The following is a 112,503-nucleotide window of genomic DNA, read 5'->3' on the forward strand; positions in this document are numbered from 1 at the left end:
GCGCTGGCGCGCGCCCGCGGCGTAGGCGGCGGTGACGCCCGACGGATCGACATTGCCGCCCTCCGGCTCATACATGATGCAGCGTATGCCGTCGAAATCGACCAGCGGATGCAGCCGCTCCGCCTCGTCGCGGCCGACCTCGTAAAAATTCATCTTGTAGCGCCGCGCCTTGGCTTCCTGGAGCCTCAGCTGATGCTCGCGCGCCTCGGTCTGGGCGAGATAGAGCGAGCCCGGCTGGAAGATGCCGCAGCCCTGGCCGGTCTCGGCCTCCAGGTCCTTGTAGAGCGCCATCGTATAATGCTGCAGGCGGCTGATGTTGGTGGAATCATGCAGGCCGTGGATGTTGGCCGCAGCGTGCCATGTCGAACCCGAGGTCAGCTCGCTGCGCTCCAGAAGCACGACATCCGTCCAACCGAACTTGGCGAGGTGATAGAGGATCGAGCAGCCGATCAGACCGCCGCCAATGACAACGGCTTGTGCATGAGTACGCATAGTTGAGCTTTCTTCCCTTGGTTCGGCGACTTGTTTGGCGCTCTCTTGCAGCGCTTTTGGTATTTCATTTAGCTGACTGATCAAGCGCAGTCGCCGGCTAAGTCAGGGGCGCAAAAAGCGCCCCTGACCATTGCTTTGATTGACCTGGTTTCAGGCCTTGTCCAACCAGACCTTGTCCAGTTGCAGTTCGAAAGTCTGATGCATGCCGAGGTTCTTCACGTAAGGGGCATGGTGGCGGTAGAGCGAGCGCCAGAACGCCTGGACCAGAATGCCGGAGTCCTGCAGGATGAACTCCACCTCCTTCATGAGCTCCTTGCGCTTCTCGGGATCGGCGACGGCCATCGCCGCGTTGAGCTTCTTGTCGAACTCCGGATTGGCGTAGCCCGACTCGTTCCAGGCCTCGCCGCTGCGATAGGCGATCGCCAGCACCTGCACGCCGAGCGGCCGCATGCCCCAGTCGGTGGTTGACCACGGATATTTCGTCCAGTCGTTCCAGAACGAGGAGCCCGGAATGATGGTGCGCTTGACCTTGAAGCCGGCGTCGCGCATCTGCGCGGCGACGACGTCGGCCGGGTCCTTCACATAGTCGGCATCGTAGGAGATCAGCTCGAACTCGTGATCCGTCTGGCCGGCCTCGGCCATCAGCGCCTTTGCCTTTGCGAGGTCGCGCGGAACTTTCGGCAGCGCGTAGTATTCCGGATGGATCTGGCAGACATGGTGGTTTTCGGCGACCTGGCCGAGGCCGCTATAGCCGAGCTTCAACACGGTCTCGTTGTCGACTGCGAGCTGGATGGCGTTGCGCACCCGCTTGTCGTCGTAAGGCTTGTTGGTCACGTTGGTGCGCAACACGATGGTGCCGGCGGTGACCACTTGCTCCTTGACCAGGCCCATGCTGTCATAGAGATCGACCGTGCCGCCGACCGTCTGGTAGTTGCAGTCGATCTCGCCGGCCTCGAAGGCGCTGCCGATGGCCGGGTTCGAGGCGTCCGATCCGTAATCGGTCCAGTCGACGCCGTCGAGATAGGGCTCGCCGCCGAACCAGGTGAAGTCCTTGCGCCGCCGCACCGAGGCCGATTCACCGACCTTGTAGGAGATCAGCTCATAGGGGCCGGTGCCGGGCGTCTTGAGCATGTCGGCGCCGCTCTTGTCGAAGTCGCGATGGACGATGACCGCCGGATAGTCGGAAAAGCCCGGGATAATGGTGACGTCCGACTGGTTGCATTTCAGCTTCACCGTATGGTCGTCGACCTTGGTGATGGCGCCGGCGGCGGCCTTCTTGGTGGTCGCATCGATCAGCGAGCCCATGCGGCCGGCCATCGAATTGCCCTCGGCCGCCTTATCGCACCAGCGTGCGATGTTGTAGGCGATGTCGTCGGCGTTGAAGTCGTCGCCGTTCGACCATTTCACGCCCTTGCGCAGGTGCAGCGTGTATTCGGTGGCGTCGTCGCTCACCTCCCAGCTCTCGACCAGATGGCCCTCGAAGGTGAAGTCGGTGGTGTAGCGGATCATGTAGTCATTGCACTGGCGCATGACATTGGCGATTTCCGACCAGTCCCAGCTGCGCGGATCCTTCATGTCTTTGATGATCATCTGCATCTTCAGGATGCCGCCCTTCTTGCCGGGCAAGGGTGCGGCGGCCTTGGCCGGCTCGATCCCCGCCATCGAATAGGCGAGCGCCGTGGAAGCGCCCATCACGCTTGCCATGGCCAGGAATTCGCGGCGGTCCATGCCGCCCTTTTTGACTTCGGCTGCGTAGCTTTCGATGATCGCCGGGACGCGGTCACCGTTGCTCTTGAACATTGTCATCGTTGTTCTCCGGTTCAGGGCTTTTTGCCCGTTGCATTCCCCTTGCGGCACGCATGTTAGGGGCGATGCAAAAATCCCGGAAGGGCTCGATCCTTCACAAACCGCAGAAAGCCGGCCGCTGAGGCCTAAAAAAACAATGCCATTGGCTCGCCAAATTTTTGAAGGCGGAACAGAGCTACGGTCGTGCCGCGTCTTCCCTGGCCCTGGACAGGATCCATTCCCTGACCGTACGCGCGATGTTTCCCTTCGAAAGCTGGCTCTCGGTTAGATAGTAGTTCCAGGGGCTTGGCGGCCGTATGGGAAACGGCTCGACGAGCAGCCCGCGATCCATGTAGGCGTGTGAGAGCGAACGCTGCGTGGCGACCAGGCCTGCGCCCATGGCGGCGAGCTCAAGCGCGATGTTGGAGGCGTTGGTCGACAAGCCCTTGTCATGGTCCTCCATATCGACACCGAGCGCCTCAGTGACAACCTGCCAGTATTCCTGGCGGCCATGCACGAAGATCCAGTCCACCTTGAGCATGTCCTGCGGCGTCTTCAGCGCATGCTCGCCCTCGAGCATGCTCGGGGCGCAGAGCAGGACCAGCTCGTCGTTCCAGAGCGGAATGGCCGCGGGCGGCCGGTCGTCGAAGCGCCGCGTCGAGATGGTGATGTCGGCGATCTGCTCGCTGATGTCCTCCCAGATCGTGCCGTGCAGCACGATCTCGATCTCAGGATGCTTTTTCCGGAACGCGGCCATGCAGCCGGCCAGCCAGTTCTCGGCAAGACTCATCGGGCAGGAAACGACCACGGTGCGGTTGCGCGAGGAAGCGACGATCGCCTCGGTCGCCTGGTCGATCTGGTCGAGCGCCTGGCGCAAGGTCGGCAGGAAGGCCTCCCCCATCTCGGTCAGCTTCAGACTGCGCGGATAGCGGATGAAGAGCTGCCGGCCGATATAGTGTTCGAGCGCGCGCACATGCGTGCTGACCGCGGCTTGCGTGTAGCCCAGTTCCTTGGCCGCCGTGGTGAAGCTCAAATGGCGGGCCGAACTCTCGAACGAACGGATATAGTTCAAGGGGGGTGGCGGCTTCATCCCGGTCTCCAGCTGCGTAGTCGGCATAGCTATCGCATGGGCAATCGGCCTTTCAATCGCAGACAAGCGACATGGCATCAATATTTTTGGTCAAAGCCGCCAAACTAATCGCGTGCCTGCGCGATGAACCCAATTTATTGATGTTGTGAAGAGACAGGGGAGAGAAGCGCGTGGCTGTGCCGTCGTACCGGCGTGAGGGGCCTGTCGTCAGCTCCGATACATTCACGCGTTTGGCCGATTTCGTGCTGCGGCGTCCCGCTTCCGTCTTCCCTCAGCCGGTGCTTGAACAGGCCCGTTACCTTCTGCTCGACACGCTCGGCATCGCCGCCGCCGCCGGACCGATGGAAGCAGGCCGGATTGCCCGCGATGCCGCCGTGCTGCTCTACGGTTCGAACGATCTGCAATACTCGGCCCGGATGCTCTTCGACGGGCGTCGCGCTAGCATCGCAGGCGCGGCTTACGCGGTCGCCACGCAGACAGACAACCTTGATGGCCATGACGGCTATAGCCCGACCAAGGGCCATATCGGCGTCGCGGTGATGCCGGCGCTTGCAGCGCTTGCGGAAGCAAGGCCCGACCTCAGCGGGCCGGAAGCGCTGGCGTCGCTGGTCATCGGCTACGAAGTCGCCGGCCGGGCCGGCATAGCCTTGCATGCAACGGTCAGCGACTATCATACGTCCGGCGCCTGGAATGCCTTGGGCGTGGCGGCGATCGCGGCACGGCTGCGGCGTCTCGACGAAACGCAATTGCGCGAGGCGCTCGGCATTGCCGAGTATCACGGCCCGCGCAGCCAGATGATGCGAGAGATCGCCACGCCCACGATGTTGCATGACGGCTCCGGCCCCGGTGCCCTCATCGGCCTCTCGGCGGCGGTGCTGGCCGAACGCGGCTTCACCGGAGCGCCGGCGATCACAGTGGAGGCGCCGGAAGTCGCGACGCATTGGCAGGACCTCGGCGTTTTCTGGCAATCATTGCATCAGTATGTGAAGCCTTATCCGATCTGCCGCTGGGCGCATGCGGCGATCGACGCGGTGCGCGGACTTTGCGTGGCGCATAATCTCGCCCCCTCCGACATCGCCCATGTCCAGGTCAACAGCTTCCATTATGCGGCCACGCTGTTCGACGGCATGCCGGACACGACCTCCAAAGCGCAGTACAGCCTGCGCTTCGCCGTCGCGACCTTCATCATCCACCGGCGCATCGGGCTGGAGCATATTTCCGGTGCCGGCCTCGCCGATGCCGCGGTCGCCGACATGCTCACCCGCATCACGGTGACCGAAAGCGAGCGCCACAGCGCCCGCTTCCCGGCCGGCCGCTGGGCCGACGTCGTCATCACGACCAACGATGGACGCGTGCTGATGTCGGGCGACGTGCATGCGCGCGGCGGCCCGGAAGCGCCGATGACCAAGCAGGACGTCGAGGCCAAATACGTGGAATTCGCCGCGCCCGTGCTCGGGTCCGGCCGCGCCGCGGCGATCCGCGACGCGGTGCTTTCGCTCGACGACCGCGACAGCCGCTTCTCCGATCTCTCGGCGCTGCTCTACGATCCTCCCACGACTTCGAGCTGAGCGCGCAATGCCCCTCAGGCTTCTGAAATACGGTCTCAGCAGGGACTATCCGGTCAGCGGCGACATCCCGGCAACGCCCGAGCTGAAGCCGGCCTACGACGTCGTCATCATCGGCGGCGGCGGGCATGGACTGTCCTGCGCGCATCATCTTGCCAAATACCACGGCATAAAGAGCGTGGCAGTGCTGGAAAAAGGCTATCTCGCTGGCGGCAACACGGCGCGCAACACCACCACCATCCGCTCCAACTACATCACGCCGGAAGGCATCGCCTTCTACAAGGAGGGCGTCGAGCTGTTCGAGCGGCTGTCGCAAGAGCTCGATTTCAACGTCATGTTCTCGCAGCGGGGGCAGCTCACGCTTGCGCATACCGAGGCGACGATGCGCAGCTTCCACATGCGCGCAGAAATGGGCAAGCACATGGGCACGCGCACCGAGGTCGTCGACCAGAAGGGCGTCGAGGAGCTCTGCCCGCTCATCAACATGGACTATGGCGGTCCGCTCGAAATCCTCGGCGGGCTCTGGCATGCCGATGGCGGAACGGCGCGCCACGATGCCGTCGCCTGGGGCTATGCCGCGCAGGCGTCGCGGCGCGGCGCGGAGATCCACCAGCGCACCGAAGTGCAGGGCTTCGAGATTGTCGGCGACCGCGTCCAGGTCGTCAAAACGAACAGGGGCCGCATCGCCTGCGGCCAGGTGCTGATCGCCACCGGCGGCATGAATTACGACGTAGCGCTGATGGCCGGCGTCGAGCTTCCCATCCGCTGCTATCCGCTGCAAGCGATGGTGACCCAACCCTTAAAGCCCTGGCTGCACACGTTGGTCTCGTCGGTCTCGCTGCACACCTATCTCGTCCAGTCATCGCGCGGCGAGGTCGTCATCGGCGGCGGCTCCGATCCCTACCAGCTCTACTCGACGCGCTCGACGCTCGACATGAAGGAGCACCTCGCCGAGGGCGCCGTCCACCTCTTCCCTTTTCTGCAAGGCGTGCGGCTGCTGAGACAATGGGCCGGCATCACCGACATGACGCCGGATTACAGCCCGATCATGGGTGCTAGCCCACTCACCAATCTCTGGCTCGATTGCGGCTGGGGCACCTGGGGCTTCAAGGCGACTCCTGTCGCCGGCAAGCGCATGGCACAGACCATCGCCGACGGCCGCGTGCCCGACATCCTGAAACCCTTTGCATTGGAGCGGTTCGAGACCTTCAGGCTGCTCAATGAAATGGGGGCGACCGCGGCGAGCCACTGACCGATGAAACTGCTTACCTGCCCCATGAACGGCCCGCGCAACATCGACGAGTTCCAGTCTTTCGGCCCGGTGCGCGCGAGGCCCGACCCGAACGCAACTGCCGACAGGGACTGGTCGCGGCATCTGTTTCGCGCCGAGAACCGCAAAGGCGTCGTGGTCGAGTGGTGGCGGCACGTGCCGAGCAACTATTTCTTCCTGGCCGAGCGCGATCTCGTCAGCAACGAGATCATCCGCACCTTCGACGCATCCGAACTGCGGGACCGCGCATGAACCGGCTGCCCGCCCCTTTCGGAAGCCGGATCGATCGAAGCCGCCGCATCCGCTTCACCTTCGAGGGCAAGCCCTTCGAAGGCTATGAAGGCGACAGCATCGCCAGCGCGCTCGCCGCTTCCGGCCAATGGGCGCTGTCGCGCTCGTTCAAATATCACCGTCCTCGCGGCATCCTGTCGATGACCGGAGCCGACGCCAACGCGCTGTTGCAACTGCCGTCCGAACCGAACGTCGCGGCCGAGCGCACGCCGATCAGCGAAGGGCTGCGGGTCAGCGCGCAGAACGTCAACGGCTCGCTCGAGCGCGACCGCGACGCCATCATGGACAGGTTTGGCCGCTTCCTGCCGGTCGGCTTCTACTATCGTACCTTCATGGGGCCGCGCCGCGACAGCTGGCTGAAATTCTGGGAGCCGATGATCCGCCGCAAGGCGGGCCTCGGCGTGGTCGACACCAAGGCTCCGCACCGGCATTTCGACAAGACGCATCTGCATTGCGACGTGCTCGTCGTCGGCGCCGGACCGGCGGGATTGAGCGCCGCGATTGCCGCCGCCGAGGCCGGTGCCGACGTGGTGCTGTGTGACGAGAACCCCGAGATCGGCGGCGCGCTGAGCTATGGCCGGTACGATCCGGCCATCCTCTCCGGCCTGTGGTCGCGGCTGGAGACGCTGCCCAATCTCAAGGTGCTGACCGGCACCGTCTGCAATGGCTGGTACGAAGACAATTGGCTGCCGCTGATCCAGGGCGATCGACTCCATCGGACACGCGCCCGGGAGGTGATCCTTGCGACTGGCGCCATCGAGCAGCCGGCCGTCTTCCGCAACAACGACCTGCCGGGAATCATGCTCGGCGGCGCCGCACAGCGCTTGATCCGGCACTATGGCGTGCGGCCCGGTCAGAGCGCCGTGGTGCTGGCGGCCAACGACGAGGGCTACCGGACGGCGCTCGATCTGCTGGACGCAGGCGTGTCGGTCGTCGAGCTTGTCGATCCGCGATCCGCTGATGAGGCCGGTCCGCTGGAAGCCGAACTCCGCGGCAAGGGAGTCGCCATCCGCAAAGGCGCGACTATCGAGGCGGCGGAAGGCACGGCCGGAAATCGTCACCTCGCCCGCGTCCGTGTCGGCGGAAGCTGGATCGGCTGCGAGCTGCTGACGGTTTCGATCGGCCAGGCGCCAGCGTGGCAGTTGCCGTGTCAGGCCGGCGGCAAGGTCGGCTACGACGCCGCCACGCAGATGATGACGATCACGCTGCCGCAAGGTCCGGTCCATCTCGCCGGCTCCGTTGCCGGCACGGACGAGATCGAGGATGCCGTCGCCAGCGGCCGGCGCGCGGCGGCAGCCGCGCTTTCGCAACTCGGCCATGCAGCGGCGGTAGAACCTCCGGCCACACCGAAGAGCGCCCGGCCACGCTATGTGCAGCCGATCGTCGCCGATCGCAAGGGACGCGACTTCGTCGATTTCGACGAGGATCTGCAGGTCAAGGATCTGCAGAACGCGACCAAGGACGGCTATCGCGAGATCGAGCTGGTCAAGCGCTTCACCACTGTCGGCATGGGCCCGAGCCAGGGACGCCATTCGGCGCTGGCGACCGCCCGGATCGTCGCGGAGGCAACCGGCCGGACGATCGGCGAGATCGGCATCACCACGGCGCGTCCTCCGGTGGGGCCGGAAACGCTCGGCGTGCTCGCAGGCCATCACGAAGTGCTGGAGCGCCGCACGGCGCTGCATGCGCGGCACATCGCGCTGAACGCCGCGATGTGGCCGGTCGGCGCCTGGTGGCGGCCCTATCATTACGGCAGCGCAACCAAGGCTGAGGAAGCCGTCCACGAGGAAATCCTGGCCGTGCGCGAGGGCGTCGGCCTGCTCGACGTCTCGACGCTCGGCAAGCTGGAGATCCGCGGGCCGGACGCCGGCGAGTTTCTCGACCGCCTCTATACGATGGCGCATGCCAACCAGCCGGTGGGCCGCGTCCGCTACTGCCTGATGCTCAACGAGATGGGCTCGGTGATCGACGATGGTGTCGCCTATAGGATGGCGCAGGACCAGTTCTACGTGACGGCAACCACCGGAGCCGTCGCGCGCGTCTATGCCGACATGCTGTTCTGGAATGCCGAGTGGCGCCTGAAGGTCGACGTGCTCAACCTCACCGGCGCCTTCTCAGGCCTCAACGTCACCGGACCCAAGGCGCGCATGGTGCTTGAGGCGCTGGACAGCGACATCGATTTCAGCCGCGACGCCTTCCCTTATCTCAGTGGCCGGGAAGGCACCCTCGCTGGGGTGCCGGTCCGCGTGATGCGCATCGGCTTCACCGGCGAGCTCAGCTACGAATTGCATTGCCCCTCGAGCCTGGCGCCCGCACTTTGGGACGCGGTGATGGCCGCCGGCAAGCCGCATGGCCTGCGCCCCTACGGACTGGAAGCGTCGCGCATATTGCGCCTGGAGAAAGGCCACATCCTGATCGGCCAGGACACGGATGCGATCACCACGCCCGATGAGCTCGGCTTCGGCTGGGCCGTGTCGAAGAAGAAGCTGTTCTTCGTCGGCAAGCGCTCCATCGAGATGCGTGCGAGGCTCGGCCAGACCCGCAAGCTGGTCGGCCTGCAATTCCCCGCCGGCGCCCGCAACATTCCCGGCGAGAGCTGCCTGGTGCTGCGCGGCGGCATGCCTGTCGGCCAGATCACCTCGGTGGGATACTCACCATCGCTAGGGACACACATCGCGCTCGCCTATGTCCATGTCGACGACCAGGCCGAAGGCAGCAGCGTGACGGTGAAGTGCCGCAACGGCGAGCTGGTCGAAGCTCCGGTCGTCGCCCACGCCTTCTTCGACCCGACCAACGCGCGGCAGGAGATCTAGATGGCCGCCGGCACCGCTGCTCGCATCTACCCCTTCATGCCCGGCGGCGCGGCCGACGGCACGAAGCTGGTTTCCGGCGCGATCATGCTGAGCGACCTCACCGACCGCCCGCGTTTCGGCCTGAAGGGCGGCGGCAGCGCCGACTGGCTTGCCGCGCAGGGCTTGACGCTGCCCGCCGTCAACCGCATCGGCGACCATCGCGGCATGCGGATCCTGCGCCTCGGCAACGAGGATATCCTGCTTCTGGCCGAAGACGCGGGCGAGACGCTCGCCCAGGTCAAGGCCGCCTGGCAGGCGGCGCCGGCGCCAAAAGGTTACTCGTCATGGCGCGAGGAAGGCTGGGCATGGACGCGCCTTTCCGGTCCTCGCCTTGCCGAAGCGATGAGCGCGCTTTGCGCGCTGGACCTGAGACCGCAAAAATTCGGCGCCGACGACATCGCTCAGACCCGCGTCGGCCATATCGAAGCCGTGACGTTTCGTTCGCCGAAGGGTTTCGACATACTCTTCGACATCACCGCTTCGGCCTACTTCGCCCGCGCCGTCGCGGCCGTGGCCGGCCACACAGCATAGAGGATAGCCATGACCCGCCCGCAAGGAACCATCGCCCCGATCCTGACGCCGTTCGAAGACGACGGCCGCATTGCGCGCGACCTCTGGATATCCCACGCCAAATGGGTGCTCGGTCAGGGCGCGCATTTCCTCTCGCCTTTCGGCACGACGGGCGAAGCGCTCTCGGTGTCCTTGCGCGAGCGCATGCAGGCGCTGGAATGGCTGGTCGAGGCCGGCATCGCGCCGGACCGGCTGATGCCCGGCACCGGCGTCACCGCCCTGCCCGAAACGGTCGAATTGTCGGCGCATGCCGTCGGCCTCGGCTGCGCCGCGGTCATGGTGCTGCCGTCCTTCTTCTACACCGGCGCCGGCGACAACGGTCAGGCGCGCTACTACAGCGAGCTGATCGAGAAGGTGGCAAAGCCTTCGATGCGCGTCATCCTCTACCACATCCCGCAGAATTCCGGCGTACCGGTCAGCCCCGCCCAGACGGCGCGATTGAGCAAGGCGTTCCCGAACACCGTCGTCGCCTACAAGGACAGCGCCGGCGACTGGAACAACACCGCTGCCGTCATCGCCGCCGCGCCCGATATTTCCGTCTTCCCGAGCTCCGAGGCGCAGCTCACCAAGGGTCTCGCCAGCGGCGCCGCCGGCTGCATTTCGGCGACCGTCAATTTGAACGCCGCCGCCATCCGCCGCCTCTATGACGCGGCCAAGAAGGGCGAGGACGTCACCGAGGCGGATGCCGCTATCAAGGCCTTCCGGAAGGTGATCCAGGATGCCGGGCTGATCCCGGCGATGAAGGCGGTGCTTGCGGTCAAGTCCGGCGACCGGCGGTGGCTGAACCTGCGCGCGCCGCATGAGAATGCGACGCTGGAAAACGGCAGGGTTTTGCTTGCCGCCCTCGGCAGCGCCGCCGACCATATCCGCCATAGCTGAGGTTGCGATGTCGGCGCGCCCAACAATCATCCTGCACACCGACAAACCGGCCGGCGCGGTTGCCGTTCTCGCCGAGACGCATCCTGACCTCGAAGTCCATGCCTGCGACACCTATGCCGGCCTCCCCGCTTTGATCGAGCGGACCGCGGCGGAAGTGGTCTATTCGATCCGCTTCGACGGCACGCCGCGCTACCCGCGCCAAGCCCTTGTCGAAAGCCCGACGGTCAAATGGGTGTCGATCGGCGGCTCCGGCACCGACCACCTCGGGCGCTGGGACCCGGCGCATGTGACCGTGACGAACTCGGCCGGCGTCGCTGCCGGCATGCTCGCCGAATATGCGCTCGGCGCCATGCTTTCCTTCTCGCTCGATCTGCGCGGCTTCGAACGCCGCCAGCAGGCCCGCCAATGGGGTGGCGGCCGCGTCGAGCCGATCGAGGGCAAGACCGTCTTGATCCTCGGCCTCGGCAAGACCGGCGAAGCCGTCGCGCGCCGCGCGCGGGCGATGGGCATGCACACGCTGGGCATCCGCGCGCGGCCGAAGCCGATGCCGTCGCTCGACGAGGTTCACGGCCCCGACGCGCTGCTGGCACTGATCGGCCGCGCCGATTTCATCGTCTGCTGCGTGCCCCTGCTGCCGACAACGCGCGGCCTGCTTGGCGAGGCCGCCTTCGCCGCGATGAAACCGTCCGCCGTGCTCGTCGACATTTCGCGCGGCGGCGTCGTCGAGGAAGCCGCATTGCTCAGTGCGCTCGACAATGGGCAGATCAAGGGCGCGGCGCTCGATGTCTTCGCGACCGAGCCGCTGCCGGCGGAGCATCCGCTCTGGGGCTACGACAAAGTCGCCGTCACGCCGCATTGCGCGGCGGTCTATGACGGCTGGGACATAAGGTCGGTGCGCATGTTCGCCGACAATCTGGCGCGCTACCGCAAAGGCGAGCCGCTGGAGAATGTGGTCAATCCGGGACGCGGGTACTGAAAGCAATTCCAGGAAAAGTGCGCAGCGGTTTTCCGTCCGGAATTGCGAGAACAAGAATCGAAGGGGAATGCTATGTCACAGGACAGGCGTGGCGGTGGCCGCCGATCGAAGCTCGGACGTAGTGGCGGCGGCATCGCGCAACTGCCGTGGCAGAGCGTGAAAAATCCCTACCCCCCGATGCAGCTCCTCGACGAAGAGCGCATGGATCAGTTGCACAAGACGTCGATGCGCATCCTCTCGGAGCTCGGCATTCGCGTCATGAGCGAGAAGGTGATGGACCTGTTCGCGAGGGCCGGCGCCATTGTCGACCGCGACAGCAACACCATTCGCATCGACGAGAGCATCGTCACCGAAGCCCTGAGCAACGTTCCCTCGTCCTTCACGCTGACCAGCCGCAATCCCGACAAGCAGGTCCATCTCGGCGACAATTCGCTGGTTTTCGGCCTGGTCGCCGGTCCGCCCAACGTGCATGACCGCATCAACGGCCGCCGTCCAGGCAACCTCCCCGACTACCAGAACTTCATCCGGCTGGCGCACCACTTCAACGCCATCCACATCATCGGCAACCAGGTGGTGGCGCCGATCGAATTGCCGGCCAATTCGCGCCATCTCGACACCTACCACGCCAATCTGACGCTGAGCGACCTCTCCTTCCATTGCACCGCGATCGGTCGCGCCCGCGCCATGGACGGGATCAAGATGATGGCCATCGCGCGCGGCATCTCGGTCGAGGAAATGCGCGCCTCGCCCGGCGTGACCACGATCATCTCGATCAACTCGCCGCGCCTGTTCGACGACGCGATGGCCGAAGGCCTGATCGCCATGGCCGAGCACGGCCAGCCGGTGACCGTCACGCCCTTCACGCTGATGGGGGCGATGACGCCGGTGACGCTTGCCGCAGCGCTCTGCCAGCAGAATGCCGAGGCGTTGTTTGGCATCACGCTGACGCAGCTCGTCAATCCCGGCACGCCGGTGATGTACGGCGCCTTCACCTCCAATGTCGACATGAAGTCCGGCGCGCCCGCTTTCGGCACGCCGGAAAATGCCAAGGCCAACATCATCGCCGGGCAGTTGGCGCGACGCTACAACCTGCCCTACCGCACCTCCAACGCGAACGCTTCCAACGTCGTCGACCTACAGGCGGCCTATGAGACCGAGATGGCGACCTGGGGCGCGGTGCTGGGCGGCGCCAATCTGATCTATCACGCGGCCGGCTGGCTGGAGGGTGGCCTGACGGCGTCCTACGAAAAGCTCGTGCTCGACGTCGAGATCCTGCAGAACATGATGGAGTTCCTGCGGCCGCTGCCGTTCCAGGAGGACGACCTCGGCTTCGAGGCGATCAAATCGGTGCCGGCCGGCGGTCATTTCTTCGGCGCCGAGCACACCATGTCGCGCTACACCACCGCGTTCTACCAACCGATGCTCTCCAACTGGCAAAACCATGGCGCCTGGGAGGAGGCCGGCGGCAAGGACGCGCTGGAGCGGGCGACCGAGCTCTGGCAGCAGGCCCTGCACGACTATGAGGAGCCGGTCACGGATCCCGCGATCCGCGAGGAACTCGACGCCTATGTCGCGCGCCGCCGCGAAGAGATCGCCGCCAATCCGGAAACTTAGGAAACTACTTGATGCCTTATGATCTCGTCATCCGCCACGCGACGCTGATCGCCGGCGACGGCTCGAAATCCTTCCAAGCCGACATCGCTGTCACCGGCGACCGCATCACCGCCATCGGCCGGCTCGACGACGCGCGAGGCAGCGAAGAGATCGACGCAAAGGGCAAGGTGGTCGCGCCCGGCTTCATCGACGTGCATACGCATGACGACGGCGCGCTGCTGGCGCCGGGCGGCATGGACCCGAAGATCAGCCAAGGCGTGACGACGGTGATCGCTGGCAATTGCGGCGTCAGCCTTGCGCCGCTGCTGCTCGACAAGACCCCACCGCCGCCCTTCACGCTGGTCGGCGGCCGCGAGAATTTCCGCTTCGACCGCTTTGCCGACTATGTCGCCGAACTAAAGCGCCGCGGCATTGCCACCAACGCGGCCCTGCTCGTCGGCCACACCACCTTGCGCCAACGCTGCATGCCGGTGACCGACCGGCCGGCCAACGACGCGGAAACGAGGGCGATGCAGGACGCGGTTGCCGAGGCGATGGCGGATGGAGCGTTCGGCCTCAGCACCGGGCTCGACTACCCGCCGGCCGTCAACTCGTCGACCGAGGAGGTCAAGGCGCTGGCCGCCACGGCGGCGGGCCTTGGCGGGCCCTATGTCACCCACACGCGCAACTATTTCGAGACGATGGACGAGGCGATCGAGGAAGCGATCGACATCGCCGATCATGCTGGCGGCAAGCTTTTCATCTCGCACCACCAGTGCACCGGGCGCGCCAATTTCGGCAAGAGCCTCCCATCTCTGGAGCGGATCGACCGGGCGCGCGACACGATGGATATCGGCATGGACGTCTACCCCTACGCCGCGAGTTCGACCGTGCTGCGGCTGGAGCGCTGCGACACCGGCCTGAAGATCCTCATCACCTGGTCCGATCCGCATCCGGAAATGGCGAGGCGCGAGATCGCCGACATCGCGCGCGAATGGAACTGCACCGAGCGCGAGGCCGGTCAGCGCCTGCTGCCGGCCGGAGCGGTCTACTTCCAGCTCGACGAGGACGATGTTCGCAACATCATCGCCCATCCGCGCACAATGATCGGCTCCGACGGCCTGCCGCACGACATCCACCCGCATCCGCGCCTGTGGGGCACATTTCCGCGCGTGCTTGGGCACTATGCTCGCGATGTTGGTCTGTTCAGCCTCGAGGAAGCCATGTTCCGCATGACGGGACTGCCCGCGAAGGAGTTCGGCATCGCTGAGCGCGGGCTGCTGGCTGAAGGCAACTTCGCCGATCTCGTCATCTTCGATCCCGAGACGATCATCGACACCGCCACCTTCGAGGAACCGCGTCGGCCCGCCGCCGGCATCGAGCACGTCTTCGTCAACGGCGTATCGGTGTGGCGCGGCGGCCGAGCGACGGGCGCGCTGCCGGGCTCGGTCCTGAAACCCTCGGCTTCAAAGCCGATCGTCAGAGGCGCATGCGGCTGCGGCGCCGATCACAGCGCCTCGTAAATCCGATCGACCGATTCCAGCGTGTAGGCGAACTCCACCGGCCGCGTGCAGCGCCAGCCCTCGAAGGGCTGGCCAGCAAGCGCCTTCAGTGCTTCGTGCAGACGCAGGATGCCGCCGCCATAGAGCCGGTTCGCCATGTCGAGCATGCCGGTGCGGTGCATGGTTTCGGTCATGCTGCCGCAGGCGTCCTTGACCAGCCAGACGCGAAAACCCTGATAGACGGCGTCGAACACGCTTTCCGTCACGCAGCTGTCGGTCAGCACCCCGGCGACAACAAGGTTTTCAACCCCGAGCGCGGCGAGCCGTTGCGACAGATCGGTCCGGCGGAAGGCGCTCGGCCAGTGCTTGTGGATGACGATATCGCCGGGCAGCACCGCCACCTCGGCGCAGATATCCGCGCCTTCGCTGCCTGCGACGGCGGAGCGGAATTCCTCGGTCAGGATTTCCTCCTGCCGCGCATAGCCGTCGCGTTCCTCCGGCTTCACCCAGGCCTGCGCATGGATGACCGGCACGCGAGCCTTGCGGGCGGCTTCGATCAGCGCAGCGGCATTGGCGAGCACCGCGTCATAGCCGACGACCGGCCAAGCCGCGCCCGGGCGGTATTCATTCTGCAGGTCGATGACGAGCAGGGCGGTCTTGGTAAGATTCATGGCTGATCCGGGGAATTGTCGAAATCGGTGACGAAACGCAGGAGCAGCCGGATCGCCTGATCGAGATCGGCGATCTCCATCGCTTCATACGGATTGTGGCTGCCATTCTCGTTGCGCACGAAGAGCATCGCTGTCGGAATGCCGGCGCCGGCAAAGGTTGCCGCGTCGTGCCCCGCTCCGCTCGGCACATGCGGCGCTCGCATCTGCAATTCGGTCGCGGCGTGATCCAGGCCCGCGATCCACGCAGGTGACATCGTCGCCGGCTCCCAAGTAAAGCGCGGGCCGAGCTCGAAGGTGACGCCGCGCCTGGCGCCTACTTCAGCGAAAATCTCATGCAGCCTTGCCTCGACACGATCCAGGATGGCTGCTTCGGCGCTGCGTACGTCCAGCGTGAAGCCAAGCTCCCCCAGAACCCGGCTGCCGCCATGCTGCGTCGGATCGGATTGAACCCGGCCGAAGGTGATGGTGGCCTCATGCCTTTCGTGTTCGAGCGCATCCCATTCGATCTCAAGCGCGGCAACAAGATCGGCAAAGCCGAGCACGGCGTCATGCCGGGCAAAGCGCGGCTCGGCGCCGGAATGAGCGTAAGCGCCAAGGCACTTCGCATCGACATAGCGGAACCCGCCGGCAATGCCGGTGACGATGCCGACCGGCGCCCCCGCGGCGACGAGGCGCGGTCCCTGCTCGATATGGACTTCGACGAAGGCCGCGATCCGGTTGGCATCAATCCCCGGAACCCCGCGCTGCACGGCGTCGGGGTCGAATCCTTCTTCCCGCATGTGATCGGCCAGCGTGCGGCCGCTGTCCGAGCGCCTGGCTTCGAGCGCCTGGGTATCGAGTAGACCAAGCGCCGCCTGGCTGCCCGGATAGGACAGCGGAAACCAAACCGCTTCCTCCGCGCGCGTCACAAGCACGATGAGATCGCGCTGCAATCGGACGCCTTGAGCCACCAGTTCAGCCATCACGGCCAGCCCGGCCACGACGCCGGCGGCCCCGTCGAAATTGCCGCCATGCGCCACGCTGTCGAGATGCGAGCCGATGACGATCGCCGGCAGGTTCGGATCGTGGCCGCTGAGCGTCAGGTAGAGGTTGCCGGCCGCGTCGACGCGCGCAACCGCGCCGAGCTTCTGCGCTTCCTCGCGCACGAGGTTGTGGGCGAAGCGTTCGCCCGGCCCGTAGGCGACGCGCGTGACGCCGGGCGCATCGGTCGTGGCTTCAGCGAGCGCATCCAGGATGCGCCCCGCCAGTTCACCCCCGGCCGTAAGGGCGGCGCCGTTCATGAAGCAACCTTGCCGGCTTCGGGCGAGACGTTGCGCAGCCGCTGCGGCGTGAGATCGTCCGAGGAAACGCCTTGCCTCGCGACATCGTCCGGCAGCCCACCGCCGGCGATCAGGCTGGCGCAGATGCGCGACAGCGCCGGCGAGGTCTTGATGCCGTAGCCGCCCTGCCCGACCAGCCAGACGAAATCCGGAAATTCGTCATCCGGCCCGACCACGGGTGAGCCGTCGGCGACGAAGGTCCGCAAGCCTGCCCAGGAACGCGACACGCGCTGCACCTCGATCGTCGTTGCCCGTTCCAGACGCTCGGCGCCGATCGCGACATCGATGTCTTCTGGATAGGCGTCCATCGGCTCCGACGGCGTCGCATCGGCCGGCGAGACGAACAGCTGCCCGGCATCCGGCTTGAAATAGAATTCCGCGCCGACGTCGTTGACCAGCGGCCAGTCGGCAATGTCGACACCCGCGGGTGCGGGAATGTTGAAGGCGGTGCGGCGCTTGGGCTGCAGACCGACCGGACGCACACCCGCCATCGCCGCGATCTCGTCGCCCCAGGCGCCGGCCGCATTGACGATCACCGGCGCGAGGAATGGTCCCGCTTCGGTCTCCACCCGCCACTGGCCGCCATGCCTGCCGATGCCCCTCACCCCGGCCTTGGTGACGATGCGCGCGCCCCGCGCTCGCGCGCCGCGCAGAAAACCCTGGTGCAGGCCGTTGACATCGATGTCCATGGAGTGCGGTTCGATGTAAGCGCCGGCAAGATAGTCCCGGCGCAGCACCGGCACGCGCGCGATCGCCTCGTCCGGCGTCATTTCAACGATGGAGGGGACCAGGGCCTGCGCTGCCGCAAGGTCCTCACGTAGGAGATCGAGTTGGTCGGCGCGCGCCACCGTGATCATGCCGCGCTTGCTAAGCAGCGGATAATCGCAAAAACCCGTGGGGGGCTCAGTCAGGAAGGCGCGGCTGGCCAGCACGATGCGACGGATGACGCCGTTGCCGTAATTCTCGGTGAAGCTTGCCGCCGAACGCCCCGTGGTGTGGTAGCCGCAATGGCTCTCCCGCTCGAGCAGCACGACCTTCCTGTCACGCGAAACCTCGAAGGCTGCACCCGCGCCGGCCATGCCGCCGCCGATAATAATGATTTCAGTTTGTTCGCTCATGGATCTCCCAAAACTGATCCGCGCGGCACGGCAGGCGACTCGCCCAATCGGCCGCGATGTGCGCGATCGCGGGCGCCTCGCCCTTCGGCCAGATTCGCGGCTGGCGAATTCTCCGCGGCGCAATCCCGCAATGCGAGGTCGGTGACAAAAGGCACCGGCTTGCCGGCGATCTCCATGCCCTTCAGCCGCGCCCACACGGCGCGCCGCTTGCGCACCTGATGCGACTGCAATTCGCTGATTTCGGCAATGCCGCTCTCGCGCTTGATCTCCAGCACGCCGGCTTCGACGGTCGCATCGAACAGCGCCCGTCCCCGCTCAGTCCGCACGATGATGGCGTTGAGCGGTTCATCCTCGACCGCCGGTCCGCCGTTCAGCCAGGCATCCGACACCGCGATATCCGCTACTTGGCCGATCGCGTCGGGACAAATCTTGCAGCGCGGCTGGATCATCCATTTGTCCTCGTCTTCCCAGAGCTGCCGGTAGCTGATCTCGAAGGCGTGGCCGTCCTTGGTTTCGATGCGGTTGAGGCCGGGATTGCCGTGGCCCCGGTAGCGGAAGAGCGCGAGCTCATCCTCGCTCAATCCGAAACGCTGCAGCACCTGCTCCGACTTGGTGAGGTCCGAGGCGCCGCCGCAGACGAAGGCGAGCGCATAGCGCATATGCTCGTCAACGCGCGGATCGAGCGGCGCCAGGTTGCGCACGGCCGTGATGTCGCAAGGTTTGGCAATCAGCGCGAAGGGCTCGCCGCGGTCGAGAACGTCGTTGAAATCCACCAGGGTCGCCGCCGGCCCATAGCGCGAGCCGGCGCCTTCGACCACGGAGGCCGCGTCGAAGCTCAGCCGGCGTTCCGTGCGCATCGGCATCGAGCGCGAAGCCGCGACATGCAGCACGAACTTGACGCGCCCCGAGTTGACCAGGAATTGGCCAAGCGCCGTCAGAGTGCCGCCGCCGGAGCCGACGAACCGGACCATAGGGTCAGCCGCGCGACCGAGTACAAGCCGTTCGACAGGCCCCCAGACCGTTTCCGCCAACGCAGCCTCGCTTATCTGCGCTGGTGGCGGACCGGCGATGCGCGTTCCCGGGCAAACGGCGTTGATCTTCGCCAATGTCGGCTTGTCCAATGCCTTTCGTGCCACCGGCCGCTCGCGCCCTTCCGGTGTCATCACCATCTCGACGTCGCGCCCGGCCGTCGACCGGCAGAGGCCGCAGCCGATGCAAAGACCGTTCTCGACGATCTCGCCGAGCGACAGCGGATCGGCCGCGAGCGGCGCCGTGTCCTGGCTGCATCTGGTCTCGATCGGGCCCATCGATGTCAGACCGGATCCGAGATGCGCTTGTACTGGTCCGGGCGGCGATAGAGCGCGAAGTTGAAGTTCACTTTGCGGCACGTCTCGATCAGGTCGAGATCGGCGCGATGCACGATGACTTCGTCGTCGAGCGACATGGCCTGCGCGGCGATCTCGCCGGTCGGCGCGATGATGCAGGAGCCGCCGATCAGCGCCTGCCCGTCTTCCAGCCCGGCCTTCGCGGCGGCGCCGATCCAGAGCGTGTTCTGGTAGGCGCCGGCCTGCATTGGCAGGTGATTGTGCAACATGCGCAGATGCGCCAGCGCCGGCGCCTCGTCGAGCAGGAGCGGTGTGTTGTAGCCGAGCAGCGCCACCTCCGCGCCGTTGAGGCATAGCATGCGATAGGTCTCCGGCCAGCGGCGATCGTTGCAGATGGCCAGCCCGACGCGGACGCCGCGATAATCGAAGACCGGAAAGCCGAGATTGCCGGGCTCGAAATAACGCCGTTCGAGATGCGTGGTGGTGCCCGCCTTCGGCTCGCTCGAGCCCGGCACATGCATCTTTCGGTAACGGCCGATGAAAGCGCCGTCCGGCCCGACCAGATCCATCGTGTTGAAATGATGCGTGCGGCCGTCTTCATGCGCAAGCTCGCAGTAACCCAGCGCGAAGCCAACCTTCAGCCGCGCCGCCGCATCATAGAGCCGCCGCGTCTCCGGGCCTGGCATCGAGGCTTCGAAGAACGCGTCGATCTCGGCCTCGTCGTCGATGCGCCAGCGCGGGAAGAAGGTGGTCAGCGCCATTTCCGGAAACACCGCGATCTCGGCGCCGGCAGCCGCTGCCTTTTCCAGCAGATGTACCAGCCGTCCGACCGTCTCGACGCGCGTGGCGCTGCGCTGGATCGGTCCGGTCTGGCAAACGGCGATGGTCAGGCATCGAGCCATGGTGTCCAATCCTCGACTGGTTTTCCTGAAAATGTGGGATCGGCTGCCGTTCGGGCCACAAATTGCCCGAAGCCAGGTTCGGCCTGCAATTTGCCGTCGGCGACCACCGGCACGCCGCGCACCAGGACGGTGGTCGGCTTGCCGGTAACGACCCTGCCCTCATAGGGCGTGAAATCGACCCGCGAATGCAGCGCCTGATGCCCGAGCGTCCAGCGCGCCGACGGATCCCACAGTGCCAGGTCCGCGTCGAGCCCGACGGCAATGCGACCCTTGCGATCGGCGAAACCGTAGATCGAGGCGGCATTGCGCGAGGTGAGATCGAGATAGCGCTCGAGCGTCAGCCGGCCGGTCAGCAGCCCTTCCGAGAACAGCAGCGGCAGACGCGTCTCGATGCCGGGGATGCCGCTTAGCGTCGTGGTGAAGCCGGGCGTTTCGGACCGGCCGATCTTGTCGGCGAAGTAATAGGGCGAATGGTCGGACGACCAGAGGTCGATGCCGCCATTGATCAGCTCTTGCCACAGATGCTCATGGCTGCGCGGCGAGCGCGGTGGCGGCGAGAAGACGAAACGCGCAGCGTCGATTGGAGACCGATCGAGATCGGCGCCGCCAAGGAAGAGATATTGCGGGCAGGTCTCGGCGATGGCGTCGACGCCGCGCTGCTTCGCCCGCGCCACCTCCTCCGCCGACTGCCAGGACGAGACATGCACGATGGTCATCCGCGCGCCGGTCATCTCGCCGAAGGCCAGCGCACGATGGGTCGCCTCGCGCTCCATCGTCTCGCTGTGGGCGACGACATGGTAACGGATGTCGGTGCGGCCGAGATCGATGAGACGCTGGCGCGTGCGCCGGATCGCGGCGTCGTTCTCGGCATGCACCATGACGATCCAGCCCAGCCGCCGCGCGGAATCGAGAACCTTGAAGAACAGATCGTCGTCGACGGCAAAACCCAGATAGGTCATGAACAGCTTGACCGAGGCGATGCCGCGCCCGGCAAGCGCCTCAAGCTGCGCCTCGACATCGGCGCCGGTGCCCATGGTCACCACGGCATGCAGCCCATAGTCGATCACGGCACGTCCCGCCGCGCGCTCCAGCGCGCGGTCGATGGCGCCGATCGTCGTCATGTCCTGTCCGGGCATGCCGAACGGCACGATGCAGGTGGTGCCGCCGAACGCCGCTGAGATCGTGCCGGAATAGAAATCGTCGGCATTGCCCGCCCCGCCCCAGACCGGCTGGTCGAGATGGCAATGCGCATCGATGCCGCCGGGCATCACCCAACGGCCGCCGGCATCGATCGACTTCTGGCCGGAGAGATCTTTGCCGATGGCGGCGATCAGCCCCCCGTCGATGCCGATGTCGCACTCGGCCCAGCCATCGTCGAGCGCCACGCGCCCGCCTCTGATCACCAGCTCATGCATTGGCGTTCCCTCGCCGGCCGGCTCAACCGACGGCCGCCGTCACCATGATCTCGACGCGATACTGGTCGCCGGCAAGCCGCGCTTCCACCGTGGCGCGCACCGGCATGGCGCTGCGGTCGATCCAGGCGTCCCAGGCGGCATTCATCATCTCGAAATCGGCGATGTCGCGGAGCCATATCTGCGCGCTCAAAAGCTTCGACTTGTCGCTTCCGGCCTTGGCCAGAAGCGCGTCGATCTTGGCGAGGATCTGCTTGGTCTGGCTCGTGGTGTCGCCGGAAAGATCGTCCGCGGTCAGTCCGGCCACATAGACGGTGCCGTTGTAGCGCAGCACCCGGCAGAAGCGCTGCCCGTTTTCGAGACGCTCGATCGTCATGGCTCGTTCCCTTCCGCTGGTTCCCGGTTCTTGGCTTTTGCCTATGGTAAGGAGGGTGCAAAACCGCTGTAAAGCCCGCGCCGCGCCGCGACACCGCTTTCCTTTGCCGGCATGGCCAAAAAAATTTAAGCCATAGCCGCGTCAATCTTCGTTTGTGGCAACCACGGCAGAGTGTAGCTTCTGCTCGGGCTGCCCGTCGGTCAACGGTCACGCCAAGGGAGCCACTGCAGCCGCATCCATGAGGTCGATCGCTCAATCCGCGGCGCGGCTCTGGCAGAATGCAGAGCGCTCCCGCGCCATGCTGCCCATCATGGTCGGCGTCTGCCTTGCCTGCATCGGCAGCGCCATGCTGACCACCGCCGTGTCGCTGCATCTCGGCAAGCCCGGCATTTCTCCTCAGGTCGTGCAGATCGTGCTGACCGCTTATCCCGTGGGCTTCCTCGTCGGATGTCTGGTGACGCGCCCGGCGGTTGCGCAATATGGCCATGAGCGCACTTTCGTAGCGATCCTGGTGCTGGCGTTGCTGGCGGCCTCCGGCTTCGTTTTCACCGACTTCCTGCCAAGCTGGATCTGCTTCCGCCTGCTCGGCGGCATGGCGATGGCGTCGCTCTTCGTCGTCTGCGAAAGCTGGATCAACCTCTATGCCGAGCAGCACAATCGTGGCGCGCTGTTCTCGCTCTACATGCTGACGACGGCAATCGCCGTGCTGCTCGGGCAGCTCCTTGTCGGCTTGGTCGGCCCGCAATCGCCGCATTTGTTCATGGTCGCGGCCGTGACCGTGCTGCTGGCGCTGGTCTCCAAATTCGTTGGCGGACGTTGGCCGGCGCTGCCTGCAACCGATCCGGAGCATGCGGGTTCAGCGAGACCGGTCAAGCGCCTCGGCCCGCTGGCGCTATTCCGGCTGGCGCCGGTCACGGTCGTCGCCATCTTCCAAGGCGGCATCACCAATATGAATATCTTCGTGCTGACGCCGATCTACGGCACCCAGATCGGGCTGCCGGCGGCGACGACGGTCGGGCTTGTCACGACCATCAGCATCGCCGGCATGCTGGCGCAGACGCCCGTCGGCTGGCTGTCGGACAGGTTTGAGCGGCGCATCATCCTGCTTGTCCAGGGCACTCTGTCCGTCACGCTCTGCGTCGCGATTGCATGGGTCGGCAATTCTTCGGTGCCGCTGCTCTTCGTGCTGTTCTTCGTCTATGGCTGCACGGCGCTGACCGTTTATCCGGTGGCGATGGCGTTCGGCGCCTCGCAACTGCACAGCCACCACATGGTCGGCGCTTCCGGCACGCTGCTCCTGCTCTATTCGATCGGCAATGTCGCGACGCCAGGCATTTCAGCCGGCCTGATGCAGCATATGGGTGCACCGGCTATGTTCCTGCTGCTCGGCGGCGGCGCAGTGCTGGTCACGCTCGCTGCCTGCTACAATCTGTTGCGCCGGCCGGTCACGCTGACGGCCATGCAGGCGATTGAGGAGCAGGTCTGATGACGGATTTGAATCGCCTTGAGAGCAAAGTCATCCTGATCGCCGGAGCTGCCAGCGGCATCGGCGCGGCGATCGCCCGACGCTGCATCGACGAAGGAGCAAGCGTCGTCTGCGCAGACTACGAAATGGAGCCGGCGACAAAACTTGCCGAAGCGCTCGGGCCTTCCGCCACCGCTTGCCAGTGCGACGTGACGAACATCGACTCCGCCAGATCGGCCGTCAACTTCGCCGGGAAAAAATACGGCCGGCTCGACGGGCTGGTGCACAATGCCGCGGCGCCCTCGACCAGCGCCACCGTCGTCAACCTCGACGAAAGCGCATGGCGGCATGAGATCGATGTCGGGCTGACCGGCGCCTTCCTGATGAGCAAGTTCGCACTGCCGCTGATCGCGGCGAGCGGCGGCGGTTCGGTCGTCTTCATCGGTTCGCAATTCGGGCGCGTCGCCACCACCAGGGCCGTGGCCTATTGCGCTGCCAAGGCCGGCCTGATCCACCTTGCCAAGGCGATGGCCGTCGACCACGCGCCCGACAAGATCCGTGTCAACAGCCTGTCGCCGGGTGCCGTGGCGACGACGCGGCTGCTGCGCCGGTTCGCCGATTTCGAGGCGGCCAATGCAGGCCTCGGGCCTGCCCATCTGCTCGGCCGCATCGCCGAGCCCGACGAGATCGCAGCGGCGGCGGCTTTCCTGCTTTCCTCCGACGCCTCCTTTGTCACCGGATCCGACATGCTCGTGGACGGCGGCTATGCGACGCGCTGAACCCGAAACCTTTTCTCCGTAGGAGTTCCCATGACCCTGCTCGTCACCGGCGGCACCGGTTTCGTCATGAGCGTGGTCGCCCGCGCATGGCTGGATCGCGACCCCAAAGCCCGCGCCGTGATCCTGGACCGGTCCGGCCTCGACGCGGCGGCCGAAAAGCACTTCGCACCGGTGAGCGACCGGTTGACGGTGATCTCCGCCGATATCCTTGACCAGAAAGCCTGGTCCGCGACGCTCGACAAGCAAGGCATCACTGCGATCGTGCATGGCGCGACGATCACGCCGATCTCGCGCGGCAGTGCCTCCGAGGCAAAGCGCCAGCCGGAGGCTGAAGACCCGGCCCGCATCGTCGACGTCAACCTCATGGGCACCGTGCGCATGCTGGACTGGGCGCGCACGAATCCGGACCTGAAACGCTTCATCTATGTCAGCTCCGGCTCCGTCTACCGCCACAATGGACCCGACTGGGCGAGCGAGCCGTTGCCGGAGGACGGTTATGTCGCGCCGCTGACCCTTTACGGCATCTCGAAATTCGCCTCCGAGATGGTCACCAACCGCTATGCCGACCTGTTTGGCCTGTCGGCAGTCTCGGTGCGGCTCGCTTCCGTCTACGGTCCGATGGACCGCGCCACCGAGAGCCGCAATTTTCGCCATGTTCCGAACCGCGTGGCGCATATGGCCCTGGCCGGCGAAACGATCAGGCCGAACAGCCTCGAGCCCGTCGGCGACTACCTGACCTCGACCGACGTTGCCGCGGCGATCTTGGCGCTGATCGATGCTCAGCACCTCAACTACCGCCACTACAACATCGGCTCCGGCTCCAGCCAGACCATCGGCGAGATCATCGGCTGGGCAAAAGAACGCGTGCCGGGGCTGAAGGCCGAGGTAACATCAGGCGAAGACGCCAACATCGTCCAGGATGTGCGGCTGAAAGGCGGCATGTGGGGCGCCTATGACATCGCCCGCATCATGCGCGACACAGAATGGCGGCCGCGCCCCGGCAAGGAGGCCTTCCACGCCTACATGGACTGGATTGCCGCCAACGAAAGCTGAGTCAAACCAAGCCGAAGGAGGACGAGAGATGCCGACCGAACCGCAGCAAGCGCAGCAGCCGCGCGACTTTGTCGGCTACGGCCCGCACCCGCCCTTCGTCACCTGGCCGGGCGGGGTCAAGCTCGCCGTCAACCTCGTGCTCAACTACGAGGAAGGGTCGGAATACAACTGGCTGGAAGATGGCCGCAACGACAATTGGGGCGAATACAATCTGACCGGCAGCATGCCGGTGCGCGACCTCGGCACCGAGACGCATTACGAATATGGCAGCCGCGCCGGCGTCTGGCGCCTAGCCAGGCTGTTCGAACGCTACGACATTCCGGTCACCTTTTCCGCCTGCGCCGTGGCGCTCGAACGCAACCCGCCTTTGGTCGAGTGGATGAAGGCGCGCAGGCACGACCTGATGGGCCATGGCCTGCGCTGGATCGACTACACGACCATGGAGCGAGGCGAGGAAGAGCGCCATCTGCACGAGGCGATCGCGCTTTACGAAAAGCTGCTCGGCAAGCGCCCGCTCGGCTGGAACTGCCGCTCGCTGCCGAGCGTCAACACGCGCGATCTTCTGGTCGAGGAGGGCGGCTTCCTCTACCACTCCGATCCCTGCAATGACGACCTGCCCTATTTCCTCGACCACCGCGGCACCGAGATTCTCGTCGTGCCCTACTCCAAGACGCTCAACGACAGCCGCTATCTCGTGGCGCCCGGCTACGGCAATCCGCGCGACTTCGCCGAGGACTGCCGCTCGGCCATCGACTACATGCTGGACGAGGCTGACGAGACCTGCGGCCGCATGCTGACCATTGGCATTCACGCCCGCTGGACGGGCCAACCCAACCGGGCATCGGGCCTGCGCGAGGTGATCGAGCATGTCCGGCAAAGCGACGGCGCCGCCTTCATGCGCCGCGAGGACATCGCGCGCTTTTGGCACGCGAACCACGCCCGCTTCGAGCAGCGCGGCTGAGGGATGTTGGAGACGCTGATCCGCGGCGCGACGGTGGTGAACGCCGATGGCCTCAGCAGCGGCGATATCGGCATTGCCGCGGGCAGGATCGCCGCAATCGTCGCGCCAGGCGAAGCCGCCGGAGCCAGGACAGTTGTCGACGCCGCCGGCAGCTTTCTGCTGCCCGGCCTGGTCGATGCGCACGCCCACCTGCGCGAGCCCGGGCTGACGCGTAAGGAAGATTTCTCCTCCGGCACCCATGCGGCGGCGCTCGGTGGCGTGACCACCGTGCTCGACATGCCGACCGACGAGCCTTGGGCGGCCACGGCCGAGCAACTCGCTGACAAGATGGCGACCGCCGCAAACCGCATCCATGTCGATGTCGGCCTGCAGGCCGTGGTCAGCCGCGACCTGTCGCTCATCCCTCGCCTGCTCGACCTCGCGCCGGTCTCGTTGGAACTCTTCACCGCCGACGTGCGGGACGAATTCCTGTTTGCAACGCTCGACGCAGTTGCCGAGGCTCTCAAAGCGTTCGCGGGCGCAGATACGCTGATCGGCATCTCGCCCGGCGATCAATCGATTCTCACCGGTAGCGCCGCGCGCGACCGCTCCGGCAGCATCGCCACCTTCCTGGACAGCCGGCCGCCCCTCGCGGAAGCCAACGGCATCGCCCGCGCGCTTATTGCTGCCGCCTCCACCGAAACAAGGATCCATGTCCGCCAGATCAATTCCGAACTGGTGTCGAGACGTGGAGCCGATTGCGCGGCATGGCCGACGCAAGCGTAGAAACGACGCCGCAGAACCTGTTCCTCACGGCGCAGGATTACGAAACGCAGGGCGCCAATCTCAAGGCCTCGCCGCCACTGCGCTCGCCGCATGATGTCGACGCGCTACGTGCCGCGCTCAGCGCGGGACTGATCGACATCGTCGCCACCGATCATGCCCCGCACGCGCCGGCCGAGAAGGCGGCGGCCTACGCGGCTTTCGCCGACATTCCGGGCGGCATGCCGGGGCTGCAGACGCTGCTTCCGACCATGCTGAGGCTGGTGGACGAAGGGCTCATCGCCTTGCCCGACCTGGTGCGCATGTGCTCGCGCACTCCGGCCGAGCGCTTCGGCCTCGGCCGGCGCAAGGGACGCATTGCCGTCGGCTACGACGCCGATTTGCTCATTCTCGACCCTCACCAATCCAGCGCCATCACCAACGCCGATCAGGTGTCGCGGGCCGGCTACACGCCGTTCGACGGCTGGGCCGTGAAATCGCGGCTGACAAACGTTTCCTGCGTGGCCGCGAGATCGTTTGCGACGGGCGGCTGGTCGGCCCGGCGCAAGGCAAGATCGTCAACCGGGAGAGCTGAACCATGGCCATGCTCGCCAACAAGACCGCCATCGTCACCGGAGCGAGCTCCGGCATTGGCCGCGCCATCGCGCTCAAATTCGCCGCCGAAGGGGCCAATATCGTCGTCGCCGACACGCTGGAGCAGCCGATCGAGGGCGGCCAGAGCACAGTCGAGTTGATCCGCTCCTCCGGCGGCAATGCCGTCTATATGAAAACCGATATCTCGGACTGGAGCGCCGTCGACGCGCTTGTTGGCGCGACTGTCGATCGCCTCGGGCGGCTGGACGTGATGGTGAACAACGCCGCTATCTACACCAGCACCAACCTGATCGAGACGACGCCGGAACAATGGAGCCGCGTCATCGGCGTCAATCTGACCGGTTTTTTCTATTGCAACAAACGCGCCGTCACGCAGATGCTGACCCAGGCGCCGGTCAACGAGGTGCGCGGCCGCATCATCAACATCTCCTCGCAGCACGGCATGGTCGCCTGCCCCGGCGATTTTCCCTACTCCGTGAGCAAAGGTGGCATCGTGCAGATGACGCGCCAGATCGCGGTCGACCACGCTGACGACCTCATCGTCTGCAACGCCATCGCACCTGGAAAAATCATCACCGGCAAGCCGGGAGTCGCCAACGATCCTGACGCGCTCGACTATTCACGCCGCCGCACACCCTGGCCACGGCTCGGGCATCCGAACGACGTGGCAGGCGCGGCGCTATTCCTCGCCAGCGACATGGCAAGTTACGTCACCGGCATTAACCTGATGGTGGACGGCGGCTGGATGGCCGGCTGACGGTCGGCCGGTCCCCGGCGGCAGGAACCTTTGCGGAAACCGCTCGTTGACCCTCCTGCGAGGGGGCCAACGATATCTGGGACCCGTTGCCTTGGACGCCAAAACTGAAAGAAAAGAGCGCGAAACCGCTCCCGCTGGGAAAACGCGGGCTCAGCCCCGCTCCGATCGGCAGCAGCGCCCGCCGGGCGATCAAAAACGCGCGGAAAATGAGCGCGCGGACGATAAGCGCGCGCAAGACACGCAGGCGAATGACAGTCCGTCGGACGGCAACAAACCCGGCCTCATCAGACGCCATCCCTACATAGCGGCGATCGCTGCCATCCTCATCCTGTTGGTCATCGCGGCCGTGGTCATCTGGTGGATCAACGCGCGGCAATATGAATGGACCGACGACGCCTTCATCGACGCCCGCACCGTGACGATCGGCGCGGAAATTGCCGGGCGCATCACCGATGTCGCCGTCACCGACAACCAGCCGGTCGAGGCCGGCGCGGTGCTTCTGCGCATCGACGACAGCGATTATCAGGCCTCGCTCAAACAGGCGGAAGCCGGCGTGGTGGCGGCGCGGGCCGAGATCGCCAACGTCCAGGCGCAGACCCAGGCGCAGAACGCCAAGATCGATGCGGCCGAAAAGCAAGTGGCGCAGGCGCAGGCGGCGCTCGAATTTGCAAAATCGGAGGACCAGCGCAACCGTGAGCTCCTGGCCAAGGGCACGGCGACACAGCAGCAGGCGCAGCAGGCCGCTTCGACCTTACGCCAGGACCAGGCGGCGCTGGACGCCGCCAACGCCAATGCCGAGGCGGCTAAAAGCCAGCTCGCCGTTCTGCAGGCGCAAGGCAAGAACGCCGAAGCCAAGCTTCGCCAGGCTGAGGCCGCCGAGAACCAGGCCAAGACCACCCTCACCCGCACCACCATCATGGCGCCTGTCGCCGGACATGCCACCAGCATCACGGCGGCAAAAGGCACCTATGCGCAGCCCGGCCAGGTGCTGATGATGTTCGTGCCCAACAACGTCTGGGTGAAGGCCAATTTCAAGGAGACGCAGCTCGATCTGATGCGGCCGGGCCAGCCCGTCGACATCGCCATAGACGCCTATCCGGAAAAGACCTTCCATGGCCATGTCGACAGCGTTCAGGCCGGAAGCGGCACGGCGTTCAGCCTGCTGCCGGCAGAAAACGCCACCGGCAATTTCGTCAAGGTGGTGCAACGCGTGCCGGTCAAGATCGTCTTCGACCAGCCGCCTGGCGTCTACCTCGGTCCGGGCATGTCCGTGGTGCCGACGGTCAAGGTCCGATGAGCGATGCCGCGACAGCAACGGGCGACCAAAGCCGTTCCGCCGCCGGCGGGCGCAACCCCTGGCTGATCGCGATCGTCGTCTCGATCGCGACCTTCATGCTGGTGCTCGACACCTCGATCGCCAATGTGGCGCTGCGCAACATCGCCGGCAGCCTGGCCGCCGGCATGGACGAGAGCACATGGGTGATCACCACCTATCTCGTCGCCAACTCCGTCATCATCCCGGTCAGCGGGTGGCTGACCAGCGTCATCGGCCGCAAGCGCTACTACATGATCTGCGTCGCGACCTTCACGCTGTCGTCGTTGCTATGCGGGCTGGCGCCAAACCTGCCGACGCTGATCGCCTTCCGCATCCTGCAGGGGCTCGGCGGCGGCGGCATGGCGCCAAGCGAGCAATCGATCCTCGCCGACACGTTTCCGCCCGAAAAGCGTTCGCAGGCCTTTGCACTCTACGGCATCGCGGTGATCGTCGCGCCGACGGTCGGGCCGACCATCGGCGGCTGGCTGACCGACAATTTCTCCTGGCATTGGATCTTCTTCATCAACGTGCCGTTCGGCATCATGTCGCTGGCGCTCGTGCAATGGCTGGTGATCGAGCCCGACATCCTCGAACGCGAGCGGCAGGAGCGGTTGAGCAAGGGGCGGAAGGTCGACTGGATCGGCTTCATCCTGGTAGCGATGGCGCTGGGCTGCCTCGAAGTCTTTCTCGACGAAGGCCAGCGCAACGATTGGTTCGCCTCGACCTTCATCACCACTTTCGCCGTGATCTCGGCCGTATCGTTCCTGCTGCTGGTCCCCTGGGAGTGGACAAGGCGCGATCCGATCGTCGACATCCGCCTGCTTTTCAGCCGGCAATTTCGGCATGTCCTTCCTGGTCATGATGGCGGTTGGCGCCGTGCTCTTCAGCACCACGCAGCTTTTGCCGCAGTTGCAGCAGACCACCTTCGACTACACGGCCACCCTTTCCGGCCTGTCGATGATGCCGGGCGGCATTGCCATGCTGATGCTGATGCCGATCTCGGGCTTTGCCGCCGGCTTCGTCCAGCCGCGTTATCTCATCATGCTGGGCATGTCGGTGGTCGCGGTTGCGCTCTGGCACACGACCTCGCTGACGCCCGACGCCAGCTTCAGCTTCTTCGCCTATGCGCGCGTCTATATGATGATCGGCCTGCCGTTCCTGTTCATCCCGATCTCCACCGCCGCCTATGTCGGCCTGCCGCCGCAGAAGACCGACCAGGCCTCCTCGCTGATCAATGTCGCGCGCAACATCGGCGGCAGCATCGGCGTGTCGCTGTCCAACACGGTGATTGCCCAGAACGCCCAGTTGCACCAGGCGGTGCTGGTCGGCCACACCGGGCAATCGAGCGACACCTATCAGCAGACGCTTCGTCAGGTGACGAACCATTTCGTCGCCGAGGGATCGCCGCTGATCGAGGCCAGGCAGCAGGCTGTCGGCTGGATCGGCCAGGAGATCGGTCGCCAGGCCTCGTTGCTCGCCTATGTCGATGTCTTTTTCTACTGCGCCGTGGCGACGGCGGTCCTTGTGCCGTTTGCCCTCTTGCTGCGGCCGCCCAAACAGGCGCCAGCGAAACGTTAGCTATTCCATTGTCCCGAGCTTGCGCCTTAGCGTCCTCCGCGCCAAGCTGGCGGCCTCTGGAGGAATCTCATGCGCAACATCACGGCATCGGCGCTGTTTTTGGCGGCGGCATTCTTCACGACCAGCGCAAACGCGCTGGACAGCTCGAACACACCCGTCGTCGTCACGCCGCTGGCATCGAAGACGACGACCGCGTCCGGCCAGCCGATCACGCTGCCGCAAAAGAATGTCGAGGTTCAGGTCTCTGCCTATCAGATCGCCCCGGGCACGACGCTCCCGGTGCACAAGCACCCCTTCCCGCGCTATGCCTATGTCGAGCAAGGCACGCTAAAGGTGACCAATGTTGAGACTGGTGTTGCCAACACCTACAAGACCGGCGACTTTATCGTCGAGATGATCGGCCAATGGCACCAGGCCACCAATATCGGCGCCGATCCGGTGAAGCTTCTGGTGATCGACCAGGTCGAGCAAGGCGCCAAGAACACCATCCTGAAGCAGTAGCTGACCGGCCCCTCGTCTCGAAGCGGCCTCTCGCCTCACCCCCAGGCACCCACGGGTTGCCTGGTCGTGGCGTTCAGGCGGTTGAAGGCGTTGATCAGCGCGATCTGGATCACCAGGGCGGCGAGCGCCTTGTCGTCATAGTGACGCGCGGCCTCGTCCCAGACATCGTCCGGCACCGCGTCGGACCGGTCGGCCAGGCGCGTCGCGGCTTCCGCCAGCGCAAGCGCCGCGCGTTCGGCGTCGTTGAAGTAAGGCGTCTCGCGCCATGCGGATACGGCAAAGATGCGCTCGTCCTACTCGCCTGCCTTCTTCAGCTCGCGCGCGTGCATGTCAACACAGACGGCGCAGGCATTGATCTGGCTGGCGCGCAGATGAATGAGCTTGCGCGTGACGTAAGGCACGTCGCCGGCTTCGGTCGACTTGTCGAGCGCCAGCAGCGCCTGCAGCGCGCCGGGAATGAGCATCACCGGGTTCTTCAATCTTGCTTCCCCCATCCGTCTCCTCAAGTTCGTGCAGCCAACAGGCCCGTATCAATCGATAACTTTTCAGTTATGAATTATCCATAACTTTGGAGTTATGCGTTGTCAAGCGCCTTCCCTGACTGGACCGATGGTTGCGGCTTTCGCGATGGCGCGCCCGATGGTAGGGCAGGACATCTCCTCGAAAGCATGGATGAAACCTGGTGGTGGACACGCAAAAACCCCTGATCGAGATCTGCGTCGAAGGCATTGACGGGCTGCTTGCCGCGCAGGCCGCCGGCGCCGACCGGGTCGAGCTCTGCGCCAGCCTGGTCGAGGGCGGCATCACGCCGAGCCTCGGCACGGTGCGCGCCGCGCTCGAAAGCGCGACCGTCCCCTTCCACGTGATCGTACGGCCGCGCGGCGGCGACTTCCTCTACAGCGAGACCGAATTCCGCTCGATGCTGGCAGATGTCGAAGCGCTTCGCGAGCTCGGTGTTGCCGGTGTCGTCGTCGGCTGCCTGACCGCGGACGGTGCCATCGACGAGGCGCGAATGAGCGCACTGGTTCAGGCCGCCGGCCCGCTCAATGTCACCTGCCACCGCGCCTTCGACATGACGCGCGATCCTGCCGAGGCGCTCGAGGCGCTGATCCGCTGCAAGGTCGGCCACGTGCTGACCAGCGGCCAGCGCGACTCGGCGGTCGAAGGGGTCGAGCTTCTGGCAAAGCTCGTGCGACAGGCCGGCTCGCGCATCATCATCCTCGGTTGCGGGGCGCTCGCGCCCGACACGATCGGCGACGTGCGCAGGCGGACCGGATTGACCGAGATGCATTTCGCCGCGCTAGCGGATGTGCCGAGCGCGATGCGCTACCGCAACCCGAATGTTGGCATGGGCGGCACCGATCTTGACCGCGAATACCGCAATACGGTGACTGACGAGGCCCTGGTGGCGGCGACGATCGCGGCCGCGAGAGCCTGATGGCCAGGACGATGGCCAAGCAGTTGCCGGCGATCGAACAGGTTTCGCCCGCAGACGAGCCCGTCATCCTCGCGCTCAACAATGAGCACGCGGCAGAGCTGTCCTGGCTCGAACCGGAACGGCTTTCATTCCTGCTCGGCGAAGCTTTCTACACCCGCCGCATCGGTGTGCTCGAAGCCTTCATCCTATGCTTCGACCAGGAGGCCCGCTACGACAGCCCGAACTTCCTCTGGTTTCGCAAGCGCTATCCGCGCTTCGTCTATGTCGACCGCGTGGTGGTCGCCGCCGCGGCGCGCGGCCGCGGCCACGCCCGGCGGCTCTATGAGGATCTGTTCGAGCAGGCCCGGCGCGCCGGCCACACGATCGTCACATGCGAGGTCAATGCCGAGCCGCCCAACCCGGCTTCCGATGCCTTCCACGCCGCGCTCGGTTTCGCCGAGGTCGGCGATGCGGTGATCCATGGCGGCAAGAAATCGGTGCGCTACTGGGCGAAGCCCATCACCTCCTGACCGGCATCCGGTCCACTGGCCAGAAGAACAAGCCGCAGCTAATATAGAAGCTCAGCTGGCTGGGGGGCGACATCATGGCGAGCAATGTCTTCCGCTTCGACGAAAGCTGGGACATCCCTGAAGGCAGCCCCCAGGAAGTGTGGGACGTGCTGTCGGACGCCCAGTTGCTGCCGCTCTGGTGGGGCGATGCCTATAAGGAAGTCGAGCCGCTCGACAAGAAGGGCAAGGGCGTCGTCGGCGCCCGCGCCAGGGCACGAGCGCGCGGCGCCCTGCCCTATGAGCTGAACTTCATCATCGAGGCTGCCGAGCTCATACCCGGCCGGCTGGTGGTGGTAAAAACCTTCGGCGATTTCGACGGGCTCTGGCGAGCGGAGCTGTCTCCTTTGGGAAGCGGAACGCATGTCGATCTGGTCTGGCAGGTCACCGTCGAGAGGCCGATCCTCAAATTCCTGGCGCCGCTGCTCAGGCCCGCCTTCGCCTGGAACCATCGCTGGACGACGCCGCGCGGCGAAGCCGGGCTTCGCCGCTATCTCGCCGCCCGGAAGAACGGCAAGGCCTGACCTCACCAGTTGCGGTTAAGCCAGCCGCGAGCCGGTTTCTCGACGATGTAGTAGCTCGCCAGCGCGCAGGCGAACACGGCCGCCAGCATCGGCACCGGCACGCTGCTGCGCTCATCGACGAATTTGTAGAAAGGCTGCTGCCAGAGATAGAGCGAATAGGACCATAGGCCGAGCATCACCATCGGCCGCGACGACAGCAGCCCCGTCAGGTAGCCGCCGGCGAAGTCGAGCGTGTTGACGGCCAGCGCCAGCAGCGGCACGGCGACGAGATAGTGGATCGGGGTCGGCACCGGATCGAGGAACAGCAATACGCCGGCAATTGCGGCTGCAAGCGCCACATGCTGGCTCCTCAGGAAAGCCGGCAGGCGGTCGTCGGCCTTGAGCAGGCAGATCGCGGCGGATAGCAAGATGGAAGCGATATGCACGTCGGTGCGCCAATAGGTGGTCTCGTAGCTCATGCCGAGAAGCCCATACGAAATGGCGCCGTTGGCCATTGCCAGCAGCGCCAGCACGACCAGCAGCCGCACGACATTCGCCCTGCCGGTGACGACCACGCTGATCAGCGCCAGCAGGATATAGGAGTGCTCCTCGACGCAGAGCGACCAGATGTGGTCGAGCGCGCCGGCGCGGGTGATGAAGATGCCGGCGTAATTGTAGGTGAAGGTCAGCGCCGTCAGCGCCGCCTTCCATTTAAACATGATGAAAGTCCCGGCAAGGCCGATCATGGCGGCAATCACGAACACCATCAGCGCCGGATAGATGCGCGAAAAGCGGCGCTTGAAGAATTTCTTCAGCGGAAAACGCTCGATGAACAGGATCTCGCCCATCAACCGGCCGCTCAGTACGAAGAAGAATTCGACGCCGAGCACGCCGAGGTTGATGCCTGGAACCGGAAAGAAATGACCGATCAGCACCAGGGCGATCGATAGGCCGCGCCAGCCGTCGAGATAGGCCAACCTTGCGCGTGCCGCTTTGTCTTCTGACGCCCGTGGCAAGGCACCGGCGGTCGCGGAGATGTCGGTCATGCCCGTCTTTCGCAACTCGAGGCCCCACACGGCATTACCGCGCCGGAACCGCTTCGTCTCCCGCCACGCTTATTTTGCAGTGCGGGATATTATTGTGCAAGTGCGAAGCCACGAATTCTCGGGGTATGCCCGCCAAGTGGTTGCGAATGCAAAAGAAAAGGGGCCGCGACGGTCCCTTCCTTCATCCGGGTCGAAAGCGTTTCAGGCGTTGGCCGCGGCTACCGCGCGCCTGGCCATCACCGCGATCAGACTGGCGCGGTAGTCGGCGGAGGCATGGATATCGCTCATCAGCCCCTTCGCCGGCACTTTGAGGCCGTCGAGCGCCGAGGCGTCGAAGCTCTTCGCCAGCGCAGCCTCGATTTCCTTGGAGCGGAAGACGCCGTCCTCGCCGGCGCCGGTCACCGCCGCCCTCACCCCGTCCTTGCCCTTGGCCACGAACACGCCGACAATGGCGTAGCGCGAAGCCGGGTTGCGGAACTTCTGATAGGCCGCCTTGGCCGGAGCGGTGAAGCTGACGGCCGTGACGATCTCGCCCTCCTTCAGTGCCGTCTCGAACAGGCCCTTGAAGAATTTGTCCGCCGCGATCTCGCGCTTGTTGGTGATGATCGTCGCGCCAAGCGCCAGCAACGCCGCCGGATAGTCGGCCGCCGGATCGTTATTGGCGATCGAACCGCCGATCGTGCCCTTGTAGCGCACCGCCGGATCGCCGATCAGCGATGCCATATGCGCCAGCGCCGGGCAGGCCTTCTTCAGCTTCTCGTCGGTGGAGACGTCGTAATGCGTGGTCGCCGCACCTATGGTGACCGTCTTGCCTGACACCTTGACGCCCTGCAGATCCTTCAGCCTCGACACGTCGACCAGGTCCGACGGCGCCGCGAGCCGCGTCTTCATGGCCGGGATCAAAGTCATGCCGCCGGAGAGAAGCTTGGCGTCGCCGTTCTTCAGCAGCTTGGCGGCATCTGCGACCGAGGCAGCGCGGTGATAGTTGACTGAGTACATGAAATCCTCCCCTGAAGTGGTTAGGCAGTAGTGAGTAGTCAGTAGTTAGAAGGGAATGGCTGCGGCCGACTCCCTATTCGCTACTCACTACTCCCCTACTCACTCATTTCTTCGCACGGATCGCCGACCACACGGTCGACGGCGACGCCGGCATGGCGATATCGACAACACCGAGCGCATCGGTGATGGCATTGATGATCGCGGGCGGCGAGCCGATCGCGCCGGCCTCGCCACAGCCCTTGATGCCGAGCGGATTGCTGGGGCAAGGCGTGTTCGAGGTGGAAACCTTGAATGACGGCAGGTCGCCTGCTCTCGGCATCGTGTAATCCATATAGCTTGCGGTCAGCAGCTGCCCGCTTCCGTCATAATGGGCTCCTTCGAGCAGCGCCTGCCCGATGCCTTGCGCGATGCCGCCATGCACCTGGCCCTCGACGATCATCGGATTGATGATGTTGCCGAAATCATCCGCCGCGACGAACTGGATGATGTCGGTGACCCCGGTCTCCGGATCGATTTCGACCTCGCTGATGTAGCAGCCCGCCGGGAAGGTGAAGTTCGCCGGATCGTAGAAGGCGGTTTCCTTCAGGCCCGGCTCCATGCCGGCCGGCAGATTGTGGGCGGTGTAGGCGGCAAGCGCCACCTGGAACCACGGCAGGCTCTTGTCGGTGCCGGCGACCTTGAACTCGCCATTCTCGATGACGATGTCGCCTTCGTCCGCTTCGAGCAGGTGCGCGGCGATCTTCTTCGCCTTGGCCTCGACCTTGTCGAGTGCCTTGGCGATGGCCGACATGCCGACGGCGCCCGAGCGCGAGCCATAGGTGCCCATGCCCATCTGCACCTTGTCGGTATCGCCATGGACGATCGAGACGGAATCGATCGGCACGCCGAAGCGCTGTGTGACCAGTTGCGCGAAGGTGGTCTCATGGCCCTGGCCATGACTGTGCGAGCCGGTCAGCACCTCGATGGTGCCCACGGCGTTGACGCGCACTTCCGCCGATTCCCAGAGGCCGACGCCGGCGCCGAGCGAGCCGACCGCCGACGACGGCGCGAGGCCGCAGGCCTCGATGTAGCAGCTCATGCCGATGCCGCGCAGCTTGCCGCGCTTCGCCGCATCCGCCTTGCGCCTGGTGAAGCCGGCATAGTCGGCGGCCTTCATCGCCGCATCGAGCGAGGCGCTATAGTCGCCGGCGTCATAATTCATGATCACCGGCGTTTGATGCGGGAAGGAGGTGATGAAGTTCTTGCGCCGCAATTCCGCCGGCGACACGCCGAGCTCGCGCGCGGCGGTTTCCATCGTCCGCTCCAGAAGATAGGTGGCTTCCGGCCGCCCTGCCCCACGATAGGCATCGACCGGCGCGGTGTTGGTGTAGACGGTGCGTACATTGGCGTGGATCGCCGGGATGTTGTACTGGCCCGACAGCAGCGTGGCGTAGAGATAGGTCGGCACGCAGGACGAAAACAGCGACATATAGGCGCCGAGATTGGCTATCGTGTCGACCTTGAGGCCGGTGATCCGGTTGTCCTTGTCGAACGCCATCTCCACCATCGAGACGTGGTCGCGGCCATGCGCGTCCGCCAGGAAGCTCTCGGTGCGGTCGGCCACCCATTTGACCGGGACGCCGGTCTTCTTCGAGGCCCACAGGCAGACGATCTCTTCCGGATAGATATAGATCTTCGAGCCGAAGCCGCCGCCGACATCCGGCGCGATGACCCTGAGCTTGTTCTCGGGCGCGACGTTGTAGAAGGCGCTCATCACCAGCCGCGCGACATGCGGATTCTGCGATGTCGTCCAGCAGGTATAGTGGTCCTCTGCCTTGTCGTAATGGCCGAGCGCCGCTCTTGGCTCCATGGCATTCGGCACCAGCCGGTTGTTGACGATCTTCATGCGCGTGACATGGGCCGCCGACTTGATCGCCGCGTCGGTCGCCTTGCCGTCGCCGAGCTCCCAGTCGAAGATCAGGTTGTTCTCCGCCTCGGCATGGACCTGCGGCGCACCGGACTGGATCGCCTTCGTGGCGTCGACCACCGCCTTCAGTTCCTTGTAGGTGATCTCGACCGCTTCCGCCGCGTCGCGCGCCTGGCCCTTGGTGTCGGCGACGACGATGACGACCGCGTCGCCGACATAGCGCACCTTGTCGACGGCCAGAGGCGACCACGCGCCCATCTTCATCGGCGTGCCGTCCTTGGAATGGATCATCCAGCCGCAGATCAAATTGCCGATGCCGTCGGCCTTGAGCTCCTTGCCGGTGAGCACGCCGACGACGCCGGGCATGCCTTGAGCCTTTTTCACATCGATCTTCTTGATCTGCGCATGCGCGTGCGGACTGCGCACGAACACAGCATGCTTCATGCCGGGAACCACCATGTCGTCGACATAGCGGCCGCCGCCGGTGATGAACCTCTTGTCTTCCTTGCGCGCCACGCGAGCGCCTACGCCTTCGATACCCATGGGAAATTCCTCCTCCGGTAAATGGTGAATTGTAAAATGGTGAATGGTCGAACGTGCCAGCCAGCGGCACTATTCACCATTCACTATTCACCATTCACTCTAAGCTGCCTGCTTCGCCTTGCCCTTCGACCCCTTCGCCATCGTTTGCGATGCTGCGAGGATCGCCTTCACGATGTTGTGGTAGCCGGTGCAGCGGCAGATATTGCCTTCGAGCTCGGTGCGCACCGTCGCCTCGTCGAGGCCCTCGGGATGACGCGCGATCATGTCGGTCGCCGTCATGATCATGCCCGGCGTGCAGAAGCCGCATTGCAGGCCGTGATGCTCCTTGAAAGCCGCTTGCACGGGATGCAGCTCGGCGCCGTTCGCCAGCCCTTCGATGGTGACGATGGTCGAGCCTGAGGCCTGAACAGCCAGCATCGTGCAGGATTTCACCGCCCGGCCGTCGACATGCACGACGCAGGCGCCGCATTGCGACGTATCGCAACCGACATGCGTTCCGGTGAGGCCCAGATGTTCCCGCAGGAAATGCACCAGCAACGTTCGGTCCTCGGCGCTCCCGCTGACCCGTTTCCCATTCACAGTCAACGACACGTCCGACATGCAACCTCCCTGGGTATTAACCTTGGTTATCACTTGCCGATGCCGTGCTTCGGCAGTGCGTTATTCGGGGTAGCGTACAACGGTCAAAACAGCGCTGCCAGCGCTCCGCTCCTTGTACTTTCGGTCATGGCCGGCATGCTGTTGGGCACGCTTGCCGGCCCATTGCCAAATCAGTGATTGAGGGCAAAGATGCCCTCGACGCGGAGCGTGCCTGGCACGCATAAGGAAAAGACACGCATAAAACCGCGTCGGAGGAATTACGGAGAAGGTAGCTGGCCAGTTCGAGCACACGCTATGCGTCGGGCCTTTCGGCGCTCACCACGGATGAGCCCGACCCGAATGCCTTTGCGCGGGCCATCGCCGCCGAAGCGGCAATCGTCGATGCCGGCTTCGCGCTCCTGTTCTTCTCCCAAGGCCTGGTCGACGCGGCGGCGCTGGCGCAGGCGCTGAAAGCATACGCGCCGTCGCTCGCCTATGCCGGCTGCTCGACCGCCGGCGAGATCACGCCGCAGGGACTGGAGGAAGGGCATATCCTTGCCCTGCTTTTGCCTTCGGCGTCGTTTTCAACCGTCTCCATCATGGTCGAAAACCTCTCTTCGTCCAGCATGGACAGTATCACCGGCGAGGTCGCGGCGTTGCGGCGCCTGCTGCGCGGGCGCATCGGCCACGACCGCTCCAAGGGAATATTCGCGCTCTGTTTCATCGACGGGCTGTCCTATGCCGAGGAAGCGGTGACCTCGGCGATCCACTGGGGGCTGGACGATGTCCCGCTGATCGGCGGCTCGGCCGGCGACGACCTCAAATTCGAGACGACCAGGCTGATGGCCAATGGCCGGGTTGCCTCCGACAGCGCCATCGTCGTGCTGGTCGCAACCGAGATCCCCTTCCACGTCTTCAAGACCGACAATTTCATCCCGACCGACGAGAAGCTGGTGGTGACGGCGTCCGACCCCGACCATCGCATCGTGCGCGAATTCAACGCCGCCAACGCGGCGGAGGAATATGCGGCCTCCGTCGGCATCGTGCCGCAGACGCTGACGCCGCTGAGCTTTGCGTCGCACCCCGTCGTGGTGAAGGTCGGCGGCGAATATTATTGCCGATCGATCCAGCGCATGCACCCTGACGGCTCGCTGTCCTTCTTCTGCGCCATCGACGACGGCGTCGTTCTGTCCATCGCCCAGCCGAAGAACATGGTGGAAGCGACGCGCAGCGCTCTCCAGGATGTCGAGCACAGGCTCGGCGGCATCGACATGATCCTCGGCTTCGATTGCGTGCTGCGCCGGCTCGACGCCCGCAACCGCCAGGTTTTTCGCGATATCTCCGAGCTCTACCGGACCAACAAGGTCATCGGCTTCGGCACCTATGGTGAGCAGTACCGCTCGATGCACCTCAACCAGACCTTCACCGGCATCGCCTTCGGCGAGCGCCAGGCGGCCGAGTGAGCGCGATGCCGCTTCGCGACATCAACGACATCGAACGGCTGAAGAAGATCAACGCAGCGCTGGTCAGCCGCGTCGAGCGTTCGATGGACCAGCAGGGCAATGCCTTCTCGCTGTTCCAGACCGCGATTTCGCTGGAAAACCGGGTGCGCAACCGCACCGAGGAATTGCACGCGACGCTGCGCAGGCTCGAGCAATCGAACATCGATCTCAGCGCGGCGAAGGAAAACGCCGAGCTGGCGAACCTCTCCAAGACCAGGTTCCTCGCCGCCGCCAGCCACGACGTGCTGCAGCCGCTCAACGCCGCGCATCTGTCGGTCTCGGCGCTGGCCGAGGTCCAGACCAGCGAGGAAGGCAAAAAGCTGGTGCGCCAGGTCGAGCGCTCGCTGGAGACGATGGAGGACCTCTTACGCACGCTGCTCGACATCTCCAAGCTCGACGCCGGCGTTGTGCAGCCCGAAATCGGCGACGTCAGCCTGGAAACGCTGTTTTCCTCGCTGCGCTCGGATTTCCAGCCCGAGGCTGAGAAAAAAGGCCTGTCGCTGAAGTTCCGGCCGGTCAATGTCGTGGTGCGCTCCGACCGCACGTTGCTCAGGCGCATCCTGCAGAACATCCTCTCCAACGCGCTGCGCTACACCCGCTCCGGCGGCGTGCTGGTCGGCACCAGGCATCGCGGCGACACCATCCGCATCGACGTCGCCGACACCGGCTGCGGCATTGCCGAGGACCAGCGCGAAGCGGTGTTCGAGGAGTTCCATCGCGGCACCTCGACGCTTGCCGACGGCGGGTTGACCGGCGGACTGGGGCTGGGCCTCGCCATCGTGCGCCGCATGGCGGCCGCGCTGGGCCATCCCGTCACCTTTTCCTCGAGGGTGGGGCGCGGCACCATCTTCCACATCGACGTGCCGATCGGCATGGCGCCCGCCGAGCCGGCGACGGCCGTCGCCGACATGGACCGTCCGCGCGGCTACGGCCTCTTCGGCACCAAGGTCCTGCTGGTCGAGAACGACGCCGACGTGCTCTCCGCCATGACCTCGCTGCTCGAACGCTGGCAGTGCCTGGTGCGCGCCGCGACCTCGACCGACGACGCGCTCGATCTTCTGGGCGACACCGACTGGGTGCCCGACATCATCATCGCCGACCAGCATCTCGACGGCGGCGATCTCGGCACCGCGACGATAGCCGAAGTGCGCGACTATCTCGGCCGTCCGGTGCCGGCCCTGATCGTCACCGCCGACGGCTCAGAGCTCGTCGCCAAGGCCGCCCGCGCCGCCGGCATAGAGCTGATGCGCAAGCCGCTGAAGCCGGCACAATTAAGGGCGCTGCTGGCGCATTTGTTGGCTTGACTAAGGATGACCAGGATCACCGCCTTTCTCTCCGTCAGATCAGAGACGCTGGCTCCCCACGAAATATCTGATCTCCTGGAAATGGATGCCGACCGGGACGTCATCAAGGGCAGTGAGAGGACGCCTCCCCAACTCCGACCAAAGTACCACGGCTGGAACATCAGTTGCCGGTTCGACGACTATGTGGATCTCGACCTAGCCATACGCGAGTTGGCCTTGAGGCTTGGAGAAAAAGTGGAAAACCTGTTTCGGTTACGCAATCATGATCAGGTGAGTGAGATATGCGTAAGCGTAGCGATTGCCCCGGAGCATGAGAAAATTCCACTGTTTTTCTCGAGGGAGACGATAGCCTTTCTAGGCAAAATCGGAGCGTCGTTGGATATTGAATATTTTCCGGAATAGTTGGGGCCGCGCCAGGGCCGCTCGCGCCGCCGGCATCGAGCTGATGCGCAAACCGCTGAAACCGGCGCAACTGCGCGCGCTGCTGGCGCACTTGCTGGCTTAGGTTGCGCCATAGGAATAGTGCACCGTCACCGTAATTACCGATGGGCTAAGGGGTTTCGGAGACGTGGCTCCCAAATCGAGTCCACTGGCAACTACAGGCTTTCAAGCCAACTTCGAAGTTTTTGACCGAGCAACAAGTAAGAGGATATCGAACGTTCACGTTCAGGTGGCTTAATGATAATAATAAAGCATATATATAGCCGAGACCTTTTGGTTGACGGTAGAATTGTTTCTTTGTGGTCTCTTCCAAAGCAAGCGAACATTTACTTAAATATTAGAGTTACGATAGGATTTGATGAAAATTCCTTTGAAGAAGTTTTTGATTCTGCGATTATAACTGGGAGTCTCGTGCAAAAATGCGCAGGAGCCGAGACCGATCCGTATAACGGAAAAGTATTCACGTACCCAGAATTTGACCCCAATTTTATAAAAGAAGATATCTACAGCAAGATAAATGCTTGCAATATGTTAGATTTTAGTGATAGTATTTCAGAATTGGCGAAGATGATGCAATGGGATTTTGAGGGAATGCAGTAAAAATTGGAAACTAACCTGACGTTAAACTATTTGGCTCTCACCTCAAACCAACCTGATCCCGAACAGATCCGCATTGTCCAGCCTCAAAGCCTCGATCACCGCTGCGTCCTGCCGTACACATTGAGCCTGCGCAAAATCTCCCAGACATGCGCCTTCACGTGAATTACAGTGACAGTGCACTCTTTACGCTAAATCAAAACCCCGCCTGATCCCGAAACAACTCCGCATTGTCCAGCTTCGACACCTCGATCACCGCTTGCGTGCGGCTATACACATTGAGCTTGCGCAGGATCTCCGAGACATGCGCCTTCACGGTCGTCTCGCCGACCTGCAGCTCGTAGGCGATCTGCTTGTTGAGCATGCCCTGGCGCAGCATCTGCAGGACCCTGAGCTGCTGCGGCGTCAGCCTCGCCAGGCGCTGCACCATGTCGGCGCGGTCGGTGCTCTCGGGGTCGGGCGGCTGGCCCTCGTAGTTTTCCGGCACGTAGACGGCGCCATCCATCACCGAGCGGATGGCGGCGGCGAGATCGCTCTTGCGCGCGGACTTCGGGATGAAGCCGGCCGCGCCGTAGGACAACGCCTCGGAAATGATCTTCGGCTCCTCATAGCCCGACACGATCACCACCGGCAGCCGCGGGTAGCGGGTCCTGAGTTGCAGCAGTCCTTCGAAGCCATGCACGTCGGGCATGCTGAGATCGAGCAGGGCCAGGTCGAACGGCTTGGCGTCGGCAAGAAGCTCGATCGCTTCCGCGATCGAGCGCGCCTCGACCGTGTCGACGTCCGGATAGGCCATCTGCACGGCGCTGTGCAGCGCCTCGCGAAACAGCGGGTGGTCGTCGATGATCAGGAAGCGGGCGCGGTCGCTGACGGAGCTCATTGCAAAGGTTCGGGCATGGGTTCGATTTCGTCGGTACAGGATAGTCCGGTCACCATGGCCAGATTATTGGCAAATAGTATATCGCCCAATGGTACAGGGCCCCAATGGTACAGGGCATTGCCATTGAAACGACAGGCCGATGCGCGCGTGAGCGTCCTCAGTCTTGCCCGCCCTTTGAAATCGGCCGAAGGTGCGCACGATTCACGTCAACACAGAGACCGTCCATGCCAGAATTCGTCCTTCCGCCGCCGCCGACCGCCTCGGTCGCCATTGCCGATTCGGCGGAACGGTTTGCCGTGCGCCGCATCTTCTGCGTCGGCCGCAATTACGCAGCACACGCGCGCGAGCTCGGCAATGACGAGCGCGACCCGCCCTTCTTCTTCACCAAGCCGGCCGACGCGGTTGTCGACAGCGGCGCCGCGATCCCCTACCCGCCGCTGACCTCGAACCTGCACCACGAGATCGAGCTGGTGGTCGCCATCGGCAAGGCGGGCTTCCGTATTCCGCGCGCCGATGCGCTCGCTCATGTCTGGGGCTACGGCGTCGGCGTCGACCTGACCCGCCGCGACTTGCAGGACCAGGCGAAGAAAGCTGCGCGTCCGTGGGATTGGTCGAAGGCCTTTGACCAATCCGCGCCTTGCGGCCCGCTGGTTCCGGCCGCGAAATCAGGGCATCCGGAGAAAGGCCGCATCTGGCTTGCCGTCAACGGCGCGGTGAGACAGGACGGCGATCTTGCCGAGCTGATCTGGCCGATCGCCGACATCGTCTCGATCTGCAGCGAGGCGGTCGAGCTGCGGCCGGGCGACCTGATCTTCACCGGCACGCCGGCCGGCGTCGGCGTGGTCCAGGCCGGGGAAAAAATCACCGGCGGTGTCGACGGCATCGGCACGATCGAGGTCACCATAGGGCAGCCGAGACGATGAGCGATCTCGTCCTCCACAATTACTACCGCTCCTCCACCTCATACCGGGTGCGGATCGCGCTGGCGATGAAAGGCCTGGACTATACATATGTGCCGCATCATCTGCGCCACGGCGAGCATCTCGAGCCCGCTTATCTCGCGGTCAACCCGCAAGGTCTGGTGCCGGCGCTGGTGCTGGACGACGGCCGGCTTTTGACGCAGTCGCTGGCGATCATCGAATATCTCGACGAGATTGAGCCTGAGCCGCCGCTGCTGCCGAAGGATGCGCTGGGCCGTGCCCGCGTCAGGATGCTGGCGCAGATGATCGCCTGCGACATCCACCCCGTGAACAATCTGCGCGTGCTGACATCGCTGCGCACCTTGTTCGGCGCCGGCGACGAGGATGTCGTCAACTGGTTCCGGCACTGGGTGAACGAAGGTTTCCAGCCGCTTGAAAAGATTCTCGCCTCCTCGCCCGAGACCGGCACCTTCTGCCACGGCGACACACCGGGCCTCGCCGATATCTGCCTCGCGGCGCAGGTCACCAACAACGCCCGCTTCGGCGTCGACATGGCACCCTATCCGGTGATTGCGCGCATCAACGCCGCCTGCATGGCGCTGCCGGCGTTCCAGAAGGCAGCGCCGCAGAACCAGATCGATGCCGAATAGGGAAGCCAAGGATCCGGACGAGGCAAAGGCACTCGCCGACATCGAAGAGTATGGCTGCCACATTCTCTATGTGCTGGAGGAGGACGAGCATCCGCCCTTCGCATACTCGGTCGGGATAGAGCACAATTTTGGCGTCCCGGAATTGGTCGTCATCGGGCTCAAGCCGGAGCTTTCGATGACCATTATCAACGAATACTGCAGACGAGTGCGCAGCGGCGAGAGGGTCCGCGTCGGTGAGCGGGCATCGGGTTTTCTGGGAGGTGGTTTCGACTGTCAGTTCGGTGCGGTCCACCCCGATCACTACCCCGAATATTTCGGCTGGGACATATGGTTCTACGACGGGCCGGATTTCCAGATTGTGCAGCTTATTTTTCCGTCGACGTCCGGGGTTTGGCCGTGGGATGCAGAAGCTGATGAATGGTTTCGCAAACGGCAGCCCCTTCTAGACCAACCACCGTTGCCACCTTAGTTCGGATCGTCGCCAACCACCTGCCATTGAACTGAGATATATGGAAGCAATCTTATGAAAGCCGTTGTCTTCGAAAAATTCGGCGAGGCGCCGACGATCCAGACCGTGCCCGATCCGAAGCCGGTCGCCGACGGCGTCGTCATCAAGGTCGAGGCGACCGGTCTTTGCCGCAGCGACTGGCATGGCTGGATGGGCCATGACGCCGGCATCACGCTGCCGCACATCCCGGGCCATGAGCTGGCCGGCGTCGTCGTCGCCGCCGGCAAGCAGGTCAGCCGCTGGAAGGCCGGCGATCGTGTCACGGTGCCCTTCGCCGTCGGCTGCGGCCGCTGCTTCGAATGCACCTCCGGCAATCATCAGGTCTGCGAGCATCAGACGCAGCCGGGCTTCACCGGCTGGGGCTCCTTCGCCGAATATGTCGGCATCGAGCATGCCGACACCAACCTGGTGCGCCTGCCCGACGCGATGGAATACGCCACCGCGGCAAGCCTCGGCTGCCGCTTCGTCACCTCGTTTCGCGCCATCGTCGACCAGGGCCGGGTGACGCCCGGCGAATGGGTGGCCGTGCATGGCTGCGGCGGCGTCGGCCTGTCGGCGATCATGATCGCCAGTTCGATGGGCGCCAACGTCATTGCCATCGACCTCACGGACGAGAAGCTGGAATTCGCCAAAAAGATCGGCGCGGTGGCGGCGATCAACGCCTCGACGACGCCGAATGTGGTCAAGGCCGTCAAGCAGATCACCAATGGCGGCGCGCATATGTCGATGGACGCGCTCGGGCACCCGACCACCTCGTTCAACTCGATCTCGAACCTGCGCCGGCGGGGCCGCCATGTTCAAGTCGGGCTGATGCTGGGCGAGCATGCCCGCCCGCAAGTGCCGATGGACAAGGTCATTGCCTTCGAGCTCGAAATCCTCGGCAGCCACGGCATGCAGGCCTACCGCTACTCCGCGATGATGGAGATGATCCGCACCGGCAAGCTGAAGCCCGAACTCCTGGTCGGCAAGAGGATCAGCCTCGAGGAAGCGCCCGCCGCCCTGATGGCGATGGGCGGCTTCGAGGGAATCGGTATTGGGGTGGTGACGAAGTTTGGATAGCTGCCATTCCACAAAAATTTGCGCGATCGCTTTACAACCAGCGTCAAATCTTGCACAATTTTAAGTAGATAACATCAGACGAACACGCATAGATTGAATTCATCAAATTCTCTTGGCCGAGGCCGGAAATGAGGCTGTTTCTGCTCTGTCTTTTGCTGCTGTGGCTTACGTTCAGTGCCCGAGCGCAGGACAATGGAGTTGGAGATCAATCATCAAATCAGGGCGATGAACCCGGGGCGGCAAAGGAATCCACTTTGCGGTTCGAAGATTTTCCGGCGAAAATCTTCCAAAAGAAGGCTGCGAGGAACATTCAAATTCGCCCCAATGATTCCTGGGCGCGGGCGGTTAAGCCGGATATTCGCGAAGCATTGAAACGAGGCGCTGATTTTGCCGGCCATTTTTCCGTTGTTTTGGTCAATTGCGGCAACGCTTGCATCGCTGCGCGCATGATCGATTTGCGCACCGGTCAGCTCTTTTGGATCCCAGGGGGCTACCAGTTGGATTTGGAATACTATCTGAGGAGCCGGCTGATGAGGGTTGCCTGGGCGCAGCCCTCCGAAAATCCGGTGTGCGTGCGTCAAGATTTCGAGTGGACGGGGCGGAAGTTCGTCAAGCGTTACGAGGATCGCGAAAACGTTGCCGATACCTCCTACTGCCCTCCTTTGCCGAACATAGGCAAGCAGCCTCGGTGAGCTCGGCGGAAGCGCTCACCGCGCAAACCTCTTCGCCCCGAACACGCAGGCCACGACGCCGAGCGTGACGACCACCATCATCGGGCTGACCTTTTCGCGCAGCAGGGTCGCCGCCAGCGCAAGGCCGAAGAAGGGTTGCAGCAATTGCAACTGACCGACGGCGGCGATGCCGCCTTGCGCCAGGCCGCGATACCAGAACACGAAGCCGATCAGCATGCTGAACAGCGAGACATAGGCGAGGCCGATCCAGGCGTTGGAACCGATGGCCGCGAAGGACGGCGGCAGCGTCGCGAGACTCAACGCCAGCATGACCGGCAGCGACAGCGCCAGCGCCCAGCAGATCACCTGCCAGCCGCCGAGCTTGCGCGACAGCTTGGCCCCTTCGGCGTAGCCCAGCCCGCAGACGATGATTGCGCCAAGCATCAGGCCGTCGCCGACCGGCGACGCGGTCACGCCTTGCGCCAGGGCAAAGCCGGCCACCAAAGCGCTTCCCAGGCACGAGAACAGCCAGAAGGCCGGGCGCGGACGGTCGCCGCCGCGCAGCACGCCGAAAATCGCGGTCGCCAGCGGCAGCAGGCCGACAAAGATGATCGAATGCGCCGAAGTGACATGTTTCAGCGCCAGCGCCGTCAGCAACGGGAAGCCGACCACGACACCCAGCGCCACGACGGCCAGCGAGACCAGATCTCCTCGCTCCGGACGTTTCTCGCGGAACAGCAGCAGCATCGCAATCCCGAGCAGACCGGCGATCGCCGCCCTGGCCGCCGTCAGGAAGGTCGGGTCGAAATCCATCACCGCCACCCGCGTCGCCGGCAGCGATCCGCTGAAGATCAGCACCCCGATGAAGCCGCTGAGCCAGCCGTCGAAACTCTTTTCCAATGATCTGCTCCGTTTGCGCTTCCGTAGCGGCGCGGGCCATGGTGTCGCCAGAGACAATGGAGTACAATTCTACAGAACTGTAATGGTCGGCAGGGAAGTACAGATGGACACATCGGGCCCAAATGCCAGCGGTGCCACCCTCGTCGAAACCGTCATGGCGGCAATCCGCCAGCGTATCGCGGCGCGCACGCTGACGCCCGGAGCCCGCCTGCCGTCGATACGGGCCATGGCCAAATCGATGCAGGTTTCGAAATCGACCGTGGTCGAAGCCTATGAGCGCCTCGCCGCCGAAGGCACGATCCGTTCGCGCCCAGGCTCGGGTTTCTACGCGGCCGGCCAGCTTGCGCCATTGTCGCTGGCCGAGATCGGCCCTCGGCTTGACCGCGCCGTCGACCCGCTCTGGGTGTCGCGGCAATCGCTGGAAGCGGGCGAGGAGATGCTGAAGCCCGGCTGCGGCTGGCTGCCGGCGTCCTGGATGCCGCAGGCCGGCTTGCGCCAGGCGCTGCGCAGCGCGGCCCGCGCGGACGACGTGGTGCTTGCGGACTACGGCACGCCGCTTGGCCTGCCGCCGCTGCGCCAATTGCTGGCAAGGCGCATGGCCGAGCATGGCGTCGAGGTCTCGCCGGACCAGATCATGCTGACCGACTGCGGCACCCAGGCGATCGACCTTTTGTGCCGCTACCTGATCGAGCCCGGCGACACGGTCCTGGTCGACGATCCCTGCTATTTCAACTTTCACGCGCTGTTGCGCGCCCATCAGGCCAAAGTAGTTGGCGTGCCTTATACGCCTTCGGGACCGGATATCGAGCTTTTCGCCGCCGCGCTCGCCGAGCTGCGGCCGCGCCTCTACATCACCAATTCCGGCATCCACAACCCGACGGGCGCGATCCTGTCGCCGGTCACCGCGCATCGGCTGCTCAAGCTCGCCGACCAGGCGGACCTCACCATTGTCGAGGACGATATCTTCGCCGACTTCGAGCACAGCCCTGCCCCCAGGCTCGCGGCCTTCGACGGACTGCAGCGCGTCGTCCAGATCGGCTCCTTCTCCAAGACGCTGTCGGCCTCGGTGCGCTGCGGCTTCATCGCGGCGCCCCCCGACTGGATGGAGGGCCTGACCGATCTCAAGATCGCCACGACATTCGGCGGTGCGCGGTTGTCCGCCGAACTGGTGCTGACCCTGTTGAAGGACGGCAGCTACCGCAAGCATGTCGAGCAGTTGCGCACGCGCCTGTCGCGCGCGATGGCCGAGACCGCCGGCCGGCTGAAGGCGATGGGCGTCACGCCCTGGATCGACCAGCCTGCCGGCATGTTCCTCTGGTGCCGCCTGCCCGACGGCATCGATGCCGCAGATGTCGCGCGCCATGCGCTTTCGGACAATGTAGTGCTGGCGCCCGGCAATGCCTTCAGCCTGTCGCACACCGCCGGCCGCTTCATGCGCTTCAACGTGGCGCAATGCGAAGATCAGCGCATTTTCAGGGCCCTGGACAAGGCGATGGCGGCATCGCGCCGCAAAGCCGCGTAGCGCGACCGTCGATTGCCCAGGCGATCTCGCGGGCTCAAAACCGGACGCCGGATTGCGCTTGCCTCCCGCCCTTCGGCCCAACCGGGCAATTGACAGGCCTCATCGCGCAAGGCATAGATAGACAGACCTGTCTTACTACCGTTGCTATCATGACCGAACCGACCAGAACGGACAAGCGCCGGCACATCGTTGAAACCGCCTATGCGTTGTTCAAGCGCTTGGGCTTTCACGCCACCGGCATCGACCGCATCATCGCCGAAGCCGACGTGGCCAAGATGACCATGTACCGGCACTTTCCCAGCAAGGACGATTTGATGGTTGAGGTCCTGGCCTACCGTGCGGGGCGCTTCGAGCGTCAACTCGACCGTCTCGCAGAACAGGCGGCCACGCCCGAACAGAAAATCGGCATAATCTTCGACTGGTACGGTCGATGGTTCCACAGCGCCGATTTCCACGGCTGCCTGTTCGCGCATGCCTTGGCCGAGTTCGGCGATCCGGCGCACCCGGTCTTTCAGGCCGCCGCCAGGCAGAAGAACGACCTCAAGCGGCGCATGCGGATGATCCTCGAAGAGAGGATGCCCGCCGACGAGGCCGACAGCACTTCGGCCGCCCTGCTGATGCTGATCGAAGGCGCGACGCTGATGGCCCGGATGGGGCAGCCAGACTTGGCCATTCGCGACGCCCGCAAGGCGGCAATGGCCATTCTCGCCGCGCGGGGGAGACCGCAATGAGCGCGACAGTCATCGGCCTGGCACTGTTCGCCGCGATCCTGCATGCCAGTTGGAATGCCTTCTTGCGAACCGGCAGCGACAGGCTGTGGACCGTCACGGTCATGAGCTTCTCGGCGACGATCGCCGCCGTTCCGCTGGCGATCTTCCATCCCCTGCCGATGTCATCGGCCTGGCCCTATATCGTTCTCTCGGCATGCCTTCAGGTCGGCTACAGCCTCTTTCTGGTGGCAGCCTACCGTTACGGTGAATTGGGACAGGTCTACCCGATCGTTCGCGGCTCGGTGCCGCTCCTGGTAGCGATTGGCGGTTTCATTGTGGCGGGCGAGCGCCTGAGCACGCTTCAGACCCTTGGCGTCGTTCTTGCCGCGCTCGGCATCATGAGCCTTTCGCTTGGCAAAGGGCGCGCGGCAACCACATCGATCCTGTATGCCCTGGCGACCGGCGCGATCATCGCCGCCTATGCGACGGTCGATGCCATCGGCGTCCGATCGGCGGGAAGCTCAGGCGCCTACACGGCCTGGGTGCTGTTGGTCTACGGCGTGCTGCTGCCGGTCACCTTCATCCTCTGCCGCGGCAAGCTCACGGTGGACTTTCGTTCGCCCGACGCGCTGAAGGCGCTTGGCGGCGGGATTTTCGCCCTGATTGCCTATGGCGCCGTGGTTGCGGCCTTCGTGCTCGGGCCGGCCGGTCCGATCACGGCCATCCGCGAGACGAGCGTGGTTTTCGCGGCGCTGATTGGACGGCTTTTCCTGGGAGAAACGCTGACGCCGAAGCGCATTGCGGCCTGCGGCGTTGTCGCGCTAGGTGCAATCTGCCTTGGCTATCATGGATGACTGCGGCCGAGAGGCTGTTTCGAAATTCGCTCTGGCGATGGCCGCCGGAGTAGAATTTCCAAACGGCCTCTAAGCGCCTGCCCGTTTGCGGCGCTCATACATCATCACCAGCGTCTCCGCGGTCAGCGCCGGCTTCTGCTCGCCTTCAATCTCGACGGTGTTGGCGGCCTTCATCAGATACTGGCCGGGGCCGCGATCTTCCATGGACAGCAGCGTGGTGCGCAGCCTGATGCGCGCCCCGGCCTTGACCGGCGCCAGGAAGCGCACCTTGTCGAAGCCGTAGTTGAAGGCGGCCTGCGTGTTTTCCGGCACGATGCCCATCTCCAGCGCCAGCGCGCCGATGATCGACAAGGTCAGATAGCCATGCGCGATCGTGGTGCGGAACGGACTCTGCCGCTTTGCCCGCTCGGGATCGACATGGATCCACTGATGGTCGCCCGTGCATTCGGCGAACTGGTCGATGCGCCGCTGGTCGACCGTCGTCCAATCGGACACGCCGAGCTCCTGCCCGGACATCGTGCGCAACTGTTCAAAAGTCGGCGGCGTTCTCCGCCGTGGTTCGGTCATTCCGGCTTTCCCGTCACTCTTGCCTGTCTCCCGACCATGAAGCGGCAGCCTCTGTCAATTCGCCGCTTCGCAATTTTCGCCGGTAGAGTTGAAGCTTTCACGGCAAGCGGAGAACGCGCCTGCGCATGGACCGGTTGCATCGCATGCGCGTCGACGATGGCCCGAAACCGCCGGATAACCTATTTCTTTTCGTAGCCGGCGCGGATTTCCGCCATCGCATCCCTGATCCGGTCGCGCAGGATCTCGATCGATTCAGTACTGGATTTCCGCACAAGGTCAGCCACTTCGCTGGCGTTCTTCAGCGTCGTCTCGAACGACTTGCGGGCAAATTCAGCCTGCTTGCTCATCAGATCCTGCGGGTTGCCGGGCGTCTGGTAGTTCTGCGCCATCCGCGTGATCTCGTTGATGGCATTCTGCACCATCTCATGCTGCCTCGCCAGCACCGAGGAGGCGCCGGCCGCGCCTGCCCTCGCCGACTTTTCCAGGGCTTCGAGGTTCTTGCGATGATGATCGAGGATCGCCTGGACATCGACATTCGGCAGTTTCAGGTCGCGGCCGAACCTGCTGAACATGTCGAGGAACGAGTCGGATTGCGGTTGTTTTGCCATGCCTGCCTCCCGTTTGCCGCGTTCGCGGCGTCCCAAGAGCAATTCCAGGAAAAGTGTGTAACGGTTAGGCTCGGCGACTTTGCCGTAGCCTTCCGTCCGGAATTGCTTAAGACCCAAGGCAGAATAGTGCACGCCGGGCCGGCGTCAATTGACCAGAAACAGCCGCTCCGCCGTATAGAGCGCCAAGCCGGCAAGCCCGCCGATGATCATGCCGTTGAAGCGGATATATTGCAGGTCCTTGCCGATATTCGTCTCGATCAGCCGCGTCAGCTGCACAAGGTCCCAGCGCTTGACCTGGTCGGCGATAAATGTCGACACGCCGCTCTTCTGGCTTTCCACGAACGAGGACAGCGCCACGACAAAGCCCTGGTTCATGTCGGCCCTGATCTGCGCGTCGTCGGCCAGATGCCGGCCGACCTCGACGAACATGTTGGCGAGGTGCTCGCGGATCGTCGACTTCTCCGCATTCGCGTCCTGCTCGATGAACAGGCGCAGGCTCGCCCAGGCATCGCCGGCCAGCGCCCTAACCTCCGGGCGGCCGAGAAAATCGCGCTTCAGCTTCTCGGCGCGCCTCGCATATTGCTTCGAGGTCCTGAGCCGCTCGATGAAGGCGAGCGCGAAACGGTCGAATTCGGCGCGCATCAGGTGATCGGGATCGGCCCTCACCTCATCCAGCAGCGAGCCCGCCGAAGCGACGATCTTCTTCAGGAGATACGCATCCGTGCGAAACAGGTTGAACAGCGACGGCAGTTCCTCGCGGATCTTTTCGCGCATGGTCGCCAGCGCCTGCTCGTCGTTGAGGAAACGTCCAACCACCCGCGTGAACTCATCGAACAGCTTCTGGTGGCGGCGATCGTCGGTCAGCGCCGATAGAAGGTCGGCGGCCAAAGGCGCCAGCGGCACTTTTTCGATCTGCTCCAGCATGCGGCTGGTGACGAAGTCGCGCAGGCCGGATTGCTCCACCGCCGTCAATGTCTGCGGCACCAGCCGCGCGACGAATCGCGACAGGCCGGCGGCTCGCTCGGCGTCGGCCAGCCAGTCGGCGACCAGAGCGGCGAAGTCGACCTCGGCGAGCTTTTCGCGCACCGGCTCCGGCGCCAGGAAATTGGCCTCGATGAAGCGGCCGAGATTGTCGGCGATGCGATGCTGGTTCTCCGGAATGATCGCCGTATGCGGAATGGGCAGCCCGAGCGGCCGCCTGAACAGCGCCACCACGGCATACCAGTCGGCGATGCCGCCTATGGTCGCCGCCTCGGCGAAAGCGGCAACGAAGCCGAGCCACGGATAGGCAGCCTGGAAGGACTTCGCCAGCGCAAAGACGAGGATGCAGAGCGCAAGCGCGGCCGCAGCGATGAACTTGGTCCGCCGCAGCGCCGAGCGCTTTGCCTGCGCATCGGTGTCGAATCGAACCGGCGCGAGAGCCGGAGCTGATTGAGACATGAAAAGGCCGTTTCCTGTTTGCACCCGCCTCTATCTAGTGCATGTCGCCCAAAAGTGCGCAGCGGTTTTGGGAAAACGACATGCATAAAAACAAAGACTTAAAGCGCGTCGCCTGAATCCGCTTCAGCGCGACGCGCATTATGCCTGCGCCTGCGAAGCGCTCGCTCGAATCTCAGGAGCCATATCGGGACGCCATCGGCGCGGGCGCGCACAAAAAGTTGACACGATTATTCAGCTATGGTCCGGTCCAGTCTGGAATTGTTCCAAACTATGGGCCATATTCGGCTTTAAGCTAATATTTTCGCGAGGATACCATGCGGCTCACGCGCCAGACCAATTATGCGATGCGCATCCTGATGTATTGCGCCGCAAATACCGACAGGCTGAGCCGCATCCCCGAGATCGCCGCCGCCTATTCGGTGTCGGAACTTTTCCTGTTCAAAATCCTGCAGCCGCTGGTCGAGGCCGGCCTTGTCGAAACCGTGCGTGGCCGCAACGGCGGTGTCAGGCTCGGCCGTCCGGCCGAGCAGATCAGCCTGTTCGATGTCGTGCGCGTCACCGAAGAGAGCTTCGCCATGGCCGAGTGCTTCGAGAACGACGCCGCCGAATGCCCGCTGGTCGACAGCTGCGCCCTGAATTCGGCGCTGCGCGAGGCGCTCAACGCCTTCTTCGCCGTGCTTTCCCGCTACACGATCGCCGACCTGATCGCCGCGCGCCCGAATGTGCGCCACCTGCTCGGCATCGACCTTCTGGAACAGCGCGCCCCGGCTGCCTAGGCGGCGGACTGCGGCAATACGAACGGCACGCTTCCGGCGGGCAGCGCGCCGACCTTCAGCCTGCAGTCGAACACGTTTTCGATCAGCTCGTCATTGAGCACGTCCATTGGTGCACCGGCTGCCGCCAACCGGCCGCGGGAGAGCACGAAAATCCGGTCGGCATACATGGCTGTCAGATTGAGGTCGTGCAGGATCGCCACCACGCCGCCGCCGCGCCGGGCGAAATCGCGCGCGATGTTCATGATGATGAGCTGGTGCTTGACATCGAGGCTGGAGACCGGCTCGTCGAGGAAGAGATAGCGCGGCCGCCCTTCCAGCACCGGCGCCCACACCTGGCAGAGCACGCGGGCAAGCTGCACGCGCTGCTGCTCGCCGCCGGAAAGCTCCTGGTAAAAGCGCCCGGCAAAGCCGTCGAGATCGACACGCGCCAGTGCCCGCTCAGGTAGCCGGGCATCCTCGCCGGGCAGCACGCCCGAGCGCCCGCCGATCAGGCCGAGGCGCACGATCTCGCGCACAGTGAACGGGAAGGACAGCGCCGTGGCCTGCGGCAGCACGGCGCGCAGCGTCGCCGCCTCCATCGGTTTCATCGAAGCGAGGTCGCGGCCGTTGAGCGTGACGGTGCCGGTATAGGCGAGCTCGCCGGTCAGCGCCTTGAGCAACGTCGTCTTGCCGGATCCGTTCGGCCCGACGATGGCCGAGACCTCGCCTGGAATCGCGGCGAAATCGACATGCGAGACGATGCGTTTGCCGCCGATCGCCACGGAGATGTCGCGCGCTTCGATCATCGCGGCCTCACAAATCGACGATGCCGCGCTTGCGCAGCAGGATCCACAGGAAGAACGGCGCGCCGGCAATCGCGGTGACGATGCCGATCGGCAGTTCGGCCGGCGCGACGATGGTGCGGGCAACCGCGTCGGCAAGCAGAAGCAGCGAGGCGCCGAGCAGAGCGGAAGCCGGCAGCAAATATCGGTTGTCCGGCCCGATCGCGAGCCGCAGGACATGCGGCACCACGATGCCGACGAAGCCGATGCCGCCGCTGACCGCGACCGAAGCGCCGACCGCCGCCGACACCCCGACGATCGCTATGTATTTCAACCGCTGCACCGGGATGCCCAGATGGCTCGCCGTCGCCTCGCCCAGCGCCAGCGCATTGAGGCCGCGCGACAGGAACGGCATCGCGGCCAGCGCCAGGATGATCACCGGTCCCACGGTGCCGACCTTCGGCCATGTCGAGCCGGCGAGCGACCCGAGCTGCCAGAAGGTCAGATCGCGCAGTTGCCGGTCGTCGGCCATGAAGATGAGGACGCCCGTCAGCGCCATGGCAAGGGCGCTGATGGCGATGCCGGCAAGCAGCATGGTGGCAACCGATGTCCGCCCCTGGCGCGTGGCGACGGCATAAAGCAGCAACGTCACCACCAGCCCGCCGAAGAAGGCCGCCAACGGCAAGGCGAGCGTGCCGAACGCAAGCGTGACGGGCGCAAGCCAGGTAGCGCCGAGCACGATGACGGCGACCGCGCCGAGGCTCGATCCGGCTGAGATGCCGATCAGGCCGGGGTCCGCAAGCGGGTTGCGGAACAGGCCCTGCATCACCGCTCCGGAAACCGCGAGCGCGGCCCCGATCAGCACCCCGAGCAAGACGCGCGGCATGCGGATGTCGTAGACGATCAGCTGGTCGCGCGCGGCAAGCGCCGCATCCGCCGGCACGGCCCCGGTGACCCAGTCGCGGATGACGCGGACGGCGGACGCATCGGAAGCGCCCGACGTCAGGGACAGGAACACGGAAAGGGTCAGCGCCAGGCACAAAAGCGCGATGACTGCCCTTGCTCGAGCCGAGCGGTCGCCCTCGGCCGCCACTACCCTGCCTGCCGCGCCGGCAATGGACTGTTGGAACATCGCCGCTCAGTCCGTGACCTGGTTGCCATAGAGCGCGACGGCAAGATCGTGGATCGCTTCGGCCGTGCGCGGGCCGAAGCCGAGCAGATAGCCGCCCCACATGCTGATCATCTTGCGGTTCGTGCCTGCCGGCGTCGAGGCGACGGCGGGATTGGCGAACAGCTCGTCTTCCGAGATCGGCGGCCCGCCGCCTTTCATCGTGAGGATGACATCCGGCCTGGCGCTGACGATCGCCTCGTCCGTCATCCCTTTGTAGCCGGAAAAGCCCTCGACGGCGTTGACCGCGCCGGCCAGCCTGATGATGCCGTCGGCCGCCGTGTCGCTGCCCGCGGCAAGGATCTTGCCGCCTTGCGTCGACAGCACGAACAACACGCGCTTGCGCTCCTTGATCGCAGCCGTCTGCTTTTCCGCCGCCGTCAGCTTCGCGTCCGTTTCTGCGGCGAGCTTCTCCGCCTTGGCATCGACCCCCAGCGCCTTGCCGACGATGCGGATCTTTTCGAGGATGCCCTCATGATTGTAGTGGTCCGGCACCTCGATGAAAGGCACGCTCGACTTCTTCAGCACGTCGACCGCTTCCTTCGGGCCGCTGCCCTGCAGCGCCAGGATTCCGGTCGGATTGACCGACAGAACGCCCTCGGGCGAGAGCGCGCGCATGTAACCGACATCCGGCAGCTTCGCCGCCGCCTCGGGATAATCGCTGGTCGAATCGCGGGCGACGAGACGGCCCTCCTCGCCGAGCGCGTAGACGATCTCGGTGATCGATCCGCCTACGGAGGCGACTCGCGAGGTGTTTGAAAAAACGGTTCTGCCTTCTTCCGCCTTGGCAGGTTGCATGGCGACGGCAAGCAGGACACCGAGCATCGGCGCAGCCGCCGCGCGGAAATTGAGAACAAAGCGCATTGGGTGCGGCCTCATGCAGCGGTCGGGCTGGGAATGCGCGGCAGTTTCTCGGCGAGAAAACGCCAGTCCTCGCGCTCGCTTTCGCCTTCATGACGCTTGCCGAAGAACTGGATGATCATGCCGCCATTGGCGTCATAGGCCTCCAGCGAGGTGACATGGCCGTCCTTGGTCGGCTTTCGCACCGCCCAGACCTCGTGGATGTGATCGGTCCTCAGATGCAGGTGGAAGGTCTCGTCGAGCACGTTGATCCACGGCCCCATCGGCTTGACCGACTTGACCGGGCCGGAATGGATCTGGATGCAGCCGCGATTGCCGACGAAGCACATGATGGGCATCTCGCCTGCAGCGGCGTGATGGAACATGGCGCTCACCCCATCATTGCCGAGCAGCCAGGCATAGTCCTGGCCCACCATGCGCACCGCCTCGCGGCGGCTGAGCTTCAGCGTCTTCAGCATGCCGAAGAACTGATGCACGTCGGTGAGTCGGCTCCAGCGGTCGCGCAGATCGTCGGTCGAGGCAACCGAACCCTGCCCCTCGCCCTCTCCTTCCGCGGCGCTTGGGAGGATCGCGACGATCGGTTCCTGGTTCGACGATTCGAGGCTCGCCACCAGTTTCTGGTAGGCATAGAGGTTGGAGGCCGGGCGCAGATGCACCTTGTGCACCGCCTCGCCCGCCGCGTCGAAGAACTGCAGGCTGCGGCGGATCTCGCCATCGTCGCGCTTCTCTACGGCGAAGCCATGCGCCCAGATTTTCGGGAAGATGCGCAGGTCGATGTTTTCGCCAAGCACCATGGCGTTATGGTTGCTGGTGACGACCTTGTCGTAGACGCCGATTTTCTCGTGCACCGCGCTTTCGTTGCGCGTCAGCGCCATTACCTCGCCGACCGCCTCGAGGCCGGTCAAAAGGTCGTTGACGCGCGGCTCGACACGCACCGCGCTGATGCCGCATTGCGCCGCGACCAGTTCCGCTTCCGAAATGCCCAGTTGCGCCGAAAGATCGCGCTCCCGCATTTTCGGATTTTCTTCTCGCGCCCGCCGGATTTCCTCCGGCGCCGGTTTTACGCGCTGGTCCATGTCGTTCACCTGTATTGCCTGATGTTCGTCCATCGCCCGCCGATGGCGGTCACTTGTTGAGGATCAGCTTGCCCTGGCGGGTGATCTTCAGACGATAGAGCGCGCCGTGATGCTCGATGCCGATCTCATGCTCGCCCTGGAACAGCGTGTTGCTGGAGAGCGTCCTCACCGCCAACGGCACCCGTTCGTAACGCATCTGCGTGTCTTCCGGACGGCGAACGCGATAGCGGAAATCGTTGGGATTGTGCGTGTTCATCGGGTCGGTCCCTTTCCTCTGACGGCCACCTTGGCCGCAGCCTCATAAAATGCCGATTCAATTCTTGACTCGAATAATCATGTTTACTAGTCAGTGCATTACCGGAGTAAATGAGTCAACATTTAAGACGCCGGACGTGATCAAAAATGCGAGCGAGCCAGTGGCCAGCCAGCTACGAGCCTGAAAATCTGGAGTTGGGGCATGGGGTTGGTTACTTGGGGACGGACGGGCCTGGCGGGCAATAATGCGGGTCCGGGCTTCCGATCGATGGCAAGCGGCATTGCCATCTTGATGGCCGGAGCGGCTGCGATCGCGATCAGCGTATCGGCGGCAAAAGCTCAACAGGTCGCGCGGCCGGCAGCCGACCAGCAGGCCGATCAGAAAGCGAAGGTTAATGAGGCGGCCGCCGCCGAAGGAACCCTTCTCGACAAGATCCTCGTCATCAGCCGCACGGGCGAAACGGCGATCCAGTCGCTGGCCTCGGCCAGCCATGTCGACCAGGAGCAGCTCGACCGCCGTATGGCGACCACGCCGAACGAAATGCTGCTCGGAGTGCCCGGCGTAGCCGTGCAGGCCGACGCGCGCCGCGTCTCTTCCAGCATCAACATTCGCGGCCTGCAGGACTTCGGCCGCGTCGCGGTCATTGTCGACGGCGCAAGGCAGGATTTCCAACGCTCCGACCACGGCACGCAGTCGACCTTCTATGTCGATCCCGAGCTCATCAAGTCGGTCGACGTCATCCGCGGTCCGGTCGCCAACACCTACGGCTCCGGCGCCATCGGCGGCGTCGTCTTCTTCGACACCAAGGACGCAGCCGATTTCCTCAAGCCGGAAGAGACCTGGGCCGGCTCGCTGACCGGGCGCTATGAAAGCAATGGCAAGGGCTGGACCACCAGCGCCACCGGCGCCTACAAGATCAACGACAACTGGGATGTTCTCGGCAACATCGTCTACCGCGACTATGGCGACTACAAGAACGGCGGCGGCGACACCGTTGCCGGCACCGGTTTCGACGTGCTGAGCGGCCTGCTCAAGACCGCCATACGCCCGACCGAAAACAGCGAATTGAAGCTTGGCTGGGTCGGCTCCAAGGACGGCTGGACCGAGACCAGCGGCGGCGTGCCCGCCAACGACGTCGACCTCAAGTCGAACACTTTTACCGCCCGCTACAACATCACCGACGATGCCAAGAGCTGGCTCGACCTCCACATCAACGCTTCCTACAACAAGACCAATCTCGACCTGACGACGCTCACCGCGCAGAACCGCTTCGATCCGACCACCGGCCTGCCCGTGGTGCTGCCGGCCGGCTCGCTGTCCACCTTCGATGTCGGCACGACCGGCATCGACATCTGGAACACGTCGCGCTTCGAGACGGCGAGTGTCGCCCATGAACTGACCTATGGCGGCGACTGGGTTGGCGACGATGTCGATACCGGCGGCAGCGCCGGCGGCGATAGTTTTTATACGCCGTCGGGCAAGCGCAACGTCTCCGGCGCCTACATCCAGGACAAGCTGACCTGGGAATGGCTCGAGGTCATTGGCGGCCTGCGCTACGACAATTACAGCCTGAAGGACGATACGAACGAGACCTCCGGCGACCGGGTGTCGCCGCGCATCACCGTCGGCATCTCGCCCTTTGAAACCGTCGGCCTGGCCGGCCTGCAATTCTATGGCACCTACGCCGAAGGCTATCGCTCGCCATCGCTGACCGAGACGCTGATCAGCGGCAACCATCCGGCCGGCGTCAGCTTCCCGTTCCTGCCCAATCCGAACCTGAAGCCCGAGACCGGCAAGACGATCGAATTCGGCGTCAACTACAAGCAGAACGACGTCATCGAGGGTGGCGACGCGCTGCGGCTCAAGGCCGCCTATTTCAACAACAATGTCGACGACTACATCGACGGCGTGACGCTCTCGCCCTTCGACCCGACCAGCGGCTGTCCGTTCGGCCCCGGCATTCCGATCTGCTTCCAGTACCAGAACTTCGCCAAGGCCAAGATCAACGGCTTCGAGCTGGAAAGCGTCTACGACGCCGGCTGGGGCTATGCCGGCCTGTCGGCCTCGATCATCAACGGCCACACCATCTCCTATGAAGGCGAGCGCGCCGACCTCGCCACCATCCCCTCCTCGCAGGTGACGGCTCAGCTCGGGCTGCGCTTCCTCGAGGACAAGCTGACCGTCGGCGGCGAGGTGCAGTACAACGGCAAGCCCAAGGGCAATCCGGTGGCCAAGGAGTTCACGCTGGTCAACGCCTTCGCCAGCTACCAGGCGACCGACAATCTCAAGCTCGACTTCCGCGCCGACAATCTGTTCGACGTCAAATACACCAACCCGCTCAACGGCAGCACGACCGCCGTCCTCTACGAGCCCGGCGTCACGCTGAAGCTGGCGGCAACCATGCGCTTCGGGGGCTGAGGGATGAAAAGCTCGACGACACCGCTTCGCCTCTTGACCTCGGCGCTGGCGATGTCGCTCGGTCTGGCGCCGGCGTGGGCCCAGTCCGCGCCGGCCCCGGCTCTCAGTCTCGAGCTCAATGCCGCGCAGCCTTCGGAAAAAGGCTGCCGGCTGACCTTCGTCGTCAACAACGCGCTCGGCGCCGACCTGTCGAAGGCCGCGTTCGAGATCGCGTTGTTCAATGAGGCCGGCGTTGTCGACCGCCTCACAGTGCTCGATTTCAAGGACCTGCCCGCCGGCAAGACCAAGGTCACGCGCTTCGACCTCGCCGGCGCCGACTGCGGCAAGCTCGGCCGCGTGCTGATCAACAGCGCGACCGAATGCGCCGGTACCGGCGTCGAGCCGGCGGCCTGCATGCGCGCGTTGAAGACATCCACCAGGACCGCCATCGCTTTCGGGGCCTGAACCGGTCATGGGGATGGAGCCGGCGCTCGCGCGCAACGCTGTCTTCTGGCCCTTGCCAGGGATCCGTATCGCGAAGCTTGCGGCAAGCGATCTTGATTTGACAATGTCCCGCTTGTCGCGGCAGCTTCCGGCCCGCGCCATGCAGGACACCAGCGACATTCCCGACACCGACAGCGTTTTGACGGCCGCTCCCGGCGAGGCGTTGGCCGGACCACGCCCGCGTGGCGAGCATGGCAAGTGGACGATGGCGATTGCCGCCTCATGCCTGGTCCACGGAGTGGTGGCCGTGGCCTTCCTGATCTCGCCGGGGTCGAAGGCCAATCTCCAGGATCCGACCCAGGCGGAAGGCAGCGACCGATCCGGCGCCAACGTTGCCGGCAGCGCCCTCAATCCCGAGCAGCAGTCGATCAACGTTGCCTTGGTGCCGCCTCCCCGGCCGCCGGTGAAACCGATGCCGCCAGCCGAAGCGGCGCCGCCGACTGAAAAGACGCCGCCGGTCAAAGCCGCGAAAACACGAGCCGAGTCCAACAAGCCCCCGGTCGATCCGGACATACTCGTCGCCGACGCGCCTCGAAACGACACCGACAGCGTAGCGCCGCACACGAAGTCTCCCGAACCCACCCCTGCTCAACAGCAGCAAAACCCCAGCCATCCGCCGACGCCGGCACAGCCGCCGGTCCCCGCCGCAAGGCCGGCGGCCGCTAACCCGCTAACGGCTGAAAAGAGCGGCGCTGCCGATGGTCAAACCCGGTCCGAGCCGGCGGTCAGCAAAGGCAAAAGGCAGAACGAGGCGGGCACCAAGGCGGAAGACAATTACCGCAGCGATGTGATCCGCAAGCTCGGCCGCGTCTACCGGGCCGTCCCGCCTTCGCTGCAGGCGTCGGCACGCAGCAACACGGTCGTCACTTTCGTCATCGGCAAACAGGGCACCATAGACGAGCTGCGTATCGTCGAAAGCTCAGGTTCGGACACTTTCGATCAGATCGTCCTTGGCTTCGTGCGCAAGGCGGCGCCCTTCCCTCCCATCCCGGCGAAGATCGGAAACCGCCTGGAATTCACCGGCGCGATCGGTCCGTTTTGAAGGCCTCTGCCCCCAGATCATCACCCTCGACTCGCCATTTCGAAAGGAAGCCAATGTACATCGCCATGAACCGCTTCAAGGTCCAGAACGGCTCGGAAGAAGCCTTCGAGGACGTCTGGAAGAACCGCGATTCCAGCCTCTCGGAGATGAAAGGCTTCAAGGAATTCCACCTGCTGCGCGGCCCGGTCAACGAGACCGAGGGCTACACGCTGTTTGCCTCGCACACGGTCTGGGCCAGCCAGGACGATTTCGTCGCCTGGACCAAATCGGAAAATTTCCGCGCCGCCCATCGCAACGCCGGCGGCTCGAAACTGCACTATCTCGGCCACCCGCAATTCGAGGGCTTTTCAGTTGTGGAAGGCGCTTAACACGCGCCTTCGATAGATCGTTTTTGCGCCTAAGCTGCGGCAAGCAGGCTGGCGTTCCCGCCGGCCGCCGTGGTGTCGACGCAGACCGCGCGCTCATGCGCGTAGGCCGCGGGGTTCAGCACTTCGCTGACCAGCGGCACGATCGGCCCGGCGCGCTCGGCGATCACCTTGCGCACGATTCGCGCCGCCTCCGGCGTGCCGGAGAAGGCGACGACATCGACACGCAGCGAGCGCGCCTCGACCGGGTGGGGCCGGCCGTCGATGGCCGCCAGCGGCAGACCCTTGCCGGTCAGCGCCGACAGCGCCGCCGGCGCGCCCGGCGCCACCGCCAGCACCGCATTGCCAGCCGCGAGCGCCTGGATCGTCTGGGCAAGCAGCGTCTCGGCATCCGGGCCAAGGCAAAGCACCCGGCCGCGCGGCGCCAGCGACAGCGTGTTGGCCTCGCCGGTCGGCCCGGGTAGGTCGACCTGGCCGAAATCGAGGCTGGCAGCGGCAGCGATTGCCGCCGCGCCCTTGCCGCGCAGATGCTTCCTCAGGATCGCCACGCGGTCCGGCCGCGTCGACCAGCCGCCGAGCGCCGGATCCGGCAGATTGTCGGCGAGCTCGGTCGCGGTCACCTTGTGGCCGTCGGCAACCTCGGTGCCGGCCTCCGGCCCCTTGCGGAAGCGGCGCAGATAATGCGGCCCGCCGGCCTTCGGGCCGGTGCCCGAAAGCCCCTCGCCGCCGAAGGGCTGTGAGCCAACCACGGCGCCGATCTGGTTGCGGTTGACATAGATGTTGCCGGCATGGATGCCGTCGACGAAATGCTGGACGCGGCCCTCGATGCGCGTATGCAGGCCGAAGGTGAGCCCATAGCCCTTGCGGTTGATGGCGGCGATCACCTGGTCGATCTCGTCGGCGTCGAAGGTCGCGACATGCAGCACGGGACCGAACACCTCGCGCTCCATCTCCTCGATGCCTTTGACGCGGAACACATGCGGCGCGACGAAGCGGCCGGAAGCCGGCGCTTCCAATTTCGCGATCAGCCGGCCCTCCAGTCCCTTCTTCTTGCAATAGTCGCTGATCGAAGCCTGCGCCTCGTCGTCGATGACAGGCCCGACATCGGTCGAGATGGCCCAGGGATTGCCGATGTTGAGCGCCTCCATCGCGCCTTTCAGCATCTCCAGCATCTTCTTCTCGACGTCTTTTTGGACATAGAGCACGCGCAGCGCCGAGCAGCGCTGCCCCGCACTCTGGAAGGCGGAAGCGAGTATGTCGCGCACCGCCTGCTCCGGCAGCGCGGTCGAGTCGACGATCATCGCGTTCAAGCCGCCCGTCTCGGCGATCAGCATCGCATCGGGCGCCGCGGTCTCGGCCAGTTGCTTTTCGATCAGCTTGGCGACCTCGGTCGAGCCGGTGAAGCACACGCCCGCGATGCGCGGATCGGCGGTGAGCGGCGCGCCGACCGAGGGCCCGTCGCCCGGCAGAAGCTGGATGACATCCTCCGGCACGCCCGCCTCGCGCAGCATCTCGACGGCGCGGAACGCGATCAGCGGCGTCTGCTCCGCCGGCTTGGCAATGACCGAATTGCCGGTGACCAGCGCCGCGGCGATCTGGCCGGTGAAGATCGCCAGCGGGAAGTTCCACGGCGAGATGCAGACGATCGCGCCGCGCGCCTCCGTACCCGCTTCGGCGTTCGCCGCCTCGGCCGCGTAGTAGCGCAGAAAATCGACCGCCTCGCGTACCTCGGCGACGCCGTCGGCCAGCGATTTGCCGGCCTCGCGGGTGGCGAGAGCGAAGAACTCGGCCGCATTGGCCTCGTAGAGGTCGGCGGCGCGGTTGAGGATCGCGGCGCGCTCGGCGACGGGGCGCTTCGCCCAGGCGGGCTGCGCGTCGACGGCGATGCGGACGGCGGTCGCCACCTGCTTGGCCGCCGCCTCATGCACGGTGCCGACGACCTCGTCGGGCTTGGCTGGATTGACGATCTGGCGCTGCTTGCCGTAGCCGGCGGCTCGCGTGACCGGCTTGGCGTGCCAGCGGTCCGCTCCGGCGAACTCCGCCCTCGCCTTGTCGATGGCCGCGAGCGTCACTGTGTCGCTGATATCGAAGCCCCTGGAATTGCGGCGTCCGGCGCCGAAGATCGCGGCGGGGCGCGCGATCGCCGGATTGGCGGCAGGACCCTGCGTCTCGACAACCGTGAGCGGGTCGCGCGCGATCTCCTCCGGCTCGACTTCCTCGTCGGTCAGTTGGTGCACGAAGGAGGAGTTGGCGCCGTTTTCCAAGAGACGCCGTACCAGATAGGCCAGCAGGTCGGAATGCGCGCCGACCGGCGCATAGATGCGGCAGCGCGTGCCCTCAGCCTGCCGCACGGTTTCATGCAGCGCCTCACCCATGCCGTGCAGGCGCTGGAACTCGAAGCTGTCGCGGTCCTTCGCCATCGACAGGATCGCCGCCACCGTGTGCGCATTGTGCGTGGCGAACTGCGGATAGATGCGGTCGGTCATCGACAGCAGTTTCTTGGCACAGGCGATGTAGGAGACGTCGGTGTTGGCCTTGCGGGTGAAGACCGGATAGCCGGAGAGCCCGAGCGTCTGCGCCCGCTTGATCTCCGTGTCCCAATAGGCGCCCTTGACCAGCCGCACCATGATCCGGCGGTCGTATTTCTTCGCCAGCGCATAGAGCCAGTCGATGGCGAAAGCCGCGCGCGGGCCGTAGGCTTGTACGACGACGCCGAAACCGTCCCAGCCGCCGAGCTCCGGCTCCGCCAGAACGCGTTCGATGACGTCGAGCGACAAATCGAGCCGGTCGGCCTCCTCGGCATCGATGTTGAGGCCCATGCGCGAATGCCGCGCGGCAAGCGCCAGCGACAGAAGCCGCTCGGCCATCACGGGCAGCATGGTCTCGCGCTGCGCCACCTCGTAGCGCGGATGCAGCGCCGAGAGCTTGACCGAAATGCCGTGATTGTAGCGGATGTCGGGGCCGTTCGAGCCGGAGTCGAGCGACGAGATCGCATCCGCATAGGCGCGGTGGTAGCGCAGCGCATCGGCCTCGGTGCGGGCCGCTTCGCCCAGCATGTCGAAGGAATAGAGATAGCCCTTCTGCGTCATCGGCCGGCCGCGCTTGACGGCCTCGGCGATGGTGCGGCCGAGCACGAACTGCTCGCCCATCTCGCGCATCGCAGCGGCGACCGCCTTGCGGATCACCGGCTCGCCCAGCCTGCGCACCATGGCGCGCAGCGTGCCTTCGATGCCGCCCTCGCCTTCGTCGAGCACGCGGCCGGTCAGCATCAGCGCCCAGGTCGAGGCGTTGACGAAGATCGAGCTGGTACCGCCCGAATGCGCCGACCAGTCATGCGGCGCGATCTTGTCCGCGATCAGATCGTCCATCGTCTCGGTATCGGGCACGCGCAGCAGCGCCTCGGCCAGACACATCAGCGCCACGCCTTCCTTAGTCGACAGGCCATAGGCCGAGAGGAAAACCTCCATCAGCCTGGGATCGGTCGAGCCGCGCACCGCGCGCACCAATTCGGCCGCGCGCGCCGAGATCGCCCTGCGCTCCTCGGCTGACAAGCCCGCCGTCGCCGACAGGCGCTTCACCGCCTCGTCTTCGTCGGGCAAATAATTGGCGCGGATCTGCTGGCGGATGGCGTCGAGCGGCATATCGGGTCCATAAAGCGAGCGTGAGCGAACGGTCTGGCGGCCGCCGGACCGAATGGCGCAAGCTAGCACAGCTGCGATTTTCAGTCGGTCCAAAGAAATCGACAAGATAGGCCAATTGAACTATCATAGACGCCGATCTCCCATCGTTACGGCTGCCAAATCCATGGCCGAAGACCAATTGGACCGCATCGACCGCAACATCCTGGCCGCGCTCGGGCGCGACGGCCGGCTTTCGATGTCGGAACTGGCTTTGAAGGTCGGCTTGTCGAAGACGCCGGTGCAGGCGCGCGTGAAGCGGCTTGAGAAGGACGGCTATATTCGAGGCTATCGCGCCGTCATCGACCGCGAACGCATGGGCGAAGGCCATGTCGCTTTCGTCCAGGTGAAGCTGTCGGACACGCGCTCGGCGGCATTGGACGCCTTCAACCGCGCGGTGCAGGGCGTGCCGGAGATCGAGCAATGCCACATGATGGCATCGAGCTTCGACTATCTGTTGAAGGTCCGCACCACCGACATCGCCGCCTATCGCCGGGTGCTCGGCGAGCGCATTTCCGCGCTGCCCCATGTCGCCCAGACGTCCACTTTCGTGGCGATGGAGACTGTCAAGGATCGTTAGTCCGACAACGTTTTCAAGAACGCCACCAGCGCCGCGCGCTCGCGCTCGGACAGGTCGAGCGGGTGCACCTCAGATACGCCTTCGACGCTGGGCGGCGCCTTCGAATAATGCGCCACCACCTCCTCGAGTGTCGCGAACTGCCCGGCATGCATGTAGGGCGGCCGGGTCGCGGCGCCCCTGAGCGACGGCGTCTTGTAGGCGCGCATGATTTGCGGCCCGTCCTTGACCATGAAGCGCAGCTCGCGGCAGGCGCTCTCGTCGCCGTCGCGGAATTTGCCAAGGCAGTTGAACGGGTCGGCGTCGACCTGCGCGACGGCATCCACGCGCCCGCGGTCCGGCGGCAATCCTTCAACCGGCGGCACCCCGGTGTTGTGGAAGCCGTTGTCGGTGAAGCGCGGCCCGTTGTGACAGGTCACGCAATTGGCCTTGCCGATGAACAGTTTCAGCCCGAGGATCTCTTCCGGCGAGAATGCAGCATCCCCTTCCGGCTTGGCGCCGGTACCGAGATCGATGGCAAAGCGGTCGAAGCGCGTCTGCTGAAGATCAATCGAACGCTCGAAGGCGGCGATGGCCTTGCCGATATTGGCATAGACGCGGTTGACGTCATCTTGCTGAGCGGCGGGCATGGCGCTCCACGCCGTTTTCTCGGCATCGGTGCCGAGCGGGCTGGCATTGGCCGGCACGGTGGAAAGGTCGGGCAGCGATCCGAAAATGCGCTCATAGCGCTCGCCGAACCGCTTCTTGATGTAATGCGCGAAGGCGGCCCGGTTGCCAGCCTGTTCCAGCGGGTTTTCAAGCGGCGTTAGCGCCTGCGCCCACAGGCTGTCGCGCCTGCCGTCCCAGAAGAACCACGGATTGCGCGCCACGCCCGCCAGCGGCATGGTGCGCCGGTTGGTGTGGCCGACGCCGACCGCCTGCGGCAGGTCGTCCTGGAACTGCCGGTCGATCTTGTGGCAGGTCGAGCAGGACACCGTGCCGTCACGGCTCATGCCGACATCGAAGAACAGGGTCGAGCCGAGCGCGGCAGCCGCCGGCGCATCCGCATACTGGTTCGTGGTGTCGGGTTTCAACGACGGCAGCGTGTTCAGCGCCAGTGACGCGATGGCCTTCTTCTCGGCGTCGCTGAATTGCGGCTCGCCGCAGCCGCCCAGCAAGGCAAGAGCGGCCAAGGCCAGCAGGCATGGAACGCTCGTCAGACGCCTCATCGCCCGCTCACAACACGACATTGAAGACGACGGAATCGGAACCGGCCGCCGCCGAGATACCGAAGTGCAGCTGCCACCAGCCGCTCATCGTGAATTTTATACCGTCGATACGGTAGCGCCCGTCGCCCAGATAATCGGTCGCCTGCGGACTGGTCGGCAGGCCGTGATCGTGCTGCGGCATGCCGCCAGAAACGGTGATGGCCGCCCCCTCGACCGGCGCGCCGGCAGCGGTTTTCAACGTCAGCATCCAAGACTGCAGCTCCCCCTGCCGGACGACGCCGCGCTCCGGCTCGAAGCTCGCCACGAACAGCCCGTTCGCTGTCTTCTTGGAGCGCGACAGGTCCGGACCGGACGCCGAATGCGGCAGCGTCAGATAGACGGCGGCCATGATGCCGACCAGCAAAGCGGCCAGGCCGAGACCCGCAAGGATGTAACGCCATATCGATGCCAAACCCGTTCCTCTTCGGCTGCTAACGTCGCGGGCCGCTCGTCGCGTCCCGCCCTGCCTGTGGGAAATCGTTTCTGGCGCAAAATTCGCCGGCAGCCAAGCATGGCGCTGCCGGCCGCAAAAAGCTACAGCAACAAGACCTTAAGAAGGATAGACCCACATGGCCGCCAAGGGTATCGCGTCGATCGGCGAGTGCATGATCGAATTGTCGGGACAGACCGGCGACAGCTGGCGCATGGGCTTTGCCGGCGACACCTTCAACACGCTGTGGGCATTGCACGCGCTGAGCCCGGGGCGCCCCGCGACTTATGTCTCGGCCTTCGGCGACGATCCCTTCTCGCGCGACCAGATCGCCTTCTTCGGCCGGAACGGCATCGGTATCGGCAACAGTCCGCTCATTGCCGGCGCGCGCCCCGGCCTTTACGCCATAACGCTCACCGGAGCCGAACGCGCCTTCACCTACTGGCGAAGCGATGCGGCCGCACGCCAGCTCGCCTCCGATCCGGCAGCGCTGGCGAAAAGCCTTGAAAACCAGGCGCTTGTCTATTTTTCTGGAATCACCCTGGCAATTCTGGACGAGGCCGCGCGGAAGACCTTGCTGACCGCCATCGGGGCAGCCCGCGAGGCGGGTTCGCTCGTCGCCTTCGACCCGAACTACCGGCCGCGTCTGTGGCCGAGCCGCGAAGCGGCGCAGGCGGCGATGTTGGAAGCGCTTGCGGTGGCCGACGTCGCGCTGCCGACCTTCCCGGACGAGCAGATGCTGTTCGGGGATCCGACGCCGCAGGCGACGGCGGAACGCCTTGGCAAGCTGACCGGCGAGGTCGTGGTCAAGAATGGCGAGCAGCCGGCCCTGATTGCGCTTAACGGCGCTTCACAAACCGTGGATGCGGTGCATGTTGCCACGCCGGTCGACACCACCGGCGCCGGAGACTCCTTCAATGGCGGCTATCTCGCGGCGAGACTTGCCGGCCATGCGCCGGCCGACGCGGCTCGTCGCGCGCACAAAGTCGCCGCCGCGGTCGTGCAGGTTCGCGGTGCGCTTGCTCCATTCGAGACGCTCAGGACCGCATTCGACAGTTAAGCGCCGTCGAAGCTTTAGCGCACATTACTTCGATATCGAGAAACTTTACGGCAAACGGAACCGGTATTCCGTGACCTGATGATAGATCTGCCCTGGCCACAATGTGGCCTGCGGGAAATAAGGCCGGTTCGGCGCGTCCGGCCAGGTCTGCGCTTCGAGGCAGAGGCCTGAAAACGCCTTGTAGTGGCGGCCGTCGAGCCCCGGCGATGCCGGCGCGACGAACTGGCCGCTATAGAGCTGCAGTCCAGGCTCGGTGGTCCAGACTTCCATCTCGACGCCGGAATTGGCGCCTTGCACCCAGGCAGCCTGGTGCAGCGGCCCGCGGCTGGAGGCGAGGCAGTAATTCAGGTCGTATTGAAGCTGCTCGCCCTCCATTTCCATGCGCAGCGCCCGCGCCTGGCGGAAATCGAAAGGCGTGCCGTCGACCGGCTTCACCACGCCAGTCGGGATCATCTCGTCATCGACGGGCGTGTAGGCGCCGGCATTGAGCATCAGCCGATGGTCGAGGATGTAGCCGGCGCCGCCATCGTCGAGATTGAAATAGGAGTGCTGCGCCAGATTGCAGAGCGTCGGCTCCTCGCAAGTCGCGGTCAGTTCCATGCTGAGCGTGCCGGGGATCTTCAGCCGATAGGTGCAGGTGACGTCGAGCGCGCCGGGAAAACCCATCGCGCCGTCCGGATCGTGCAGTGTCAGCGTCACGAAATCGCGGCCATGCAGCGACACGGTCCATGGCCGGTGGAAATAGCCTTCCGAGCCGCCATGCAGTGTGTGCTTGCCGAGAAAATTCCGCTCCGTCTGGTAGCGGTTGCCCGCGATCGTGAAACGGCCGCCGCCGATGCGGTTGGCGAAGCGGCCGACCACGGCGCCGAAGAAAGCGCGGTCGGTCTCGTAAGGTTCGAAACGGTCGTAGCCCAGCACCAGCGGCGCGTCGTGGCCGGAAAGGCGCAGGTCCTGGACGATCGCGCCAAGCCCGATGATGTTGGCGGTGAGCCCGCCTCCCTGGATCGTGAACCGGCGCACGGCCTCGCCCGCCTGCGTCGTGCCGAAGACCTCGCCGTCCTTCATCGCCATGCCCGAAATGTCATTTCCGATCCGTCGATTTAGGCCGGCCTCGTATCATCCGGCAAGGGCAGGCTAAACGCCTGCCCCTTTCAAGGGATCAGGATCAGAGCCCCAAGCCGCCGAAGCAGGCATATTTGGTGTCGAGATAGTCCTCGATACCCTGATGCCCGCCTTCGCGGCCGAGACCCGATTCCTTGACGCCGCCGAACGGCGCCTCCGGCGTGGTGATCAGGCCTTCATTGACGCCGACCATGCCGTATTTCAGGCCTTCCATGACCCGGAAGGCGCGGCCGAGATTGCCGGTGTAGAAATAAGCGGCCAGGCCGAACTCGGTGTCATTGGCCAAGGCCACCGCCTCTTCCTCGGTCTCGAACTTGAACACGGGCGCGATCGGCCCAAAGATCTCTTCCTTCATGAAGCGCATGTTCGGCGTGGCGCCGGAGATCACCGTCGGCTGGAAGAACGAGCCGCCAAGCGCATGGCGCTTGCCACCGGCGACGACCTTGCCGCCCTTGGACGTCGCGTCGGCGATGAATTCCTCGACCTTCTCGACCGCCTTCTCATCGATCAGCGGTCCCTGCTGCACGCCTTCCTCGAGGCCCGAGCCGACCTTGAGGTTGTTGCTGGCGGCGGCGAGCTTCTCGACGAACTGGTCATAGATGCCTGCCTGGACGAGGAAGCGGTTGGTGCACACGCAGGTCTGGCCGGAATTGCGGTATTTCGCGGTGATGGCGCCGGCCACCGCGCGGTCGACATCAGCGTCGTCGAAGACCAGGAACGGCGCGTTGCCGCCGAGCTCCATCGACACCTTCTTGACCGTCGTGGCGGACTTCTGGATCAGCAGCTTGCCGATCTCGGTCGAGCCGGTGAAGGTGATCTTCTTGACCAGCGGGTTGGTGCAGAGTTCGTCGCCGATTTCGCCGGCCGAACCGGTGACGACATTGACGACACCCTTCGGGAAGCCGACTTCCTCGACGAGCGCACCCCAGGCAAGGCCGGAATAAGGCGTCTGCGAGGCGGGCTTAACCACGGCCGTGCAGCCTGCGGCCAAGGCCGGACCGATCTTGCGCGCGAGCATCGAGGACGGAAAATTCCACGGCGTGATGGCGGCGATGACGCCGACCGGCTCCTTGGTCACCAGGATGCGGCGGTCGCCCCAGGGCGACGGAACGATGTCGCCATAGACGCGGCGGCCCTCCTCGGCGAACCACAGGATGTAGGCCGCGGACGAGCCGATCTCGCCCTTGGATTCGGCGAGCGACTTGCCCTGCTCGATGGTCAGCAGCTCGGCCAGCACGTCCTGATTGTCCATCATCGCGTCATGCAGCTTGCGCAACAGCTTCGAGCGCTCGAGCGCGGTGGTCTTGCGCCAGCTCTTGAAGGCTTCCTCGGCCGCCTCGATGGCGCGGCGGGTCTCGGCCTTGCCGGCCTTCGGCACGGTGCCGATCTTGAGGCCCGTCGCCGGATTGTTGACGTCTATGGTCTGGCCGCTGTCGGCCTGAACCCATTCGCCATTGATGAGATTGGCCTGGCGCATGAAATGGCTGGTTTTCTGAAGCATGGTCTGGCCTCCGTTCGGCGCGCTGATCGCGCCGCTTTTTTCTGGATATCCGTTGAAGCGTGCTTCAAGAGCCGCACGCCGGCGCATTGCTCTTACCTAGGGAAAGGCAGGCAAGCAATCACAAGATGGCATATAGGGGTTGGGCCAGCAAAGGCGAGCCGCGTTCGGCTTGCCGACGCTTATCCGAAAATATGCACGACCACAGTCAGCCAGAACGACGTGGTCACCACCGCACTTGCGGTGGCAAGCGTCATCTGGTTCGAGGCCAGCGCCTGGCCGGTGTTGAACTGGACGGCGATCAGATAGGAATTGATGCCCGACGGCAGCGCCGCGGCGACGACCGCGACCTTGGAGGTCAGCGGCGGCAGACCGAGCAGCCAGACGAAGACCAGCACCAGCGCCGGCATCAGGAACAGCTTCAGCACCGACAGCGCCAGCGCCGGCCGGATATTGCCGGAGATGCCGAAGCGGCGCAGGCTGAGCCCCATGGCGAACAGCGCCACCGGGCCTGCCGTATCGGCAAGCGTGTCGACCAGCCGCTCGACGAGGTCAGGCAGCGGCGCGCCAGTGAGGCGCCAGGCGAGCCCCGCCAGGATGCCGATGATCAGCGGATTGATGAACAGGCGCCTGAGGAAGCTTTTGACGACGCGCAGCGGGTGGACCGTCTCGCCGCTGCCGCGCCCGAACATCTCGAACAGCACGATCGAGGCCATCATCATGATCGGCAGGTGGATCGAGACCAGCAGCGACAGCACCTCGAAGCCGCTCGCGCCGAATATGCCCAGGATGAACGGCGCGCCGAGCAGCACGACATTGGAATAGGCCGAGGAAACGCCCCCGACGATGCCCGCGCGGGCATCCCGCCCGAAGACGCGCGTCATCACCAGATGGCCCGCGGCCCAGGTGATTGCGACGGCAGCGAAATAGGCGCCCCACAGCGACCATGGCGCCACACCGTGGAAATCCGACTTGACCATGGTCTGGAAGAGCAGCAGCGGCATCGCCACGTTGACGGCGAATTCGGAAATACCCTCCCCGCTGACCGGCTTCAGGTAGCCGGTCAGCCCGGCCAGATAGCCGAGCGCCACGAGACTGAAGACGAAGAGGACGGTTTCGGTGAGCGGAGTCATTTTGCGGGCGGGGACATTTTTCCCGTGATAGGCGAGCCCCGACCGCGGTGCAATTGGCGCAGCGCGCCTATCTCTTGCGCCTCCGCTTGTTTTCCGGCCGGCTTTGCGGTCCCTATATGCCGACCATGGCCCCAAATCCCCGGGTCGCCATAAGGGACTTCCGATGCTGCGACTTGTTCTGGCGCTTTTTCTCCTGGCCGTTCCGAACCTTGCTCACGCCACCGACGCCGGCTGGGCGCTGCTGCGCGACGGCGGCCATGTCGTGCTGCTTCGCCATGCCTTCGTCACCGGGGCGACCGACCCGGCGAGTTTCGACATCGGCAATTGCGCGACCCAGCTCAACTTGTCGGAGCGCGGCAAGCAGCAGGCAAGCCGCATCGGCGCGCTGTTCGCGGCCCGCGCCGCGCCCATCGATCACGTGCTCTCCAGCGGCTACTGCCGCTGCCTCGACACCGCCCGCATCGCTTTCGAAGCCGAGCCGCAGCCTTTCGCGCCGCTCGACCTGCTGAAAACCGACCCTGGTGAAAAAGCCGCGCAGCTCGCCGCGATCATCAAGGAGATCCGAGGCTATTCCGGTTCCGACAATCTGGTGCTGGTCACGCATCTCGAGGACATCGAGGCGCTTACCGGCATCGCGCCGCGCGAGGGCGAGGCCGTGGTGGTGGCGCCAGATGGCGATGGCCTCAAGGTGCTGGGACGCGTCACCTTCTAAGGCAACGCGCCAGCGGGTGTTGCCGAAATGCAACTTCCGGAAGACGCCGCAATCTGCCGTGACAATGCCGCTTGCGACAACCCGTCGCAGGGTCTATAGGCGCGCTCCCGGTCACGAAAACCGAAGCGAGCACAACGGTTGGAGCTTTCGTCTCCGCCCGCGCAGGCGGCTCTGCCGCGCTGTGTACGGCGCCGTTTCGGGTATTGGGATCGCCGATGTAGCTCAGAGGTTAGAGCGCCGGATTTGGGTCCGGAGGTCGAGGGTTCGAGTCCCTTCATCAGCACCACGGATAGCTCAGTTTGGTTAGAGCATCAGATTGTTAATCTGACTGTCGAAGGTTCGATTCCTTCTCCAACGGCCTGATAAGCCGACACCTTCAGGTGGTGTTATCCAAAACGGTCCGGGGACCGGAATGCGAGGACTTCACGGACGGCAAGGTTTCGGCCTCGCCGGGCGGCGACGTCCTGCGCCATCGGCTCGCGGCCAGGCCCGCGGTGACGATCAAGGCGCGGCGCGGCCGGCAAGGGAAGCTTGAGCTTCCGGCGCCCGCTTCGCCGCCCCGGGATCCGCTCCCGAAGGCCCGCCACGCGCCGATGCCACCGGTCTCCGGATCATTCGTGCCCAGGAACATGAAGTACGACGACGTGAAACGAGAAACGAAAAGGATGATCGACGCATGACGTGACGCCTCGCATGGGGCCATGCCCGACAGGAGTAAGACAATGAAGACCATTCTCGAAAAGGCCCTTGGACGCCAGCGCGTCCTCGTGAAGGAAAATGAGCGTGCAGTTGCCCTCTACAAGGGCGAGATCCAGGCTATCCTGATGCCGGGCGAGCATTGGCTCGCCAACCGGCGCGGCAACCTGGAAATCTCCAGGCACGACCTGAAGAACCCGGAATTCGTTTCGGCTTACGAGAAGGCGTTGTTCGACAAGCTCCCGGACGTGGCCGCGCGTCACTTCACCGTCGTCCGCACCGGACGCATGGAGATCGCCGTGGTCGAGCGTGACGGCGCGCTGCATTCCGTGCTGTCGCCGGACCGCAAGCTTGTGCTGTGGACGGATGCCGGTCCGTGGAAGGTGACGACCGTCGACACGGAGGCCGATCTCGCCATCGATCCGGCGCTGATGCGCCGGCTCGGCCAGGCCCGGAAGACGGAACACATGTTCCTCAACCCGGTCGTGGACGGCCAGGTCGGGCTGCTGTTCGTGGACGGTGTGCTCGTTCGCACGCTTGAAGCGGGTGTGCACGCCTTCTGGAATGTCGGGCGCATGGTCCAGGTGAAGGTCGTCGACATCAAGCGCCAGTCGCTCGATGTCGCCGGGCAGGAAGTGCTGACAAGGGATCGCGTGACGATCCGCGTCAACATCGCCGCCGAATACCGGGTCGTCGACCCGGTCAAGGCGGTGAGCACGGTGAAGGACTTCTCGGAAGCTCTCTACCGTGCCCTGCAGTATGCCTTCCGCAAGACGCTTGGCGCGCTCACGCTCGACCAGATCCTCGACAAGAAGGTGACGGTCGACGAGGACGCGGCGGCCAAGGTGCGCGACGACATGGCCGCGATCGGCGTCGAGGTCAGCGATATCGCTCTCAAGGATGTGATCCTGCCGGGCGATATGCGCGAGATCCTCAACCAGGTGGTTTCGGCCGAGAAGCAGGCCGAGGCCAACGTCATCCGCCGCCGCGAGGAGACGAACGCCACGCGTTCGCTGCTCAACACGGCAAAGGTGATGGCCGAGAACCCGGTGATGCTGCGGCTGAAGGAGCTCGAGGCTCTCGAAGCCATCGCCGGCAAGGTCGAGCGGCTCACCGTCCACAACGGGACGGGCGGACTGCTCAACGACCTGGTCAAGCTCCGCGACTGAGCATGTCGCCCAGCTGACGTAACGTAAAATGGGCAGGGCCGCCGGTTCGACCGGCGGCCCTTCTTGCCTTTCCACAACCCGCTACCCATCTGCCCCCGGCGCATCAGGCCTTTTCCTGCCGGGAAAAACCGATTAGACAGCGCCCAAACAAGATGCGGACAGATTCCGCCCGCAACCGAAGGAAGAGCCCTTGTCCACCACGTTCGAGAAAGTCGCCAAGATCATTGCCGACACCAGCGAGATCGATATCGACACCATTACGCCCGAGAGTCACACGATCGACGATCTCGGCATCGACAGCCTCGACTTCCTCGACATCGTCTTTGCCATCGACAAGGAATTCGGCATCAAGGTGCCGCTCGAGAAGTGGACGCAGGAAGTCAATGACGGCAAGGCTTCGACCGACGACTATTTCGTCATGAAGAACCTCTGCGCCAAGATCGACGCGCTGGTCGCGGCCAAGAACGCCTGAGGCGCTCGGGCGCAGTCTTGACGCGCCCAGCCTGCTGACCCAAAACAGCCGCCCATGAGCAGCCCGCACGACGTCGTCATCACCGGCATAGGCCTTGTCTCTTCGCTCGGAGAGGGTCCGGACGCGCATTGGCAAAAGCTGACCCAGCCCGGCCTGGAGCCGGTGCTGGAGGCGACGCGCTTCGCGCCCTACACCATCCATCCGCTGCCCGAGATCGACTGGAACCTGCAGATCGCCAAGCGCGGCGACCAGCGCCAGATGGAAACCTGGCAGCGCCTTGGCACCTATGCCGCCGGGCTTGCGCTGGACGATGCGGGCATAAAGGGCAATGACGAGCTTTCCACGACCATGGACATGGTTGTGGCGGCCGGCGGCGGCGAGCGCGACGAGGCCGTGGATGCCGCCATCCTGGCTGCTTCCGAAAGCCGCAACGACCGCGACGTGCTGCTCAACGAGAAGCTGACCACGGAATTGCGGCCGACTTTGTTCCTCGCCCAGCTTTCCAACCTCCTTGCCGGCAACATCTCGATCGTGCACAAGGTCACCGGTTCGTCCCGCACCTTCATGGGCGAGGAAGGCGCGGGCGTTTCGGCTGTCGAGACGGCGGCTGCCCGCATCCGCTCCGGACAGTCGACCCATGTTCTAGTCGGCGGCGCGTTCCAAACCGAGCATTCCGACATGCTGCTCGGCTACGAGCTTGCCGGCTATCTGCATCGCGGCCCGTGGAAGCCGGTCTGGCAGCGCCAGGGCTCCGAAGGCGGCGGTGTGGTGACTGGCTCCGGCGGCGCCTTCCTGGTGCTGGAACAGCGCGAGCATGCCAAGAACCGGGGCCGCAAGATCTACGCCGAACTTGGCCCGGTCGTCTCCAGCCGCGCCAGGCGCCGGCGCGGCGAGTTAAATTCAGAGATTGCCGCGCTGTTGAAACAGGCCGCCCTTCCCGATGGCGACCTGCTGACGATTTCCGCTGCCTCCGGCGCCCACGCCGCCACCGCGGCCGAAAAGGCGGTGCTCGACGCCAACCCGGCTTTGGCCGTGCGCGCCTTCTCGACGCTGACCGGCCATATGAAGGAAGCCCAATTTCCCTTCGCCGTAGCGCTCGCCGCGATGGCCGTCGACCGTAAGGCCGGCTACCCTGTCTTCGATGCAACAGTCGAACGCCCATTCGAAGGCACACCGACTTCCGTCCTTGCAACCGCGATCGGTTATCACCAATTCGAGGGCCTTGGGCTGGTTAAGGCCGCTTAGAAAGAAAGAATCATGGCCAATCTTCGCGACCACATGGGCAGGCCGATCGTCGCCGTGACCGGCATTGGCGTCGTCACCTCACTCGGCGTCGGTAAAAAGGATAATTGGGAAGCGCTGACCTCGGGCAAATCCGGCATCCATCCGATCACCCGCTTTCCGGTAGACCAGCTCAACACCCGCATCTCCGGCATGGTCGACTTCCTGCCGTCGAGCTCCAAAGGCGCCAGCCACCTCACTTACGAATTGGCCGAGACCGCAGCGCAGGAGGCAGTCTCCGAGGCCGGCCTCGATTCCGGCGATTTCGGCGGCCCGCTGTTCCTTGCCTCGCCGCCGGTCGAGCTCGATTGGGCCGACCGCTTCTCGCTCTATAATTCCGACAAGCAGGACAGCGGTTCCGAGAGATTGCTGCGCGTCGCCCGCGCTTTGAAGGAACTCGACGTCTTCGAGACCACCCAGTTCGGCTCGATCGCCGACCGGCTGGCCGACCGCTTCGGCACGCGCGGCCTGCCGATAACGCTCTCGACCGCATGCGCTTCAGGCGCCACCGCCATCCAGCTCGGCGTCGAGGCGATCCGCCGCGGCGAATGCGACAAGGCGCTGTCGATCGGCGCCGACGGCTCGGCCACAGCCGAGGCGCTGATCCGCTTCTCGCTGCTTTCTGCCCTTTCAACCCATAACGACATCCCGGAAAAGGCGTCGAAACCCTTCTCCAAGGATCGCGATGGCTTCGTGCTGGCCGAGGGATCTGGCGCTCTGGTGCTGGAATCGCTGGAAGCCGCCCTAGCCCGCGGCGCGACGATCCTCGGCATCATGCGCGGCTGCGGCGAAAAGGCCGACGATTTCCACCGCACCCGCTCCAAGCCCGATGCGTCACCGGCGATCGCGGCGGTGCGCGCCGTCCTTGCCGATGCAGGCATGAGCGAGGACGAGATCGAATATGTCAACGCGCACGGCACCTCGACGCCGGAAAACGACAAGATGGAGCATCTGTCGCTGTCCACCGTGTTCGGCGAGCGTATCGCCTCGATGCCGGTCTCGTCGAACAAGTCGATGATCGGCCATACGTTGTCGGCCGCCGGCGCGGTCGAGGCCGCCTTCTCGCTGATGACCATGCGCGAAAGCGTCATCCCGCCGACCATCAATTACGACAATCCCGATCCGGCCATTGTCCTCGACGTCGTGCCGAACAAGAAGCGCAACGCCGAGGTCGGCACGGTTTTGTCGAACTCTTTCGGCTTCGGCGGCCAGAACACCTGCCTTGTCATGGCGCGGGAACCGGTCTAAGCGGACGTTTTCCGCTCCGACAGAACCTGACAGGCCCTATGCGCGCATTGCAACTTATCGAGGACCGCCGTCTCGAAACGGTGGACCTGCCGCCTCCCCCGCCGCCTTCCTTGGGCGAAGTGACGCTGCGCATCAAGGCGGTCGCGCTCAACCATATCGATGTCTGGGGCTGGCGCGGCATGGCCTTTGCCAAGCGCAAGCTGCCGCTGGTCGTCGGCGCCGAAGCCGCCGGCGAGGTCGAAGCGGTCGGCCCTGGAGTCTCCAACCTGCGGCCGGGACAGTTGGTCTCGATCTACGGCGCGCGCACCTGCGGACTCTGCCGTGCCTGTCGCGAAGGCCGCGACAATCTCTGCGAGCATGTTTCCGGCGTCCACGGCTTCCATCTTGATGGCTTCGCCCAGGAAAAGATCAACCTGCCGGCGCGCCTGCTGGTACCCGCTCCTCCCGGCGTCACCGAGATCGGTGCGGCGGTCGCGCCCGTGACCTTCGGCACGGTCGAGCACATGCTGTTCGACAATGCGAAGCTGGAACCCGGCGAGACCATCCTGGTCCATGCCGGCGGCTCCGGCATCGGCACAGCCGCCATCCAGTTGGCCAAGAAGATGGGCTGCACGGTGATCACCACGGTCGGCTCGAACGACAAGATCGACAAGGCCAAGGCGCTCGGCGCCGACCACGTCATAAACTACCGCGAGGATCGCTTCGAGGGCGTCGTGCGCAAGTTGACCAAGAAGAAGGGCGTCGACGTCGTGTTCGAGCATGTCGGCGCCGACACCTTCGCCGGCTCGATGCTGTGCCTGAAGCGTGGCGGCCGCCTCGTCACCTGCGGCTCCACGTCGGGCGTGTCGACGCAGATCAATCTTATGCAGCTCTTCCAGCAGCAGCTGAAGCTGCTCGGCTCCTTCGGCTGCCGCATGGAGAACATGGCCAACGCCATGCAGAAGATGGCGGCCGGCCTCGTTGTCCCGGTGATCGATACCGAGGTGGGTTTCGACGACATCGATGCGGCGCTGAAGCGCATGGAAGGCCGCGACGTGTTCGGCAAGATCATCCTGCGCGTTTCCTAAGCATTCCAGGAAAGGCGGATGGTCGGCAAGGTGTTCAGGAAAGCCCGCCGGGACTTCATGTTCCGCTACGGCCTGCGGCTGCGCCAGATGGAGCACTGGCTGGTCGCCAGGCTCGCCATGGTGTTGCTCTCGCTGCTGCGCCTGTTGCCGCCGGACAGCGCGCTCAACTTCGCCGACCGCGCCGCCCGCCGGGTCGGCCCGCTGGTCGGGCGCCATCGCGTCGCGGTCAACAATCTGCGGCTTGCCTATCCGCAAAAGAGCGACGCCGAAATCGAGGCCATCGCACGCGACATGTGGGGCAACATGGCTCGCCTCGCGGCCGAATACATCTTTCTCGATGCATTGTTCGACTTCGACCCGGACGCTTCGAAGCCGGGCCGGGTCGAGGTTCGCGGCGTCGAACATTTCGTCGAGATCGCCGGGGAGAAGAAGCCTCACATCCTCTTCACCGGCCATCTCGGCAATTTCGAGCTGCTGCCGGTGGCCGCGGCCACGTTCGGCATGAACATCACAGCGCTGTTTCGCCCGCCGAACAACCCCTACCTCGCCGACTACATCCATTCGACGCGCCGCTCCTCGATGGGCGCGCTGCTGCCCTCCTCCACCGGCGCCTCCTTCGCCCTCGCCGCCATTCTCGAGAAAGGCGGCAACATCGGCGTGCTGGTCGATCAGAAATTCTCGGGCGGCGTGGAGACGGATTTCTTCGGCCGCCTGTGCCAGACCAATCCGATGCTCGGCATGCTGGCCCGCCACTACGACTGCGATGTCTACCCCGCGCGTTGCGTCAGGCTGCCGGGCAACCGCTTTCGTCTCGAGATCGAGGACAAGCTGGACTTGCCGCGCACCGAAGACGGCAGCGTCGACGTCGACGCCACCGCACAGCTGCTGACCGATGTGGTCGAGCGCTGGGTGCGCGAGGATCCGGGACAGTGGATGTGGTTCCACAAGCGATGGGAAATCAGCGGCCGCCGCCGCAAGCGCAGACAGGCGAAGGCGGCAGCCGGCCAGTAATCGGCTTTCAGTTGGTCACGACGATCCGCGTGTTGCCGAAGCCCACTTCCTTGACCATCGTGTAGAAGGTCGCGGCATTGGCCGGATGCAGGCGCACGCAGCCATGCGACGCCGGGCGTCCCAGATGTCTCACCGCCCCGGTGCCGTGAATGGCGAAGCCGCCGTGGAAGAACACCGAATAGGGCATCGGCGAGTTGTCATACTTGCGCGAATACCACATCCGGGCGGTCCATTGCGGCCGGTAGCTGCCGCGCGGCGTGAAATAGCCAGGGCGCGCCGTCGACACGCTCCAGCGGTAGAGCACCTGCCCGTATTTGCTGACGGTCATGGTCTGCGACGAGACGTCGATATTGGCGACCAGCGTGGCCGCCCGACTTGCGATAGACGTGCCGAACAACGCGGTTGCCAGCACGGTTGCCATGAGAACGAACTTTTTCATGCGATCAAACCCCTTTGATTGCCCCTGCCATTCGCGTGGTTTTTCCATTTTTTTGCCGGCAGATGCGTTAATTACCACACACTCGTTGACGATTCCGCCAATGCAATGCGATGAATTTGAACGATTTTCCCGGCATGGTTGCCGCTGCGACATGCACTCTCTTGAGTTTAAACGCGGGCATTGGGCCATGCCCGGATCGTTGTGTGGCAATGAGCGACTGCTTGCTTGCAAAAGTGCTGCGTTCCTTCTTCAATCCGCCGGATGAATGAACGGCTTCGCATGAATGAGCGACTTGTCGGGGCGGTCGAGGACCGGACAGACGACCTGGTAGCGCTGACCGCCGACCTGATCCGCTTCCCGACCGTCAATCCGCCAGGCGAGGCCTATCGGCCATGCGCCGAGTTCCTTGGCGCGCGCCTGAAGAAACTCGGCTTCGAAACCGAATTCATCCGTGCCGAGGGCGCCCCAGGCGACAGCGACCGCTATCCGCGCGTCAACGTGGTCGCCCGCTTCGACGGCCGCTCGCCCGGCCCCTGCGTGCATTTCAACTCGCATATCGACGTGGTCGAGGCGGGCGACGGCTGGACCGTCGATCCCTTTGCCGGCGTGGTGAAGGACGGCAGGGTCTACGGCCGCGGCGCCTGTGACATGAAGGGCGGCCTGGCGGCCTCCGTCATCGCCGTCGAAGCTTTCATGGCGACCTATCCCGACTTTCCCGGCGCCATCGAGATATCGGGCACGGCGGACGAGGAATCGGGCGGTTTCGGCGGCGTCGCCCATCTGGCGAGGCTCGGCTATTTCTCCAAGCCGAAGGTCGACCACGTCATCATCCCGGAGCCCTTAAACAAGGATCGGATCTGCCTTGGCCATCGCGGCGTCTGGTGGGCCGAGATCGAGACCAAGGGGGAGATCGCGCATGGCTCGATGCCGTTCCTCGGCGACAATGCGGTGCGCCATATGGGCGCCGTGCTGCAGGCTTTCGAGGAGGAACTGTTCCCGGCGCTCGACCGCAAGATGACACGCATGCCGGTGGTGCCGGAAGGCGCCCGGCGCTCGACCATGAACATCAATTCCATCCATGGCGGCCAGACCGAGGATTTCCGGCCCGGACTTCCCTCGCCCAACGTGCCTGATTGGTGCCGGCTCACCATCGACCGGCGCTTCCTGCTCGAAGAGGACATCGCCACCGTCAAAGGCGAGGTCACCGGCATCCTCGAACGGCTGAAGCGTGAGCGCAAGAAATTCGACTACGAGATCCGTGACCTGATGGAGGTATTGCCGTTGATGACCGAGCGCGACGCGCCGGTGGTGAAGGCCGTCGCGAAAGGCATCATGGAGGTGTTCGACCGCGAACCCGACTATGTGATCTCGCCCGGCACCTACGACCAGAAGCATGTCGCGCGCATCGGCCACCTCTATGACTGCATCGCCTATGGCCCGGGCATTCTCGACCTCGCGCATAGGCCGGACGAATGGGTGGGCATCGCCGACATGGTGGAATCGGCCAAGGTGATGGCGATCGGCCTCAATGTGCTCTTGCGCGGCACGGCCGGATGAGAGGTAAAAACATTCCGCCTGGCGCCGCCCGGCAGCACGAAACGCAATTTACTCGCGCGCGAAATCACGCTTCTATCCGCCGGCTTGAGCAAGCAATGGGAGTTCAGCGATGAAACTGTGGAAGACCATCCTGGCCGCGGCTACCCTGTCGCTTGCCGTCGCCACGTCGGCCTTTGCCGCCCGCACCGACCTCACGCTCGGCATCGTGCTCGAGCCGCCGCATCTCGATCCGACCGCCGGCGCGGCCGCGGCCATCGGCGAAATCACCTATGCCAATGTCTTTGAAGGGCTGACGCGCATCGACGACAACGGCCAGGTTCAGCCCGGTCTCGCCGAGGGCTGGACCGTCTCCGACGACGGCAAGGTCTACACGTTCAAGCTGCATTCCGGCGTGAAGTTCCACGATGGCTCGGCCTTCAGCGCCGACGACGTGAAATTCTCGCTGGACCGGGCGCGCGCCAAGGACTCGCTCAATCCGCAAAAGCCGCTCTTTGCGCACATCACCGATGTTACGGCGGTCGATCCGGCGACGGTCAAGGTCACCCTCGAGGGTCCGCAGGGCAATTTCCTCTACGACATGGGCCAGGTTGCGGCAGTGATCGTGGGGAAGGGATCGGCCGCCGGCAATAAGGACAAGCCGATCGGCACCGGGCCGTTCAAGCTCGATCACTGGGCCAAGGCTTCCGAGATCACGCTGGTCAAGAACCCGGACTACTGGGGCACACCCGCCGCGCTCGACAAGGCGACATTTCGCATCGTTCCCGACGCCGCCGCGGCCGTTCCCGCCTTGCTCTCGGGCGACATCCAGGCTTTCGCCAACATGCCAGCGCAGGACGCGCTCGCGCAGGTCCAGTCCGATCCGCGCTTCAGCGTCGTGATCGGCGCGACCGAGGGCGAGACGATCCTGTCGATCAACAACAAGAAGCCACCCTTCGACAAGCTGGCGGTGCGGCAGGCGCTCGCCTCCGCGATCGATCGCAATGCCATCATCGCCGCCGCCTCGAACGGTCTTGGAAAGCCGATCGGCTCTCATTTCTCGCCGGGCGACGCGGGCTATGTCGATCTCACGGGCGTCTATCCGCACGACATCGCCAAGGCCAAGGCATATCTGAAAGAAGCGGGGCTGGAGAACGGCTTCTCGGCCACGATCAAACTGCCGCCGGTGCCTTACGCACGCGATGGCGGCCAGGTGATTCAGTCCCAGCTGAAGGACATCGGGGTCGATCTGCAGATCATTCCGGTCGAATGGGCGGAGTGGCTGAGCCAGGTCTTCACCAACAAGGACTACGACCTGACGATCGTTTCCCATGTCGAGCCGAACGACATCGATATCTATTCGCGGCCCGGCTACTATTTCCAATATGACAACCCGAAGTTCAACGATGTCATCAAGGAGCTCGGCACCACGGTCGACAAGGACAAGAGAGTGGAGCTGCTGGGCGAGGCGCAGAAGATTCTCGCGCACGACGTGCCCGCCGTCTACCTGTTCGAGCTGCCCAAGATCGGCGTCTGGGACGCCAAGCTGCAGGGCATGTGGACGAACTGGCCGATCGAGGCGGATGATCTGACCAAGGTGAAGTGGAGCGAGTGAGGTCTGTCGGCCAAGGGCAAACGTTGCGCTCCACAGAACGCCATCTTTGCCCAGTCTCTGCACCCGGCAACCAAACCATTCCGCAATGACCGCCTTCCTCGTAAAGCGTCTCATCATCGCGGCCCTCACCCTGGTGCTGGCCTCGATGGTGGTGTTCGCGGTCATGGAGGTCCTGCCCGGCGATGCGGCGCGCCTGATGCTGGGCCTCAACGCCAGCGCCGACCAGGTCGAAGTGCTGCGCAACCAGATGGGGCTGAACGCCCCGCTGGTGCTGCGCTACCTGCACTGGGCGGGAGGGTTGCTGAGCCTCGATTTCGGCCGCTCCTACACCTATTCGGTGCCTGTCATCGACCTTGTGCGCGAACGCGTCGTCGTCTCCCTGCCGCTGGCGCTGATCGCGCTGGCGCTCTCGACCGTCATCGCCATTCCGGTCGGCGTGTTCTCGGCCAGCCGCCAGGGCCGCACGGGCGATACGCTGGCCATGGGCGCCGCCCAGCTCGGCGTCGCCGTGCCGAATTTCTGGTTCGCGCTGATGCTGATCTACCTGTTTGCCGTCTGGCTACGGCTAGTGCCGGCCGGCGGCTTTCCGGGTTGGGGCGCCGGTATCTGGACGGCGTTGAAATCCCTGATCCTGCCGGCCGTGGCCCTTGCCTTGCCGCAGGCGGCGATCCTGGGGCGGGTCGCCCGCTCGGCGCTGATCGAGGTGCTCAACGAGGACTATATCCGCACCGCGCGCGCCAAGGGCCTGCCCTACCGCGCCGTGCTGTGGCGCCATGCGCTGCGCAACGCCATGATTCCGGTGCTGACCATCCTCGGCCTGCAATTCGCATTCCTGCTTGCCGGCACCATCATCATCGAGAATGTCTTCTACCTGCCTGGCCTCGGCCGGCTGATCTTCCAGGCCATCACCCAGCGCGACCTGATCGTGGTCGAGAGCATCGTCATGCTTCTGGTCGCCGCCGTGATCCTGATCAACCTCCTCGTCGATTTCTCCTACGCCATCGTCGACCCGCGCCTCAGGGCCCGGCAATGACCATGCGCATCGACCTTCCCGAGGAAACCATCGCCGGCGTGTTGGCCAAGGCCTTCGGCAACCGCTCCTTCCTGATCGGCCTGGCCATCACGCTGCTGATCGTGGCCGTCGCGCTCATCTCCTTCTTCTGGACGCCTTACGACGTCACCAGGCTGGTGATCGCCGACAAGACGCAGGCGCCCTCTTGGGCACACTGGTTCGGCACCGACCATTTTGGCCGCGACATCCTGTCGATGATCATGGTCGGCGCCCGCAATTCGATCGCCGTGGCGCTGGTCGCGGTCGGCATCGGCATGGGCATCGGCGTGCCGCTCGGCGCTTTCGCCGCCGCGCGCGGCGGGATTGTTGACGAGGCGCTGATGCGCGTCAATGACCTCGTCTTCGCCTTCCCTGCGCTGCTCTCGGCGATCATGATCACCGCGATCTTCGGTCCGGGCGCCGTCAACGCCATCATCGCCATCGGCATCTTCAACATACCGGTCTTTGCGCGCGTCGCCCGCGCCGGTGCGCTGGCCATCTGGCCGCGCGAATTCATTCTCGCCGCGCGCGCCGCCGGCAAGGGCATGACGCGCATCACCGTCGAGCACATCCTGCCCAACATCGCGACGCTGCTCCTGGTCCAGGGCACCATCCAGTTCGCGCTGGGCATCCTCGCCGAAGCTGGGCTTTCCTATGTCGGCCTGGGTGCCCAGCCGCCGATGCCGAGCTGGGGCCGCATGCTGTTCGACGCGCAGACGCGCATGGTGATCGCGCCCTGGATGGCAATCTTCCCCGGCATGGCGATCGTCATCACCGTGCTTGGGCTGAACCTGCTCGGCGACGGTCTCGCCGACATCCTCGATCCGAAATCGCGGCGGCGCCGATGAGCCTGCTCGAGATCGAAAACCTGTCGCTGACGATCGGCGCCACCCCGATCCTCAAAGGCGTCGAGCTGACGGTCTCGCCGCGCGAGGTCGTGGGCCTTGTCGGCGAATCCGGTTCCGGCAAGTCGATGACGGCGCTGACCATCATGCAGCTCCTCCCCCATCTGGCGCGCGCCGAAGGCCGCGTCGCCTTCGACGGCATCGACATCCTCGGCGCCACCGAGGACCAGATGTGCGCCTTGCGCGGCGACGATATCGGCATGGTTTTCCAGGAGCCGATGACGGCGCTGAACCCGGTCAAGACCATCGGCGAACAGGTGGCCGAAGGCATACGCTGGCACACCAAGGCGGGCCGCGCCGAAGCCGAGGACCGCGCGCGAAAAATCCTCGACCGCGTCGGGCTGCCGGAAGCCAAGTTCCCGCTATCGCGCTATCCGCACCAACTGTCCGGCGGCCAGCGCCAGCGCGTTGTCATCGCCATCGCCTGCGCGCTGAAGCCGAAGCTGCTGATCGCCGACGAGCCGACGACGGCGCTCGACGTGGTGCTGCAGGCGCAGATCCTCGACCTGTTGCGCGATCTGGTCCGCGAGAACCGCATGGGCCTGCTGCTGATCTCGCACGACCTCGCGGTGGTGACCGAGATGGCCGATCGCCTGACCATCCTGCGCCACGGCGAGGTAACGGAAGCCGGCGACACGGCGCGCACGCTATCCGAGCAGCAGCATCCCTACACGCGCGAGCTGGCGCTGGCTTCCATGCACGTGCCGGCGCGGCCGAAGCCGCACCTTGCCGGGTCGGCAAAACCCTTGCTCGAAGTCGAAGGCATCGGCCGGGACTATCCGGGCCGGCGCAAATCCCTGTTCCGGCCGGCGCAGCCGATCCGTGCCGTCGACGATGTCTCGCTCACCATCGAGCCGGCGCAATCGGTGGCGCTCGTCGGCCGCTCGGGCTGCGGCAAGTCCACGCTTGCCCGCATGATCCTGGCATTGGACAAGCCGACGGCTGGCACGATCCGCTATCGCGGCGAGGCCATCAGCGGAAAAGCGGAAGCCGAGCTGAAGCCGGCGCGGCGCGACATGCAGGTCGTATTCCAGGACCCCTACGGCTCCTTCGACCCGCGCCAGAAGGTCGAGAAACTGGTGGCCGAGCCGCTGCATCTTCTGGAAAAGCAGCCGGCCGCGGCCGAGCGCCGCGAGATGGTCGCGCATGCGCTGCACGAAGTGGGGCTCGGTCCGCGCGACATGGACAAATATCCGCATGAATTCTCGGGCGGCCAGCGCCAGCGCCTGTCGATCGCCCGCGCCATCATCACCCGGCCGAAGCTCGTGGTTGCCGACGAGCCTGTCTCGGCGCTCGACGTCTCGATCCGCGCCCAGATCCTCGACCTTTTCGCCGAGCTCAATCAGAAGCTCGGCATCGCCTATCTCTTCATCACCCATGACCTGACGGTCGCCCGCGCCATGGCGGACGAGGTGCTGGTGATGCATGAAGGTAAGATCGTCGAGCGCGGCAAGACCCCCGACGTGCTCGACCATCCGCGCTCCGAAGCGGCGCGGGCGCTGGTCGCGGCTGCCCCCGACCTACACCGCGCGATCGCGCGCAAGATGCAGGAACAGGGCTAAGCAGCCGGTACCTGGCCGGACTGGTTATTCCTCCGGCTTCACCAGATCGACAGGGCTGATATCGAGCAGGTCGAGCGTGCGGCGCAGCAGCTTCACCTCGCTCTCCGCCAGCTTGGAATCGGCCTTGGCGATCTCGGCCATATGGCGGGCAAGCAGTTTGCGCCGCTCGACATCGAGGTCGCGGAACAGCGCGATCGCCTGCGAGCCATTGGTCTCGTAGCCATAGTCGTTGAGATATTCGATGACGCTGTCCATCGAGGTCTCCGGGATGCCGAAGGCTTCCTTGCAGATGTGGCGGAAGGCAACCATCTCGCTCTCCGAGACCGAACCGTCGGCCAGGATCATCCGAAACAGCATCAAAAGCTCCGCCGACAGCACCGGATCGTCCGCCACCTTGCGAACGCCCGGGTCGCCATCGAAGATCGAACGTATCTGGTCGAGCAGCGCCATCGCCACCAAGCTCCCTCTGCGAGTCTGGCCTGATTGTTAGCGTGGAATCTCTCTTGCGCAAACGGGTCGTGCGTGGTGGAAGCTGCAGTTTCCTTCCTTTGTGCCCCTCCTCCATGATCGACCTTACCCTACAGACTGTCCTTATCCTCGTCGGCGCGGCCTTTGCCGCCGGCTTTGTCGACTCGATCGCCGGCGGCGGCGGGCTGATTACGATCCCGGCGCTGCTGCTTGCCGGCTTTTCGCCGGTCGCAGCCCTCGGCACCAACAAATTGCAAGGCATGTTCGGGTCCGGCTCGGCCACCATCCATTATGCTGCCAACGGCCAGGTCGACCTGCGTCGTCAGTTGCCGTCGGCGCTGCTGGCGCTTGCCGGCGGCGCGGTCGGGGCGCTTTTGGCGACGGTCGTGCCCGGCGATTTCCTGCGCGCCCTCCTGCCGATGCTTCTGATCGCCATCGCGCTCTATTTCGCGCTGAAGCCGAGCATGGACGACGTCGACCGCGCCGAACGGTTGTCGCCTTTCCTGTTCGGGCTGATCATCCCGCCGCTGGTCGGCTTCTATGACGGCGTCTTCGGTCCCGGCGCCGGCTCCTTCTACATGCTCGCCTTCGTCACGCTCGCAGGCTATGGCGTGCTCAAGGCGACGGCGCACACCAAGCTGCTCAACTTCGCCTCCAACATCGGCGGCTTCATCGTCTTCGCCGCCGTCGGCGTCATCGACTGGAAGATCGGCCTGATGATGGGCGTGGCGCAGTTCATTGGCGCCCGTGTCGGCGCGAGCCTTGCCATCCGCATCGGCGCCAGGCTGATCAAGCCGCTGCTGGTGGTCGTCTGCCTGGCGCTCGCCGCGAAGCTGCTGGCCGACCCGGCCAATCCCTTGCGCCAGCTAATTGGTATGTGACTGCACCACTGGTAGAATAAGCGCGCGCGAATCATGTTGGAGGGACTAGACATGAATCTCAGTGCACCTACCCAAATCGTGTTCATTATTTCGTTGGTCATCGCCGTTATCGGCCTTCTCGCCGTTCTTGGCGTTCTTGCATTCATTCCGCTTGCGTCCGTTTGGATCATGCTCATCGCCTATATCGTGCTCGCCGCCGGCTGTTTGATGCGCGGCGCTTGAGCACTGCAAATCTCAGGCAACTCGGAGCGCCCGGCCCTGCCGGGCGCTTTTGATTCTTGCGAGCATGTTCTGCTAGGCTCGCACCATGTCCGACGAGACGGAGCGCCATCGCCAGGATAACCGCTCGCCCGCCCTCCATTTCGAGATGGTGCGGCGCAAGCCCGCCGCCTCGCTCGCAGGCATCGTCACCGATATCTGCGGCTATCGCGAGACAAGGCCGGGCCATTTCGGCATCGTCGAATATGCTTCGCTCACCGTGCCGCTGGTGATCAGCTTCGCCGAAGCCTTCGCCATCGGGCTCGGTCAGCCGCCTGGCGACAATGACCGCTACGCCAGCTTCGCCGCCGGCCTCTATGCCGGTCCGGTCATGATCGAATCCTTCGGCGGCGCCTGCTGCGTCCAGGTCAATTTCACGCCGCTCGGCGCCAGGCAATTCTTCGGCCTGCCGATGAGCGAGCTGCGCGACCGCATGGTCGGGCTGGACGACGCGCTGGGCTTTGACGGCATGGCATTGCGCGAACGGCTTGGCGAGGCGTCGGACTGGCACGCACGCTTCGACATAGCCGAGGGCTTCATTGCCAGCCGCCTTGCGGACGCGAATGCGCTGTCGCCCGAAATCGCCTGGGCCTACCGAACGGTCGTTGCGTCGGGCGGCCGCACCCGCATTGCGGCGCTTGCCGACGAGATCGGCTGGAGCCGCAAGCATCTGGCGGCAAAGTTCACCGACGCGATCGGCATCGGCCCGAAGACATTGTCGCGCATCGTGCGCTTCAACCGCGCGCTGTCGCTGTCTAAGCGGCAGGGCGATGACTGGGCCGGCATCGCCGCCGATTGCGGCTATGCCGACCAGGCGCATCTGGTGCGCGAGTTCCGCCAGCTTGCCGGCGAAACGCCGACTGCGCTCGCAGCGTTGATGTAGGCATCAGCCGAGGTAACATTTCTTCAAGACGCCAACACGGCCATGATGGACATTGGGCCGATCGACGCGAACAAGGAGATCGCCATGCCCTCGTCAACCGAAGCACCTCGTATCTACCCCGCCCTGCGCTATAGAAACGCCGCCAAGATGATCGACTGGCTGGGCGAAGCCTTCGGCTTCGAAGTGCGCGCCCGCTATGGCGAGGGAGACATCGTCCACCACGCGGAGCTGACCTTCGGCTCCTCGATGATCATGCTGGGCACCGCGCGCGACGACGACTACGGCAAGATGGTCGGCGATCCAAGCGGTGGCGGCGGCAAGTCGATCTACATCGCCGTCGATGATGCCGACGCCGCCTATGCCGGGGCGAAAAAGGCCGGCGCCAAAATCATCCAGGAACTGGTCGACCGCGACTATGGCAGCCGCGAGTTCATCTGCCTCGACCCCGAAGGCAATGTCTGGTCCTTCGGCACCTATTGGCCGAAGGCAGGAGAGAAGGCGTAGGAAGTCTCACCGACGTTGGGGATTGGCGACAGCGTCCGAGCTTCGTCATCCACGGGCTGAGCGGGAGCGAAGCGGACGCGCAGACCCGAGGATCCATTCCGTGACCTCGATCGAAGGGCAGCGGAGCTGAATTCTGCACCGTTCCAACCCGTTGAAGTCACGGAATGGATCCTCGGGTCTGCGCTGCGTCGCTTCGCTCCTTGCTCCGCCCGTGGATGACGATGGGATGGCGTTGCGGCGAATCGCCAAGGCTGAGGCTCCTTCAACGCAGCAAAGTTGGCGTGTTAAAAACGTCTGCATCGGGCACCTACCGCGCCTGCTTGAAAATCGCGTCGCAGTCGAGATGCCGTTCCAGCTCGGCCGCGACCTCGTCCAGCGCCTTCTCGACCTCGGCGCGATAGTCAACGCCGCCTCCCTTGACGCCAAGGCTCTCCAGATACGCGGCGCGAAAAGCGTCGGCGGAAAACAGTCCGTGCAGATAGGTGCCGATCACCTTGCCATCGGCGGAGACCGCGCCGTCCTCGGCGCCGTTGAGGATCGTCGAGGGCCGCGCCGTGTCCGGGCCGGTGGTGCGGCCGAGATGGATCTCATAGCCTTCGAGCGGCAGGCCGAATTGCACCGAATGCGCGCTCGAATTGCGCACGGTTTTTTCCGGCTCCATCACCGTCTCGATGTCGAGCAGGCCGAGGCCCTCAGCCTCTCTCACGCTGCCTTCGATGCCATCCGGGTCGGTGACCCTTCTGCCGAGCATCTGGTAGCCGCCGCAGATGCCGACGATGTGGCCGCCGCGCTTGCGATGGGCAAGAAGGTCGCGATCCCAGCCATTCTCGCGGAATATGAGGAGATCGCCGATCGTCGATTTCGAACCGGGGACGACAACCAGTCCCGCATCCTCCGGCAGCCTCTTCCCCGGCGGCACGAACACCACCTCGACCTGCGGCTCCGCCTTCAGCGGATCGAGGTCGTCGAAATTGGCGATGCGCGCCAGCATCGGCACGGCTACCTTCAGCGCCCGTTTCTCGCCGGAAGCGAGGCGTTCGAGCACGACGGAATCTTCCGAAGGCAACCGCCCGGCCGCCTTCAGCCACGGCACCACGCCGAAGCAGCGCCAGCCGGTGAACTTTTCGATCGCCTTGATGCCGTCGTCGAACAACGAGACATCGCCGCGAAACTTGTTGATGAGGTAGCCGGCGATCATGCGCCGGTCTTCTTCCGGCAGGATGAGATGCGTGCCGGCAACCGCGGCGATGACCCCGCCGCGATCGATGTCGCCGACAAGGATCACCGGCACATTGGCACGCGTCGCAAAGCCCATATTGGCAATGTCGCGGTTGCGCAGGTTGATCTCGGCGGGCGAACCCGCGCCCTCGACGATGACCAGGTCGGCGCCCTCGCCAACCTTGGTCCAGGAATCGAGCACCGCCTCCATCAGTCCGGCTTTCATCGCCTGATAGTCGCGCGCCCGCGCCTCGCCAAAGACCTTGCCCTGCACCACCACTTGCGAGCCGACGTCACTCTGCGGCTTAAGCAGCACCGGGTTCATATGCACGGTCGGGCGAACCCCACAGGCCAGCGCCTGCAGCCATTGCCCACGGCCGATCTCGCCTTCGACAACCTCGCCAGGAATGTCGGCGACGGCGGCATTGTTCGACATGTTCTGCGGCTTGAACGGCCGGACCTTCAGGCCGCGATTCTTCGCGGCGCGGCACAGCCCGGCGACCAGCACGGTCTTGCCGACATCGGAGCCGGTGCCCTGCAGCATGATCGCTTTTGCCATCAGCCCCTGCCTCTCAAGTCGATCATCGGGCCGATGGTCGATTTCTGCGCCAGCGGCCCCCCGCGCCAGAGATAGAGCGCCATCAGCGGTTCCTTGCCGGTGCGCATGGCATGGCTGACATTCGATGCGTGGTGAATCACCTCGCCGGCATCGCGGACATGAAAACTCCCCTCGCCCATTCGCCACTCCGTGCCGCCGGTCAGGGGGATATAAATCTCCTCGGCGATGTGGTGGTGGTCGGGATAGACGATGTTCGGACCGAGGATCACCAGGCCGCCCGCGACCTCGCCATTGACGAAATGCCCGCGCGTGCCGAACACTTCCAGCCAGCCGTAACTTTCGATGAAACCATGCCCGAAATCGGCGGCGCTATAGGTCTGCCCCCAGCGCAGCTCATCCCGATGATCGGCAACGAACCGCGCCAGCGGCTTGGCGTCGGCCGGCGCAAGCTCGGCGATACGATCGAGATGGCCGAGGCAGGCTAGCGCGCGCGGCTCAAGAGGACGGGCAGGCATATCCCAGCCGATGCGCGCGACTTCGTCTGCGACCAGGTCGTTGTCGACGCAGGCTAGATTGGCGTGGAATCGCTCCAGCAATTCCTCGAAAATTGGCGGCACGCAAGAGCTCCGTTAGTCATTCCATGCACAGCCGGTTCTCAGCGTCCCGGGTTGCGCGGCGGCATCATTGGTCTAGATTGAACGGCGCGCAAAGCCAAAAACGACAGGCCAGAAGGCCTGAAACGACAGGGAGCACGCCATGGACGCGGCAGTCGATGCGGGCACTGACCAATTCGAACTCACCGAGGAACAGCGCGCCATCCAGGAGATGGCTGAGGCCTTCGCGGCGGACCGCGTCGCGCCGAACGCGCTCGACTGGGACAAGGCAAAGCATTTCCCCGCCGATGTGATCCGCGAGACCGGCCCCCTCGGCCTCGGCGGCATCTATGTGCGCGACGATGTCGGTGGCTCTGCGCTTGGCCGGCTCGATGCCGTGCTGATCTTCGAGGCGCTTGCCCATGCCGACCCGACTTTTTCCTCCTTCATTTCCATCCACAACATGGCGGCCTCGATGATCGACCGCTTCGGCTCGGACGAGCAGCGCCAGCGGTTCCTGCCGAAACTGACGTCGATGGAGTGGCTGGCGAGCTATTGCCTGACCGAGCCCGGCTCCGGCTCGGATGCCGCCGCACTGAAGACGCGCGCGGTGAAGAGCGGCGGCGACTATGTCCTCAACGGCGCCAAGCAGTTCATTTCCGGCGCCGGCGACAGCGACCTCTATGTTGTGATGGCGCGCACCGGCGGTGACGGCCCGAAAGGCATCTCGACCTTTGTCGTGCCCAAGGACGCGTCGGGCCTCTCCTTCGGCGCCAACGAGCACAAGATGGGCTGGCACATGCAATCGACCCGCCAGGTCATCTTCGAGGATTGCAAGGTGCCGGCAGAAAACCTGCTTGCCACGGAAGGGGCCGGCTTCGGCATCGCCATGGCCGGGCTCGACGGCGGCCGCCTCAACATTGCCGCCTGCTCGCTCGGCGGCGCGCAGGCGGCGCTCGACAAGGCGCTCGCCTATACGGCCGAGCGCAAGGCCTTCGGCTCCAAGATCAACCAGTTCCAGGCGCTGCAGTTCAGGCTGGCCGACATGGAAACGGAGTTGCAGGCGGCTCGCATCTTCCTCTACGCCGCCGCCTCGAAGCTCGACCGCAAGGCGCCGGACGCCGGCAAATGGTCGGCGATGGCCAAGCGCTTCGTCACCGATATCGGCTTCGACGTTGCGAACGAGGCGCTGCAGCTGCATGGCGGCTACGGCTATCTGCACGATTACGGCATCGAGAAGCTGGTGCGGGATCTGCGCGTCCACCAGATCCTCGAAGGCACCAACGAGATCATGCGCGTCATCATCGCGCGGGCGCTGATTGGGCGATAAGGGATAGGCAGTAGGCAGTAGGCAGTAGGCAGTAGGGAAAGATGACCGGCAAGATCAACTCATACAAGGATTTGATCGTCTGGCAGCAAGCCATGGATTTGGCCGTCGCTACCTACTCCTTGACCAAGGCATGGCCGAGAGAGGAATTGTATGGGCTGACCAGCCAAATCCGCCGCTCAGCCACATCTATCCCCGCAAACATTGCGGAAGGTTACGGGCGAGATAACACCGGTTCCTATCAGCAGTTTCTCAGGATAGCGCAGGGCTCTCTAAAGGAGCTCGAGACGCACCTCCAGATCGCTGAACGCATCGGCCTGGCCACTCACGACCAGGTTCATCATATGCTGTCAGCCACAGAAGCCATCGGAAAAATGCTTCGCCAGCTTATTATTAGACTCGCACCTGAATAGACCTCCTACTGCCTACTGCCTACTGCCTACTGCCTACTGCCTACTGCCTACTGCCTAACCCTGGGAGCACCACTATGGCAACCATCGCCTTCATCGGCCTCGGCAACATGGGGAATCCCATGGCTGCCAATCTCGTAAAAGCTGGCCACGCTGTGCTGGGCTTCGACCTCATGCCCGAGAACCTTACAGTCGCGAAAGAGCATGGTGTGACAGTCATGGCGAATGCCGTCGCCGCGGTGAAGGACGCCGATGTGGTGATTACCATGCTGCCCGCTGGCAAGCATGTGCTGTCGGTTTACGAAGACATTGCGCCCAAGGCAAAGAAAGGCGCGCTGTTCATCGATTCCTCGACCATCGATGTCGAATCGGCACGCAAGGCGCATGCGATTGCCGCCAGGCACGGCCTGCCCTCGATCGACGCCCCGGTCTCTGGCGGCACCGGAGGCGCCACGGCCGGCACCCTCACTTTCATGGCCGGCGGTTCCGACGAGGCCTTTGCCACCGCCGAGCCGATCCTGAAGCCGATGGCCGGGCGCATCGTCCATTGCGGCGGCGACGGCGCCGGCCAGGCGGCCAAGATCTGCAACAACATGATTCTCGGCATCTCGATGATCGGCGTCGCCGAAGCCTTTGTGCTGGCCGAAAAGCTCGGTCTGTCGCACCAGGCGCTGTTCGACGTCGCCTCCACCTCTTCCGGCCAGTGCTGGTCGCTGACCACCTATTGCCCGGTGCCCGGCCCCGTGCCGGCATCGCCGGCCAATCGCGACTACAAGCCGGGCTTTGCCGCCGCGCTCATGCTGAAGGACCTGAAACTGTCGCAGGAAGCCGCGCAGAGCGCGGGCGCGGTGACGCCTCTCGGCGCCGAAGCCACGCAGCTTTATGCGCTGTTCAACGCGCAAGGGCATGCTGGCGTCGATTTTTCCGGCATCATAAATTTCTTGCGCGGCGATAAAAGCTAAGCGACTGCTTTCGAACGGTTATTAGCGCATTTTTTCGACCCAGAGCCGGCAAATTTAGATTTGCTTAAGGTCTCGCTAACTCACCGGTAACGATGTGCCTTTAAAACGGATTGCGAGGCGGACAACGCGTCCGCCCGGCGCTCCGGATCAGGTCTCGCGTACCGGAGCCCGTAAGTTTCGCAAGTATTCTTGTCGCGAAACGCCATGCGTATCTGGCAAAGCCGCGTTCCCGTTGGGGCGCGGTTTTTGCGTTTTGGAGACATCACACGAAACGTCCAGGAGTGGACCGGGCGCCCCTTGAGGAGCGCCCGGACAAGATCCCCTCAGCGCTTCCGCAAATCGGCGTCCGCGAGATCGAGCGCCTTCGCAATACGCTCACAAGCCATGTCGATCGTGTCGCGCGTCCAGATCAGCGGCGGCGAGAGAATCATCGTGTCGCCGGTGGCGCGCAGCATCATGTCGTTCGCGATCGCATGGTCGCGCACCACGACCGCCGCACTTCCCGACGGCAGATAGCGTTCCTTGGTCGCCTTGTCCTTGACGATCTCGATCGCGCCCATGAGGCCGATCGAACGGACCTCGCCGACCAGTCTGTGGCCGGCGATCCGCTCCTGCAGCGCCTGCGCGAAATACGGCCCGGTGTCATTCTTGACGCGCTCGACCAGCCCTTCCTTCTCGATGATCTCGAGGTTCTTGAGCGCCACCGCGCAGGCCACCGGATGACCGGAATAGGTGTAGCCGTGATAGAACTCGCCGCCCTTTTCCACCAGCGTGCTCGCGACGCGGTCGCCGACCAGCAGCGCCGACAGCGGCTGGTAGCCCGAGGTGAGCGCCTTGGCGGTGGTGATGGTATCGGGCTCGATGCCGAAAGTCTGCGCCGCGAACCATTCGCCGGTGCGGCCATAGCCGGTGATGACCTCGTCCAGCATCAGCAGCACATCGTATTTGCGGCAGATGCGCTCGACTTCGGGCCAGTAGCTCATCGGCGGGATTTTTACCCCACCTGCGCCCATCACCGGCTCGCCGATAAAGGCGGCGACCTTGTCGGCGCCGGCTTCGAGGATCGCGTCCTCGACCGCCTTCGCCGCACGGATGCCGAAATCATGGTCGCTTTCGCCCGGCAGCGCCAGCTCATAGGCATAGGGCATCATCACATGGACGATGTTCGGCACCGCGCCGCCGAGTTGCTTGTGCATCGGTTCCATGCCGCCCAGCGACGTGCCGGCGATCGTCGAGCCGTGATAGGCCGACTTGCGCGAGATGATGCGGTTCTTCTCGGGCTTGCCTTCGAGTGCCCAGTAGTGGCGCACGAGCCTGAGCGCCGTGTCGTTGGCCTCCGAGCCGGACGAGCCGTAAAAAACCTGGCTGACATGCGTGGGCGCAAGCTCCGCCAGCTTCTTCGACAACAGCACCGGCGTCGGCGTCGAGCATTTGAAGAAGGAGTTGTAGTAAGGCAGCTCCTTCATCTGCGCGTAAGCCGCCTCGGCCAGCTCATCACGGCCGTATCCGACATTGACGCACCAAAGGCCCGCCATGCCGTCGAGGATCTCCGTGCCGTCGGCATCGTAGATGAACGGACCCTTGGCATGGGTGATGATGCGCGAGCCCGCCTCGCGCAGCTCCTTGTGGTCGGTGAAGGGGTGAAGGTGATGCGCGGCGTCGATCTGCTGAAGCTGCTTCAGCGAATAATTCTGATAGGTCATGGATTTGATCTTTCCTCTTGAATCAATCCGGCAACGGCCGGGGCGGATTCGTCAGAGGAAGGCGGGCGGCGAATAGCCGATGCGGGCGCACAGTCGCAACAGCTCGGCGCGAAGGGTCCGCGGTGACGGCGTCACCGCGACCCCGAAGGCGCCTGAAGTGTTGAAGCGGATCATGGCGGCAGCTTATGCCGCCTGAGGCCCAAAATTCAAGCCGTGAGGGCCAGGATGGCGAGGCAATCGTTTCAGACAAGATTTGTGATTTTATCCGGCGGAGACCGCTAATCGTCCACGCCGGCGCCGCCCCTCATCGCCCTGCCGGGCACTTCTCCCCGTATAGTGACGGGGAGAAGGGGCTGGCCGCAACGCCGGCACCTTTCCTCAACGGCGGCGATTGGCGAAATCGCCGAAGAGAGCGCCCCTCTCCCCGTCACTATACAGGGAGAGGATGCCGGCAGGCAGGTGAGGGGCAGCGCCAGCGGTTTGACAGGTCGCGGACAAGTTCGAAACCTGAAGCGATTTTCCTGGTCAGGCGACGCCGCCGAGCGACCGCTTGAGGAACATATAGCGCATCGCCGTCTGCGCCGCCTGCGGCCGGCGGTCGCCGCGCCCGCCATGGCCGCCTTCGGTCTCCTCGAAGAACAGCGTCCGGCCATGGCCCGCCTCCTGCAGCCGCGCCGCCATCTTGCGCGCATGCCCGGGATGGACGCGGTCGTCGGCGGTCGAGGTCATCAGCAGTACCGGCGGATAGGCGACATTCGCCTCGACGTGCTGGTAGGGCGAATAGGCGGCGAGCCATGCCGCCTCCTCCGGCTTCGACGGGTCGCCATATTCGGCGATCCAAGAGGCGCCGGGCGGCAATTCGGTGTAGCGCAGCATGTCGAGCAGCGGCACGTCGATGATGACGGCGCCGAACAATTCCGGCCGCTGCGTCAGCGACGTGCCGGTAAGCAGGCCGCCATTCGAACCGCCCTGAATGCCGAGCTGCGCCGCCGTGGTGATGCCGCGCTTGACGACATCCTCGGCCACCGCCGCGAAATCGTCGAAGGCGTTCTGGCGCTTGCCTTTCAGCGCCGCCTGGTGCCAGGCCGGACCGAACTCGCCGCCGCCGCGGATGTTGGCCTGGATATAGGCGTTGCCCTTGTCCAGCCAGAGCTTGCCCCGAATGCCGGCATAGCCGGGCAGCAGCGGCACTTCAAAACCGCCATAGCCATACAGCAGCGCCCGCACAGGTCCGTTGTGGTCGCGGCGCCTGACCACGAAATACGGGATCATCGTGCCGTCCTTCGAGCGGGCCTCGAACTGCTCTGAAACATAAGGCGAGGCATCGAAGCGGGCCGGCTGCGACTTCACGGTTTCAAGCGTCTCGCCACTGTCGTCCGACCAGATGATCGAGCTCGGCGTCAGGAAATCGGTGAACGAGAAAGACACGCTCGAACCGAAATGCTCGGCATGGCCGATGCCGACATTGCCGTTGTCGGGCAATGCCACCGGCTTGAGCGACCAGCCATCGGCGGTGCGGTCGCAGGCGACGACCTTGCCGCGCACATTGTCCATCAGGTTGATGAACAGCCGGTCCTGCGTCCTGGCGAGCCCCGCGATCGAAACACGATGCGCCGGCGCAAGCACGGTTTCGAACGGACCGAACTCACCGTGCTCGATCCAGCGATCGAAATCGACCGAGTAGAGCCCGTCGGGCAGGCATTGCGTGCCGTCGGGCGCCGTCCACGGGCTGCGCACGCCGAAGATCAGCTGGCCTTTGAAGATCGCGGTGTCGGTGGCGTCGTCCGGCAGCGGAATGCGCCGGTTCTCGCCGGAAGCCAGCCGCAGGAAGCTGTGCGAGGTGAAGAAGGCGAGCGTCTTGCCGAGCAGCACATGCCGCTTGTCGCCGTCATATTCGACACCGCCGCCGACCGCGAGATGCTGCTTCTCGCCTTCGAAGATCGGCGTTGCCTCCTCAAGCTTCGTGCCGCGCCGCCAGAGTTTTATGACGCGCGGATAGCCGGACTGTGTCTTGTCTTCCTCTTCGAAAGCCGCCGAGACAAGCACCGTGTCCTTGTCCAGCCAGGAAAAGCCCGACTTGGACGCCGGAGCGCGAAACCCGCCCTCGACAAAGGACCTCGTGGCGACGTCGAACTCGCGCATCTCGCTGGCGTCGCCGCCATCCGGCGACATGTAGAGCAGGCAGCGGTCGAAATCGGGATAGAGCCGGCTCGCCCCGCCGAACACCCATTTGATGCCTTCCTTCGCCGAGAGCTGGTCGAAGTCGATGATCGTTTCCCACTCCGGCTTGTCGGTCTTGTAGGAACCGACAGGCGTGCGCCGCCACAGGCCCAGCGCATTGGTCTTGTCCTGCCAGAAATTATAGACGTATCCGGCAAGCGCTGCCCCGACCGGCATATTGTCCTCGGCGGTCATCAAGTCGAGCGCGGTCTCGAAGGTGGCCTGATAGGAAGGATCGCCCTGCAATTCGGCGACGGTCAGCGCATTCTGGCGATGAACCCAGTCGAGCGCTTCCTTGCCGTTGCGATCCTCCAGCCAGAGGAAAGGATCGTCAGCCGTCGACTCAGGCTGGGTTTTGGTCATCGTGCTGGTCATGCGGGTCTCCATCTGGCGGCCCGGCCTACATCGCGTTCGCTGCTTGGATATTCAAGAGCCTTGGCGAGATCGGTCACAAAACCCGCCGGCGCACGACCGTCGCCACCGCCAGGGCGGCGCAAATTACGCCCAGCGTGACCGGCAGGCCTGGGGCGCCGATGACATCCATCACGCCGCCGGTGAGCGGCGGCACGATGATGCCGCCGAGGCCCCACATCAGCGAGAAGGCGGCATTGCCGGCCACCAGCGCCGAGCCGGTGAACCGTTCGCCGAGCTCGATGATCGACATCGTGTAGATGCCGTAGGAAACGGCGCCCCAGACAAAGACGCAGACCCAGATCAGCGGCGTCTCGATCAGCGCGGGCAGGAGCACGCAGCCAAGGATGGTCACGACCACGCAGCCGAAGCGCACCAGGCGCGCCGTCAGCCTTTCGGCGAGCAGGCCGAGTGGCACCTGCATGGCGATGTTGCCGGCGATCATCACCGACAGCAGCGCCGACATGCGCGCCTCGGGAATGCCGTGATGCGTTCCGTAGACCGGCAGCAGCGCCAGGATCGCCTGCTCGAAACCGGCCGCGACGACGACCGCGGACAAAAGCAGCCAGGCCAATGGTATGAAGCCCAAGACCGAAACCTTGTTCTCGGCCTCCTCGACCTTGGGCAGCCGGCGCACGACCGCGCCCAGGCAGCCGCCGCAGAAGAGGAAGGCGCCGATACCAACCAAGAAAGGCGGCCAGCCCTCGGTGCCGACCGCGAGCAGGCAGAGCGGCCCGGCGGCGAAGCCGGCCGAGATGATGGTGGAATAGATGCCCATGACGCGGCCGCGCCGCGCCGGCGGTGCCAGCGCGATCACCCAGATTTCACTGAGCACATAAAGCGGGTTGGTCACCACGCCGATCAGGAAGCGCAGTGGGAACCACAGATAGACATTCTGCGTCCAGCCGACCAGCGCCAGCACCAGCGCCGAGAGCGCCGCGCAGGTGAGCGCGGTCCGCCCCGCCCCGAACCGGCGCGCCAATGCCGGAATTGGCGGCGAGGAAACGATGAAGCCGATCGGCGTCATCGCCGCCGACAGCCCGATCATCGCCGGCGAAACGCCCTGCCGCTGCAGGATGAAGCTGAGCAGCGGATAGGAAAGCCCCTGCGCGATGGCGAACACCGACACGGTCGCGATCACGCCGGTGATCGCGGCCCATTGCACGTTCTCGCTGCTCTCCGAACCAGCCAGAGCCATCGGTCCTGCTCCAATCGCTCGGAGGCTTAGCGGTTGTGGCCGGTTGCCGTAAGGCCCACAGTCGGCGAAAGCGGATGCTCCAGCCAAACCCTGTCAGGAACGTCGGCGCTGCTGAGAACGATACAAGGCGAACGCCACCAGCAGAACGTCGAGCCCGACGATGACAGTTGGCAGCCCGAGCGGCCCGATCGCCTGCATCAAGGCGCTGGCGCAGGTCGGGGCGCAAATGCCGCCGACAGCCCAGCAGCGGCTGCGGCGCTTCACCCGATCATGTCAACAATTTTGCGTATCCAGCGTCGACGATCATAGTGAGATGCTTCCGACAATCCTGATATTCGGCATCGCCTTGCTGAATGCGGCCCAGTTTCGGATTGCCGATGCCAGGCCATGGCAGCAGCGCGATCGGCGCTGCAACAGGAGTGAGATTGCTGCCCGCGCCGACGGCCAGCGTCGCGAGCAATCCATAGATTTCGCCACGGATATGCGGGCGGTTCAGGATGGCGACGCGCATCTGCCCCTGGTCGTTGGTGTAAAGATAGATTTGCCCGGATTTGCTGGGTATCGAGACCACTCCTTTTTGCGAAAACGGTGCATCCAGGCGGTCCATTTCGCGAAACGCCAGGCATTCTTGAGCCTCGTCCCAGTGGATCTGCGTGCGATAGGCATAGATGGCACCTGCGACCTCGAAGGACGGCCGCAGCGTCAGGTAGTCTCCTTCCAGCCAAGCAACGCCGGCTTTGGCATACCCGCCCAGATCCGATCGCGAAGTCGAAACCTTGGGGACCCGGTCGCGCAGGGAAACGCCTAAGGCAGCCTCCAGCCGCACGACACTCGCGACGGTGAACGGACGGCTGCCGTTCAGAGCCTTTTCAAGCGTCGAAATGGAGATCTTGGCGATGTCGGCCAGCATCTGACGAGACATGCGACGGCGGGCCAATTCTTCTCGAATTCGCGCTGCCATCGTTGCGTTCTGGCTCTCGGAGGGTTCGATATCTGGCCTCATCTCGCACCGGACAAGTCCGCACAACCGCATACATCGCGCGACCGACAGTGCCAATCAAGACCAAACAAGACGCTGGCCTCGCGAGCACCGCGAAACGCATTGTTCGCGTCGGTAACGAGCGAAGATGCGATGATCGTTTCTACCCTCTTCAGGCAATTGGCCATGGCTTGCGCCGGCCTGCTTTTCACAGCAAGCGCGGCGTTCGCGTGGCCGCTGATGACGGGCGACACACGGCGTTCAGAGTGCGTCGAGGCATTGGCGATAGCCTCGGCGCAATTCAAGTCCGACTCGTTCAGCATGAGAGCGCCCCTACCCATAGCGGCCGCCGCCATGTCCCGCTTGGTGCTCAGCATCGATCAGGAGGATATCGGGTCAGGCGACGCCCAGATCGCCGACTCCAATGTGTTCGGCAAAATGCCTTATCCTGGCGACCCCAACGTGCTGCGCAATCTGTACTGGCAAATCTCGCCGCGGAACGGCAAGCGACTGATCGTGGCCAAAAGAGCCTTCGGCTGGCATGGCGATCTCTATACCTATTATCTGGCCGATGCGTCTGTCCCCGTTGAAACCTTCTTGGTCGACCCCGAACAGGCACAGTCTTATGGCCTGCGGCCGGTCATCCAGGAAGCATGGCGGCCGCTGCAGCTGTTGCAGAATTCGGCATCGGGCCAACTCTGGGCAATCGACCAAAATGAGGAAAGGAGCTGGGATGTATACATCCTGGATGAGGCCGGGATGTCTACCCGTTGCCGCATCGCCTTCATGCCGGCAGTGACCCCGGCGGTCCAGCTGTTGCCGAAACCGGCGCAGCGCCTCGCGAGCCTGCTCGCCGGAACACTGGGACCTGGAAAGGATGAAGGCACGCTGCAGCCTACCGCGCGTATAAAATATCAGGTCGAACAAACATGGGCCAATGCAGCCATACGCCCATGGGCGTTGCAACGCGAGCTCTACAACTCACGCGCCGAAGTCGATGACGGGCTCAAGAAATGGGCAATGCAGGGTCCGGATTTCCGCAAAGCCTACCGCGCCATCCTCAGGCAGTACCCGCGGGCCATTGCGTCGCTGGGGTCATACTACCGCTCGACATTTCACGTGTCGTCGCGAGCCGCGCGGACAATGGCTATACATTCAATGGACTATCTATATCGCAGCTATTTTGTCTTCCGTCGCGAGCCGTCGGTTACCGTCCTCGGTTGGAATTGAGGACCAGCGCTCAGATTCAAGAGCGCGAAATCGATCAATCGATCAGTTGAGACTCTCTCGCAAAACTGTCCCTCCGTCATGTCGCTTCCCTCGCCCTAGTGGTCGCCGCCTCCTCACCGGCTGCATGGCCGCCGGTCCATTATGCCGGCCAAATACGGACCCTGACGAGGCATTTCATGACCGCTGCCCTCCATCCTGTCGAACCGGCACCGGCTACCGATCGCACCCGCCGTGGCGGCCGCGCGGGCAAGCGCGCCGGCGGCGCGGCCGCTTTCGAGCAGCCCGCCTTTCGGCAGTTGAAGAACCCGCTGACGCCGACCAAGTTCGTCTCCGACGACGAGTTGGAATCGATCCACCTCGCCTCGCTGCGGGTGCTGAAGGAAATCGGCGTCGACGTTCTGCATGAGGAAGCCCGCCGCATCATGAAGACGCATGGCGCGGATGTGCGCGAAGGCTCGGAGCGCGTGCGCTTCGACAGCGACATGATCCTCGAGCTTGTCTCGCACTGCCCGTCGGAGTTCACGCTGCACGCCCGCAACCCGGCGCACAATCTGCGCTTCGGCGGCAACAACGTCATCCTGTCGATGATGGCCTCGGCGCCGAACTGCTCCGACCTCGACCGCGGCCGCCGGCCCGGCAACCAGGCCGACTACCGCAACTTCCTGCGCCTGGCGCAGATGCACAACATCCTCAACTGCACCGGCGGCTATCCGGTCGAGCCGATCGACATCCACCCCTCGGTCCGCCACCTGGAGTGCATCCGCGACCTCGCCATGCTGACCGACAAGGTCTTCCACATCTATTCGCTCGGCAAGGAGCGCAATGTGGACGGCATCGAGATCACCCGCATCGCCCGCGGCATCAGCCGCGAGCAGCTAATGCAGGAGCCCTCGGTCTTCACCATCATCAACACCAATTCGCCGCTCAAGCTGGACGTGCCGATGATGGAAGGCATCATCCAGATGGCAAGCATGGGCCAGGCCGTCATCGTCACGCCGTTCACGCTGTCGGGCGCCATGGCGCCGGTCACCGTCGCCGGCGCGCTGGTGCAGCAGAATGCCGAGGCACTTTCCGGCATCGCCTTCGCGCAGATGGTCAAGAAAGGCGCGCCGGTCGGCTATGGCGGCTTCACCTCCAATGTCGACATGAAGTCAGGCGCGCCCGCTTTCGGCACGCCCGAATATATGAAGGCCCAGCTCGTCGGCGGCCAGCTCGCCCGCCGCTACAACATCCCCTACCGCACCTCCAACACCTGCGCCGCCAACACGGTCGACGCACAGGCCGCCTATGAAAGCGTGTTCTCGCTCTGGGGCGCGATCCAGGGCGGCGGCAATCTCATGATGCATGGCGCCGGCTGGCTGGAAGGTGGCCTGCGCTGCTCCTATGAAAAGACCATCCTCGACATCGACCTGTTGCAGATGGTGGCCGAGTACCTGACGCCTCTCGACCTCTCCGAGGACGCGCTCGGCTTCGACGCCATCCAGTCGGTCGGCCCGGGCGGCCATTTCTTCGGCACCCCGCACACGCAGGCGCGCTACAAGACCGCCTTCTACTCGCCGATCGTCTCCGACTGGCGCAACTTCGAGACCTGGACGGAGGCCGGCTCGCCGACGGCGATGGAGCGCACCAACAAAGTGTGGAAGGAGCGCCTTGCCTCTTATGAGGAGCCCTATATGGATCCGGCCATCCGCGAGGAACTCAACGACTTCGTCGAAAAGCGCCGCGCCGAGGGCGGCGCGCCGACGGATTTCTGATCTGCGGTCGGTCAGGCAACTGCCCGCCGCTCATCCTCATTTCTGACTCCACATTGCACAAGACGGACCTATCTGTATGAAATCTCATGTAAAAGCGGTTGTCATCGGCGGCGGTGTCGTCGGCTGCTCGGTGCTTTATCATCTGGCCAAGGCCGGCTGGACCGATATCATGCTGATCGAGCGCTCGGAGCTGACCTCCGGCTCGTCCTGGCATGCGGCGGGCGGCTTCCATACGCTGAACGGCGACCCAAACGTCGCCAAGCTGCAGGCCTACACGGTCCAGCTCTACAAGGAGATCGAGGAGCTATCCGGCCAGTCCTGCTCGCTGCATTTGACCGGCGGCGTCATGATGGCCGATACGCCGGAGCGCATGGACTTCCTGCGGCTGGCGCATGCCAAGGGCCGCTATCTCGGCATGGACACCGAACTGATCACGCCCTCGGAAGCCAAGGCGATGTTCCCGTTGATGGACGAGAAGAACTTCGTCGGCGCCATGTGGGATCCGGTCGAAGGCCATCTCGACCCTTCCGGCACCACCATCGCCTATTCCAAGGCCGCGAAAAAGCTCGGCGCCGAGATCGTGCTGCGCAACCGCGTCGTTGATCTCACACAGCAGCCGGACGGCACGTGGAACGTCGTCACCGAACAGGGCACGGTCCATGCCGAGCATGTCGTCAACTGCGGCGGCCTGTGGGCGCGCGAGATCGGCCGCATGGTCGGCGTCGAGCTGCCGGTGCTGGCGATGGAGCATATGTACCTCCTCACCGAGCCGATGCCGGAGGTCGAGGAATTCAACAAGTCGACCGGCCGCGAGATGATCGGCGTGCTCGACTTCAAGGGCGAGATCTACACCCGCCAGGAGCGCAACGGCATCCTGCTCGGCACCTATGAGAAGGCCTGCAAGCCGTGGTCCCCGGTCAACACGCCCTGGGATTTCGGCCATGAGCTTTTGCAGCCCGACATCGACCGCATCGCGCCGTCGCTGGAGATCGGCTTCAAGCATTTCCCCGGCATCGAGAAGGCTGGCATCAAGCAGATCATCAACGGCCCCTTCACCTTCGCGCTCGACGGCAATCCGCTGGTCGGCCCGGTGCAGGGCCTGACCAATTTCTGGTGCGCCTGCGCCGTCATGGCCGGCTTCAGCCAGGGCGGCGGCGTCGGCCTGGCGCTCTCCAACTGGATGGTGCATGGCGATCCGGGCTTCGACGTCTGGGGCATGGACGTCGCCCGCTTTGGCGAATGGGCGACGCTGCGCTACACCAACGCCAAGGTTCGCGAGAACTATTCGCGCCGCTTCTCGATCCGCTTCCCCAACGAGGAATTGCCGGCAGCGCGGCCGGCGCAGACGACGCCGCTCTACGACACCATGCTCGCCAACAACGCCGTCATGGGCGATTCATGGGGCCTGGAAACCCCGCTCTGGTTCGCGCCGAAGGGCACGGAACCGAAGGACATCGTATCCTTCCACCGGTCCAACGACTTCGGTCCGATCGGCGAGGAAGTGCGCGCCACGCGCGAGAAGGTCGGTGTCACCGAGATCGCCAACTTCGCCAAATACGAAGTGTCCGGACCGGGCGCCGAGGACTTCCTCAACCGGCTGATGACGAACCGCATGCCGAAGACCGGCCGCATCGTGCTGACCCCCATGGTCAACGAGTTCGGCAAGCTGATCGGCGACTTCACCATCGCCAAATCAGGCGAGGATCGTTTCATGATCTGGGGCTCGTCGGCCGCGCAGAAATATCACATGCGCTGGTTCGAGAAGCATTTGCCCAAGGATGGCTCGGTGCGCATTCACCGCTTCGACCAGACGCTGGTGGGTCTCTCGATCGCTGGTCCCAAATCGCGTGACCTTTTGCAGAAACTGGTCGACGTCGACGTCTCGACCAAGGCCTTCCGCTTCATGGACTTCCGCGAGATGGCGGTCGGCGGCGCGCCCTGCATGGTCAACCGCATCACCTATACCGGCGACCTCGGCTACGAGATCTGGATGGCTCCGGCCTACCAGCGCCTCGTCTATAAGGCGATCAAGGAGGCGGGCGAAGAATTCGGCATTGTCGATTTCGGCATGCGCGCGCTGCTGTCGATGCGCCTGGAAAAGAACTTCCCGACCTGGTTCCGCGAATTGCGCCCGATCTACGGCCCCTTCGAAGGCTCGATGGATCGCTTCATCAAGCTCGAGAAGAACGACTTCATCGGCCGCGAGGCCTCGGCCAAGGAGCATGCCGAAGGACCAAAACTGCGCCGCGTTTCCTTCATCGTCGACGCCATCGATGCCGATGTGATGGGCGACGAGCCGATCTGGGCCAAGGTCAGCAAGGACTACGGCTCGGTGGAGAAGCCGCATGGCTACGGCGCGCCGCGCTTCGACGAGGCTGGCAAGGAAGTCCGCGGCTCCAAAGCCGCCGAAGGCGCCTCCGCCGTGCGCGGCATCATCGATGGCGAATGGCGCGTCGTCGGCTGGGTGACCTCGGGCGGCTACGCGCATTACGTCCAGAAGTCGATGGCGCAGGGCTATGTCCCGGCTGCCCTTGCCGAGGACGAAAGCGCCGGCCTGTTCGAGATCGAGATCCTCGGACACCGCCGCCCGGCCCGCATCAATGTCGAGCCGCCCTTCGATCCGAGCGGCGAGAAGATGCGGACCTGAGACACGCGGATTTGTTGGATTGCCCCGGTTGCTGTGGCATGGTCGATGGCCCGCTACCGGCGCATCGGCATGAGAAGACTATCCCACTTGCGGCAGCTCGAAAAATGGACCGACTGGCTCTGCGATGAACGGGTCGGTCCGTTCAACGCCGCTGTCGCGTTTGTCCTCCTCTACTGCCTGACCCAGGTCGTGGCGATGACGCTGTTGTCCCACGTCGCGGGCACCGGCGTCGGCGTCGACGATTCCGAGCAGTTGATGGAGATGCGGTTCCTGGCCGCCGGCTACGGCAGCTCGCAACCGCCTTTGTACACCTGGCTCGCCATGCTTGCGGCCTCGTTGGTTGGAACCAGCGTCCTTGCCCTCAAGATCGTCAAATACGGGCTGCTGGCCGCCGGGCTGGCCGCCTATTTCACCGCCATACGCCGCCTGGGCTATTCGAACCGCGCCGCTGCCGCCGGCATGTTCGGGCTGCTTCTGTTTCCCCAGATCTTCTGGGAAATGCAGCACGCCCTCACCCACTCGGTCGCCATATTCTGTTTCACCTCGGTGCTGCTCCTGGCGCTGGTCGAGGTCGAGAAGCGGCGATCGGCCATCGCTTATGCGGTGTTTGGCCTCGCGACGGCGGCGGCGATGCTGTCGAAATACAACATCGTCATCTTCCTTGCCGCGTTGTTCCTGGCGGCACTGTCGCTTCGCGAAACGCGTGAGGCGATCTTCGACCGCCGCTTCCTGATCAGCGTGGTCGTGGCGATCCTCGCTTGCCTCCCGACGCTTCACTGGAACATCGCGCACCCGGATGACTTCCTGGCGCACCGCGGCGGCTTCGGCGCTGGCAAGGGCGATAGCCTCTTGGAGACGGCGGCGCTCGCCCTGCGAGGACTTGGCAACGCGATGCTCAATTTCGCGGGTCTGCCGATGGCCATCGTTGCCGTCGCGTTTTTCCTGGTCGCACGAAAAACCATGACAACGCCCCAGCCGGCGCGTTGGCCCGAAAAGCTGCTGTGGCGCACGATCGCCCTTGCCTTGCTGGTCACGCTGGTGGTGGTTCTGGCCGGTGGCATCACTCAGTTTCGCGATCGCTGGGTGCTGCCCATATTCGTCCTTTTGCCCGCCGCCCTTGCCATGCGTTTTGACGCGATCGGCCAAAGGGGCAGAAAAGCGCAAGCAACCATCGTCTTTGTCGGCACGGTCCTCGCCATCCTTGTGCTGCCGGTAAGCTGGTACATGCATGTGAACGGCGGCGACAGCCGCGGCGGCATCGTGCGCATGGACTACCGGTCGCTTTACGACCAGATCAGCGCCGACGGTCCGGTCAAGACCGTGGTCTCGAGCTGGTTCTGGGTCGGCAATCTGCGCCTCGTCGACGCCGACCTCATCGTGCTCGATGACGAGATACCGGACTTCGCCCGTTTCATCCGCGAACCGGCGGTGCTTGTGCTCGCCAATGACAGGGAACCGCCCTCGGATGTTTTCGTGGAGATGGCAAAGGCGGGCTACGCGATGGACACCGTCCACCGCCGTATTGAGGTGCCGCAGGCGCTCGGCTTCCCGCCGCGCCAGGTCATCGTCACCAGACTGCACAAGATAGCCGGGCAGTAGGTTTCAGGGGAACTGCATGGACAAGCAACGCTTCGGCCGCCACCGCAAGATCATGCCCTTCGAACCCGGCTCGGTCGAGGCGCTGCGCGAGGCCTCGCGCGAGAAGGCGGCCTCGCTCAACCAGCATGTGCTGGGCTATGGCGCGACGGCCGAAGCCGAATGGGCGGCTGCAGGCGTTGCCGCTCCAAACCTGGTTGCCATGCGGAGCTACCGGCTCGAGCGCATCCGCGCCGAGCTGAAGCGCCGCGACTATGGCGGCGCCCTGCTTTACGATCCGGTCAACATCCGCTACGCGACGGACTCGACCAACATGCAGCTCTGGGTCGCGCACAACCCGACGCGCCACTGTTTCGTCGCCACCGAGGGCCCGGTGGTGCTGTTCGACTATTTTTCCTGCGAGCACCTGTCGGATCATTCGAGCGTCGTCGACGAGGTGCGGCCGGCGGTGTCGTGGATGTATCTCTACAGCGGCGAGCTGACCGATGAGAAGGTCCGCCGCTGGGGTGCCGGCATCGCCGAGCTCGTGGCCGAGTTCGGCGGCAATCGCCGCATCGCCATCGACCACATCAATCCCGAGGGGGTCGAGGAACTCACCCGCCGCGGCATTTCCGTCGGTAACGGCGAGGCGGTGATGGAGAATGCGCGGCTGATCAAGTCGCCTGACGAAATCCTTGCCATGCGGCGCTCGATCGTCGCCTGCGAGGCGGCGATGGGCGAGATGGAAGCAGCTTTGAAGCCCGGCATCTCCGAGAACGAATTATGGGCTGAGTTGCATCGCGGCAACATCGCACGCGGCGGCGAATGGATCGAGACGCGGCTTCTGTCGTCGGGGCCGCGCACCAATCCCTGGTTCCAGGAATGTTCCTCGCGCGTCATCGAGAATGGCGACCTCGTCGCCTTCGACACCGACCTGATCGGCCCCTACGGCTTCTGCGCCGATCTTTCGCGCACATGGCTCTGCGGCGATAGGCAACCGTCGAACGAGCAGCTCGACCTCTTCCGCATCGCCGCCGACCAGATCGCCCACAACACGGATCTGATGCGGCCGGACATCTCCTTCCGCGACCTCGTCGAGCGCTCGGCGGTGCCGCCGGGCGACTGTTTCCCTGCCCGCTACGGCGTGCTCTATCACGGCGTCGGCCTGGCCGACGAATATCCGACGTTGCCGCACGCAAGCGACTGGACCGACGACACACCGGACGGCGAGCTCGAGCCCGGCATGGTGCTTTGCGTCGAAAGCTATATCGGCAGGCTTGGCGGGCGCGAAGGCGTCAAGATCGAGGAACAGATCCTGATCACCGAGACCGGCAACGCGAAACTGTCAGCCTACCCTCTGGAAGAGCGGCTGCTCTGACGCGCCGCCTTCGACCGCCGCGACGCCCTCGCGCATCGCGGCAATGAGCGAGGCCGGGGTGGTCCTCGCCGTGATATAGGGCAGGCCCTTGCGCCGCGCCGTCCAGCCGACGACTTTGACACCCCGCGCAGCCGGTTCGAAGCGCTGGGCCAGCGCCCAGCTCTGGCAGTCGATCGCCGCGATATCGGC

The 112,503-nt window shown here is 64.5% G+C and carries 105 protein-coding genes, 2 tRNA genes and 2 pseudogenes (2 of these 109 cut by a window edge); 67 read left to right on the top strand and 42 right to left on the bottom strand.

The features are described from left to right. The 3 genes from CK230_RS01075 to CK230_RS01085 form a co-directional block, all read right to left on the bottom strand. Positions 1-492, bottom strand: partial view of an FAD-dependent oxidoreductase gene (locus tag CK230_RS01075; RefSeq protein ID WP_095815364.1) — the 5' portion only. Its footprint begins 1,926 nt before the window's first position; 492 of the gene's 2,418 nt are visible here — the first part of the coding sequence; it begins with the start codon at positions 490-492; the stop codon falls past the left edge of the window. A 150-nt stretch (positions 493-642) separates the two neighbouring features. Further along, entirely contained in the window at positions 643-2,298 is a 1,656-nt protein-coding gene (locus CK230_RS01080; RefSeq protein WP_095815365.1) for an ABC transporter substrate-binding protein, read from the bottom strand. 175 nt (positions 2,299-2,473) lie between these two features. Further along, a complete protein-coding gene (locus CK230_RS01085; protein ID WP_095815807.1) occupies positions 2,474-3,367 on the bottom strand; it encodes a LysR substrate-binding domain-containing protein in 894 nt (297 codons plus the stop codon). A gap of 170 nt (positions 3,368-3,537) precedes the next feature. Between CK230_RS01085 and CK230_RS01090 the strand changes: the two genes are divergently transcribed. The 9 genes from CK230_RS01090 to CK230_RS01130 all read left to right on the top strand — a co-directional run bounded on the left by CK230_RS01090 (position 3,538) and on the right by CK230_RS01130 (position 14,886). Beyond that, entirely contained in the window at positions 3,538-4,935 is a 1,398-nt protein-coding gene (locus CK230_RS01090) for an MmgE/PrpD family protein (RefSeq protein ID WP_245429778.1), read from the top strand. 7 nt (positions 4,936-4,942) lie between these two features. Further along, on the top strand, positions 4,943-6,184 hold the full coding sequence (locus CK230_RS01095; RefSeq protein WP_095815366.1) for an FAD-dependent oxidoreductase: 1,242 nt from the start codon (positions 4,943-4,945) through the stop codon (positions 6,182-6,184). Positions 6,185-6,187: 3 nt separating this feature from the next. After that, positions 6,188-6,454: a sarcosine oxidase subunit delta gene (locus CK230_RS01100; protein ID WP_095815367.1), complete on the top strand. Its 267-nt coding sequence runs from the start codon at positions 6,188-6,190 to the stop codon at positions 6,452-6,454. Then, the gene (locus CK230_RS01105) at positions 6,451-9,306 is read left to right on the top strand and encodes a 2Fe-2S iron-sulfur cluster-binding protein (RefSeq protein ID WP_095815368.1); all 2,856 of its coding nucleotides are present in this window, start codon (positions 6,451-6,453) and stop codon (positions 9,304-9,306) included. The genes CK230_RS01100 and CK230_RS01105 overlap by 4 nt, the downstream gene beginning before the upstream one ends. After that, positions 9,307-9,876: a hypothetical protein gene (locus CK230_RS01110; protein WP_095815369.1), complete on the top strand. Its 570-nt coding sequence runs from the start codon at positions 9,307-9,309 to the stop codon at positions 9,874-9,876. It begins immediately after the preceding gene. Positions 9,877-9,885: 9 nt separating this feature from the next. Next, positions 9,886-10,794 carry a dihydrodipicolinate synthase family protein gene (locus CK230_RS01115; protein WP_095815370.1) on the top strand — a complete coding sequence of 303 codons (909 nt, stop codon included), beginning with the start codon at positions 9,886-9,888 and terminating at the stop codon, positions 10,792-10,794. Positions 10,795-10,801: 7 nt separating this feature from the next. Then, positions 10,802-11,770 carry a D-2-hydroxyacid dehydrogenase gene (locus CK230_RS01120; RefSeq protein WP_095815371.1) on the top strand — a complete coding sequence of 323 codons (969 nt, stop codon included), beginning with the start codon at positions 10,802-10,804 and terminating at the stop codon, positions 11,768-11,770. Between the two features lie 72 nt (positions 11,771-11,842). Beyond that, positions 11,843-13,384 (top strand): trimethylamine methyltransferase family protein, encoded by a 1,542-nt coding sequence (locus tag CK230_RS01125; protein WP_095815372.1) that lies wholly within the window; start codon positions 11,843-11,845, stop codon positions 13,382-13,384. An 11-nt stretch (positions 13,385-13,395) separates the two neighbouring features. Beyond that, the gene (locus tag CK230_RS01130; protein ID WP_095815373.1) at positions 13,396-14,886 is read left to right on the top strand and encodes a D-aminoacylase; all 1,491 of its coding nucleotides are present in this window, start codon (positions 13,396-13,398) and stop codon (positions 14,884-14,886) included. On the opposite strand, the gene CK230_RS01135 is transcribed toward CK230_RS01130, so the two are convergent. The 7 genes from CK230_RS01135 to CK230_RS01165 are packed head-to-tail and all read right to left on the bottom strand — an operon-like array spanning position 14,871 to position 21,988. After that, positions 14,871-15,536, bottom strand: coding sequence for an isochorismatase family cysteine hydrolase (locus CK230_RS01135; protein WP_095815374.1), 666 nt, complete (start codon positions 15,534-15,536; stop codon positions 14,871-14,873). The genes CK230_RS01130 and CK230_RS01135 overlap by 16 nt on opposite strands. Next, complete coding sequence (locus CK230_RS01140) at positions 15,533-16,816, bottom strand: Zn-dependent hydrolase (RefSeq protein ID WP_095815375.1); 1,284 nt, start codon at positions 16,814-16,816, stop codon at positions 15,533-15,535. The genes CK230_RS01135 and CK230_RS01140 overlap by 4 nt, the downstream gene beginning before the upstream one ends. Continuing rightward, the gene (locus CK230_RS01145) at positions 16,813-17,973 is read right to left on the bottom strand and encodes an FAD-binding oxidoreductase (protein ID WP_095815376.1); all 1,161 of its coding nucleotides are present in this window, start codon (positions 17,971-17,973) and stop codon (positions 16,813-16,815) included. Before CK230_RS01145 ends, CK230_RS01140 begins: the two co-directional genes overlap by 4 nt. Next, positions 17,970-19,280 (bottom strand): Coenzyme F420 hydrogenase/dehydrogenase, beta subunit C-terminal domain, encoded by a 1,311-nt coding sequence (locus tag CK230_RS01150; RefSeq protein ID WP_095815377.1) that lies wholly within the window; start codon positions 19,278-19,280, stop codon positions 17,970-17,972. Before CK230_RS01150 ends, CK230_RS01145 begins: the two co-directional genes overlap by 4 nt. Before the next feature lie 5 nt (positions 19,281-19,285). Beyond that, positions 19,286-20,200 carry a nitrilase-related carbon-nitrogen hydrolase gene (locus CK230_RS01155; RefSeq protein WP_095815378.1) on the bottom strand — a complete coding sequence of 305 codons (915 nt, stop codon included), beginning with the start codon at positions 20,198-20,200 and terminating at the stop codon, positions 19,286-19,288. Further along, complete coding sequence (gene hydA, locus CK230_RS01160) at positions 20,185-21,615, bottom strand: dihydropyrimidinase (RefSeq protein ID WP_095815379.1); 1,431 nt, start codon at positions 21,613-21,615, stop codon at positions 20,185-20,187. Before hydA ends, CK230_RS01155 begins: the two co-directional genes overlap by 16 nt. A gap of 22 nt (positions 21,616-21,637) precedes the next feature. Continuing rightward, positions 21,638-21,988 (bottom strand): RidA family protein, encoded by a 351-nt coding sequence (locus tag CK230_RS01165; protein ID WP_095815380.1) that lies wholly within the window; start codon positions 21,986-21,988, stop codon positions 21,638-21,640. A 238-nt stretch (positions 21,989-22,226) separates the two neighbouring features. Here CK230_RS01165 and CK230_RS01170 point away from each other — a divergent pair, with 238 nt between their 5' ends. The 10 genes and pseudogenes from CK230_RS01170 (at position 22,227) to CK230_RS01210 (ending at position 31,753) form a co-directional block, all read left to right on the top strand. Further along, complete coding sequence (locus CK230_RS01170) at positions 22,227-23,474, top strand: MFS transporter (protein WP_095815381.1); 1,248 nt, start codon at positions 22,227-22,229, stop codon at positions 23,472-23,474. Then, positions 23,474-24,232, top strand: a complete 759-nt coding sequence (locus CK230_RS01175; protein WP_245429779.1) for an SDR family oxidoreductase — start codon at positions 23,474-23,476, stop codon at positions 24,230-24,232. Before CK230_RS01170 ends, CK230_RS01175 begins: the two co-directional genes overlap by 1 nt. 30 nt (positions 24,233-24,262) lie before the next feature. After that, positions 24,263-25,285, top strand: a complete 1,023-nt coding sequence (locus tag CK230_RS01180) for an NAD(P)-dependent oxidoreductase (protein WP_095815383.1) — start codon at positions 24,263-24,265, stop codon at positions 25,283-25,285. A gap of 28 nt (positions 25,286-25,313) precedes the next feature. Then, positions 25,314-26,246 (top strand): polysaccharide deacetylase family protein, encoded by a 933-nt coding sequence (locus CK230_RS01185; RefSeq protein WP_095815384.1) that lies wholly within the window; start codon positions 25,314-25,316, stop codon positions 26,244-26,246. Positions 26,247-26,249: 3 nt separating this feature from the next. Further along, positions 26,250-27,011 carry a dihydroorotase family protein gene (locus tag CK230_RS33475; RefSeq protein ID WP_245429780.1) on the top strand — a complete coding sequence of 254 codons (762 nt, stop codon included), beginning with the start codon at positions 26,250-26,252 and terminating at the stop codon, positions 27,009-27,011. Further along, positions 26,993-27,742: a dihydroorotase family protein gene (locus CK230_RS33480; protein WP_245429781.1), complete on the top strand. Its 750-nt coding sequence runs from the start codon at positions 26,993-26,995 to the stop codon at positions 27,740-27,742. Before CK230_RS33475 ends, CK230_RS33480 begins: the two co-directional genes overlap by 19 nt. Next, positions 27,637-28,359, top strand: coding sequence for an SDR family oxidoreductase (locus tag CK230_RS01195; protein WP_245429805.1), 723 nt, complete (start codon positions 27,637-27,639; stop codon positions 28,357-28,359). The genes CK230_RS33480 and CK230_RS01195 overlap by 106 nt, the downstream gene beginning before the upstream one ends. Before the next feature lie 91 nt (positions 28,360-28,450). Then, positions 28,451-29,656 (top strand): HlyD family secretion protein, encoded by a 1,206-nt coding sequence (locus CK230_RS01200; RefSeq protein WP_095815386.1) that lies wholly within the window; start codon positions 28,451-28,453, stop codon positions 29,654-29,656. Continuing rightward, positions 29,653-31,252, top strand: a pseudogene (locus CK230_RS01205) (DHA2 family efflux MFS transporter permease subunit). Before CK230_RS01200 ends, CK230_RS01205 begins: the two are co-directional and overlap by 4 nt. 69 nt (positions 31,253-31,321) lie before the next feature. Further along, entirely contained in the window at positions 31,322-31,753 is a 432-nt protein-coding gene (locus CK230_RS01210) for a cupin domain-containing protein (RefSeq protein ID WP_095815387.1), read from the top strand. 35 nt (positions 31,754-31,788) lie between these two features. On the opposite strand, the pseudogene CK230_RS01215 reads toward CK230_RS01210, so the two are convergent. Then, positions 31,789-32,247, bottom strand: a pseudogene (locus CK230_RS01215) (carboxymuconolactone decarboxylase family protein). A gap of 185 nt (positions 32,248-32,432) precedes the next feature. On the opposite strand from CK230_RS01215, the gene CK230_RS01220 reads away from it, so the two are divergent. The 3 genes from CK230_RS01220 (at position 32,433) to CK230_RS01230 (ending at position 34,260) form a co-directional block, all read left to right on the top strand. Continuing rightward, positions 32,433-33,191, top strand: coding sequence for a copper homeostasis protein CutC (locus CK230_RS01220; protein WP_095815388.1), 759 nt, complete (start codon positions 32,433-32,435; stop codon positions 33,189-33,191). After that, complete coding sequence (locus tag CK230_RS01225; RefSeq protein ID WP_176479979.1) at positions 33,191-33,700, top strand: GNAT family N-acetyltransferase; 510 nt, start codon at positions 33,191-33,193, stop codon at positions 33,698-33,700. The genes CK230_RS01220 and CK230_RS01225 overlap by 1 nt, the downstream gene beginning before the upstream one ends. Positions 33,701-33,774: 74 nt before the next feature. Beyond that, positions 33,775-34,260, top strand: coding sequence for an SRPBCC family protein (locus tag CK230_RS01230; protein WP_095815389.1), 486 nt, complete (start codon positions 33,775-33,777; stop codon positions 34,258-34,260). Positions 34,261-34,262: 2 nt separating this feature from the next. Here CK230_RS01230 and CK230_RS01235 read toward each other — a convergent pair whose 3' ends face one another. The 4 genes from CK230_RS01235 to CK230_RS01250 form a co-directional block, all read right to left on the bottom strand. Beyond that, on the bottom strand, positions 34,263-35,285 hold the full coding sequence (locus CK230_RS01235) for an acyltransferase (RefSeq protein WP_095815390.1): 1,023 nt from the start codon (positions 35,283-35,285) through the stop codon (positions 34,263-34,265). Between the two features lie 201 nt (positions 35,286-35,486). Then, the gene (locus tag CK230_RS01240) at positions 35,487-36,284 is read right to left on the bottom strand and encodes a xanthine dehydrogenase family protein subunit M (protein ID WP_095815391.1); all 798 of its coding nucleotides are present in this window, start codon (positions 36,282-36,284) and stop codon (positions 35,487-35,489) included. A 103-nt stretch (positions 36,285-36,387) separates the two neighbouring features. Continuing rightward, positions 36,388-38,733 carry a xanthine dehydrogenase family protein molybdopterin-binding subunit gene (locus tag CK230_RS01245; RefSeq protein WP_095815392.1) on the bottom strand — a complete coding sequence of 782 codons (2,346 nt, stop codon included), beginning with the start codon at positions 38,731-38,733 and terminating at the stop codon, positions 36,388-36,390. Positions 38,734-38,832: 99 nt separating this feature from the next. Further along, complete coding sequence (locus tag CK230_RS01250) at positions 38,833-39,333, bottom strand: (2Fe-2S)-binding protein (protein ID WP_095815393.1); 501 nt, start codon at positions 39,331-39,333, stop codon at positions 38,833-38,835. 446 nt (positions 39,334-39,779) lie between these two features. Between CK230_RS01250 and CK230_RS01255 the strand changes: the two genes are divergently transcribed. From CK230_RS01255 to CK230_RS32260, 4 genes are all read left to right on the top strand, one after another. After that, a complete protein-coding gene (locus CK230_RS01255) occupies positions 39,780-40,775 on the top strand; it encodes an FIST N-terminal domain-containing protein (RefSeq protein ID WP_245429806.1) in 996 nt (331 codons plus the stop codon). 5 nt (positions 40,776-40,780) lie between these two features. Continuing rightward, a complete protein-coding gene (locus CK230_RS01260) occupies positions 40,781-42,118 on the top strand; it encodes a hybrid sensor histidine kinase/response regulator (protein ID WP_095815395.1) in 1,338 nt (445 codons plus the stop codon). 6 nt (positions 42,119-42,124) lie between these two features. Continuing rightward, entirely contained in the window at positions 42,125-42,520 is a 396-nt protein-coding gene (locus tag CK230_RS01265) for a DUF4279 domain-containing protein (RefSeq protein WP_095815396.1), read from the top strand. Between the two features lie 276 nt (positions 42,521-42,796). Beyond that, positions 42,797-43,159 carry an Imm8 family immunity protein gene (locus CK230_RS32260; RefSeq protein ID WP_141245969.1) on the top strand — a complete coding sequence of 121 codons (363 nt, stop codon included), beginning with the start codon at positions 42,797-42,799 and terminating at the stop codon, positions 43,157-43,159. Between the two features lie 193 nt (positions 43,160-43,352). Here the strand turns inward: CK230_RS32260 and CK230_RS01270 are convergent, their stop codons facing one another. Continuing rightward, entirely contained in the window at positions 43,353-44,036 is a 684-nt protein-coding gene (locus CK230_RS01270; protein ID WP_095815397.1) for a response regulator transcription factor, read from the bottom strand. 224 nt (positions 44,037-44,260) lie between these two features. Here CK230_RS01270 and CK230_RS01275 point away from each other — a divergent pair, with 224 nt between their 5' ends. The 5 genes from CK230_RS01275 (at position 44,261) to CK230_RS01295 (ending at position 47,865) form a co-directional block, all read left to right on the top strand. Beyond that, on the top strand, positions 44,261-44,959 hold the full coding sequence (locus tag CK230_RS01275) for a fumarylacetoacetate hydrolase family protein (protein WP_095815398.1): 699 nt from the start codon (positions 44,261-44,263) through the stop codon (positions 44,957-44,959). Next, entirely contained in the window at positions 44,956-45,606 is a 651-nt protein-coding gene (maiA, locus tag CK230_RS01280) for a maleylacetoacetate isomerase (RefSeq protein ID WP_095815399.1), read from the top strand. Before CK230_RS01275 ends, maiA begins: the two co-directional genes overlap by 4 nt. After that, positions 45,596-46,075: a DUF4262 domain-containing protein gene (locus CK230_RS01285; protein WP_095815400.1), complete on the top strand. Its 480-nt coding sequence runs from the start codon at positions 45,596-45,598 to the stop codon at positions 46,073-46,075. Before maiA ends, CK230_RS01285 begins: the two co-directional genes overlap by 11 nt. 54 nt (positions 46,076-46,129) lie before the next feature. Next, positions 46,130-47,173, top strand: a complete 1,044-nt coding sequence (locus CK230_RS01290; RefSeq protein WP_095815401.1) for a zinc-dependent alcohol dehydrogenase family protein — start codon at positions 46,130-46,132, stop codon at positions 47,171-47,173. 128 nt (positions 47,174-47,301) lie between these two features. Then, positions 47,302-47,865 carry a hypothetical protein gene (locus CK230_RS01295; protein ID WP_095815402.1) on the top strand — a complete coding sequence of 188 codons (564 nt, stop codon included), beginning with the start codon at positions 47,302-47,304 and terminating at the stop codon, positions 47,863-47,865. A 15-nt stretch (positions 47,866-47,880) separates the two neighbouring features. Here the strand turns inward: CK230_RS01295 and CK230_RS01300 are convergent, their stop codons facing one another. After that, positions 47,881-48,744 carry a DMT family transporter gene (locus tag CK230_RS01300; RefSeq protein WP_095815403.1) on the bottom strand — a complete coding sequence of 288 codons (864 nt, stop codon included), beginning with the start codon at positions 48,742-48,744 and terminating at the stop codon, positions 47,881-47,883. Between the two features lie 103 nt (positions 48,745-48,847). Here CK230_RS01300 and CK230_RS01305 point away from each other — a divergent pair, with 103 nt between their 5' ends. The 3 genes from CK230_RS01305 (at position 48,848) to CK230_RS01315 (ending at position 51,830) form a co-directional block, all read left to right on the top strand. Beyond that, entirely contained in the window at positions 48,848-50,266 is a 1,419-nt protein-coding gene (locus CK230_RS01305; protein ID WP_245429782.1) for a PLP-dependent aminotransferase family protein, read from the top strand. Positions 50,267-50,415: 149 nt separating this feature from the next. Then, entirely contained in the window at positions 50,416-50,997 is a 582-nt protein-coding gene (locus CK230_RS01310) for a TetR/AcrR family transcriptional regulator (protein ID WP_095815405.1), read from the top strand. Next, positions 50,994-51,830 (top strand): DMT family transporter, encoded by an 837-nt coding sequence (locus CK230_RS01315; RefSeq protein ID WP_095815406.1) that lies wholly within the window; start codon positions 50,994-50,996, stop codon positions 51,828-51,830. Before CK230_RS01310 ends, CK230_RS01315 begins: the two co-directional genes overlap by 4 nt. Before the next feature lie 69 nt (positions 51,831-51,899). On the opposite strand, the gene CK230_RS01320 is transcribed toward CK230_RS01315, so the two are convergent. From CK230_RS01320 to CK230_RS01330, 3 genes are all read right to left on the bottom strand, one after another. Next, entirely contained in the window at positions 51,900-52,397 is a 498-nt protein-coding gene (locus tag CK230_RS01320; RefSeq protein WP_095815407.1) for a MaoC family dehydratase, read from the bottom strand. A gap of 179 nt (positions 52,398-52,576) precedes the next feature. Then, the gene (gene phaP, locus CK230_RS01325; protein WP_095815810.1) at positions 52,577-53,005 is read right to left on the bottom strand and encodes a TIGR01841 family phasin; all 429 of its coding nucleotides are present in this window, start codon (positions 53,003-53,005) and stop codon (positions 52,577-52,579) included. Positions 53,006-53,149: 144 nt separating this feature from the next. After that, positions 53,150-54,445 (bottom strand): DUF445 domain-containing protein, encoded by a 1,296-nt coding sequence (locus CK230_RS01330; RefSeq protein WP_095815408.1) that lies wholly within the window; start codon positions 54,443-54,445, stop codon positions 53,150-53,152. Positions 54,446-54,759: 314 nt separating this feature from the next. Between CK230_RS01330 and rirA the strand changes: the two genes are divergently transcribed. Then, entirely contained in the window at positions 54,760-55,221 is a 462-nt protein-coding gene (gene rirA, locus CK230_RS01335) for an iron-responsive transcriptional regulator RirA (RefSeq protein ID WP_040982432.1), read from the top strand. Here rirA and CK230_RS01340 read toward each other — a convergent pair. Genes CK230_RS01340 through hemP form a run of 5 tightly spaced genes read right to left on the bottom strand, consistent with a single transcriptional unit; the run spans position 55,218 to position 59,343 of the window. Continuing rightward, the gene (locus tag CK230_RS01340; RefSeq protein ID WP_095815409.1) at positions 55,218-56,006 is read right to left on the bottom strand and encodes a heme ABC transporter ATP-binding protein; all 789 of its coding nucleotides are present in this window, start codon (positions 56,004-56,006) and stop codon (positions 55,218-55,220) included. The two genes, rirA and CK230_RS01340, sit on opposite strands and share 4 nt — an antisense overlap. Before the next feature lie 7 nt (positions 56,007-56,013). Beyond that, positions 56,014-57,114, bottom strand: a complete 1,101-nt coding sequence (locus CK230_RS01345) for an iron ABC transporter permease (RefSeq protein ID WP_095815410.1) — start codon at positions 57,112-57,114, stop codon at positions 56,014-56,016. A 6-nt stretch (positions 57,115-57,120) separates the two neighbouring features. Further along, entirely contained in the window at positions 57,121-58,014 is an 894-nt protein-coding gene (locus tag CK230_RS01350; RefSeq protein ID WP_095815411.1) for a hemin ABC transporter substrate-binding protein, read from the bottom strand. Between the two features lie 11 nt (positions 58,015-58,025). Next, positions 58,026-59,087 carry a hemin-degrading factor gene (locus tag CK230_RS01355; protein WP_095815811.1) on the bottom strand — a complete coding sequence of 354 codons (1,062 nt, stop codon included), beginning with the start codon at positions 59,085-59,087 and terminating at the stop codon, positions 58,026-58,028. A 49-nt stretch (positions 59,088-59,136) separates the two neighbouring features. Further along, positions 59,137-59,343: a hemin uptake protein HemP gene (gene hemP / locus CK230_RS01360; RefSeq protein ID WP_040981784.1), complete on the bottom strand. Its 207-nt coding sequence runs from the start codon at positions 59,341-59,343 to the stop codon at positions 59,137-59,139. 267 nt (positions 59,344-59,610) lie between these two features. Between hemP and CK230_RS01365 the strand changes: the two genes are divergently transcribed. The 4 genes from CK230_RS01365 to CK230_RS01380 are packed head-to-tail and all read left to right on the top strand — an operon-like array spanning position 59,611 to position 63,654. Then, the gene (locus CK230_RS01365; RefSeq protein WP_245429783.1) at positions 59,611-61,761 is read left to right on the top strand and encodes a TonB-dependent hemoglobin/transferrin/lactoferrin family receptor; all 2,151 of its coding nucleotides are present in this window, start codon (positions 59,611-59,613) and stop codon (positions 61,759-61,761) included. 3 nt (positions 61,762-61,764) lie between these two features. Then, positions 61,765-62,205 carry a hypothetical protein gene (locus tag CK230_RS01370; RefSeq protein WP_095815413.1) on the top strand — a complete coding sequence of 147 codons (441 nt, stop codon included), beginning with the start codon at positions 61,765-61,767 and terminating at the stop codon, positions 62,203-62,205. A gap of 13 nt (positions 62,206-62,218) precedes the next feature. Further along, the gene (locus CK230_RS01375; RefSeq protein ID WP_245429784.1) at positions 62,219-63,286 is read left to right on the top strand and encodes a TonB family protein; all 1,068 of its coding nucleotides are present in this window, start codon (positions 62,219-62,221) and stop codon (positions 63,284-63,286) included. A gap of 53 nt (positions 63,287-63,339) precedes the next feature. Then, a complete protein-coding gene (locus CK230_RS01380) occupies positions 63,340-63,654 on the top strand; it encodes an antibiotic biosynthesis monooxygenase (RefSeq protein ID WP_095815414.1) in 315 nt (104 codons plus the stop codon). Positions 63,655-63,683: 29 nt separating this feature from the next. Here CK230_RS01380 and putA read toward each other — a convergent pair whose 3' ends face one another. Then, positions 63,684-67,292, bottom strand: a complete 3,609-nt coding sequence (gene putA / locus CK230_RS01385) for a bifunctional proline dehydrogenase/L-glutamate gamma-semialdehyde dehydrogenase PutA (protein ID WP_095815415.1) — start codon at positions 67,290-67,292, stop codon at positions 63,684-63,686. Positions 67,293-67,455: 163 nt separating this feature from the next. Here putA and CK230_RS01390 point away from each other — a divergent pair, with 163 nt between their 5' ends. Further along, on the top strand, positions 67,456-67,908 hold the full coding sequence (locus tag CK230_RS01390) for an Lrp/AsnC ligand binding domain-containing protein (protein WP_095815416.1): 453 nt from the start codon (positions 67,456-67,458) through the stop codon (positions 67,906-67,908). On the opposite strand, the gene CK230_RS01395 is transcribed toward CK230_RS01390, so the two are convergent. Further along, positions 67,905-69,113: a cytochrome c peroxidase gene (locus tag CK230_RS01395; RefSeq protein WP_095815417.1), complete on the bottom strand. Its 1,209-nt coding sequence runs from the start codon at positions 69,111-69,113 to the stop codon at positions 67,905-67,907. The two genes, CK230_RS01390 and CK230_RS01395, sit on opposite strands and share 4 nt — an antisense overlap. A gap of 7 nt (positions 69,114-69,120) precedes the next feature. Continuing rightward, positions 69,121-69,564: a FixH family protein gene (locus CK230_RS01400; RefSeq protein WP_095815418.1), complete on the bottom strand. Its 444-nt coding sequence runs from the start codon at positions 69,562-69,564 to the stop codon at positions 69,121-69,123. Between the two features lie 157 nt (positions 69,565-69,721). On the opposite strand from CK230_RS01400, the gene CK230_RS01405 reads away from it, so the two are divergent. After that, the gene (locus CK230_RS01405) at positions 69,722-70,642 is read left to right on the top strand and encodes a sugar kinase (protein WP_095815419.1); all 921 of its coding nucleotides are present in this window, start codon (positions 69,722-69,724) and stop codon (positions 70,640-70,642) included. A gap of 45 nt (positions 70,643-70,687) precedes the next feature. On the opposite strand, the gene CK230_RS01410 is transcribed toward CK230_RS01405, so the two are convergent. The 3 genes from CK230_RS01410 to CK230_RS01420 all read right to left on the bottom strand — a co-directional run bounded on the left by CK230_RS01410 (position 70,688) and on the right by CK230_RS01420 (position 74,395). After that, the gene (locus CK230_RS01410) at positions 70,688-71,713 is read right to left on the bottom strand and encodes an aldose epimerase family protein (protein ID WP_095815420.1); all 1,026 of its coding nucleotides are present in this window, start codon (positions 71,711-71,713) and stop codon (positions 70,688-70,690) included. 94 nt (positions 71,714-71,807) lie between these two features. Next, a complete protein-coding gene (locus CK230_RS01415; RefSeq protein ID WP_095815813.1) occupies positions 71,808-73,265 on the bottom strand; it encodes an NAD-dependent succinate-semialdehyde dehydrogenase in 1,458 nt (485 codons plus the stop codon). Between the two features lie 179 nt (positions 73,266-73,444). Further along, positions 73,445-74,395 carry an AEC family transporter gene (locus CK230_RS01420; protein ID WP_095815421.1) on the bottom strand — a complete coding sequence of 317 codons (951 nt, stop codon included), beginning with the start codon at positions 74,393-74,395 and terminating at the stop codon, positions 73,445-73,447. Positions 74,396-74,558: 163 nt separating this feature from the next. On the opposite strand from CK230_RS01420, the gene CK230_RS01425 reads away from it, so the two are divergent. The 3 genes from CK230_RS01425 (at position 74,559) to CK230_RS01435 (ending at position 75,462) form a co-directional block, all read left to right on the top strand. Beyond that, positions 74,559-75,107, top strand: coding sequence for a histidine phosphatase family protein (locus CK230_RS01425; RefSeq protein WP_095815422.1), 549 nt, complete (start codon positions 74,559-74,561; stop codon positions 75,105-75,107). Positions 75,108-75,318: 211 nt separating this feature from the next. Continuing rightward, positions 75,319-75,393 (top strand) — tRNA-OTHER (locus CK230_RS01430). 1 nt (position 75,394) lies between these two features. Continuing rightward, a tRNA-Asn gene (locus CK230_RS01435) sits at positions 75,395-75,462 on the top strand. A gap of 21 nt (positions 75,463-75,483) precedes the next feature. Here the strand turns inward: CK230_RS01435 and CK230_RS32265 are convergent. Beyond that, positions 75,484-75,840 carry a hypothetical protein gene (locus CK230_RS32265; protein ID WP_141245970.1) on the bottom strand — a complete coding sequence of 119 codons (357 nt, stop codon included), beginning with the start codon at positions 75,838-75,840 and terminating at the stop codon, positions 75,484-75,486. Here CK230_RS32265 and CK230_RS01445 point away from each other — a divergent pair. The 6 genes from CK230_RS01445 to CK230_RS01470 all read left to right on the top strand — a co-directional run bounded on the left by CK230_RS01445 (position 75,830) and on the right by CK230_RS01470 (position 82,051). Then, positions 75,830-76,972: a slipin family protein gene (locus CK230_RS01445; RefSeq protein WP_095815424.1), complete on the top strand. Its 1,143-nt coding sequence runs from the start codon at positions 75,830-75,832 to the stop codon at positions 76,970-76,972. The two genes, CK230_RS32265 and CK230_RS01445, sit on opposite strands and share 11 nt — an antisense overlap. Before the next feature lie 190 nt (positions 76,973-77,162). Beyond that, positions 77,163-77,444 (top strand): acyl carrier protein, encoded by a 282-nt coding sequence (locus CK230_RS01450; protein ID WP_040981809.1) that lies wholly within the window; start codon positions 77,163-77,165, stop codon positions 77,442-77,444. A gap of 54 nt (positions 77,445-77,498) precedes the next feature. Continuing rightward, positions 77,499-78,689: a beta-ketoacyl-ACP synthase gene (locus CK230_RS01455; RefSeq protein ID WP_095815425.1), complete on the top strand. Its 1,191-nt coding sequence runs from the start codon at positions 77,499-77,501 to the stop codon at positions 78,687-78,689. Between the two features lie 12 nt (positions 78,690-78,701). Continuing rightward, on the top strand, positions 78,702-79,973 hold the full coding sequence (locus tag CK230_RS01460) for a beta-ketoacyl-ACP synthase (RefSeq protein WP_095815426.1): 1,272 nt from the start codon (positions 78,702-78,704) through the stop codon (positions 79,971-79,973). Positions 79,974-80,011: 38 nt separating this feature from the next. Continuing rightward, positions 80,012-81,040, top strand: coding sequence for a zinc-binding dehydrogenase (locus CK230_RS01465; RefSeq protein WP_095815427.1), 1,029 nt, complete (start codon positions 80,012-80,014; stop codon positions 81,038-81,040). 18 nt (positions 81,041-81,058) lie between these two features. Then, entirely contained in the window at positions 81,059-82,051 is a 993-nt protein-coding gene (locus CK230_RS01470; RefSeq protein WP_095815428.1) for a lipid A biosynthesis lauroyl acyltransferase, read from the top strand. A gap of 7 nt (positions 82,052-82,058) precedes the next feature. Here the strand turns inward: CK230_RS01470 and CK230_RS01475 are convergent, their stop codons facing one another. Next, a complete protein-coding gene (locus tag CK230_RS01475) occupies positions 82,059-82,490 on the bottom strand; it encodes a L,D-transpeptidase (RefSeq protein ID WP_095815429.1) in 432 nt (143 codons plus the stop codon). Between the two features lie 279 nt (positions 82,491-82,769). On the opposite strand from CK230_RS01475, the gene CK230_RS01480 reads away from it, so the two are divergent. From CK230_RS01480 to CK230_RS01500, 5 genes are all read left to right on the top strand, one after another. Further along, on the top strand, positions 82,770-84,047 hold the full coding sequence (locus tag CK230_RS01480) for an acetylornithine deacetylase/succinyl-diaminopimelate desuccinylase family protein (RefSeq protein WP_095815814.1): 1,278 nt from the start codon (positions 82,770-82,772) through the stop codon (positions 84,045-84,047). A 109-nt stretch (positions 84,048-84,156) separates the two neighbouring features. After that, entirely contained in the window at positions 84,157-85,638 is a 1,482-nt protein-coding gene (locus CK230_RS01485; protein WP_095815430.1) for an ABC transporter substrate-binding protein, read from the top strand. Between the two features lie 85 nt (positions 85,639-85,723). Beyond that, positions 85,724-86,671 (top strand): ABC transporter permease, encoded by a 948-nt coding sequence (locus CK230_RS01490; RefSeq protein ID WP_095815431.1) that lies wholly within the window; start codon positions 85,724-85,726, stop codon positions 86,669-86,671. Beyond that, complete coding sequence (locus CK230_RS01495; protein WP_095815432.1) at positions 86,668-87,537, top strand: ABC transporter permease; 870 nt, start codon at positions 86,668-86,670, stop codon at positions 87,535-87,537. The genes CK230_RS01490 and CK230_RS01495 overlap by 4 nt, the downstream gene beginning before the upstream one ends. Continuing rightward, positions 87,534-89,156 (top strand): dipeptide ABC transporter ATP-binding protein, encoded by a 1,623-nt coding sequence (locus CK230_RS01500; protein WP_095815433.1) that lies wholly within the window; start codon positions 87,534-87,536, stop codon positions 89,154-89,156. The genes CK230_RS01495 and CK230_RS01500 overlap by 4 nt, the downstream gene beginning before the upstream one ends. Before the next feature lie 24 nt (positions 89,157-89,180). Here the strand turns inward: CK230_RS01500 and CK230_RS01505 are convergent, their stop codons facing one another. Continuing rightward, positions 89,181-89,612 carry a TerB family tellurite resistance protein gene (locus tag CK230_RS01505; RefSeq protein WP_095815815.1) on the bottom strand — a complete coding sequence of 144 codons (432 nt, stop codon included), beginning with the start codon at positions 89,610-89,612 and terminating at the stop codon, positions 89,181-89,183. A gap of 107 nt (positions 89,613-89,719) precedes the next feature. Between CK230_RS01505 and CK230_RS01510 the strand changes: the two genes are divergently transcribed. The 4 genes from CK230_RS01510 (at position 89,720) to CK230_RS01525 (ending at position 92,150) form a co-directional block, all read left to right on the top strand. Continuing rightward, on the top strand, positions 89,720-90,505 hold the full coding sequence (locus CK230_RS01510) for a TSUP family transporter (RefSeq protein WP_095815434.1): 786 nt from the start codon (positions 89,720-89,722) through the stop codon (positions 90,503-90,505). Positions 90,506-90,556: 51 nt separating this feature from the next. Next, entirely contained in the window at positions 90,557-90,727 is a 171-nt protein-coding gene (locus CK230_RS01515; RefSeq protein WP_095815816.1) for a hypothetical protein, read from the top strand. Between the two features lie 85 nt (positions 90,728-90,812). Then, the gene (locus CK230_RS01520; protein WP_095815435.1) at positions 90,813-91,646 is read left to right on the top strand and encodes an AraC family transcriptional regulator; all 834 of its coding nucleotides are present in this window, start codon (positions 90,813-90,815) and stop codon (positions 91,644-91,646) included. Between the two features lie 84 nt (positions 91,647-91,730). After that, entirely contained in the window at positions 91,731-92,150 is a 420-nt protein-coding gene (locus CK230_RS01525) for a VOC family protein (RefSeq protein WP_095815817.1), read from the top strand. 307 nt (positions 92,151-92,457) lie between these two features. Here CK230_RS01525 and CK230_RS01530 read toward each other — a convergent pair whose 3' ends face one another. After that, on the bottom strand, positions 92,458-93,927 hold the full coding sequence (locus tag CK230_RS01530) for a cobyric acid synthase (protein WP_095815436.1): 1,470 nt from the start codon (positions 93,925-93,927) through the stop codon (positions 92,458-92,460). After that, entirely contained in the window at positions 93,927-94,544 is a 618-nt protein-coding gene (locus CK230_RS01535) for a dimethylsulfonioproprionate lyase family protein (RefSeq protein WP_095815437.1), read from the bottom strand. Before CK230_RS01535 ends, CK230_RS01530 begins: the two co-directional genes overlap by 1 nt. Positions 94,545-94,683: 139 nt before the next feature. Here CK230_RS01535 and CK230_RS01540 point away from each other — a divergent pair, with 139 nt between their 5' ends. From CK230_RS01540 to mmsB, 3 genes are all read left to right on the top strand, one after another. Further along, positions 94,684-95,850, top strand: a complete 1,167-nt coding sequence (locus tag CK230_RS01540; RefSeq protein ID WP_095815438.1) for an isobutyryl-CoA dehydrogenase — start codon at positions 94,684-94,686, stop codon at positions 95,848-95,850. Between the two features lie 41 nt (positions 95,851-95,891). Continuing rightward, positions 95,892-96,260, top strand: coding sequence for a four helix bundle protein (locus tag CK230_RS01545; protein WP_095815439.1), 369 nt, complete (start codon positions 95,892-95,894; stop codon positions 96,258-96,260). Positions 96,261-96,334: 74 nt separating this feature from the next. Next, positions 96,335-97,219, top strand: a complete 885-nt coding sequence (mmsB, locus tag CK230_RS01550; RefSeq protein ID WP_095815440.1) for a 3-hydroxyisobutyrate dehydrogenase — start codon at positions 96,335-96,337, stop codon at positions 97,217-97,219. A 323-nt stretch (positions 97,220-97,542) separates the two neighbouring features. Here mmsB and CK230_RS01555 read toward each other — a convergent pair whose 3' ends face one another. From CK230_RS01555 to CK230_RS01580, 5 genes are all read right to left on the bottom strand, one after another. Beyond that, on the bottom strand, positions 97,543-98,922 hold the full coding sequence (locus tag CK230_RS01555; protein ID WP_095815441.1) for an aspartate aminotransferase family protein: 1,380 nt from the start codon (positions 98,920-98,922) through the stop codon (positions 97,543-97,545). Between the two features lie 51 nt (positions 98,923-98,973). Continuing rightward, positions 98,974-99,096 (bottom strand): capsid protein, encoded by a 123-nt coding sequence (locus CK230_RS01560; RefSeq protein WP_095815442.1) that lies wholly within the window; start codon positions 99,094-99,096, stop codon positions 98,974-98,976. Positions 99,097-99,447: 351 nt separating this feature from the next. Then, positions 99,448-101,517, bottom strand: a complete 2,070-nt coding sequence (locus CK230_RS01565; protein WP_095815818.1) for a prolyl oligopeptidase family protein — start codon at positions 101,515-101,517, stop codon at positions 99,448-99,450. A gap of 73 nt (positions 101,518-101,590) precedes the next feature. After that, positions 101,591-102,751, bottom strand: a complete 1,161-nt coding sequence (locus tag CK230_RS01570) for an MFS transporter (RefSeq protein ID WP_095815443.1) — start codon at positions 102,749-102,751, stop codon at positions 101,591-101,593. Positions 102,752-103,019: 268 nt separating this feature from the next. Continuing rightward, the gene (locus tag CK230_RS01580; RefSeq protein WP_245429785.1) at positions 103,020-103,712 is read right to left on the bottom strand and encodes a helix-turn-helix transcriptional regulator; all 693 of its coding nucleotides are present in this window, start codon (positions 103,710-103,712) and stop codon (positions 103,020-103,022) included. A gap of 171 nt (positions 103,713-103,883) precedes the next feature. Here CK230_RS01580 and CK230_RS01585 point away from each other — a divergent pair, with 171 nt between their 5' ends. The 5 genes from CK230_RS01585 (at position 103,884) to CK230_RS01605 (ending at position 112,314) form a co-directional block, all read left to right on the top strand. Beyond that, positions 103,884-104,960 (top strand): hypothetical protein, encoded by a 1,077-nt coding sequence (locus tag CK230_RS01585; protein WP_095815445.1) that lies wholly within the window; start codon positions 103,884-103,886, stop codon positions 104,958-104,960. 176 nt (positions 104,961-105,136) lie between these two features. Then, positions 105,137-106,714: a trimethylamine methyltransferase family protein gene (locus CK230_RS01590; protein ID WP_095815819.1), complete on the top strand. Its 1,578-nt coding sequence runs from the start codon at positions 105,137-105,139 to the stop codon at positions 106,712-106,714. A gap of 76 nt (positions 106,715-106,790) precedes the next feature. Next, positions 106,791-109,361, top strand: a complete 2,571-nt coding sequence (locus tag CK230_RS01595; protein ID WP_095815446.1) for an FAD-dependent oxidoreductase — start codon at positions 106,791-106,793, stop codon at positions 109,359-109,361. A gap of 69 nt (positions 109,362-109,430) precedes the next feature. Next, a complete protein-coding gene (locus tag CK230_RS01600) occupies positions 109,431-110,960 on the top strand; it encodes a glycosyltransferase family 39 protein (RefSeq protein WP_141245971.1) in 1,530 nt (509 codons plus the stop codon). A 16-nt stretch (positions 110,961-110,976) separates the two neighbouring features. After that, on the top strand, positions 110,977-112,314 hold the full coding sequence (locus CK230_RS01605; protein WP_095815448.1) for a Xaa-Pro peptidase family protein: 1,338 nt from the start codon (positions 110,977-110,979) through the stop codon (positions 112,312-112,314). Here the strand turns inward: CK230_RS01605 and CK230_RS01610 are convergent. Next, positions 112,282-112,503, bottom strand: partial view of a PhnD/SsuA/transferrin family substrate-binding protein gene (locus tag CK230_RS01610; RefSeq protein ID WP_095815449.1) — the end only. Its footprint extends 618 nt past the window's final position; 222 of the gene's 840 nt are visible here — the last part of the coding sequence; its start codon lies beyond the right edge, outside the window; its stop codon occupies positions 112,282-112,284. The two genes, CK230_RS01605 and CK230_RS01610, sit on opposite strands and share 33 nt — an antisense overlap.

Source organism: Mesorhizobium sp. WSM3859 (genome assembly GCF_002295065.1).
In the GTDB taxonomy this organism is placed as follows: Bacteria; Pseudomonadota; Alphaproteobacteria; order Rhizobiales; family Rhizobiaceae; genus Mesorhizobium.

What these genes read in the sequence shown, in the direction of transcription:
- CK230_RS01080 (WP_095815365.1), bottom strand. Translation starts at nt 2,298, where the DNA reads ATGACAATGTTCAAGAGCAACGGTGACCGCGTCCCGGCGATCATCGAA.
- CK230_RS01085 (WP_095815807.1), bottom strand. Translation starts at nt 3,367, where the DNA reads ATGAAGCCGCCACCCCCCTTGAACTATATCCGTTCGTTCGAGAGTTCG.
- CK230_RS01095 (WP_095815366.1), top strand. Translation starts at nt 4,943, where the DNA reads ATGCCCCTCAGGCTTCTGAAATACGGTCTCAGCAGGGACTATCCGGTC.
- CK230_RS01100 (WP_095815367.1), top strand. Translation starts at nt 6,188, where the DNA reads ATGAAACTGCTTACCTGCCCCATGAACGGCCCGCGCAACATCGACGAG.
- CK230_RS01105 (WP_095815368.1), top strand. Translation starts at nt 6,451, where the DNA reads ATGAACCGGCTGCCCGCCCCTTTCGGAAGCCGGATCGATCGAAGCCGC.
- CK230_RS01110 (WP_095815369.1), top strand. Translation starts at nt 9,307, where the DNA reads ATGGCCGCCGGCACCGCTGCTCGCATCTACCCCTTCATGCCCGGCGGC.
- CK230_RS01115 (WP_095815370.1), top strand. Translation starts at nt 9,886, where the DNA reads ATGACCCGCCCGCAAGGAACCATCGCCCCGATCCTGACGCCGTTCGAA.
- CK230_RS01120 (WP_095815371.1), top strand. Translation starts at nt 10,802, where the DNA reads ATGTCGGCGCGCCCAACAATCATCCTGCACACCGACAAACCGGCCGGC.
- CK230_RS01125 (WP_095815372.1), top strand. Translation starts at nt 11,843, where the DNA reads ATGTCACAGGACAGGCGTGGCGGTGGCCGCCGATCGAAGCTCGGACGT.
- CK230_RS01130 (WP_095815373.1), top strand. Translation starts at nt 13,396, where the DNA reads ATGCCTTATGATCTCGTCATCCGCCACGCGACGCTGATCGCCGGCGAC.
- CK230_RS01135 (WP_095815374.1), bottom strand. Translation starts at nt 15,536, where the DNA reads ATGAATCTTACCAAGACCGCCCTGCTCGTCATCGACCTGCAGAATGAA.
- CK230_RS01140 (WP_095815375.1), bottom strand. Translation starts at nt 16,816, where the DNA reads ATGAACGGCGCCGCCCTTACGGCCGGGGGTGAACTGGCGGGGCGCATC.
- CK230_RS01145 (WP_095815376.1), bottom strand. Translation starts at nt 17,973, where the DNA reads ATGAGCGAACAAACTGAAATCATTATTATCGGCGGCGGCATGGCCGGC.
- CK230_RS01150 (WP_095815377.1), bottom strand. Translation starts at nt 19,280, where the DNA reads ATGGGCCCGATCGAGACCAGATGCAGCCAGGACACGGCGCCGCTCGCG.
- CK230_RS01155 (WP_095815378.1), bottom strand. Translation starts at nt 20,200, where the DNA reads ATGGCTCGATGCCTGACCATCGCCGTTTGCCAGACCGGACCGATCCAG.
- hydA (WP_095815379.1), bottom strand. Translation starts at nt 21,615, where the DNA reads ATGCATGAGCTGGTGATCAGAGGCGGGCGCGTGGCGCTCGACGATGGC.
- CK230_RS01165 (WP_095815380.1), bottom strand. Translation starts at nt 21,988, where the DNA reads ATGACGATCGAGCGTCTCGAAAACGGGCAGCGCTTCTGCCGGGTGCTG.
- CK230_RS01170 (WP_095815381.1), top strand. Translation starts at nt 22,227, where the DNA reads ATGAGGTCGATCGCTCAATCCGCGGCGCGGCTCTGGCAGAATGCAGAG.
- CK230_RS01175 (WP_245429779.1), top strand. Translation starts at nt 23,474, where the DNA reads ATGACGGATTTGAATCGCCTTGAGAGCAAAGTCATCCTGATCGCCGGA.
- CK230_RS01180 (WP_095815383.1), top strand. Translation starts at nt 24,263, where the DNA reads ATGACCCTGCTCGTCACCGGCGGCACCGGTTTCGTCATGAGCGTGGTC.
- CK230_RS01185 (WP_095815384.1), top strand. Translation starts at nt 25,314, where the DNA reads ATGCCGACCGAACCGCAGCAAGCGCAGCAGCCGCGCGACTTTGTCGGC.
- CK230_RS33475 (WP_245429780.1), top strand. Translation starts at nt 26,250, where the DNA reads ATGTTGGAGACGCTGATCCGCGGCGCGACGGTGGTGAACGCCGATGGC.
- CK230_RS33480 (WP_245429781.1), top strand. Translation starts at nt 26,993, where the DNA reads ATGGCCGACGCAAGCGTAGAAACGACGCCGCAGAACCTGTTCCTCACG.
- CK230_RS01210 (WP_095815387.1), top strand. Translation starts at nt 31,322, where the DNA reads ATGCGCAACATCACGGCATCGGCGCTGTTTTTGGCGGCGGCATTCTTC.
- CK230_RS01225 (WP_176479979.1), top strand. Translation starts at nt 33,191, where the DNA reads ATGGCCAGGACGATGGCCAAGCAGTTGCCGGCGATCGAACAGGTTTCG.
- CK230_RS01230 (WP_095815389.1), top strand. Translation starts at nt 33,775, where the DNA reads ATGGCGAGCAATGTCTTCCGCTTCGACGAAAGCTGGGACATCCCTGAA.
- CK230_RS01235 (WP_095815390.1), bottom strand. Translation starts at nt 35,285, where the DNA reads ATGACCGACATCTCCGCGACCGCCGGTGCCTTGCCACGGGCGTCAGAA.
- CK230_RS01240 (WP_095815391.1), bottom strand. Translation starts at nt 36,284, where the DNA reads ATGTACTCAGTCAACTATCACCGCGCTGCCTCGGTCGCAGATGCCGCC.
- CK230_RS01245 (WP_095815392.1), bottom strand. Translation starts at nt 38,733, where the DNA reads ATGGGTATCGAAGGCGTAGGCGCTCGCGTGGCGCGCAAGGAAGACAAG.
- CK230_RS01250 (WP_095815393.1), bottom strand. Translation starts at nt 39,333, where the DNA reads ATGTCGGACGTGTCGTTGACTGTGAATGGGAAACGGGTCAGCGGGAGC.
- CK230_RS01260 (WP_095815395.1), top strand. Translation starts at nt 40,781, where the DNA reads ATGCCGCTTCGCGACATCAACGACATCGAACGGCTGAAGAAGATCAAC.
- CK230_RS01265 (WP_095815396.1), top strand. Translation starts at nt 42,125, where the DNA reads ATGACCAGGATCACCGCCTTTCTCTCCGTCAGATCAGAGACGCTGGCT.
- CK230_RS32260 (WP_141245969.1), top strand. Translation starts at nt 42,797, where the DNA reads ATGATAATAATAAAGCATATATATAGCCGAGACCTTTTGGTTGACGGT.
- CK230_RS01270 (WP_095815397.1), bottom strand. Translation starts at nt 44,036, where the DNA reads ATGAGCTCCGTCAGCGACCGCGCCCGCTTCCTGATCATCGACGACCAC.
- CK230_RS01275 (WP_095815398.1), top strand. Translation starts at nt 44,261, where the DNA reads ATGCCAGAATTCGTCCTTCCGCCGCCGCCGACCGCCTCGGTCGCCATT.
- maiA (WP_095815399.1), top strand. Translation starts at nt 44,956, where the DNA reads ATGAGCGATCTCGTCCTCCACAATTACTACCGCTCCTCCACCTCATAC.
- CK230_RS01285 (WP_095815400.1), top strand. Translation starts at nt 45,596, where the DNA reads ATGCCGAATAGGGAAGCCAAGGATCCGGACGAGGCAAAGGCACTCGCC.
- CK230_RS01290 (WP_095815401.1), top strand. Translation starts at nt 46,130, where the DNA reads ATGAAAGCCGTTGTCTTCGAAAAATTCGGCGAGGCGCCGACGATCCAG.
- CK230_RS01295 (WP_095815402.1), top strand. Translation starts at nt 47,302, where the DNA reads ATGAGGCTGTTTCTGCTCTGTCTTTTGCTGCTGTGGCTTACGTTCAGT.
- CK230_RS01305 (WP_245429782.1), top strand. Translation starts at nt 48,848, where the DNA reads ATGGACACATCGGGCCCAAATGCCAGCGGTGCCACCCTCGTCGAAACC.
- CK230_RS01310 (WP_095815405.1), top strand. Translation starts at nt 50,416, where the DNA reads ATGACCGAACCGACCAGAACGGACAAGCGCCGGCACATCGTTGAAACC.
- CK230_RS01315 (WP_095815406.1), top strand. Translation starts at nt 50,994, where the DNA reads ATGAGCGCGACAGTCATCGGCCTGGCACTGTTCGCCGCGATCCTGCAT.
- CK230_RS01320 (WP_095815407.1), bottom strand. Translation starts at nt 52,397, where the DNA reads ATGACCGAACCACGGCGGAGAACGCCGCCGACTTTTGAACAGTTGCGC.
- phaP (WP_095815810.1), bottom strand. Translation starts at nt 53,005, where the DNA reads ATGGCAAAACAACCGCAATCCGACTCGTTCCTCGACATGTTCAGCAGG.
- CK230_RS01330 (WP_095815408.1), bottom strand. Translation starts at nt 54,445, where the DNA reads ATGTCTCAATCAGCTCCGGCTCTCGCGCCGGTTCGATTCGACACCGAT.
- rirA (WP_040982432.1), top strand. Translation starts at nt 54,760, where the DNA reads ATGCGGCTCACGCGCCAGACCAATTATGCGATGCGCATCCTGATGTAT.
- CK230_RS01340 (WP_095815409.1), bottom strand. Translation starts at nt 56,006, where the DNA reads ATGATCGAAGCGCGCGACATCTCCGTGGCGATCGGCGGCAAACGCATC.
- CK230_RS01345 (WP_095815410.1), bottom strand. Translation starts at nt 57,114, where the DNA reads ATGTTCCAACAGTCCATTGCCGGCGCGGCAGGCAGGGTAGTGGCGGCC.
- CK230_RS01350 (WP_095815411.1), bottom strand. Translation starts at nt 58,014, where the DNA reads ATGCGCTTTGTTCTCAATTTCCGCGCGGCGGCTGCGCCGATGCTCGGT.
- CK230_RS01355 (WP_095815811.1), bottom strand. Translation starts at nt 59,087, where the DNA reads ATGGACCAGCGCGTAAAACCGGCGCCGGAGGAAATCCGGCGGGCGCGA.
- hemP (WP_040981784.1), bottom strand. Translation starts at nt 59,343, where the DNA reads ATGAACACGCACAATCCCAACGATTTCCGCTATCGCGTTCGCCGTCCG.
- CK230_RS01365 (WP_245429783.1), top strand. Translation starts at nt 59,611, where the DNA reads ATGGCAAGCGGCATTGCCATCTTGATGGCCGGAGCGGCTGCGATCGCG.
- CK230_RS01370 (WP_095815413.1), top strand. Translation starts at nt 61,765, where the DNA reads ATGAAAAGCTCGACGACACCGCTTCGCCTCTTGACCTCGGCGCTGGCG.
- CK230_RS01375 (WP_245429784.1), top strand. Translation starts at nt 62,219, where the DNA reads ATGGAGCCGGCGCTCGCGCGCAACGCTGTCTTCTGGCCCTTGCCAGGG.
- CK230_RS01380 (WP_095815414.1), top strand. Translation starts at nt 63,340, where the DNA reads ATGTACATCGCCATGAACCGCTTCAAGGTCCAGAACGGCTCGGAAGAA.
- putA (WP_095815415.1), bottom strand. Translation starts at nt 67,292, where the DNA reads ATGCCGCTCGACGCCATCCGCCAGCAGATCCGCGCCAATTATTTGCCC.
- CK230_RS01390 (WP_095815416.1), top strand. Translation starts at nt 67,456, where the DNA reads ATGGCCGAAGACCAATTGGACCGCATCGACCGCAACATCCTGGCCGCG.
- CK230_RS01395 (WP_095815417.1), bottom strand. Translation starts at nt 69,113, where the DNA reads ATGAGGCGTCTGACGAGCGTTCCATGCCTGCTGGCCTTGGCCGCTCTT.
- CK230_RS01405 (WP_095815419.1), top strand. Translation starts at nt 69,722, where the DNA reads ATGGCCGCCAAGGGTATCGCGTCGATCGGCGAGTGCATGATCGAATTG.
- CK230_RS01410 (WP_095815420.1), bottom strand. Translation starts at nt 71,713, where the DNA reads ATGGCGATGAAGGACGGCGAGGTCTTCGGCACGACGCAGGCGGGCGAG.
- CK230_RS01415 (WP_095815813.1), bottom strand. Translation starts at nt 73,265, where the DNA reads ATGCTTCAGAAAACCAGCCATTTCATGCGCCAGGCCAATCTCATCAAT.
- CK230_RS01420 (WP_095815421.1), bottom strand. Translation starts at nt 74,395, where the DNA reads ATGACTCCGCTCACCGAAACCGTCCTCTTCGTCTTCAGTCTCGTGGCG.
- CK230_RS01425 (WP_095815422.1), top strand. Translation starts at nt 74,559, where the DNA reads ATGCTGCGACTTGTTCTGGCGCTTTTTCTCCTGGCCGTTCCGAACCTT.
- CK230_RS01445 (WP_095815424.1), top strand. Translation starts at nt 75,830, where the DNA reads ATGAAGACCATTCTCGAAAAGGCCCTTGGACGCCAGCGCGTCCTCGTG.
- CK230_RS32265 (WP_141245970.1), bottom strand. Translation starts at nt 75,840, where the DNA reads ATGGTCTTCATTGTCTTACTCCTGTCGGGCATGGCCCCATGCGAGGCG.
- CK230_RS01455 (WP_095815425.1), top strand. Translation starts at nt 77,499, where the DNA reads ATGAGCAGCCCGCACGACGTCGTCATCACCGGCATAGGCCTTGTCTCT.
- CK230_RS01460 (WP_095815426.1), top strand. Translation starts at nt 78,702, where the DNA reads ATGGCCAATCTTCGCGACCACATGGGCAGGCCGATCGTCGCCGTGACC.
- CK230_RS01465 (WP_095815427.1), top strand. Translation starts at nt 80,012, where the DNA reads ATGCGCGCATTGCAACTTATCGAGGACCGCCGTCTCGAAACGGTGGAC.
- CK230_RS01470 (WP_095815428.1), top strand. Translation starts at nt 81,059, where the DNA reads ATGGTCGGCAAGGTGTTCAGGAAAGCCCGCCGGGACTTCATGTTCCGC.
- CK230_RS01475 (WP_095815429.1), bottom strand. Translation starts at nt 82,490, where the DNA reads ATGAAAAAGTTCGTTCTCATGGCAACCGTGCTGGCAACCGCGTTGTTC.
- CK230_RS01480 (WP_095815814.1), top strand. Translation starts at nt 82,770, where the DNA reads ATGAATGAGCGACTTGTCGGGGCGGTCGAGGACCGGACAGACGACCTG.
- CK230_RS01485 (WP_095815430.1), top strand. Translation starts at nt 84,157, where the DNA reads ATGAAACTGTGGAAGACCATCCTGGCCGCGGCTACCCTGTCGCTTGCC.
- CK230_RS01490 (WP_095815431.1), top strand. Translation starts at nt 85,724, where the DNA reads ATGACCGCCTTCCTCGTAAAGCGTCTCATCATCGCGGCCCTCACCCTG.
- CK230_RS01495 (WP_095815432.1), top strand. Translation starts at nt 86,668, where the DNA reads ATGACCATGCGCATCGACCTTCCCGAGGAAACCATCGCCGGCGTGTTG.
- CK230_RS01500 (WP_095815433.1), top strand. Translation starts at nt 87,534, where the DNA reads ATGAGCCTGCTCGAGATCGAAAACCTGTCGCTGACGATCGGCGCCACC.
- CK230_RS01510 (WP_095815434.1), top strand. Translation starts at nt 89,720, where the DNA reads ATGATCGACCTTACCCTACAGACTGTCCTTATCCTCGTCGGCGCGGCC.
- CK230_RS01515 (WP_095815816.1), top strand. Translation starts at nt 90,557, where the DNA reads ATGAATCTCAGTGCACCTACCCAAATCGTGTTCATTATTTCGTTGGTC.
- CK230_RS01520 (WP_095815435.1), top strand. Translation starts at nt 90,813, where the DNA reads ATGTCCGACGAGACGGAGCGCCATCGCCAGGATAACCGCTCGCCCGCC.
- CK230_RS01525 (WP_095815817.1), top strand. Translation starts at nt 91,731, where the DNA reads ATGCCCTCGTCAACCGAAGCACCTCGTATCTACCCCGCCCTGCGCTAT.
- CK230_RS01530 (WP_095815436.1), bottom strand. Translation starts at nt 93,927, where the DNA reads ATGGCAAAAGCGATCATGCTGCAGGGCACCGGCTCCGATGTCGGCAAG.
- CK230_RS01540 (WP_095815438.1), top strand. Translation starts at nt 94,684, where the DNA reads ATGGACGCGGCAGTCGATGCGGGCACTGACCAATTCGAACTCACCGAG.
- CK230_RS01545 (WP_095815439.1), top strand. Translation starts at nt 95,892, where the DNA reads ATGACCGGCAAGATCAACTCATACAAGGATTTGATCGTCTGGCAGCAA.
- mmsB (WP_095815440.1), top strand. Translation starts at nt 96,335, where the DNA reads ATGGCAACCATCGCCTTCATCGGCCTCGGCAACATGGGGAATCCCATG.
- CK230_RS01555 (WP_095815441.1), bottom strand. Translation starts at nt 98,922, where the DNA reads ATGACCTATCAGAATTATTCGCTGAAGCAGCTTCAGCAGATCGACGCC.
- CK230_RS01560 (WP_095815442.1), bottom strand. Translation starts at nt 99,096, where the DNA reads ATGATCCGCTTCAACACTTCAGGCGCCTTCGGGGTCGCGGTGACGCCG.
- CK230_RS01565 (WP_095815818.1), bottom strand. Translation starts at nt 101,517, where the DNA reads ATGACCAGCACGATGACCAAAACCCAGCCTGAGTCGACGGCTGACGAT.
- CK230_RS01570 (WP_095815443.1), bottom strand. Translation starts at nt 102,751, where the DNA reads ATGGCTCTGGCTGGTTCGGAGAGCAGCGAGAACGTGCAATGGGCCGCG.
- CK230_RS01580 (WP_245429785.1), bottom strand. Translation starts at nt 103,712, where the DNA reads ATGGCAGCGCGAATTCGAGAAGAATTGGCCCGCCGTCGCATGTCTCGT.
- CK230_RS01585 (WP_095815445.1), top strand. Translation starts at nt 103,884, where the DNA reads ATGATCGTTTCTACCCTCTTCAGGCAATTGGCCATGGCTTGCGCCGGC.
- CK230_RS01590 (WP_095815819.1), top strand. Translation starts at nt 105,137, where the DNA reads ATGACCGCTGCCCTCCATCCTGTCGAACCGGCACCGGCTACCGATCGC.
- CK230_RS01595 (WP_095815446.1), top strand. Translation starts at nt 106,791, where the DNA reads ATGAAATCTCATGTAAAAGCGGTTGTCATCGGCGGCGGTGTCGTCGGC.
- CK230_RS01600 (WP_141245971.1), top strand. Translation starts at nt 109,431, where the DNA reads ATGAGAAGACTATCCCACTTGCGGCAGCTCGAAAAATGGACCGACTGG.
- CK230_RS01605 (WP_095815448.1), top strand. Translation starts at nt 110,977, where the DNA reads ATGGACAAGCAACGCTTCGGCCGCCACCGCAAGATCATGCCCTTCGAA.